This window comes from Aeribacillus sp. FSL K6-3256 (assembly GCF_037965805.1).
GTDB classification, from domain to species: Bacteria; Bacillota; Bacilli; order Bacillales; family Aeribacillaceae; genus Aeribacillus; species Aeribacillus composti.
Map to the genome: position 1 here is coordinate 447,672 of NZ_CP150188.1, position 115,343 is coordinate 563,014.

At 38.7% G+C, this 115,343-nt stretch carries 107 protein-coding genes and 2 pseudogenes (2 of these 109 cut by a window edge); 82 read left to right on the plus strand and 27 right to left on the minus strand.

Going from position 1 to position 115,343, the window contains the following annotated elements; translation table 11 throughout:
- The 13 genes from hypD to NSQ84_RS02340 form a co-directional block, all read right to left on the minus strand.
- Positions 1-396: the beginning of a hydrogenase formation protein HypD gene (gene hypD / locus NSQ84_RS02280; RefSeq protein WP_327873440.1), read on the minus strand. 726 nt of this gene lie to the left of the window's left edge; only the first 396 of its 1,122 coding nucleotides appear in the window; the start codon lies at positions 394-396; the stop codon falls past the left edge of the window.
- Between the two features lie 131 nt (positions 397-527).
- Entirely contained in the window at positions 528-809 is a 282-nt protein-coding gene (locus NSQ84_RS02285; protein ID WP_063387617.1) for a HypC/HybG/HupF family hydrogenase formation chaperone, read from the minus strand.
- Between the two features lie 127 nt (positions 810-936).
- On the minus strand, positions 937-2,037 hold the full coding sequence (locus tag NSQ84_RS02290) for an NHL repeat-containing protein (RefSeq protein ID WP_327873439.1): 1,101 nt from the start codon (positions 2,035-2,037) through the stop codon (positions 937-939).
- Positions 2,019-2,870 carry a NifU family protein gene (locus NSQ84_RS02295; protein WP_063387615.1) on the minus strand — a complete coding sequence of 284 codons (852 nt, stop codon included), beginning with the start codon at positions 2,868-2,870 and terminating at the stop codon, positions 2,019-2,021. Before NSQ84_RS02295 ends, NSQ84_RS02290 begins: the two co-directional genes overlap by 19 nt.
- Before the next feature lie 2 nt (positions 2,871-2,872).
- Positions 2,873-3,250, minus strand: coding sequence for a hypothetical protein (locus NSQ84_RS02300; RefSeq protein ID WP_327873438.1), 378 nt, complete (start codon positions 3,248-3,250; stop codon positions 2,873-2,875).
- 26 nt (positions 3,251-3,276) lie between these two features.
- Positions 3,277-4,500: a tetratricopeptide repeat protein gene (locus NSQ84_RS02305; RefSeq protein WP_327873436.1), complete on the minus strand. Its 1,224-nt coding sequence runs from the start codon at positions 4,498-4,500 to the stop codon at positions 3,277-3,279.
- 213 nt (positions 4,501-4,713) lie between these two features.
- Positions 4,714-5,016 (minus strand): hypothetical protein, encoded by a 303-nt coding sequence (locus tag NSQ84_RS02310; RefSeq protein ID WP_063387613.1) that lies wholly within the window; start codon positions 5,014-5,016, stop codon positions 4,714-4,716.
- Positions 5,006-5,476: a hydrogenase maturation protease gene (locus NSQ84_RS02315; protein ID WP_165381899.1), complete on the minus strand. Its 471-nt coding sequence runs from the start codon at positions 5,474-5,476 to the stop codon at positions 5,006-5,008. Before NSQ84_RS02315 ends, NSQ84_RS02310 begins: the two co-directional genes overlap by 11 nt.
- A 150-nt stretch (positions 5,477-5,626) precedes the next feature.
- Positions 5,627-7,261, minus strand: coding sequence for a nickel-dependent hydrogenase large subunit (locus NSQ84_RS02320; RefSeq protein WP_130156518.1), 1,635 nt, complete (start codon positions 7,259-7,261; stop codon positions 5,627-5,629).
- A gap of 361 nt (positions 7,262-7,622) precedes the next feature.
- Positions 7,623-8,594, minus strand: a complete 972-nt coding sequence (locus NSQ84_RS02325; protein ID WP_117017259.1) for a hydrogenase — start codon at positions 8,592-8,594, stop codon at positions 7,623-7,625.
- A 228-nt stretch (positions 8,595-8,822) separates the two neighbouring features.
- Positions 8,823-9,518 (minus strand): hydrogenase nickel incorporation protein HypB, encoded by a 696-nt coding sequence (gene hypB, locus NSQ84_RS02330; protein ID WP_165381900.1) that lies wholly within the window; start codon positions 9,516-9,518, stop codon positions 8,823-8,825.
- Entirely contained in the window at positions 9,511-9,867 is a 357-nt protein-coding gene (gene hypA, locus NSQ84_RS02335; RefSeq protein WP_063387609.1) for a hydrogenase maturation nickel metallochaperone HypA, read from the minus strand. Before hypA ends, hypB begins: the two co-directional genes overlap by 8 nt.
- Positions 9,860-10,387, minus strand: coding sequence for a DUF1641 domain-containing protein (locus NSQ84_RS02340; RefSeq protein WP_063387608.1), 528 nt, complete (start codon positions 10,385-10,387; stop codon positions 9,860-9,862). Before NSQ84_RS02340 ends, hypA begins: the two co-directional genes overlap by 8 nt.
- 500 nt (positions 10,388-10,887) lie before the next feature.
- Between NSQ84_RS02340 and NSQ84_RS02345 the strand changes: the two genes are divergently transcribed.
- The 15 genes from NSQ84_RS02345 to NSQ84_RS02415 all read left to right on the plus strand — a co-directional run bounded on the left by NSQ84_RS02345 (position 10,888) and on the right by NSQ84_RS02415 (position 23,159).
- The gene (locus NSQ84_RS02345) at positions 10,888-10,941 is read left to right on the plus strand and encodes a hypothetical protein (protein ID WP_082829455.1); all 54 of its coding nucleotides are present in this window, start codon (positions 10,888-10,890) and stop codon (positions 10,939-10,941) included.
- Positions 10,942-11,154: 213 nt separating this feature from the next.
- Positions 11,155-11,856 (plus strand): GntR family transcriptional regulator, encoded by a 702-nt coding sequence (locus NSQ84_RS02350; protein WP_063387607.1) that lies wholly within the window; start codon positions 11,155-11,157, stop codon positions 11,854-11,856.
- A gap of 283 nt (positions 11,857-12,139) precedes the next feature.
- Complete coding sequence (phnG, locus tag NSQ84_RS02355) at positions 12,140-12,562, plus strand: phosphonate C-P lyase system protein PhnG (protein WP_063387918.1); 423 nt, start codon at positions 12,140-12,142, stop codon at positions 12,560-12,562.
- A 16-nt stretch (positions 12,563-12,578) separates the two neighbouring features.
- A complete protein-coding gene (phnH, locus tag NSQ84_RS02360) occupies positions 12,579-13,178 on the plus strand; it encodes a phosphonate C-P lyase system protein PhnH (protein ID WP_327873435.1) in 600 nt (199 codons plus the stop codon).
- Positions 13,178-14,284 (plus strand): carbon-phosphorus lyase complex subunit PhnI, encoded by a 1,107-nt coding sequence (locus NSQ84_RS02365; protein ID WP_130156524.1) that lies wholly within the window; start codon positions 13,178-13,180, stop codon positions 14,282-14,284. The genes phnH and NSQ84_RS02365 overlap by 1 nt, the downstream gene beginning before the upstream one ends.
- A gap of 15 nt (positions 14,285-14,299) precedes the next feature.
- Positions 14,300-15,163 carry an alpha-D-ribose 1-methylphosphonate 5-phosphate C-P-lyase PhnJ gene (locus NSQ84_RS02370; protein WP_063387915.1) on the plus strand — a complete coding sequence of 288 codons (864 nt, stop codon included), beginning with the start codon at positions 14,300-14,302 and terminating at the stop codon, positions 15,161-15,163.
- Positions 15,156-16,001, plus strand: coding sequence for an ATP-binding cassette domain-containing protein (locus NSQ84_RS02375; RefSeq protein ID WP_063387914.1), 846 nt, complete (start codon positions 15,156-15,158; stop codon positions 15,999-16,001). Before NSQ84_RS02370 ends, NSQ84_RS02375 begins: the two co-directional genes overlap by 8 nt.
- A 36-nt stretch (positions 16,002-16,037) precedes the next feature.
- The gene (gene phnM, locus NSQ84_RS02380; RefSeq protein WP_327873434.1) at positions 16,038-17,216 is read left to right on the plus strand and encodes a phosphonate metabolism protein PhnM; all 1,179 of its coding nucleotides are present in this window, start codon (positions 16,038-16,040) and stop codon (positions 17,214-17,216) included.
- A gap of 22 nt (positions 17,217-17,238) precedes the next feature.
- A complete protein-coding gene (locus NSQ84_RS02385; protein ID WP_066248158.1) occupies positions 17,239-17,889 on the plus strand; it encodes a DapH/DapD/GlmU-related protein in 651 nt (216 codons plus the stop codon).
- Positions 17,867-18,595, plus strand: coding sequence for an ATP-binding cassette domain-containing protein (locus tag NSQ84_RS02390; RefSeq protein ID WP_327873433.1), 729 nt, complete (start codon positions 17,867-17,869; stop codon positions 18,593-18,595). Before NSQ84_RS02385 ends, NSQ84_RS02390 begins: the two co-directional genes overlap by 23 nt.
- 111 nt (positions 18,596-18,706) lie before the next feature.
- The gene (gene phnD, locus NSQ84_RS02395) at positions 18,707-19,762 is read left to right on the plus strand and encodes a phosphate/phosphite/phosphonate ABC transporter substrate-binding protein (protein WP_130156532.1); all 1,056 of its coding nucleotides are present in this window, start codon (positions 18,707-18,709) and stop codon (positions 19,760-19,762) included.
- Between the two features lie 21 nt (positions 19,763-19,783).
- Complete coding sequence (gene phnC, locus NSQ84_RS02400; protein ID WP_327856909.1) at positions 19,784-20,548, plus strand: phosphonate ABC transporter ATP-binding protein; 765 nt, start codon at positions 19,784-19,786, stop codon at positions 20,546-20,548.
- Between the two features lie 14 nt (positions 20,549-20,562).
- The gene (locus NSQ84_RS02405; RefSeq protein WP_327873432.1) at positions 20,563-21,348 is read left to right on the plus strand and encodes a phosphate/phosphonate ABC transporter permease; all 786 of its coding nucleotides are present in this window, start codon (positions 20,563-20,565) and stop codon (positions 21,346-21,348) included.
- 54 nt (positions 21,349-21,402) lie between these two features.
- The gene (locus NSQ84_RS02410) at positions 21,403-22,254 is read left to right on the plus strand and encodes an ABC transporter permease subunit (protein WP_339212724.1); all 852 of its coding nucleotides are present in this window, start codon (positions 21,403-21,405) and stop codon (positions 22,252-22,254) included.
- 38 nt (positions 22,255-22,292) lie between these two features.
- A complete protein-coding gene (locus NSQ84_RS02415; RefSeq protein ID WP_327873431.1) occupies positions 22,293-23,159 on the plus strand; it encodes a PHP domain-containing protein in 867 nt (288 codons plus the stop codon).
- 1,726 nt (positions 23,160-24,885) lie between these two features.
- Here NSQ84_RS02415 and NSQ84_RS02420 read toward each other — a convergent pair.
- Positions 24,886-25,602 (minus strand): SAM-dependent methyltransferase, encoded by a 717-nt coding sequence (locus tag NSQ84_RS02420; protein WP_117017246.1) that lies wholly within the window; start codon positions 25,600-25,602, stop codon positions 24,886-24,888.
- A 141-nt stretch (positions 25,603-25,743) separates the two neighbouring features.
- Between NSQ84_RS02420 and NSQ84_RS02425 the strand changes: the two are divergent.
- From NSQ84_RS02425 to NSQ84_RS02455, 7 genes and pseudogenes are all read left to right on the plus strand, one after another.
- Positions 25,744-25,884 (plus strand): annotated as a pseudogene (locus NSQ84_RS02425) (NAD(P)-dependent oxidoreductase); the annotation flags it as partial.
- A gap of 361 nt (positions 25,885-26,245) precedes the next feature.
- Positions 26,246-26,902 carry a YIP1 family protein gene (locus NSQ84_RS02430; protein ID WP_162877052.1) on the plus strand — a complete coding sequence of 219 codons (657 nt, stop codon included), beginning with the start codon at positions 26,246-26,248 and terminating at the stop codon, positions 26,900-26,902.
- A gap of 33 nt (positions 26,903-26,935) precedes the next feature.
- A complete protein-coding gene (locus NSQ84_RS02435; RefSeq protein ID WP_162877051.1) occupies positions 26,936-27,277 on the plus strand; it encodes an uberolysin/carnocyclin family circular bacteriocin in 342 nt (113 codons plus the stop codon).
- 173 nt (positions 27,278-27,450) lie between these two features.
- On the plus strand, positions 27,451-29,076 hold the full coding sequence (locus NSQ84_RS02440; RefSeq protein ID WP_162877050.1) for a hypothetical protein: 1,626 nt from the start codon (positions 27,451-27,453) through the stop codon (positions 29,074-29,076).
- Positions 29,073-29,777: an ABC transporter ATP-binding protein gene (locus tag NSQ84_RS02445; RefSeq protein WP_063387905.1), complete on the plus strand. Its 705-nt coding sequence runs from the start codon at positions 29,073-29,075 to the stop codon at positions 29,775-29,777. Before NSQ84_RS02440 ends, NSQ84_RS02445 begins: the two co-directional genes overlap by 4 nt.
- Positions 29,778-30,302 carry a stage II sporulation protein M gene (locus NSQ84_RS02450; protein WP_117017242.1) on the plus strand — a complete coding sequence of 175 codons (525 nt, stop codon included), beginning with the start codon at positions 29,778-29,780 and terminating at the stop codon, positions 30,300-30,302. It abuts the gene before it with no gap.
- A 15-nt stretch (positions 30,303-30,317) separates the two neighbouring features.
- Positions 30,318-30,614 carry a hypothetical protein gene (locus NSQ84_RS02455; RefSeq protein ID WP_327874239.1) on the plus strand — a complete coding sequence of 99 codons (297 nt, stop codon included), beginning with the start codon at positions 30,318-30,320 and terminating at the stop codon, positions 30,612-30,614.
- Between the two features lie 321 nt (positions 30,615-30,935).
- Here NSQ84_RS02455 and NSQ84_RS02460 read toward each other — a convergent pair.
- The 4 genes and pseudogenes from NSQ84_RS02460 to NSQ84_RS02475 form a co-directional block, all read right to left on the minus strand.
- Positions 30,936-31,109: pseudogene (locus NSQ84_RS02460) on the minus strand (IS3 family transposase); the annotation flags it as partial.
- 6 nt (positions 31,110-31,115) lie between these two features.
- Positions 31,116-32,078 carry an IS3 family transposase gene (locus tag NSQ84_RS02465; protein WP_339212725.1) on the minus strand — a complete coding sequence of 321 codons (963 nt, stop codon included), beginning with the start codon at positions 32,076-32,078 and terminating at the stop codon, positions 31,116-31,118.
- The gene (locus tag NSQ84_RS02470) at positions 32,036-32,713 is read right to left on the minus strand and encodes a helix-turn-helix domain-containing protein (RefSeq protein ID WP_339212192.1); all 678 of its coding nucleotides are present in this window, start codon (positions 32,711-32,713) and stop codon (positions 32,036-32,038) included. Before NSQ84_RS02470 ends, NSQ84_RS02465 begins: the two co-directional genes overlap by 43 nt.
- A 352-nt stretch (positions 32,714-33,065) precedes the next feature.
- Positions 33,066-34,271, minus strand: coding sequence for a serine hydrolase domain-containing protein (locus NSQ84_RS02475; protein WP_311066826.1), 1,206 nt, complete (start codon positions 34,269-34,271; stop codon positions 33,066-33,068).
- A 794-nt stretch (positions 34,272-35,065) separates the two neighbouring features.
- Here NSQ84_RS02475 and NSQ84_RS02480 point away from each other — a divergent pair.
- The 9 genes from NSQ84_RS02480 (at position 35,066) to NSQ84_RS02520 (ending at position 44,942) form a co-directional block, all read left to right on the plus strand.
- The gene (locus NSQ84_RS02480; RefSeq protein ID WP_311066827.1) at positions 35,066-35,860 is read left to right on the plus strand and encodes a sugar phosphate isomerase/epimerase family protein; all 795 of its coding nucleotides are present in this window, start codon (positions 35,066-35,068) and stop codon (positions 35,858-35,860) included.
- Positions 35,857-36,672 (plus strand): 5'/3'-nucleotidase SurE, encoded by an 816-nt coding sequence (surE, locus tag NSQ84_RS02485; RefSeq protein ID WP_066248180.1) that lies wholly within the window; start codon positions 35,857-35,859, stop codon positions 36,670-36,672. The genes NSQ84_RS02480 and surE overlap by 4 nt, the downstream gene beginning before the upstream one ends.
- Entirely contained in the window at positions 36,665-37,708 is a 1,044-nt protein-coding gene (locus NSQ84_RS02490; RefSeq protein ID WP_063387898.1) for an ABC transporter substrate-binding protein, read from the plus strand. Before surE ends, NSQ84_RS02490 begins: the two co-directional genes overlap by 8 nt.
- A gap of 17 nt (positions 37,709-37,725) precedes the next feature.
- Entirely contained in the window at positions 37,726-39,477 is a 1,752-nt protein-coding gene (locus NSQ84_RS02495; protein ID WP_327873267.1) for an iron ABC transporter permease, read from the plus strand.
- Complete coding sequence (locus tag NSQ84_RS02500; RefSeq protein ID WP_144597155.1) at positions 39,464-40,534, plus strand: ABC transporter ATP-binding protein; 1,071 nt, start codon at positions 39,464-39,466, stop codon at positions 40,532-40,534. The genes NSQ84_RS02495 and NSQ84_RS02500 overlap by 14 nt, the downstream gene beginning before the upstream one ends.
- Positions 40,535-41,358: 824 nt before the next feature.
- Positions 41,359-43,122, plus strand: a complete 1,764-nt coding sequence (locus NSQ84_RS02505) for a hypothetical protein (protein WP_339212193.1) — start codon at positions 41,359-41,361, stop codon at positions 43,120-43,122.
- A 438-nt stretch (positions 43,123-43,560) separates the two neighbouring features.
- Positions 43,561-44,232, plus strand: coding sequence for an ABC transporter ATP-binding protein (locus NSQ84_RS02510; RefSeq protein ID WP_327873637.1), 672 nt, complete (start codon positions 43,561-43,563; stop codon positions 44,230-44,232).
- Positions 44,229-44,390, plus strand: a complete 162-nt coding sequence (locus tag NSQ84_RS02515) for a hypothetical protein (protein ID WP_162877049.1) — start codon at positions 44,229-44,231, stop codon at positions 44,388-44,390. Before NSQ84_RS02510 ends, NSQ84_RS02515 begins: the two co-directional genes overlap by 4 nt.
- Before the next feature lie 243 nt (positions 44,391-44,633).
- Positions 44,634-44,942: a hypothetical protein gene (locus NSQ84_RS02520; protein WP_066246982.1), complete on the plus strand. Its 309-nt coding sequence runs from the start codon at positions 44,634-44,636 to the stop codon at positions 44,940-44,942.
- Positions 44,943-45,438: 496 nt separating this feature from the next.
- Here NSQ84_RS02520 and NSQ84_RS02525 read toward each other — a convergent pair whose 3' ends face one another.
- Complete coding sequence (locus NSQ84_RS02525; protein ID WP_144597164.1) at positions 45,439-46,374, minus strand: EamA family transporter; 936 nt, start codon at positions 46,372-46,374, stop codon at positions 45,439-45,441.
- Positions 46,375-46,499: 125 nt separating this feature from the next.
- On the opposite strand from NSQ84_RS02525, the gene NSQ84_RS02530 reads away from it, so the two are divergent.
- Positions 46,500-47,954, plus strand: a complete 1,455-nt coding sequence (locus NSQ84_RS02530) for a PLP-dependent aminotransferase family protein (protein ID WP_144597166.1) — start codon at positions 46,500-46,502, stop codon at positions 47,952-47,954.
- Between the two features lie 55 nt (positions 47,955-48,009).
- On the opposite strand, the gene NSQ84_RS02535 is transcribed toward NSQ84_RS02530, so the two are convergent.
- Positions 48,010-48,912 carry an AEC family transporter gene (locus tag NSQ84_RS02535; protein WP_063387889.1) on the minus strand — a complete coding sequence of 301 codons (903 nt, stop codon included), beginning with the start codon at positions 48,910-48,912 and terminating at the stop codon, positions 48,010-48,012.
- A 629-nt stretch (positions 48,913-49,541) separates the two neighbouring features.
- On the opposite strand from NSQ84_RS02535, the gene NSQ84_RS02540 reads away from it, so the two are divergent.
- From NSQ84_RS02540 to NSQ84_RS02570, 7 genes are all read left to right on the plus strand, one after another.
- Positions 49,542-51,497, plus strand: coding sequence for an electron transport protein (locus tag NSQ84_RS02540; protein ID WP_327873638.1), 1,956 nt, complete (start codon positions 49,542-49,544; stop codon positions 51,495-51,497).
- Between the two features lie 1,013 nt (positions 51,498-52,510).
- Positions 52,511-53,317, plus strand: a complete 807-nt coding sequence (locus tag NSQ84_RS02545; RefSeq protein ID WP_063386360.1) for an IclR family transcriptional regulator — start codon at positions 52,511-52,513, stop codon at positions 53,315-53,317.
- The gene (locus tag NSQ84_RS02550) at positions 53,307-54,443 is read left to right on the plus strand and encodes an XdhC/CoxI family protein (RefSeq protein WP_339212194.1); all 1,137 of its coding nucleotides are present in this window, start codon (positions 53,307-53,309) and stop codon (positions 54,441-54,443) included. Before NSQ84_RS02545 ends, NSQ84_RS02550 begins: the two co-directional genes overlap by 11 nt.
- Positions 54,444-54,600: 157 nt before the next feature.
- Entirely contained in the window at positions 54,601-57,000 is a 2,400-nt protein-coding gene (locus tag NSQ84_RS02555) for a xanthine dehydrogenase family protein molybdopterin-binding subunit (protein ID WP_327873639.1), read from the plus strand.
- Entirely contained in the window at positions 56,987-57,799 is an 813-nt protein-coding gene (locus NSQ84_RS02560) for an N-acyl homoserine lactonase family protein (protein ID WP_144597178.1), read from the plus strand. The genes NSQ84_RS02555 and NSQ84_RS02560 overlap by 14 nt, the downstream gene beginning before the upstream one ends.
- Positions 57,789-58,175, plus strand: a complete 387-nt coding sequence (locus NSQ84_RS02565) for a VOC family protein (RefSeq protein WP_327873640.1) — start codon at positions 57,789-57,791, stop codon at positions 58,173-58,175. The genes NSQ84_RS02560 and NSQ84_RS02565 overlap by 11 nt, the downstream gene beginning before the upstream one ends.
- 20 nt (positions 58,176-58,195) lie before the next feature.
- Positions 58,196-59,137 (plus strand): xanthine dehydrogenase family protein subunit M, encoded by a 942-nt coding sequence (locus NSQ84_RS02570; protein WP_327873641.1) that lies wholly within the window; start codon positions 58,196-58,198, stop codon positions 59,135-59,137.
- 200 nt (positions 59,138-59,337) lie between these two features.
- Here the strand turns inward: NSQ84_RS02570 and NSQ84_RS02575 are convergent, their stop codons facing one another.
- Positions 59,338-59,568 (minus strand): hypothetical protein, encoded by a 231-nt coding sequence (locus NSQ84_RS02575; RefSeq protein WP_327873642.1) that lies wholly within the window; start codon positions 59,566-59,568, stop codon positions 59,338-59,340.
- Positions 59,569-59,741: 173 nt separating this feature from the next.
- Between NSQ84_RS02575 and NSQ84_RS02580 the strand changes: the two genes are divergently transcribed.
- From NSQ84_RS02580 to NSQ84_RS02645, 14 genes are all read left to right on the plus strand, one after another.
- A complete protein-coding gene (locus NSQ84_RS02580) occupies positions 59,742-60,242 on the plus strand; it encodes a (2Fe-2S)-binding protein (RefSeq protein ID WP_063386354.1) in 501 nt (166 codons plus the stop codon).
- 476 nt (positions 60,243-60,718) lie between these two features.
- On the plus strand, positions 60,719-61,717 hold the full coding sequence (locus NSQ84_RS02585; protein ID WP_144597185.1) for a thiamine pyrophosphate-dependent dehydrogenase E1 component subunit alpha: 999 nt from the start codon (positions 60,719-60,721) through the stop codon (positions 61,715-61,717).
- Complete coding sequence (locus tag NSQ84_RS02590) at positions 61,707-62,708, plus strand: alpha-ketoacid dehydrogenase subunit beta (RefSeq protein WP_339212195.1); 1,002 nt, start codon at positions 61,707-61,709, stop codon at positions 62,706-62,708. Before NSQ84_RS02585 ends, NSQ84_RS02590 begins: the two co-directional genes overlap by 11 nt.
- A 101-nt stretch (positions 62,709-62,809) precedes the next feature.
- Positions 62,810-64,021: a dihydrolipoamide acetyltransferase family protein gene (locus tag NSQ84_RS02595; protein WP_162877023.1), complete on the plus strand. Its 1,212-nt coding sequence runs from the start codon at positions 62,810-62,812 to the stop codon at positions 64,019-64,021.
- A gap of 511 nt (positions 64,022-64,532) precedes the next feature.
- Positions 64,533-65,546 carry a GTP 3',8-cyclase MoaA gene (gene moaA / locus NSQ84_RS02600; protein WP_094246421.1) on the plus strand — a complete coding sequence of 338 codons (1,014 nt, stop codon included), beginning with the start codon at positions 64,533-64,535 and terminating at the stop codon, positions 65,544-65,546.
- Positions 65,547-65,692: 146 nt separating this feature from the next.
- Positions 65,693-66,958 carry a gephyrin-like molybdotransferase Glp gene (gene glp / locus NSQ84_RS02605; protein ID WP_066246947.1) on the plus strand — a complete coding sequence of 422 codons (1,266 nt, stop codon included), beginning with the start codon at positions 65,693-65,695 and terminating at the stop codon, positions 66,956-66,958.
- A 24-nt stretch (positions 66,959-66,982) separates the two neighbouring features.
- Positions 66,983-67,597: a nucleotidyltransferase family protein gene (locus tag NSQ84_RS02610; protein ID WP_117017039.1), complete on the plus strand. Its 615-nt coding sequence runs from the start codon at positions 66,983-66,985 to the stop codon at positions 67,595-67,597.
- A 931-nt stretch (positions 67,598-68,528) separates the two neighbouring features.
- Positions 68,529-69,473, plus strand: coding sequence for a zinc ABC transporter substrate-binding protein (locus tag NSQ84_RS02615; RefSeq protein WP_327873645.1), 945 nt, complete (start codon positions 68,529-68,531; stop codon positions 69,471-69,473).
- 1 nt (position 69,474) lies between these two features.
- A complete protein-coding gene (locus NSQ84_RS02620) occupies positions 69,475-70,236 on the plus strand; it encodes a metal ABC transporter ATP-binding protein (protein WP_063386349.1) in 762 nt (253 codons plus the stop codon).
- Complete coding sequence (locus NSQ84_RS02625; protein WP_327873646.1) at positions 70,214-71,134, plus strand: iron chelate uptake ABC transporter family permease subunit; 921 nt, start codon at positions 70,214-70,216, stop codon at positions 71,132-71,134. The genes NSQ84_RS02620 and NSQ84_RS02625 overlap by 23 nt, the downstream gene beginning before the upstream one ends.
- A gap of 2 nt (positions 71,135-71,136) precedes the next feature.
- Positions 71,137-72,024, plus strand: coding sequence for a metal ABC transporter permease (locus NSQ84_RS02630; RefSeq protein ID WP_066246941.1), 888 nt, complete (start codon positions 71,137-71,139; stop codon positions 72,022-72,024).
- 112 nt (positions 72,025-72,136) lie between these two features.
- Positions 72,137-72,574 carry a transcriptional regulator MntR gene (mntR, locus tag NSQ84_RS02635; RefSeq protein ID WP_063386346.1) on the plus strand — a complete coding sequence of 146 codons (438 nt, stop codon included), beginning with the start codon at positions 72,137-72,139 and terminating at the stop codon, positions 72,572-72,574.
- Between the two features lie 144 nt (positions 72,575-72,718).
- Complete coding sequence (locus tag NSQ84_RS02640; RefSeq protein ID WP_339212196.1) at positions 72,719-74,125, plus strand: processed acidic surface protein; 1,407 nt, start codon at positions 72,719-72,721, stop codon at positions 74,123-74,125.
- 1 nt (position 74,126) lies between these two features.
- Positions 74,127-74,768 carry a class D sortase gene (locus NSQ84_RS02645; RefSeq protein ID WP_063386345.1) on the plus strand — a complete coding sequence of 214 codons (642 nt, stop codon included), beginning with the start codon at positions 74,127-74,129 and terminating at the stop codon, positions 74,766-74,768.
- Positions 74,769-74,988: 220 nt separating this feature from the next.
- Here the strand turns inward: NSQ84_RS02645 and NSQ84_RS02650 are convergent, their stop codons facing one another.
- On the minus strand, positions 74,989-76,365 hold the full coding sequence (locus NSQ84_RS02650; protein WP_066246937.1) for an amino acid permease: 1,377 nt from the start codon (positions 76,363-76,365) through the stop codon (positions 74,989-74,991).
- A 538-nt stretch (positions 76,366-76,903) separates the two neighbouring features.
- On the opposite strand from NSQ84_RS02650, the gene NSQ84_RS02655 reads away from it, so the two are divergent.
- The 7 genes from NSQ84_RS02655 (at position 76,904) to manA (NSQ84_RS02685) (ending at position 87,346) form a co-directional block, all read left to right on the plus strand.
- Entirely contained in the window at positions 76,904-79,333 is a 2,430-nt protein-coding gene (locus NSQ84_RS02655) for a PBP1A family penicillin-binding protein (RefSeq protein WP_327873648.1), read from the plus strand.
- Between the two features lie 213 nt (positions 79,334-79,546).
- Positions 79,547-80,296: a MurR/RpiR family transcriptional regulator gene (locus tag NSQ84_RS02660; protein ID WP_066246933.1), complete on the plus strand. Its 750-nt coding sequence runs from the start codon at positions 79,547-79,549 to the stop codon at positions 80,294-80,296.
- 125 nt (positions 80,297-80,421) lie between these two features.
- Complete coding sequence (locus NSQ84_RS02665) at positions 80,422-81,075, plus strand: fructose PTS transporter subunit IIA (protein WP_327873649.1); 654 nt, start codon at positions 80,422-80,424, stop codon at positions 81,073-81,075.
- A 32-nt stretch (positions 81,076-81,107) separates the two neighbouring features.
- Entirely contained in the window at positions 81,108-82,364 is a 1,257-nt protein-coding gene (locus tag NSQ84_RS02670) for a fructose-specific PTS transporter subunit EIIC (protein ID WP_327873650.1), read from the plus strand.
- 62 nt (positions 82,365-82,426) lie between these two features.
- A complete protein-coding gene (gene mngB / locus NSQ84_RS02675) occupies positions 82,427-85,042 on the plus strand; it encodes a mannosylglycerate hydrolase (protein WP_130158519.1) in 2,616 nt (871 codons plus the stop codon).
- Positions 85,043-85,087: 45 nt separating this feature from the next.
- On the plus strand, positions 85,088-86,293 hold the full coding sequence (locus NSQ84_RS02680; RefSeq protein WP_327873652.1) for a glycerate kinase: 1,206 nt from the start codon (positions 85,088-85,090) through the stop codon (positions 86,291-86,293).
- 105 nt (positions 86,294-86,398) lie between these two features.
- Positions 86,399-87,346, plus strand: a complete 948-nt coding sequence (gene manA / locus NSQ84_RS02685) for a mannose-6-phosphate isomerase, class I (protein WP_339212197.1) — start codon at positions 86,399-86,401, stop codon at positions 87,344-87,346.
- Between the two features lie 634 nt (positions 87,347-87,980).
- Here the strand turns inward: manA (NSQ84_RS02685) and NSQ84_RS02690 are convergent.
- Positions 87,981-88,328: a hypothetical protein gene (locus NSQ84_RS02690; protein ID WP_063386339.1), complete on the minus strand. Its 348-nt coding sequence runs from the start codon at positions 88,326-88,328 to the stop codon at positions 87,981-87,983.
- Between the two features lie 331 nt (positions 88,329-88,659).
- On the opposite strand from NSQ84_RS02690, the gene NSQ84_RS02695 reads away from it, so the two are divergent.
- The 18 genes from NSQ84_RS02695 to NSQ84_RS02780 all read left to right on the plus strand — a co-directional run bounded on the left by NSQ84_RS02695 (position 88,660) and on the right by NSQ84_RS02780 (position 106,093).
- Positions 88,660-89,907 carry an SAF domain-containing protein gene (locus tag NSQ84_RS02695; RefSeq protein WP_066246931.1) on the plus strand — a complete coding sequence of 416 codons (1,248 nt, stop codon included), beginning with the start codon at positions 88,660-88,662 and terminating at the stop codon, positions 89,905-89,907.
- Positions 89,908-89,944: 37 nt separating this feature from the next.
- Positions 89,945-90,370, plus strand: a complete 426-nt coding sequence (locus tag NSQ84_RS02700; protein ID WP_327856935.1) for a transcriptional regulator GutM — start codon at positions 89,945-89,947, stop codon at positions 90,368-90,370.
- Between the two features lie 25 nt (positions 90,371-90,395).
- Positions 90,396-90,923: a PTS glucitol/sorbitol transporter subunit IIC gene (locus NSQ84_RS02705; RefSeq protein WP_066246929.1), complete on the plus strand. Its 528-nt coding sequence runs from the start codon at positions 90,396-90,398 to the stop codon at positions 90,921-90,923.
- A 51-nt stretch (positions 90,924-90,974) separates the two neighbouring features.
- The gene (locus NSQ84_RS02710; RefSeq protein ID WP_063386336.1) at positions 90,975-92,009 is read left to right on the plus strand and encodes a PTS glucitol/sorbitol transporter subunit IIB; all 1,035 of its coding nucleotides are present in this window, start codon (positions 90,975-90,977) and stop codon (positions 92,007-92,009) included.
- Positions 92,010-92,037: 28 nt separating this feature from the next.
- Positions 92,038-92,397 (plus strand): PTS glucitol/sorbitol transporter subunit IIA, encoded by a 360-nt coding sequence (locus NSQ84_RS02715; RefSeq protein WP_063386335.1) that lies wholly within the window; start codon positions 92,038-92,040, stop codon positions 92,395-92,397.
- Positions 92,398-92,465: 68 nt separating this feature from the next.
- Positions 92,466-93,389 (plus strand): sugar-binding transcriptional regulator, encoded by a 924-nt coding sequence (locus tag NSQ84_RS02720; protein ID WP_232515658.1) that lies wholly within the window; start codon positions 92,466-92,468, stop codon positions 93,387-93,389.
- A 355-nt stretch (positions 93,390-93,744) separates the two neighbouring features.
- The gene (gene pdhA / locus NSQ84_RS02725; protein WP_327873654.1) at positions 93,745-94,725 is read left to right on the plus strand and encodes a pyruvate dehydrogenase (acetyl-transferring) E1 component subunit alpha; all 981 of its coding nucleotides are present in this window, start codon (positions 93,745-93,747) and stop codon (positions 94,723-94,725) included.
- A gap of 20 nt (positions 94,726-94,745) precedes the next feature.
- Entirely contained in the window at positions 94,746-95,729 is a 984-nt protein-coding gene (locus tag NSQ84_RS02730; protein ID WP_063386333.1) for an alpha-ketoacid dehydrogenase subunit beta, read from the plus strand.
- A gap of 17 nt (positions 95,730-95,746) precedes the next feature.
- Entirely contained in the window at positions 95,747-97,078 is a 1,332-nt protein-coding gene (locus NSQ84_RS02735; RefSeq protein WP_327873655.1) for a dihydrolipoamide acetyltransferase family protein, read from the plus strand.
- Between the two features lie 14 nt (positions 97,079-97,092).
- Positions 97,093-98,475 carry a dihydrolipoyl dehydrogenase gene (gene lpdA / locus NSQ84_RS02740; RefSeq protein WP_327873656.1) on the plus strand — a complete coding sequence of 461 codons (1,383 nt, stop codon included), beginning with the start codon at positions 97,093-97,095 and terminating at the stop codon, positions 98,473-98,475.
- Between the two features lie 228 nt (positions 98,476-98,703).
- Complete coding sequence (locus NSQ84_RS02745) at positions 98,704-99,171, plus strand: PTS sugar transporter subunit IIA (RefSeq protein WP_066246921.1); 468 nt, start codon at positions 98,704-98,706, stop codon at positions 99,169-99,171.
- A 54-nt stretch (positions 99,172-99,225) separates the two neighbouring features.
- Complete coding sequence (locus tag NSQ84_RS02750; protein ID WP_066246919.1) at positions 99,226-100,611, plus strand: PTS transporter subunit IIC; 1,386 nt, start codon at positions 99,226-99,228, stop codon at positions 100,609-100,611.
- Between the two features lie 25 nt (positions 100,612-100,636).
- Positions 100,637-100,921, plus strand: a complete 285-nt coding sequence (locus tag NSQ84_RS02755; protein WP_066246917.1) for a PTS sugar transporter subunit IIB — start codon at positions 100,637-100,639, stop codon at positions 100,919-100,921.
- A 77-nt stretch (positions 100,922-100,998) separates the two neighbouring features.
- Positions 100,999-101,427, plus strand: coding sequence for a hypothetical protein (locus NSQ84_RS02760; protein WP_327873657.1), 429 nt, complete (start codon positions 100,999-101,001; stop codon positions 101,425-101,427).
- A gap of 14 nt (positions 101,428-101,441) precedes the next feature.
- Positions 101,442-102,467 (plus strand): zinc-dependent dehydrogenase, encoded by a 1,026-nt coding sequence (locus NSQ84_RS02765; protein WP_327873658.1) that lies wholly within the window; start codon positions 101,442-101,444, stop codon positions 102,465-102,467.
- 21 nt (positions 102,468-102,488) lie between these two features.
- Positions 102,489-103,184, plus strand: coding sequence for an SDR family oxidoreductase (locus NSQ84_RS02770; protein WP_165381940.1), 696 nt, complete (start codon positions 102,489-102,491; stop codon positions 103,182-103,184).
- Positions 103,181-103,933 (plus strand): SDR family oxidoreductase, encoded by a 753-nt coding sequence (locus tag NSQ84_RS02775; protein ID WP_242513816.1) that lies wholly within the window; start codon positions 103,181-103,183, stop codon positions 103,931-103,933. The genes NSQ84_RS02770 and NSQ84_RS02775 overlap by 4 nt, the downstream gene beginning before the upstream one ends.
- 1,212 nt (positions 103,934-105,145) lie before the next feature.
- On the plus strand, positions 105,146-106,093 hold the full coding sequence (locus tag NSQ84_RS02780) for a sugar-binding transcriptional regulator (RefSeq protein WP_066246910.1): 948 nt from the start codon (positions 105,146-105,148) through the stop codon (positions 106,091-106,093).
- A gap of 607 nt (positions 106,094-106,700) precedes the next feature.
- Here NSQ84_RS02780 and NSQ84_RS02785 read toward each other — a convergent pair.
- Positions 106,701-107,351, minus strand: a complete 651-nt coding sequence (locus NSQ84_RS02785) for a response regulator (RefSeq protein ID WP_339212726.1) — start codon at positions 107,349-107,351, stop codon at positions 106,701-106,703.
- 63 nt (positions 107,352-107,414) lie between these two features.
- Positions 107,415-108,992 carry a sensor histidine kinase gene (locus tag NSQ84_RS02790; RefSeq protein ID WP_339212198.1) on the minus strand — a complete coding sequence of 526 codons (1,578 nt, stop codon included), beginning with the start codon at positions 108,990-108,992 and terminating at the stop codon, positions 107,415-107,417.
- 133 nt (positions 108,993-109,125) lie between these two features.
- Between NSQ84_RS02790 and NSQ84_RS02795 the strand changes: the two genes are divergently transcribed.
- The 3 genes from NSQ84_RS02795 to manA (NSQ84_RS02805) all read left to right on the plus strand — a co-directional run bounded on the left by NSQ84_RS02795 (position 109,126) and on the right by manA (NSQ84_RS02805) (position 113,287).
- Positions 109,126-110,175: a DctP family TRAP transporter solute-binding subunit gene (locus tag NSQ84_RS02795; protein WP_327873661.1), complete on the plus strand. Its 1,050-nt coding sequence runs from the start codon at positions 109,126-109,128 to the stop codon at positions 110,173-110,175.
- A gap of 690 nt (positions 110,176-110,865) precedes the next feature.
- The gene (locus NSQ84_RS02800; protein WP_327873662.1) at positions 110,866-112,152 is read left to right on the plus strand and encodes a dicarboxylate/amino acid:cation symporter; all 1,287 of its coding nucleotides are present in this window, start codon (positions 110,866-110,868) and stop codon (positions 112,150-112,152) included.
- A 184-nt stretch (positions 112,153-112,336) separates the two neighbouring features.
- Positions 112,337-113,287 carry a mannose-6-phosphate isomerase, class I gene (gene manA, locus NSQ84_RS02805; RefSeq protein WP_066247027.1) on the plus strand — a complete coding sequence of 317 codons (951 nt, stop codon included), beginning with the start codon at positions 112,337-112,339 and terminating at the stop codon, positions 113,285-113,287.
- 100 nt (positions 113,288-113,387) lie between these two features.
- Here manA (NSQ84_RS02805) and NSQ84_RS02810 read toward each other — a convergent pair whose 3' ends face one another.
- Positions 113,388-114,248, minus strand: coding sequence for an alpha/beta hydrolase (locus NSQ84_RS02810; protein ID WP_082829352.1), 861 nt, complete (start codon positions 114,246-114,248; stop codon positions 113,388-113,390).
- Positions 114,249-114,444: 196 nt separating this feature from the next.
- On the opposite strand from NSQ84_RS02810, the gene NSQ84_RS02815 reads away from it, so the two are divergent.
- The gene (locus NSQ84_RS02815; protein WP_063386322.1) at positions 114,445-114,975 is read left to right on the plus strand and encodes a competence protein ComK; all 531 of its coding nucleotides are present in this window, start codon (positions 114,445-114,447) and stop codon (positions 114,973-114,975) included.
- Positions 114,976-115,075: 100 nt separating this feature from the next.
- Here the strand turns inward: NSQ84_RS02815 and NSQ84_RS02820 are convergent, their stop codons facing one another.
- A protein-coding gene (locus tag NSQ84_RS02820; protein ID WP_144597217.1) for a LytR family transcriptional regulator crosses the window boundary here: on the minus strand, positions 115,076-115,343 show its 3' portion. It continues 683 nt past the right edge of the window; 268 of the gene's 951 nt are visible here — the last part of the coding sequence; its start codon lies off the right edge, out of view; its stop codon occupies positions 115,076-115,078.

Consider the following 115,343-nt stretch of genomic DNA (forward strand, 5'->3'; position numbering starts at 1 on the left):
CTTCATCGCTATGTTTAAAGCATCTAAAGGGGAGTACACCATACGTATATCAGCCCCTTTAGCTTTTAGTTCGAGAGGCGTTCCATGTTTCCCAGGAACGCGCATTACATCACCGAATGCGGTAAAAATGACGTTCTGCTGCTTGGCAATCGAAAGTCCATTGTCCATACGTCCCATTGGAAGAATACAGACAGGGCATCCCGGTCCATGGACAAGCTCAATGTTTTCAGGCAGCAGATTCTGCAATCCAAATCGAAAAATCGAAAAGGTATGTCCTCCGCAAACCTCCATAAAACGATAGTGATAATCTGGATCGACGAGACGGTGGATTTCTTCCGATATTTTGCGGATTAATTCCGGATTGCGAAACTCGTCAACATATTTCATCGTCGTCATTAAACTGCACCTCCTAAAATTAGATCAACAACGACTGCCTGCATGCATATCGTCTTTTTCGGAACGGGTTTTGATTGACCAATCATATGCCTTTTGTTGCCTTAAGTCTCCAGCGCTGTGTATTAACATGTTTAAACTTTTTCGTTATCAAATTGGTAACCTTGTACTTCCTCGATCGCTTCATCCGATTCATTTAACATGCTTAGCAAATTCAATTGTTCATTTGCTTGTTCTTCACTGATTTTGCTCATCGCAAATCCCACATGAATAAGCACCCAATCTCCAAGAAGGAGATGTTCATTTTTTAATAAGTCAATGTTAATTTTGCGGCGCACACCGCAAACATTCACCACAGCATAATGGCGGTCACCATCTAACATTTCTACAATTTGGCCTGGAATAGCTAAACACATAAATGAATCGCTCCCCCCGATTTGCAATAAATATGAAAATTTAGATATTTTATTGTCCGTAAAGAAAACTAGAAGTTCATTCGAACACTAAAACACTGAAACTTTTGTTAGAGATTCTTTAGAACAATCATGTAAATTCAAGGCGCCAAATGATGACGCGGTTATTTCCTGAATCAGCAATTGCCAGACGATTTTGATGACACCAAATCCCGTACGGCCAGCAAAGTGAATCCCTTGTTACGGCTTTCCAGCGATTTTCTCCCATTCCTTCGAAATCTGCTTGGCCAATAACATACGAAGCAGGATGATACGCTCCTTTTCGCGGCGACTCAGTAAAAAGAAGGATGCGGTTGTTTGCCGTGTCAGCCACCGCTAGCAAATTGTCGTATTGTGCGATTCCGTAAGGAAACCGGAAGCGCCGGGGTCCTTGCGGTACATGTGGAAGTTCAAATGACTGAGTAAAATCTTGTTGACCGAGAACTAACTCAGCTGGGCGGTCCGTCTCTGGAGGCGGCGTATAGCCAAGAATGCGGTGATTGCCCGCATCGGCAACGTATAACGTATTTCCGTCGCCGGCAAGAGCGTGCGGCCAGCGATACGTATCCGTTCCTACGCCTTTTCTCCTATTCTCACTGTTTACATAACCATTCGGTTGACCAAGAATGACATCAGGAACACGCCCATCTTCCGGTAAACCTTTCCATCCCAAAACTCGGCGATTCCCCGTATCCGCTACGTAAAACCATTCATCAATGTATGCAAAATTATATGGCCAATAAAATCCAGTCGGACTAACTTTTCCTCCTCGATTAGGGGATGTCCCTGACAGATCCTCTTGTCCCAAGACATAATCGGGAGGTTGGTTATTTATTTTTGGAAATGTTTCCCAAATGAGCAGACGATGGTGCCAAGCATCTGCGACAAATAGCTTTCCTTCAATGACCGCAACGCCAGTCGGGAGATGAAACAGCTTTGGTCCTTCTGTTTCAAAATCAGGCTGACCTAACACGATGTCAGCTGGCGCATGATCATTTTCCGGCCAGCTGTACCAAATGAGTACGCGATGGTTGCCGCTGTCGGCCGCCACTACAATATCATCGTCTATATACACTCCCCTTGGTGCATAAAGATGAATCCTGTTTGGATGGGCAGGGGGCAGCACAAGACCGCCTGGGGCCGGTCCCCCTAACCACCGTTCGGGATATGCGGTTAACTTAATCGTATCCATATTTTTTCATCCTCTACCCGAACTGGAAATGGTTCTAGCTGCACGTGAGGTGCCGTCATGCATTCCCCGGTGGATAAATCAAAACGGAAGCCGTGCCATGGACAAGTAATAATAGAGTTGTCCACCAGTCCTCCGTCAAGAGACATCCCCATATGAGGGCATTGATTGCGAAATGCCATTACTTTTCCTTCTAAGCGAACCAGCAAAACATCGAGCTTCTCATGCGAAAAGCGAACAGGACTCCCTTCTTCCAGTTCCGAAGCGGATGGACCTTGCACCCATCCGTTTTGTTCTAAATTTCCAGTATCATTCATAGCGTGAAATGGCATGTAGCCGGAGGTCACTTCCTCTTCGACCATGACAACATGTTCAATTTCTGGAACGCGGGCTTTAATTGCTTCCTCAATCCCATTTTTCAACGTCATAGCGGATAGCGAGCAACCGGAACAAGCTCCTTGAAGGCGGACATAAACTGTATTTCCTTCCACTTTAACTAGCTCCACGCCACCTCCGTGGGAACGCATATAAGGACGCACTTCTTCTAACGCGGCGGCGGTACGGGTAAATAAATCTTGTTTAATGATTCCGTGCATCAAAAACATCGCATAAATAGAAGGGTCTTCTGCAGCTTTCAGCAGCAATTCTTTTCCCGCCTCCGTTTCACGAAACGTGCGAACGAGTTTTCTAAGAGCATGTTCGTGAAAGGCTTCAATGGCTTTTTTCAATTCCATTGCTTTCATCCGAGCGTCTTCTGGCAGACCCTTTATCGAGTCCAGCACGCGATCCACCCGTCCAGCCAAAGCTTGAAAATCCTCTTCCTGCTGAACTTTCATGATCACTCACCTCCAAAAGCCAATGTTTGCTCCAGAGCTTCTTCGATTTTCCGATATAATAAAGCGGCAAATGTTTGTTTGGCCATCTCCTGCAGCATTTCTTCAACCGTATTACGGTCAACAATGTTAGTAAAATCATTGACGCGATGATTGGCTAAAGCCTGCAAAATGAGGCAAGAGCCCGCTGGATTATCAAGAAGGGCATCGCGAAAGAAAGCGTCCACAAATTCGTTCAGCCAAATTCCCTCACTTTGAGGATTTGCGCGAAGCCGTTCCAGAGCTTTTTGAGCTCCTTCATTGCGCTGGATGATACGTTCACAAAAGCGGTCAACCGCCATACCCAACAAAAGATTAAAATATTGCTGTTCGTGGGGATTCATGCAATCCTTCCTCTCTTTCGCACATTTTACTGTTCCATTTTTTCATTGACTGCTGCTTGCTTCCGCTTAAGGGCAATTTCCGCTAATACGTCTTCGATGGCACTCGCTGCCTCATGCTCTCCATATTTACGAAACAATTGACTGGCCTCTTCCAACCGAGGTACCGCTCGGGAAAACGCACCTAGATGTGCCAACGCATTCCCTTGATTAGCTAAAACGCGGGCATATGCTATTGGATCGCCTTTAGAGCGGCGTACTTCGAGCACATCTTCATAAAGAGCTACTGCTTCCCAAAGGTTATCTTCAAGATGAGAGGATTTTACATGTTGCAGCGCATTGGCTAGATTGACCGTGGCGCTTGCCCAAAGCTCAGGGTGTTTATCTTTTTTAAAAATGCGTAAAGACTCTCTTAATGACTGGATCGCTGTCGCTGTGCGCAAATAGGCGCTGCGGTCTAAAGACGGAATGGCTAAATACGCTAAAGCAAGATTCATATGAACGGTAGCATACTCTTCTGGATAAGTGTCTTTCCGATATACTTTTAGTGCTTCATGATAACATCTGACTGCTTCTAGAAGAGAACCTTTCCGTCCATCGGCGCCAGTTTGATGTACTGTGCCTAATTGAAACCACAGTTCAGCCCTTGCTTCCTGAAAGGAAGACGTTTCTAAAAGAGAGAGGGCTTTCCGGTATCCTTCTACTGTCTCCTTCCCGCAATCACCAAGCATTTGTTTTGTCGCCGCATATTCCGCGTAAAGGCGAGCGGAAAAAACAGGTGACACGTTTTCTACTGTAGCGGCGGCTTCGGAAAGAAGCGAAAGCCCAGTCGGCCAATCCTTTTGTTGAAACGCGTCGTACGCTTGAGTCGCCAATAAAAACGCCCGTATTTCTCCTGACGCATCGCCAAGCGGTGGGGGAGTTTCAAACAGTTTCAGGCGCCACGCCGCTGCATCCAAAAGCAAGGAGAAATCGTCTGAGAGCACTTCTTTGGCTAAAGTGTATGTATATGTTTGTGGATCTAAAATAAATCGGTTATAAGCAGCTTCCGGTCCTTCCGGCAATAATGTTAGCACCTCGTCTTCGCTTTTTCCCTCAATCGCCGCAGCAAAAAAACGCCAGTTCTCCGGCCAACGATCAGGAAAATGTCCGCGGAGAAGAAGGGATATGAATTGATCTGCATTTGGAACAGGTGGTAGAAGAAAAAAACCTGCCGCTCCAGGAAAAACACCGATTGGCTGTGGCTGCAGCACTGTTATTCCCCCTTTTAAAAACTGTAATTGGAAAGACAACGAAACCTCTAAATAACTAAGATCGGCATGTTCTAACGTACTAACGATTTTTGTGCAATTACTCACTCTCGTTTCATTTAGTATGGATATCATCTTATCGTCCTGTCGGCCAGGTCCAAAACTGTTTCTTCATCATGACCATTCAAGTCAAGGGATGAAGCGGCTTATATACTTTTACTTCTCCGACATCGCACAGGAACAAAAAAGTGGCATGCGAAGCGCTCCATATCGTTCATCCCATACAGCGTCACGAATTCCCGGCTGCACACCTTCGGGCAAAATTTCTTGGACAAACATGCTTCGATCTCCACGAGAATTGCGCAGTTTTAACAGTAATCCGCCCGCTCCCAAATGACTTACCGGCATCACCCACAGTTCTTCGTCACGTATTAAAACGATGGCTGTTCCTGTAGGAAACCGCACCGTTTCTTCGGCGGGAATATGAAGATAGCCAGTTGGTGTCAGTTCAAGCTTCACTTTTTTTCCCTCCTAAGCGCTGAAGCAGTTCATCCGCTAAACGATCTAAGGCATTGTCCACCGTTGGAGACAATCCAAATCCGTACGATATGTTTTCGGCTTCGATCAGGAAAACGGTCACTTTCTTCGGGAAGCGGCTTTTTAAAAGCCACCGGCCTAAGGCAATCGCATGATCCCAGCGGAAATCGTGAAGATTAACATCTTTTAGCGGAGGAGTTTCCACCTCTTCACCTGGAATTTCAAAAATCGTGCCCGGTTCATCTCCTGATTTACAGGCATCTACTAGAATCAGTTCCTCTGCATCCCCGATTTGAAAAGCTACATCCATGCCAGCAGTTCCGCCATCAGCCAAACGGACTCCCGGTGGGACCCCATGTTCCCACAATTTGCGGATCAACATGGGTCCCGCCCCATCATCACTTCGCAGCAAATTGCCACATCCAATAATCATAACGTTCATACAAAATTCCTCCTTCTGCAGGCGTACCGTTCCCATTACCATTCTTTGTCTGTTTTACTAGACTATTAGTTTTACAATTGCATATGAAACGTCTGCTGATATGCTTGCACTGCAGAAAAACACGTCACTTAAAGTTGCATATTAGAGATATCAGCATATATTTATCACTTTATATTTGGCTAACTCTTTATGTGACTTGGCATCATAAGCATGAACGGTGCAAACAAGGCATGAATCATAGCTTTGAGCAATATGAGCCAATTCGACCGGATCTTCAGGATTCTTAATAGGTACGCCGATCATCGCTGTTTCGATAGGTCCGCGCTGACCGTGACGATCACGTGGTCCAATGTTCCATGCTGTCGGAGTGACGACTTGATAATTTTCAATTTTTCCATCTTTAATTTGAATCCAGTCAGCCAAAGCGCCGCGGGCTGCTTCCGTAGCTCCGAATCCGCGTCCTTCAGGCAATTCTTTCGGCTTGATATAAAATTTTTCGTTTAAATCGATTTGCTTCAACCACTTCTTCATGCGCAAATAATATTTCGCGGCTTCGTGAAGGCGAGCCAACACACGCACCATTGAACTTGGCCCGATTTCTTTAATCAAGTTCAAAAAGAGAGGATCATAATCTTGCCACTCCTCAGCACCAGAGCGACCAGCAATTACTTGGCGGGCCAACGGACCTACCTCCAGAGGAGTTTCTCCGATGCCTGGAATATCATACCGCGGTGCTTTAGCAAACGTATATTTTCCTTCTTTTTGCCCTTCGATCGGATCCACCGGATCGGTTACTCCTTCAAATGGGTGGTAAGAACCGCTGCCGCGATAGAAAGAATGGGTATGATCCTCGCGTATCCGTGCTTGATCAAAATCATGGAAATTTTCCCCATCAAATATTCCCGAACGGGAAATCAGCGCTGCGTTGCGTCCTTCAATCGTCGGATAGCGGTATTGCTGCGGGTTAAAAAAGCTTCCAGTGGCTAAATAGCGGCCCGGCCCCGCTCCGTATTTGTCCAATCCGATTTCCATGCTATAGCGAATGAATAAGCCAAGATCAGAATTGCGATGCTCCGGCTTCTCATCCAGCCATGCAAGAACATCGTCCCAAGTCTTGTTTTCCAGCCAGCGTTCAGCGGAACAACCAAGAAGAACTTTCTCCAGCCAGTTTTCCCGATAATATTCCAAAATCGAGATAGAGCGAGTAATATCGGACAATGTCGGCGAGCTGACAACGCCTCCCGGAACCATGAAGCTAGAATGCGGCCATTGTCCGCCAAAGATCGCGTAAATTTCCACCGGCTTAGCTGAAACAGTGACGCCAATCTCATAATGCTCTCCCTCAAAAGGAGCCCAACGGCGAACCACTTCATCGTACAGCTTAGAAGAAGCGTAATGTCGATGTGTTAAACCAATTGCGAATAAAGCATAAAACCAACGCGGAATGCTTTGAATCGTTTCCGCCGCTTGAGCAATATTGCGGATGAGCGTAGCATTCGGCGGTACTTCCGTCCCCCAAGCCGTATCGAGCGCATAAACTGCTTTCGTGAGATGGCTGCCGCCGCAAATGCCGCAGATCCGAGGAGTAACAATCAAACCGGCCTGCGGATCTTTTCCTTTTAAAATCATCTCGAAACCGCGGAACATCGTTGCTTCCGTCCAAGCATCTACAACAACGCCATCATCAATGGCTACTTTTACATCCAAATCTCCTTCTACACGACCGAGGGAATGTACTTTAATTTCCAGTTTGTTTGTTTTTACAATAGCCTCTTGCTTTTTCATGTTCTTTAGGCACCTCGTTTCTAAAATGGTTTCCATTAAAAGATATCCGAATCACAGTAAATGGAAATCGTCGATTTCAAACATACAAAATAACTTTCTTCATGCCTTTGTGTAGACGAGACGGTCACTTTTTCCGTTAAGTAACATCACAAACGGTTTATTGGTGCTTCACTCATATCCGGTTCCCACTAGATGCTGATGACAAAAGTCGTGATTTTCGTTAATGATCACGGAACAAGCTTCACGTCTTTGTGTAGATAGTCACTTTTTCCGTTAAGTAACATCACAAACGGTTTATTGGTGCTTCACTCATATCTGATTCCACTTCATCTTGATGACAAAAATCCGAATTTCATTAATATCACGGAACAAACATATCTTCTTTCGCCCATTTCGGCGCCACAGCACGTGCCAATGCCGCATTCACAGAGTAGCTGAGCGGATCGGTGCCTTGTGGTACTTCTTTTGGAATTGAGCCGAGAACTTTTTGCGTTTTAAATACTGTTCCAGGTGCTAGGTCAAAGAACGGGAACTGAGGCTCCGTACAGCCAATACAAGGCATTCCTGCCCGAGTTTTGGAAGATTGACGGTTCCAAAGAATGCGGTTGCATGGCGAATGAGTCATTGGACCTCGACAGCCTTGCTCATAAAAGAGACATCCTTTTCGCGTACCTTGTCCGAACTCTTCCACCGGCTCTTTCCACTCGAAATACTGCACACGCGTACAGCCCGTTTGGGTAAACGTTTTAAAGAACGTTTGCGGACGTTGAAGATCGTCTAAAACAACATCTTCCAAACGGCCAGTAGCAATGGCTACAAGAATTTGCGTCACCCAGTCGGGATGAGCCGGACAACCAGGAATGTTAATGACTGGAAGTCCACCTTTCGACCGGAACTGTGTACCAAGAAATCCCCCGCGTTCTTCTTTCATATATTGAAGACCAATCGATTCAGACGGATTCGGTTTTGTTGCCGGAATTCCACCCCAGCACGCACAATCACCGATTGCGACAACGTATTGCGCTTTATGGGCGAAATCCCAAATCCAGTTTTTTTTCGGACGGTCCATAAGCATATCATAGTGCCCTGTTCCGTCAGGTCCCTGAATAATTGTCCCTTCTACCACCAAGATATCCAGCGGGATTTCGTCATTGAGAATTTGCTCATAAAGGCGGCGAACTTGCTCACCGAACTCCATCGACAAAGAGTGGTGATACAAAATGTTAATGCCAAAATCGGTTACTAAATCAATGACCGTTGGCTCTTCCGCATTTAAAAATGATTGAGTGTTTCCATTGCACGCACCGCCGTGCATCCAAAGGAGATTCACCATTTTCTCCACCTCCAAAAAGTTTTGGGCAAGATTCAAATTCAATACCTTTGCGTGACGAAAGTCAGAAGGTTCTGATATTTTGAAATACATCTTCGTATAGACGCTCTCCTGTTTAGATGTCTCACTGGTGTTTGGTGACTTGTCGGCTTAATTCAAATCGTTTTCTATTTCAACCAAACAACTCAAAATCATAGTCTTTCGCAGCGTTCTATTCATCTAAAATTTTGCTTATAGAGAGCTGGAGGAATGAATAAATGCTGATTTATCCGCTTCCAGCTGTGAAATCCATTCGTCAATTCCTTCTCCTGTGCGAGCAGAAACTTCGTGAATGCGAATGCCTGGGCGCACCTCATTCAATGCTTCATAAAATCGTTTTCGCTGAAAATCTACCGCTTCCGCTAAATCAATTTTTGTGATAATCGCCGTATCAGCACTGTTGACAATAGTCGGATATTTTACCGGTTTATCCTCGCCCTCTGTCACGGAAAAAAGAACTACACGCTGGTTTTCTCCCAAGTCATAACTTGCGGGGCAGACGAGATTTCCAACATTTTCGATAAAAAGGAAATCAAATGTTTCCAACTCCCAATCTTGCAACGTTCGCTCAATCATTTCCGCTTCCAGATGGCAAACTGTGCCAGTAGTAATTTGGCGCACTTTTGCTCCGCTTTGCCGCAAGCGGTCCGCGTCGTTTTCAGTTGCTAAATCGCCAACTAAAGCGGCTGTTCGATAGCGTTTGCCAAGGCGGGTAAGCACTTCTGTAAGCAGCGTCGTTTTTCCCGCTCCAGGACTGGAAACGAGATTGACGACATAAACGCCCACATTTTGAAACCGCTTTCTTAATTCTCTAGCAAGGAGATCATTTTTCTTCAAAACATTCTGGCGAATTTCAACAATTCGAGGATTTAAGGTCAAATCATGCATTTTCTTCTCCACCTTCCAAAGCGTACAATTCCATCTCTCGTCCCGCAAGGACTTGGCCAGTTTTTGTGCCGCACGTAGGACAGCGCATAGGAAGCGGTTCAGGCAAAATCCTCTCTTCTTGGCAGTTGGGACAGAAAATGGTCACGGGGACATCTTCAATAATAAGTTTAGCCCCTTCCAACGAAGTTCCCTGAACAACCACATCAAAAGAAAATTCTAAGGCTTCTTTTACGACACCTGATAATACTCCAAGCTTTAAAAACAGCGCTTTAACTTTCTTTATTCCCGAATTTTCCGCCGCTTCTGCCGCCAATTCAACTAAGCTTTGGGCAATAGACAACTCATGCATCGCTGATCTCCTTCGATAAGTTTCGTGCAAAATTAAGGACGAAATTAAGTGCAGGCTGTACTTCCGGATCGCTTAATGTCCGCATCAGACCAATAATTCCCACACGTTTTGTTCCCGTTTCCGCTGCTTCTTTAGAGGCTTGATACAATGAACGCGACACCTTTCCAATTACTTGCACCGAGCGCACGTCTAAAACATCGGACTTGATCAGCTCTTGAACTTGCGGAGAATCGAGGAATTCTTGCATTTTATGCAACGCGGTTAAAGCATTCTCAAAACGCGTAACATATTCTGGTCTAGATATGCTTTGTCGCAAAAGAACGACAAGTTCATTGATTGAATCAGCAAATTCCGGTCCGCGTTGAAGAAAATTTTCCAGCATATCCAAAAGGAACGTTACATTCTCCAGCTTATCAAGCAAGTGGATTAGCTGCTCCATCGTTCGCGGATCTGAAAGCTTTTCAACCAACAAGTGATCAATGGACGTCTCCATAACCGCTCCTTTCCCGGCCTCCCCCATTTCGATTCCTCCTTCTTGGTTTTTACAGAAAAAAGTGCGTCATTTTGGAAACATTGTTGTCTTTTTTTGCTAGCTGTTAAAATAATAATACAACAATTCAGAATATTTTAACACCATATTTTATAAAAACTATTTCAAGTTTTTGCTTCTTTGCTAATAGAATCATTCGTTGACCATACTGGATATGAAAATATGCAAAGAGGTGAACGAAATAAAAAACTATCAAGTAAAGTTGTTTCAAGAATCGTGGTAAGTTGTGGAATAAAATGATGAAAACTGATCAATACCTTTACCGATAAGGGTTAACTAGAATGGGTTTAGTAAAGAGCTTGAAATTTTAGTATTTTTTGATTCATATTTTCCAAAACTGATCCGGCTCTACACAAGAAACAGAAAGGAATTTTATGGAACAGGGATGGAAGGAACGTATTTCAACTCGATTGAAACGTTCTTAATGCTTTCCAGGAGGTTTTACACATTGCGTTTGCAAGCTTCTTGAAGTGTTTGACATAAGTCAGCCGTCGATTAGCAAGCATCTTCGCAAATTAGATTAATATAATGCAGCAAAACTTTATTTATCAGCATCTAAAGCAAATTAGCAGATGGATCCTATATAGACTATAAAATGGGCTTGGACAGTTCTAGTTACTTAAACTATACTGAATGTAACCAATAGAAAGTGTAGCAAAAAATATTTTTCAAAGCGCAGTTTTTGAGCTGCCGTGTGAAAAAATAGCAGGTCAATTTCAAAGCGGGGTAGAATGCAGATGGCAGAAGAAATGGAGATCATTGATAAAATCATATCAGATATTCATTCTGGCAGGTATGAAGCCAATGATAAATTACCATCCGAAAATGAGCTTGCTGACTATTTTAACGTTCCGCGAATGACAATCCGCAAAGTATACGAAAGGCTTCAGGAGATGGGATATATTTATTCAAGACAAGGAAAGGGCAGCTATGTAAAAGATCGGCAAATGCAGATTCCGCTTGTTCTTTCCGGGGATGAAAGCTTCAGCAGGAAAATGATTAGACTTGGGCACCATTTCCGATCGAAAAACATTTTCTGCGAAGAAATCGGCTATAATAAAGCAATCTTTCATTCTCTCGGTGCTGAGGAAACGGATCGAGTATTTAAAATAGGCAGGCTGCGCATTGTCAATAATCGACCAATTGCCTTGCATATTTCCTACGTGGCGAAATCCGTATTTGATGATATTGATTTGTACGGCAAGGAAATCACGTCCATGTTTGATTATTATCAAAAGAAAGGCTTCACTGAATTTGAATCGAAGTCAAGCGTGTTAAAGGTTTTATTTCCGACTAAATTTTTATGGGAAATTCTTGAATGCACGAGCTTAATTCCGCTTTTAGTGTTGGAGACAGGATGTATCGATAAAAAAACCGGAACGGTGCTTGAACATACAGAAATTTTTTATCGAAGTGATTGCTTTAACTTTGTTATATGAAAAACTGTTTGCTAACAGGGGATGACCGATAAGTCGCTAAAATCCAACAAGTAGAGGAAAACATGCGTTTTTCTCTGCTTGTTTTTATATGCTTTCGATTTTGGATTGAAAGCAGCAGAGAGATTCATTCAATGAATCTCTCTTTTTTTTGTGCTCATTAACATTTTCTTAAAAATGCGTTTGCAAAAAATTAATAGAATTTACTTTTTTTTAAATTTTTTCCACTTGGCAACAAGATATGCTTAAATCAACGGAAGCAAAAAATCATGATGGAGGGGCGGAAATGGAAAGAAGGCGAAGAACAGAAATTTTAATCAACGGAAATAAGAACGTTGCCGCCACATTGGCACAACAAATTTTAGCTAAGTATGAGGTAAAAACGATTGAAAAGCCGAACAACGGTTTAGTAATGGTAAAAGTTCGGGAAACGGCAAAGAACAGTTTGTTCTACTTAGGAGAAGTTTTTGTAACAGAATGTAAAGTGGAAATTAGCGGGTATATCGGCATCGGCATATTAAAAGGACATGAGCCGGAATTAGCATACCATTTGGCTGTGGTCGATGCAGCTTACAATGCACAATTGCCAGAAACGGAACGATGGAATGAAGTTTTGTTGAAGGAGGAAGCAGCAATTCATGAGCAAAGAAAGAACTCCTTCATGAAAATTTTGAAGACAAAAGTAAATTTTGAAACGATGGATGTTTAAAAGGAGCAGAGGTTGAATGAAATTAGATTTTATTCACGATATTCAACGTGCATATCGAAAAGTTGTTGATTCCATGTCTAGGCCCGGATTGATAACAAATTTAAAAGATGAGGTGGCCAAAGTAGATCTTGAGGCTGGCTGTTTTCCCTCGACACTTGTTCTGGCTGCAATGCTTCTAGATACTGAAGTGACCTTTAAGGTAGTTTCCGAGAAGGAAGAAGAGACAACTCGCTGGATAAACCAACTAACCTATGCAAAAGCTGATGCAGCAGAACGCGCTGATTTCGTTTTTGTACTTTATGACAAAGCTGAAGATGAACTTGGGCAAATATTACAGCGAGTAAAAACCGGCAGTCTCATCGATCCCCATGATTCAGCAACCATTATTGTTGAGGCAGATGCTGTTACGGATGGATGCGATTTCAAATTAACAGGTCCGGGCATTGAAGAAGCAAATTATGTAAATGTTTCAGTAAATGGGAATTGGATGGAAGTTCGACAGCAACAAAACGCTGAATTTCCAATGGGGGTTGATTTAATTTTTGTGGACAAAAATCATAATCTCTTATGTCTGCCAAGGACGACGCAAATTTTATCAGAAGGGAGGAAGCTTTGATGGGATATGTGGCAGTGAAAGGCGGAACAATTGCCATTGAGGAGTCGATTAAACGGCTGAAATATGAGCGGTTAAAAAAAGGAGTTGTTCTTGACATTGGCAGAATTGAAGCTGGCCTGCGGGGATTGATTGATCAGGTGATGTCAGAGAGCAGTCTATATGACGAAACCCTTGCGGCGCTAGCGATCAAACATGCTGAAGGCAATCTTGAAGAAGCGGTTTTTCTGCTTCGTGCATATCGATCCACTTTACCGCGCAAGCATTATTCGCAAATAGTTAATACAAAGGACATGAGTATCGAAAGAAGGATTTCAGCTAGTTTTAAAGATATACCAGGCGGCCAAATTTTAGGAGCTACAACTGACTACACTCATCGTTTGCTCGACTTTGACCTCATGGAGGAAGCAGATGAAGATGCAGTAAATTGGCTTTCGGCCTATGAGAAGGAAACGCTCGACGAAGTGGATGAAAAACATTTTGGCAAACTGCCAAAAGTAAGTGATTACTTAAGAAAAGAAGGTTTGTTCTCGGAGTGTGTAATGGATAATACAGAGCCTGATGATGTAACGAGAAAAAGCTTGACGTTTCCTTCCACCCGCAGTCAGCGTCTCCAAGTTTTAACGAGAGGCCAGACAGGGGCGGTGACTTCATTAGCTTATGCCGTCATTCGCGGATATGGAAGTCTTCATCCAACAGTAGGTGAACTGCGTGTCGGCTATTTGCCGGTTTACATCGATAGCCCTTTTCATTCATTTAATGGAGAAGACGATGCTTATTATATTGGGGAAATTAAAGCAACCGAAGTCGAAATGTTAATTCCGGAAACTGTTGAGATCGGGGACGGGAAAAAGGAAATTAAGTTTGAAATCGGATATGGTCTTTGCTTTGGTCAAAACGAAACGAAAGCAATCGCAATGGGAATTTTAGACAATAGTTTGGAGAAGGGAAATAGGGACTATCCGACAGGAGACGAGGAATTTGTCCTTTATCATATTGATTCGGTTGAATCCACCGGGTTTATTTCACATTTGAAGCTGCCTCACTATGTCACTTTCCAATCGAAGCTTGATATTGTACGCAAATCAAAAAGCAAGCAAGAAATGTAAAAAGGAGAGGAATTCATGCAAATCCATTATAATTTTGCTTTTTTCGATGAAGGTTCCAAACGGGAAATTCGAAGAGCCACATTAAAAGCAATTGCCATTCCGGGCTATCAAGTTCCATTTGCATCAAGAGAAATGCCGATTGCACGCGGCTGGGGAACAGGTGGACTGCAATTAACCCTTTCTCTCATTGGCAAAGATGATGTTTTAAAAGTAATCGACCAAGGCTCTGATGAATCCGTTAATGCGGTAAACATTAAAAAATTGGTGATGAAAACGGCGGGCATTAAAACGACGGAGGAGACGCAAGAAGCAACGATCATTCAATCAAGACATCGAATTCCAGAAATTCCTCTTACAGAAGGCCAGATACTTGTATTACAAGTACCACTGCCTGAACCGCTGCGCGATTATGAACCGAGCGAATATAATACGAAAAGGCTTCATGCGGAGAAAGAATACAGCGGCGCATGGCTGATGCTTTTTGAACAAATCATGAAATACGGGCATATGGCTTCGGATTTTGATCATCCTGTGATGGTGGAAAATCGGTATGTCATGGCGCCGAGTCCTATACCAAGGTTTGATAATCCGAAAATGCACTATTCAAAGGCATTAATTTTGCTTGGAGCCGGTCGTGAAAAGAAGATATACGCTGTACCACCATACACGAAAGTCGTTTCACTTGCGTTTGACGATTATCCGTTTGAAGTGGAGAGCTTTGAAGATAAACATTGCAGACTGTGCGGCGCTACGGGAGTATATTTGGATGAATTGTTTAATGAGGAAACAGGTGAAACCTACTACCAATGCAATGATACAAGCTATTGTTTATCAAGATTAAATGAGCAATCAGAATCAAGAGGTGTTCAACATGGATGATTTAAGCAATCCAGTATTATCGGTCAAAAAGTTAAACAAACAATTCGGACCTGGATGCAGCCAATGCGGAAAGGCGGATTCCGCCGTTTTGGTGAAAAACTTTTGCCCTGTCTGCGGTACGGTATATGCTTGCCGTGATATTTCGTTTGATCTCTATCCCGGTGAAGTATTAGGCATTGTAGGTGAAAGCGGCAGCGGTAAATCAACATTAATGAGACAGCTATATTTTGATCAAGAGGCCACAAGCGGTGAAGTGTATATCCGATTTTATCATGATGGAAAAAAAAACGTATTAAACGAGTCCTCCCAACAAAAACGGTACATTCGCAACCATCTGATGGGGAAAGTTTACCAAAATCCGCTTCTCGGCTTGCGCATGAACTTTTCCTCCATCGGCAATATTGCTGAAAAATTAATTGCGGCAGGGAACAGGAATGTTGGACAGATGGTGTTAAGAGGACAAGTGCTGCTTGAGGAGGTAAACATTCCGCTATTTAGGATGAAGGAGGAGCCCCAAAAATTTTCGGGGGGCATGCAGCAAAGAGTCCAAATCGCCAAAGCATTGTCGAATAATCCGCCGATTCTTCTTCTCGATGAAGTAACGACCGGTCTTGATTTGTCCGTTCAAGCAAATGTTTTAGATTTGATACGGAATTTACAGAGGGAACTGAAGATAAGCATGATCGTTGTTTCCCATGATTTAGGCGTTATCAGAATGCTTGCAGACAGAACGTTCGTCATGCTGGAAGGAAAAATTATCGAGCAAGGGTTGACCGATCAAATTTTAGAAGATCCACAGCATCCTTATACACAGCAGCTCGTCCATTCATTATTATGATCAATTTTTTGGACTTGTGAGAATGGAGGAAAAAACGTGTATCTCATAACAAACGGAAGAATTATAACGGAAGAAACCATTCTCGATGGTTACGATCTTCTTATTGAAGAAGATAAAATTAGCAAAATTGATGGCAAAGGGAAAATCGCTTGGAAGGAAGGAATGGAAGTAATCGATGCGGCGGGCGGATATGTCGCTCCTGGGTTTATCGATCTTCATTCTGACTATATTGAACATATGGCAGCACCAAGACCGACATCGTTAATGAATTTTCATTTAAGTCTTCGCGAAGCGGAAAAAGAATTAATCACCCATGGGATTACAACAATGTTTCATTCACTTTCTATTTATAAAAGCTCGGAATTTTCACATAAACCGATCCGTGAGCCGGAAAATGTCCGGAAATTTATTGAAATGATCCACCAAACTCATCATACAAAGCATTTAATACGACATCGGTTCCATGCACGGTTTGAAATTGACAGCACCGAAGAAGTTGAAAACTTAAAATCGTATATTGCTGAGAGCAAGGCGCACTTAATTTCGTTTATGGATCATACCCCTGGTCAAGGACAATATAGAGATTTAGAGATTTACAGAAAAACGATAAAAGGCTACCAAGAGCTCAGTGATGAAGAGATTGATAGAGTCATTACAAAACATCAGCATAAGGAAAAATTAACACTTGAGGGAATAAAGGAAATTGCAACGCTGGCACAACAAAAAGGTATTGCTATCGCTTCTCATGACGATGACACGTTGGAAAAACTTGAGCTTGTCCAAAGCTTTGGGGCTTCGATCAGTGAATTTCCAATCACCTTGGAAATTGCTAAAAATGCGAAAAAGAAAGGAATGCTGACGGTGGCCGGGGCTCCGAACGTTCTTTTGGGAGGGTCCCACAGCGGAAATTTATCTGCACAAGAAGCCATTCAACACGGGTGTATCGATATTTTATGTAGTGACTATTATCCTCCATCGCTGCTTCATGCTGTTTTTAAAATGAGCGAAAAAAGCGATATCGACCTAGTTGAAATGTTTAAGCTTGTGACGATTAACCCGGCCAAAGCTGTCAAACTGGATGATCAAATTGGATCAATTAAGGAAGGAAAAAAAGCGGATATAGTCATCATCGAAAAAATAGACTTAGATTTTCCGGTTATCACGTCTTGTTTTGTGGATGGCCGTTTAATCTTGAAAACAAATTATAGAATTTAAAGATGATGGAAAGGGAGTTTCTATGATCGAGAAAAAGCTGTCAAAAAAACCTTATATCCATGAACATTGCCAGTTGTTTCATACAGAATTAGGTGAATACACAGAAATAGGGGCTCACAATTATTTAGAAAATGTAAAAATGGGGGATTTTTCTTATACAGGGCAGTTTTGCATCCTGCAAAATGTTGAAGTTGGAAAATTTTCCAATATTGCTGCGATGGTGCGAATTGGTCCAACCGCTCACCCGATGAATCGCCCTACTTTGCACCATATTACGTATCGGAGAAAAATGTATGGAGTTGATACTCATGACGATGAAGCGTTTTTATCATGGCGTAAAGCACAAATCACCTATATCGGTCATGACACATGGATTGGCCATGGGGCAATCATCATGCCTGGTGTAAAAATCGGCAATGGTGCAGTAGTCGGCAGCGGAGCTATTGTGACAAAGGATGTAGAGCCTTATACAATCGTTGCTGGAATACCAGCCAAACCGTTAAGGCGCCGATTTGATGAGCAAACGGTTAAACGATTGGAACAAATCAAGTGGTGGGATTGGTCGTATGAAACGTTGAAAGAACGAATCGACGACTTGTCTCAACATATTGAAACATTTCTAGATAAGTATGAGGGAAGAAGGGAATTCAGTGGAAAACATTTTAACGGTTGAGAGCCTGTCCAAAACATTTCGATTGCACAGTGTAAACAAGGAAATCCGCGCAATTAACAAGATTAGCTTTGTTGTAAAAGAAGGAGAATTTGTCGGTATTACCGGTAAAAGCGGCAGCGGCAAATCAACCATTTTAAAATGCATCTACCGCACATATTTGCCTGAAAGTGGAGACATCTGGTACAACTCAAAAAAGTTTGGCCTAATCAATTTGCGAGAAGCGACGGAAAGAGAAATGATTTATTTACGAAAGCATGAGATCGGATACGTATCGCAGTTTTTAAATGCTTTGCCTCGTATAACGGCCAGGGAAATAGTCAAACAAGCGATATTAGAAATGGGGCATAACGATAAGTATGCGGAGGAAGAGACAGAAAAAATATTGACGCATTTTGAACTGGATCCTCAGCTTTGGGATAGTTATGTTGCTACTTTTTCCGGAGGTGAAAAACTGCGGTTGAACATCGCTAGAGCAATGGTAAAGCGTCCGAGACTACTTTTATTGGATGAACCGACGGCAAGTTTAGATGATGAATCGAAGGAAAAAGTAAGAGTATTGATGGAGCAGCTCGTTCGCGAAGGGACAACAATGCTGGGAATTTTTCATGATTTGTTGTTCATGCAAAACTTATGTGATGTAGAATACCGAATGTTGGACGGGGAAATCATCAAGTATTCTGAAAAAAAACCCTTTACAAAACATTAAAAATTCTTTAGTAATTCAACGATATGAATTAACAGTTCCTTTACATTCATCCTTTATATTCAATTATAAATGGAAAAATAATCTATTTTGAAAGGAAAAGGGGTAATGAATATGAAAAAAATGTTGAGGTTTATGAGCATCGCTTTCATCTTGGTCATCTTTTTATCAGGTTGTTCATCATCAGCAGGAACAGAAAGCGATTCCGCTCAAAAAAGCGGCGACGATACGCTTACAATTGCATGGTACCCGAATGAATCCGGCGAAGATTTGAAAGCGGCACGTGACGAAATCGCTAAGTTGATTGAAGAAGCAACTGGAAAGAAAGTCGAGCATAAGACGACAACTGATTACATTATTGCCATTGAGGCGATTGCAAACGGAAATGCTGATTTAGCGTTTATGGGTGCACAGGGATACATAGAGGCTCATGACAAAAATGAAAAAGTGCTTCCTCTCGTCGTTCCGAGCGGTGAATCCGGCACACTTGATGATGCCATGTACTACAGCTGGCTTGCTGTAAATAAAGGGGATGAAGACGAGTACAAAAGCGGCTCCGGGTTTTCCATTGATAATATAGCTGGAAAGAAATTTTCATTTGTGTCTAACAGCTCCACATCAGGCTTTAAAGTTCCATCGACCGAAATCGTTTCGTACTTTAGCCAAAAGGAAGAGTACAAAGATTTAACTGTTGACGACTTATTAGAAGGCGGCGAGGGCAAGTTTTTCAGCGAAGTGCAATATGGAGGCTCTCATCAAGGGTCTGCGGTTAACTTACTGTCTGGAAAAGTAGATGTAGCAGCATTTTGCGACACATGTGTGAACAACTATATTGAATTAGTTGACGGTGAGCAAAATAAACCGGGAGCGGTATATAAAGTCAAAAAAGATGCTGCTGAGCCGTTTCATACTGTGCCTGGAAAGGAATTTGTCTTAATTTCAGTCACACCGGTATTGAATGCTCCGTTTGTTGTCAATACGGAAACCGTATCTGAAGAAGATCGCAAAAAGCTTGTGGAAGCATTTGTTTCTGATGAAGTAGCCAACAATACGAAGATTTTCGTGCCGGAGGATTCTGATTTTAGCGGTTTGTTTACGAAAAAAGCTAATGAGCGTTTCGTTGAAGTAGAGGATTCTTGGTTTGATCCGATCAGAGAATTGTCTAAATAAGGATTTGGTGAGGGATAAACGATGACAGCCATTTTAACATTAAATAACGTGTCAAAACGTTATGGAAGCAATACAATGGCGCTTCAAGACATGAACTTTTCTGTAAAAGAAGGGGAATTCGTTTCGATCATTGGTCCATCGGGGGCGGGGAAATCAACCCTCCTCCGGTGTATTAACCGCATGATCGAAGCGTCTAGCGGTGAAATCATATTTGATGGTGTCGACATTTTAAAGCTTGGCAAAAAAAGCTTAAGAAAAGTGAGAGCAACCATTGGAATGGTCTTTCAGCATTACAATCTTGTCACTAGATTAAGCGTAATTGAAAACGTGCTCCACGGCAGGCTCGGCTACAAGTCAACTTTGGCAGGAGCATTCGGTTTATACAGCGAGGAGGAGAAAAAGCAGGCGGTTCATATTCTCGGATTGTTGGGGCTGGAGGATCAAGTGTATAAACGGTGTGATCAGCTAAGCGGCGGACAAAAACAAAGAGTCGGAATTGCCAGAGCCTTAATTCAAAATCCGAGAATGCTATTGTGTGATGAGCCGATTGCCTCCTTAGATCCGAACTCTGCCAAAATCATCATGGATCATTTAAAAAATATTTCTTCTACACTCGGAATTACTTGTATTGTCAACCTGCACCAAGTCGATGTCGCTTTGAAGTACTCTGATCGAATTATCGGTATTAATAATGGAAAGAAAGTGTACGATGGTCCTCCGAAAGAAATAACGGAAGATATTGTTCGCAATATTTATGGCTCTGAAGTAAAGAATCTGATTCTTTAATGTAGGTGAAGATCATGCAAGCAGATATCTTTGTAAAAAGAAGAAGAAGCTTCTCCTTATTTTTTTTATTGTTGATTGTGTTAACGTATCTTTCTATGTTGATAACCGATTTTCAGCTTGTGAAAGGACTCGCCTCTGTCGCAAAGGCAGTAGAGTGGGGAGTGACAAATTTTTTTCCTGATGCAAAAGCGATGGAAAAGCTTCCGGATATTTTAAGTAAATTACAAGAAACAGTTTTAATATCAGTCGCTTCCACGACAACTGCAGCTATTTTTGCTACTTTTTTCGCAATATGTGGTTCGAAGACAACGAAAGTGAATGGTTTATTAAGTGCAATAAGCAGAGGAATTGCAACTGTTTCTCGTAATATTCCGGTAGCTGCATGGGCATTGATTCTGCTCTTTTCTTTTGGACAAAGCTCCATTACCGGATTTTTTGCTTTGTTCTTCGCCTCCTTTGGTTTTTTAACGCGAGCATTTATAGAAACGATCGATGAAGTTAGCAATAGTTCCGTTGAAGCATTGCGTGCAACCGGCGCCCAATTTTTTCCGATCATCTTCCAGTCGGTCATTCCATCCAGCCTTCCCCAGATGATCAGTTGGGTATTATTTGAAATTGAAACGAATATTCGCAGCGCGACTTTAGTTGGAATTTTAACCGGAACAGGAATTGGTTTTTCTTTTGACTTGTATTATAAAAGCTCCAATTATAGTGCAGCGAGTTTGGTTGTCATGACTATCGTACTGACGGTATTTGTCATTGAATATCTTTCGAATTTGATAAGAAGGGTCATTTTATAACGATGAATGAAAATTTAAGGAAGAAAGGGTGATGATATGAATAATGAATGGTTGATGAAAACTGGAAGCACTCTGAAAGACAGCGGAAAATTAACGCATTCTTCGAAAATAAAAGTGAAACCGTTGACGAAGCAGGCAATTGCCATCCGGCTGACATTGACAGCATTATTCGTTATTACTGTTTATGGCTTTACAATGTTTGATTATGGCGATACAAATTTCATGTCTGGATTAAAAGAAACATTTGCGAATTTTAAAGCAATGTTTTTCGAAGCAAGCTTTTCGCGTTTAACTATAACAGAAGCAATCTATCAAGTGTTGATAACCTTGGGGCTTGCTTTTTTGACGACAATGTTCGGAGCTGTTATTGCACTTTTTCTAGGGCTGTTGGCAGCGCAAAATTTATCAAATAAAGTTGTTTCCAATACCATTAAAGCCTTTGTTGCATTTATTCGCGCCGTTCCTACTGTTTTGTGGGTGCTGATTTTTTCCGTCGCTGCTGGTCTAGGAAGTGTTGCAGCTGTTATTGGCATGACGTTTCACTCCATTGGCTATTTGATTAAAGCATATTCTGAATCGTTCGAAGAGTTGGATGAAGGTGTGATCGAAGCATTAAAGGGCTGCGGGGCCAATTGGTGGCAAATTGTGTTTCAGACGGTAATCCCTTCGTCAATGACGTATTTAATTTCTTGGACGTTTATGAGATTTGAGATTAACTTTTCCGTTGCCGTTGCGATGGGGGCTGCCGCAGGAGCAGGCGGGATCGGATTTGATTTGTTTATGGCGAGCGGATTTTATTTTGATTTAAGGGAAATCGGAATGATTACTTACTTCATTCTTGTTTTAGCGATCATTTTCGAATTTGTTTCGACAAGAATGAAGGTAAATTTGCGTGAAACTCATTAATTATTTTATAAAAACAGTGAAAGCAGGTGTTGACCGTAATGATTGATTTACATTGTCATTCAAATATATCAGATGGCTCAATGAGTCTATTTGAATTGATTTCTCTTGCGAAAGAAAAAGGAATCACCCATTTGGCAATTACGGACCATGATACGACAAAAGGATTAAAGGAAGCGAAATATATAGGAGAGCAGCTCGGAGTAACTATTATTCCAGGGATCGAGATTTCGGCTTATGACTATAAAAGACAACGGAGAGCCCATATTTTAGGCTTTTTTGTGGAACCGCATCACGAAGCGATTGAAAACCTGTGCAGCCCGCTGTTAAAGATGAGACACCTAGCATCATATGAAATGACGAAAAGAATTATGAAAGCAGGTTTTAACATTTCATGGGAAGAAGTAGAACAATTCGCCAAAGACGGCACAGGGGTATACAAACAGCATATTATGCATGCTTTAATAAACAAAGGATACGCTGACAAAATCTATGGCGATCTATATAATAAGCTTTTTTCAAAAGGCGGGGAAGGAAAGCCGCAAGGATTAGCGCACATACCTATACAGTATGTCGATGTTGAAGATGCGATTGTTGCCATCCGCGAGGCGGGCGGTTTGCCGGTACTTGCCCATCCAAAACAATTCAACAATTTTGATGCAATCCCCGAGTGGGTTGAGATTGGCTTAGAAGGCATCGAAGCAGTTCACCCTTTGCATGGACCTAAGGACGAAGAACTTGTCAAATATTATGCGGACCAATTCGAGCTGATCGAAACAGGAGGATCTGATTTTCACGGCTTTTATGGAAATTTTGAACTAGGCAGCAAAGATGCCGGAATGGTTCGATATGAAAAACTTCTCGAACGCTATCAAAAGCTATGTGAAAGCAAGAAAACATTATCGTAAACGATTGGAGAAGCCCCCACTTCCATTTTAGGGTAAGCTAAAATAAGTGGAGGATGAATCTCCTTTGGGACATGGCCTCTGTTCAACAGTTTGCGTAAACAGATAAATATACAAAGGCATACGGTTTTATCTTTTTTTATATGGATCTTTAAAAAAACGTGTCGAATATTGAGCACGGAACATATGAATAAAGGAAATGTCTTTGATATAGAAAATTTTGAACGGTATCCTTTTACTTATATTAATTTGTTATAAGGGGTTCCTATTCATTATATCTAAATTGTAAATTTTTAGCCCGATTCCTCTAAGATTGACTTTTAAAATCAAACAAATATCAATCTATAATGTCAATAAACAGATTTAAGAAAACGATAAAAAAATATACAAAATGGTCTTTAGGCATTTTTCAATTTTTCAAGTGGATGCGGAAAGCAAAAATTTAATATGGCAAGCTCTTAGTTTTTTTCAAAACGGATTTCTTTTTCAGAAAAATTGGGAGCTTTCCGCTCATTCTGTTTTATGTGTTTATGTGTCGGTATGCCATACAAATAGTCTAAACTGCTTTATCCCTTCCTCTATAAACGGTGATATATCGGAACGTCCGGCATAAAAAAATGTCCACACACTAAAGAATAAAAATTTTGAGCCAGTGACTGTTGAAAGTAAGGGTAGTGACTTAAACAATATGAAGTCTAGGAATTTGTGTAAAAAGAAGTGGACATAAATCGGTTCTATATCCGGAGGCATAAGTTTGCTGAACTGAGAGTCGGCTTTAACACAAACATTAGGACTTGACCAATTTTTTGCTTTTAAGAAAGGTGGGGGAAATATATTAAAGGAGTATTCCAGAATTACTGATTTATGGCAAATCTTAATTCAGTATATTATTCATTTGCAATATTTAGGGTTTTTCTCTTTCTCATTATGTTTAAAGGACAATTGCAAGATCTTGATTCAATTTTCAAGGCAATAACTGAAAAAGATTATACTATTTAATGGATTGTATAACTAAAACCTTGGACATCCGATGGGGATGATTGCTTTGGTAAATATGATGATTCTTTCAATCAAACTAAAAAGACCGTCAACGAATTGCCGACAGTCTTTTTAGTCATTTATATTGTTTCTCGCAACCATTCATACAGATTAGATAAGCCTGCCAAGAAGAGATTGTATAATGTTAAGAATAGTTTCAATAAGTTGCATAGTTTTTCACTCCTAACGATTTTTTATTTCTTGTTACAATTTTATTATATTAAAAATATGGATAAATTATACAAAAATATTCATTTTTTACAATTTCAACGTTTTTTAACTAAATTTCATATATATTTAAGTAGTGTAACAATATTTTCTCTTGTCCTTTATAAAAATAAGAATCAAAGACATTTTTTATCGAAATATCTACCATTCTCATTAGATGTTTTACTAGGACCAAAAATAAGAGATACATATTGGATCAGATTTAAAAAAACAATATGTAATAAGAATTAACTTCTTAAACGAAAACTTGAAAAAATCTGAAAAGAAGTCTTTTTTATTTTTGCCGTCAACACTATTTATTTAGCATAGTCATTATGAAGAAAGGTGCCCAAAATATTCTATTTGGACACCCCGTCAATTTTAAAATACAATTTGTTTATTATTGGATTTTAAAAAATAGTATAGGAACCAACAGATAGTTTTGCTCATCATCTTGTTTTGCCCGGTTCAGCCTAAAAAGTTGTCAGCGACCTTTTTTTATTAATTTTAACATCGTATTCGTGTTTTTTTGAAATTCATACGGTACTTTTATTTCTTCAGCAAACCATCCTAAATCTTTTATGTCCTGAATCAGTTGATCCATATAGTGATATCTTTTGCATGCCAAATTGGTTGTTGGAAACATTCTTATTTCCGTTTTGGTTACACGTATAAACTCTTTTATTGTTTGTAAATGGAAATCATAATCCAATTGATCTTCATAAAGAAATAAAAAGTTGGCTGAAAGCGTCATATCGAATTGATGATCAGCAAAAGGCAATGAGGGCAAAACTGCAGGAACATAGCGGCTTTTGTTCTTTTTCATGTCTACAATGCATTCCGTTAATGCTTTAGTTCTTGCCTGCTCCAATTCTTCAACGGATTTGAAATAATCCCATAGGAAATTCTGTTGAATTTCGGATTTTTTCATATTCTGCATAGTGACAGCAATATCTTGTATTCCTTTTTCCTCCAATTGGTCAATCGGAAAAGAATAAGCAATATCACATGCTGTAACATCTAATCCGAGTTGGTTGGATGCGACCGTAAACGAGCACGCACCTGCTGGGCAATCAAGAACTTTTTGGCCCACTAATTCCTCTTCGGCAAGGTCAAACATTCGCATGTATTCATCCCGAATTCTGCCGATAAAGACAATGTGATTTAAATCCCATTTGTTTTTTGTTTTCACTTTGCTCATCTCTGCTCACCTTTCCTCATACTAATCTAAACTACATGAAAAATATATCAAAAAAAGCCAAACAATGGAACTTCCTTGCCCCCTGCCGGAACTTTAGGCGAATATCTTATTTGTTGAATGAAAATCTAGGAGGAAATTGACATGATTCAGATGTATCCTTATTACGGCAGCGAAACAAAGTGTCTACAAATTCCTATCACTTTTCTGCTGCAGTATCAAAAACGGCAGCCTGGCTTAGAGTATTTGATGAAACCTTTGCCGATATTCGATAATCCTTATTATAAGACGATTTAACGTATGATCCATTGTTCTTATAAGTATTATTAATAGCCAGAAAATTTGCGGATAAGGGTTCATTCAATTGAGCAACAATCATCAACTGAAAAAACATATAGGCCGTAAGCTTTTTAACGTGTTTATCAATAAAATTCCAAAATACTTGACAATTTCATTAATGTATAATGTAAAACGAATGCTATAAATTTGAATTTTATATTTTTATTTTCCAATTTATCAAATCCTTGCTATCAAAATGTAAAATTTTACTTGAAAATTGTGAAGGCTAAATATATAATGAATACAGAATATGTTATTATTTATAAATTATGTAAATAAATTTAAAAATTTCATAAAAGGTGGAAATATGGGGAAAGCAAAAGAATTAAATTATATAAATTTAGCATACTTTTATATTTTTTCACCGAATAATTTTTTTCATATCGTTAACTCTCGAAAAGATAGTCATAAAATTGCGTGGTTGGTATTTGCATTTATTTTGTTAATTTCTTTATGTTTTTTTATATCTATTTCTCCTACGATCACCAATATCGTTGCATCAGTTTTTCAGGAATATGATCTGAAATTTTCGGAAAAATTCAACATTTTAATATTAGTTATTTTATTGTTGCTAGGAACTGTTCAAATAGTGGCAACTATTTTTACAAGTTTTTATATATTACATATCACAAGTATTCTGTTTGGTGGAAAAAGTACAGCAAGACAGTTTTTCCAGAATTATATACTCGCAATGATACCTTTAGGAATAAAATTCATTATATTAACATTATTCGCTGTTACGATTGGAAGTGATTTTTCTTTTTCCTATATAGATTCTCTTAATAAATCTAGTTTTTCTTTGTTAACTAACCTTTTGATAGATCCATTTTTTTGGTGGTCAAGCATTTTGGGATGTATTGCCTTAAAAGAATCACATAAATTGTCTTATATGAAATCAATCATGATTATTTCATTGCTATTTTTATTAGGTCTTTCAACCGTCATGTTATTTAATTTAATTTGAATATTTATGCTTGACTTGAAAGGAGGTGAGAAAATGATACAAGCATATAATAAGAAATTAATTGGCATTGTAGCATTTTTAATGGCTCTAGCAGCATGGACCTATTTTATGGGAACTACTGAATCTGTTGTGACAGCAGTATCAACACAAGGTATTAGCGACGGTTTTCTACTTGATCTTGCTACGAACTTAAGAATTAGCGAAAGAACAGCTTATGCAGTTATTGGTGTAATTCTTGTTACATCAGATGTACTTACTGCTATTAGTCTAATTGCGGCTATTATTGGTGGAGTGGGCTTAATCACAGCCGGAATGGTTCAAACTGCCAAATACTTAGCTAAGAAAAAAGGAAAAGAGTATGCAGCAAAATGGTAAACAAAGATAAAAGGTAATTCAGGTGATGGCGAAATAAGTTTTTGCCATCGCCCTAGATTTTAAATTCAGGGGGCAGTATGTTAAAGTCTAATCTATTTTATTCGAATTTCAAGTTAAATTTTAGACGCTATGTCAATAGATTTCTTTTTTTCTTTCCGTTTGGGGAAAATTTATTGAATCAAAAAATATTACTAGTTTTATTTGTTTTCATTTTTGGAGTATACAATTTTATCCTATATCATTTAGTAGAACTAATCATTCCTTATTTTTCTCAAGCAGCTGTTTTGTTAGTCAATTTGCTAGTATTATGGAATTTAATCAGCAATCTTCGTTCTTCTCATGATATTTTGCAAAGGTTTGTCTATCCGGAAGATTTTCTCTTACTATACTCCGTGAAAACAGATCCAAATGATATATTATTGGTAAGATTTTTTACGCAAATCATTTTCAAGTCACTGTTTTCGACTCTTTTCTTTTTATATCCAATCCTGTTCTACGTTTTAAATTTTGCAGAAGAATCAATAACTTCTAGGCTATTGTTATTTGTATCTTTTCCATTTTATGTTCTTTTTTTAATTGGGGTCATCAGTTTTTATTCTTCAGGATTATACATAATATATTCAAAGTTTTTGCATGTTGTTTTTCAGTCAGCTGTGAAAAGTGTACTTTCTTTTGTTTTTGTTATGCTGCTATCATTTCTGTCTACGACTGTATTTGGCTGGTTAGGCTTTAGCTACTTTTATGAGGAAAACTTTATAGAATCAATCATTCATTCTATTTCTAGATTCAATCTTGATGTGATTTTGACTGGTTATGTGCTGCCTACTAATTGGTTATTTAATACACTAATGGAAGTAGATTACTTTATCTATTATCAACCATTGTTGTTAATTATTGGAATCATTCTAATTTATATTTCGTTTCTTATTGTAAATAAATATTTAGACGTAAAAGATATGTCGCAGCTTTCCAATGAAAAAACAAATGTCAAAATAATAAAAAACAGATCTTTTCATAACTTTATTGATAGAAAACTAAAAAAGCTTTTATCAAGGAAAGTTTTGGCGGTTATGAAAAAAGATTTCATCGCTTTCACTCGAGCGAATTTTTTAATAAAAAAGAGGTTTTATTTATCTATCTATATGCTGGCTTCCGAAATCGGAATATTGTTCGGGTTAGGAATGATGCAAAATTGGTTTGAATTCCCGGCTCTTTTCGTAATATATCCGATCATCTTTGCAGTTTCATTAAATGTCTCGTTTTTAGGAGACGGATTATTAGGGATTACATCAGCTGATGCTGAAAGGGAGAACTTGCTTTTATATAAAGGGTCAGGCTCTTCTTTGAACCAGTTAGTCGTAAGCAAGGCGATTTTACATGTTATTCCTATTTTGATTGTCATGAACGTTTTATTTATATGTGTTGTCTCGTTATTTCATCTGAAACTAAGTACTGTCATTATGATATTTGTCCTTGTAAATACTACCGCTATTATCATCAGCAGTGCTCAAATTATTGGAACGTTTTTGTATCCGCGTCTGGATTGGGAACATATTGAAGATGTTGGCTCTTCCGTTAAAGCTTCTGTTTTTGAACACACGATTCTTGGAATTGTTTTAATATTAAATTTAGAAATATATGGACTGTTAGGGGTTCTTTACTGGAAAAACTACATCAGCAGCATTCTTTTTAATGTGTTGGCAATCTTAGGTTCTTTCTTGCTATTCATAAGCTTTTTTATATTCTTTTACTTTTGGATTAAACGAGTCGGTACTTCTCATTGGGAGATGAGCAGATGATTATAAAAGATGTTTCGAAAAGGTATAAGGAGTATGATGTATTAAAATCAATTAATATTACATTAAAAAGAGGAGAAATATATGGATTATTAGGGCCAAACGGTGCTGGGAAGTCCACTTTGCTTAAATGTATAATCGGATTGGTCACTCCAGACTCTGGAAAAATATTTATTGATGGTAAGACAATTGATGATGATCGATCCGAATTTTTACAATATATTGGTTATGTGCCGGACACACCTTTTATTTACAATTATCTTACTCCAAAGGAATATTTAGATTTTATAGCTGATCTGCAGCAAGTACCCGATTCGCAAAAAACTGACCGTATTCAAATGTTGTTAAAAAATTTTTCACTAAAAGATAAGGAAAATGAAATGATTTCAACTCTTTCCTTTGGTATGAAGCATAAGCTGTCTGTTGCCGGTGCTATCATTCATGAACCGGATGTGCTTTTACTAGATGAGCCGCTAAGCTCATTTGATCCTCCGACAACAATGTTTATGAAAAAGTTTTTAAGGGAATACGCAGATAGTGGAAAAATTATTTTCATGTCTACTCATTTAGTGCATGTTGCTCAAAATCTATGCGATCGTGTAGGAGTTTTAATCAATGGGGAAATATTAAAGGAATACACGAACATGAAAAACATAATAAATTTCGAAAATATGATTATTAACGATATGGAAGAGATTGGTTAAATGAAAAACGTTCTACTGCGAAATAAGCGGGTTTTATCAGTAGCGTTTATAATATACGTGATTGGAATTATCATGGGTACTTTTTTTAGCAATATCTTACCTGTAGAAAGACAGGAACCAAATGTTGGGCGTACTATATTTGATTATTTTATACATAACGTACTTGCGGATGTTTTCATAAGCTTTACTATATTTACGTTTGGAATTTTTACTGCTGCTTTATTACTAGTCAATGGTTTTTTAGTTGGTGTATCTATCATGCACAGTCTTCAACATGGGAACGATCTAATTTATATTGTAACAGCCCTAGTTCCACATGGTATATTTGAGATTCCTGCTATGATTATTGCGGGTTCTATTGGGTTTAAACTGATTGATGCGGTCATTGCCAAAATTAGGGGAGAATCAAATTCCGTTTTTTTAAAGGACATCTTTACATTCTTTTTTCTAATGATCATTTTGACATTTATCGCTGCAGTTGTAGAGGCTAAGATCACTCCATATTTAATGGCCCAACTTTCATGAGGAGGTGTAAAGCATATGCTATGGGAAAAACTAAACTTAGAAAAATTACTGAATGATTCGAATAATGGGTCAGATGATGAAGAAAATGAAAAAAGCACATGGTTTATACCCGTTTTTTACGTTTCCATATTATTAGCTTTATGTATAGCATTTATTGAGATAAAACTCATTTTAATCACGCTGTTTGTTCCTGCCATTATCGTCATAATGTGGAAGCCGCCGTTTAAAAATAAAAAAAGGCTCTTTCGAATTATATCATTCATATATCTTTTATTTCTAACTATTGTTACGATATGGTGGTTCCAAGGTTGAATTTCTAACGAAAATTGTAAAGACTGTATCTTATGACGCTCACAAATTTTCATTTCATCTAATATATTGAAGTCTAATTCGCGATTTTGATAGAAATATACATTTCTGACAGATTTCGCCGCAGCCATAATGTAAAAGACAATAAAGGCTGTTCGAAGCACAAACAGGGGCTGTCCAGCAAGTCAAAATCCACTGAAATCGAAGCATCATAAGCGTTGATATATCAACGTTTCTAAAACATTAAAGGGGCGTCTATAAGCCGGAAAATCGACTTATGAACTGCCCCCTGTCAAGTAGACAGTAGAAATAATAAAAATATACCTAAGCGGCTTTAGCTCTATATTCCATGGGGCTAAGGCCGTTTAATCTTTTTTGATACCTTTCATAATTATAAAAGCGGATGTACTCATCCATCGCAAGAGCTAATTCTTCAAATGTCTGATACTTATGTAAATAATACTTCTCGCATTTGAGCGTTCCCCAAAAAGATTCCATTTGTTTTTAGCAAAGAAAAAATACAGAGTTTTGCAAAGAAAAGTGCAGAGAATTGCAACTTGACATGAAGCCTCTGTGGGCGTGATTAAAAAGCCAGAAAGCCAGCAATATCAAGGGCTGGCTTCGCCTAACAAGGCTATCACGCCCACCACTCCATGTAAAGTTGGCATAAGCCAAATTCTCTGCAAAGCTCTGCATTTTTATTTTGCAATAAACATCCATTGGCCCATTATCAATACATCTGCCTACTCTTGACATACTTTGTGTCATCCCTGCTTGGTCTATCCTACGTTTAAAACCATGAGAGGTATATTGGAACCCACGGTCACTATGAATAAGTGGATGCTCTCCTTTTAAAAGTGTGGTGGCTTGATCCAACGTTTTGAATACAAGATGATTATTATTGGAATGTCCTAAAACATAGCTCACAATTGATCCATCATATAGATCAAGAATAGCACTTAAATAGGCTTTCTTTGATGAACCATATTTTAATTCTGTGACATCAGTTACCCATTTTTCATTTGGCTTTTCCGCTGTGAATTCACGATTCAATATATTTTCTGCAACATGTTGAGGAGTAGATCGTTTATAAGATTTCTTCTTTTTTCGAATAACAGATTGTATACCGGCAACTTTCATCAGTCTATAAATTCGTTTATGATTGAAGTTCTGACCAAGCTTTCGATTTATATTCAAAGTCATTCGACGGTAACCATAGATGCCGTCAACTTTCTCATGGAGAACTTTCATCTCTTTTACGATTTCTTCATTCTGAAGTTCTCGGGAGGAAGGCAAACGTTTTAACCACTTATAGTAAGCAGCTCGTGAAATACCGGCGATTTCACATAATAAGATTATGCTTAGGTTTTCTTTCTCATGAAGTTCCCGGATTGCGATATACTTGTCTTCAAAACGGGTTTGGTTTACTTTCGCCTCCTTTCGATTTCCTCTAACTTTTTTAAAAATAGATTCTCCGCACGTAAGCGTTCATTTTCTCTTTCTAACTTTTTCATCTCCAGTTTCATTTTTTCTTCTGGAGATAACTCTGCTTCTTCTTTTTTTCTTCCTCGTTTGTCTTTCAGCGCTTCTTCTTTACCATTTTCATACTTCTTCACCCATTGATATACTTGTTGATAAGAAACTTCATAAGTCTCTGCTGTTTTTTTATAATCTTTTCCGTTCCCTAAACAATCAAGCACAATTTGTATCCGTTCATTCCAAGTCGTTTTTCTTCCTTTAGTCATAGAGCTTGTCTTTCCTTTCGACGTATCCTTTAAATCTCTATGGCTATTATACTTCTTCATCCATCGTTGAAGTACCGATCTACTTGAAATACCATATGTCCTGACAATCTCGTACTGTGAGAACTCACCAGATAAATAATCTTTTACAGCTGCTTCCTTAAGTTCTTTGGTATAACCTTTCCAAGAATTTGAACGTTCTAAACCCTCTATTCCAAATTCCTCAAATTCATTTATCCATTGCCTTAAAGAATATTTAGTAATTTGATACCTTTTACAAAGCTCTTGAATAGTACATTCTCGGTTTTCATATGCAAGTAAAACTTCAAGTTTGAACTCTGTAGTATATTGCTTATACATAGAAAACTCCCCCTAAGGTAAAACAGATTTTTTATATTTTAATCTGTCTACCTTAAGGGGAGCATATCATTATTAGACAGCCCCTTAAAAATTTGTTTCAGTTTGCTGGATAGGCAAAAAGATTGGCCCGGAAAATCTCCGATATTCAATGATTGATATTGATAAATGTAGTGCATAAAAGGATTCTTAAAGAAAGCGCTATCGAATATATTTCTAACAAGCTCTTAAGCTATGGCTTCCGCCGCTGAAGTGTATGTTAGAAAGAAAATACTTTATATGATCATCCATCCGCACTTTGTGACATTATACGGAGTAAGCGGGGGAGTCATCTGTATAGTCTCCATTCCCTAGATCAAGTCGTAATCTGACCGAACCGTTTCAGCGTACTATAGACTGCTGACTCGAATTCGAGGAAGCCTAAGTATGAACCCACATCTTGGAACGGAAATATTTGCGTAGCCCAATATCCGCCAATCCCGTTTTTGCGATCAATCCAGTAAAACAGGTTAGCCAATCCCGACCACATCAATTGGCCTGCTGGACGACCTGTAGGGGTAGGTTCATCGTTTACCTGGAATGTATAAGACCACGACTTTTGTACGCCGGGGTAGAACTCGCCGTCATTAGCCAGCGTTGGATCGGACGAAATCCATCCGCCGCTCTTCAATTCCCCAAGTCCGTTTTGAGACATTTGCGCGACTGTTTCTGGTTTGAGTACACCCGCACCGTCATTCAGAATCATTCGGATAAACTTCGTGTATTCGCCAATGCTCGCATACAAACCATGTCCTCCCATATCCATTTCTGGAGATTGCGGGAGAATAAGCTCAGGTTTTGGTGTGAGTTGACCATCCTGACTGCGGCTGTGGATGGTTGCGCGGCGTTCCATCATCGAAGGTGATAACGTGAAACCGATGTCGGACATGCCGAGTGGAGCAAAAATACGCTCTGCCATCACTTCGCCCAGTCGTTTACCGGATACGGCTTCAACAACTTTACCAACCCAGTCGATGTTGACGCCATAGTTCCAGCGTTCACCTGGCTCGAATAGAAGCACGCTCTTTACAGAGTCAAATGTACTAGTGAGAATGGAAGGTACTCCTTTTGCTTCACGGTATTTTCGATCTTCATGACTGAAGAACTCGTAGCCGAAGCCGGCAGTGTGAAGCATCAACATGTTGATCGTAACGTCGGTTTTTGCTTCCCTTAGTTTTGGCTGCCCGTCTTTGTCAAACCCTTCGAGAACTGGAATCTCGGCAATCTCAGGTACATACTTCTTGACCGGATCGTCGAGACTGACTTTTCCTTCCTCGACCAATTTCATCAATGCCGTACCGGTGATGGCCTTCGTGGTCGAAAAAAGAGCGAACACTGTATCGGTGGTCATCGGTGTTTTCTTTCCAAGATCGCGTACACCGGCTGCACCCTCATAGATGTTTCCGTCCCGGTCAGTTACCATTGCAACTACACCAGGGGCTCCTCCAGCCCTGCCTACAGCGGTATCCAACACCTTGTCAAGAGTTTCCTTGAGAGCATCCTTTACTGCTTGTCTTGTCATATCTTTACCCCCTTTAAGCGCTTACAATTTTAATTATTTAAATAATTTTCTGTATTTTCAAAACAAACTATATCACGCTCAAACAGAGCCTGTCAAATTTTATTGTGTTGAGCGCTTTTTCATTGTCTTTTTTGAAGCTGTATCAGCAGCGAATTCAGCATTGAAGGCTAAGTTCAAGTACTACAACCGAAGAGGCAGAGAATTTTTAGATTCCACTGTCGGCAAGGATTTTCGCATTGAACGAAATGTCCTTTAGCGTCCTCAAAAGGGGGCATATAAAATATTTTGCGATTATTTCCGGAATCAATCTCATTTGGAAAAACAAACTGAATTTTTTCATCTGTGTGGGAAACTGCTAGTAAACTCGGAAAATATCACGTCGCAATGATTTTTATAATATGACAACACATGTGATATCTAAACAAAAAAGAGTGTATTTAGCAAAGAATATGAATAAATCGTAAAAAATTTACAAACAATTTACATTCTAAGTTGGGAATGATGCATAATTGCGATTTGAAGCCGCTTTTTCATTTCTTATTTTTATTTTTTCATTTACAGAATGTTTACAAAAGTTCAAACCGCCTTTAAGTGTTCCTTAACAAATCTTTTCTAAACTTAAGATAGATGAAAAGGAAGTGGACATACATATTCCAATTGCTTGTCAGGATTAATTGTTGATTCAGGAGGAAGTGATTTTCATGGACTTAACTCACGAAATCTTTCTCTAATCGGCAATGTAAAAATGAATCTCTCCATTTCATTCAAAAATAAGAAAGGAGGAAATCAGTTCGATGAATATACGCTTTGCTTCTACACTTGCATGGGCATTTCCGGTTGAGGAAGTGATTAGGCTGGCAAAAGAGTTAAAATTTGTCGGTGTTGAGGTTTGGGCAGAGCATGTGTGGAAATATGAAAGCATGCCTAAACGAATCCGGCAGGTCAAAGAAGAAACAAACATGCAGCTGACGATGCACGCAGCAAGCTGGGATTTAAACTTAAGTTCTCTAAATAATGGCATTCGCAAGCAGTCCGTTCATGAAATTATTCGATCTATTGAGCTGGCTTCACAAATTGGAGCTGATAATATTACATTTCATCCAGGAAAGCTGACTCTTGCGGATTCAGACGTTTCTGTCCATGAAGAGCTTTTGTTCGAATCAATGGAAGAACTTGATCGAAAAGCTAGACAAGAAGGACTCACGTTATCGTTAGAAATGATGGAATGGAAGGCGAAAGAGTTTATTATTAAACCAGCCGCCGTAAAAAAAGTGATTGCACCTTTTTTCCCGCAAATTCAAACGACATTTGATGTCGCCCACATTCCATTACACGCAGACATTTTTTCTATCTGGAATGAAATGCCTGAGGTAAACAAAATTCATATTAGTGATGCAACAAATGAAATTCTTCATTTACCGTTAGGTGACGGTGATATCGGAGAAGAAATATTAAACAAATTTTTAACTATCGAGAATATTCCAGTAATTATTGAAGGGTTTGATGCTTCAAAAGATTTGATGGTGTTAAAGAAAAATGTACTGTATGCAAAACGGAACGGAAATCGATTGAAGGAGGTCGTCCGTTGAGAATTTTAGTTACAAACGATGACGGAATTTTTGCGCCAGGAGTCGAAGCACTTGTAGAAGTTCTTCAGCATTTTGGTGAAGTTTATGTCGTTTGTCCCGACCAAGAACGAAGCGCAGTCGGCCATTCCATTACTCTCAGAACACCATTAAAAGTGAAACCTGTGGAAATATTCTCTGGAACGAAAGGGGCATGGGCCGTAAACGGTACTCCGGCCGATTGCGTCAAGCTTGGGATGGAAGTTCTGTTAAAGACTCCGCCTGATATTTTGTTTTCAGGTATTAATCTTGGTCCGAATTTAGGAAGGGATTTATATTATTCTGGTACATTGGCAGGTGCGGTTGAGGCTTCTCTTTACAACGTTCCAGCCGTATCAGTATCGTTGAACGAATTTGATGAAGCGAAGGTAAATTATTTAAAAACAAAACAGCTTTTGTATAAAGCGGTTGAAATTATTTTACAAAACCGAATTCCTAAAGGAGTTTTCTTAAACATCAATTTACCGAATATTCCGATTTATCTTTGTAAAGGTGTTGAGGTAGTTCCTTTAGATTTGACAGTTTCCCGTTATCGATACGTAGGGCTAAACGATCCGCACGGTCAAGTATATTTTTGGTTAAAAGATGAATTAAACCAATTAGTAAACCTTAACGAAAACAGTGATTATTTAAAGCTAAAGGAAGGTTATATTACCGTTTCACCTGTGGAGTTTCCCGTTCATCACAAACGGAAAATGGAACAGATTGAACGCTGGTTTCGAAAATGCTCTTTAAATTTCTTAAAAGAGGGTAAGGAGGAACATTCCAATGCGTAAATGGTTGTCCGCTTTCACTATATTCACATTACTTTTTGTATTAGCTGCCTGTGGCAGCAGCAATAATGCCTCATCAAGCAATGATGTAGAAACGCAGTCAGAACAAAAGAAGGAAGTCTCAGGGGAACTTAATTTCTATACTTCACAGCCTGATGAAGATGCTCAAAGATTAGTGACAGCTTTTAATGAAAAATATCCTGATGTAAAAGTCAATACTTTCCGGTCAGGAACGGAAGAAGTGATTGCAAAATTACAAGCTGAAAAAGAAGCTGGAAACATTCAAGCAGATGTTTTGCTTGTTGCAGACGCTGTAACGTTTGAAAGTTTAAAAAATGACGATCTTTTACTTTCTTACAAATCAAAAGAAGCAGAACAAATTCCGGGTCAGTTTATTGACAGTGACGGCATGTACACAGGCACAAAAGTGATGGCAACTGTTCTTGCAGTGAACACAAATAGTGTGCAAAACATACCTGATAGCTGGAATGTATTGACGGAAAGCGACGCAAAAGGAAAAGCGATTATGCCAAGCCCGTTTTATTCAGGAGCAGCTGCATACAATCTTGGAGTGTTTACAAGACAAAACGATTTAGGATGGGATTTCTTCAAGCGTTTAAAAGAAAACGGAATGGCTGTTACGAAAGGGAATGGCGGTGTGTTAAAATCGGTTGCTTCAGGGGAAAAGCCATACGGAATCGTTGTTGATTATCTCGCTGCGCGCGCCAAAAAAGAAGGTTCACCTGTAGAATTCATCTATCCGAAAGAAGGCGTTCCTGTCATTACTGAACCGATCGGTATTATGAAGGATACAAAAAATGAAGAAGCAGCTAAAGCTTTCGTAGATTTCGTTTTATCAGAAGAAGGACAAAAATTAGCAGCTGAACTTGGATATACACCGATTCGCCAAGACGTTAATGCTCCAGAGGGATTAAAAACGATTGATGAGTTGAACGTACTGAATGCAGACATATCTGAGCTTTATCAATCTCGTGAAGAAGATAAAGCAAAATTTGGTGAAATATTTGGTCAACAATAATTAAAGGAGAGAGGACGATGTTTCCTGGTAAAGAGCAAACAAAAGGGATGACGAGGAGCACGTCCTCGTTTTCTCGTTTCTCCCCATTGAAAAACTTGTGGATGGGTTTCGGGTTTTTACTGATTATTTTATTTTTTATAGTTCCCGTTTTTCGCCTTATCTTATTAAGTTTAACAGAAGAGGGTGCCGTCTCATTTTCGAATTACTCAGAAGTGCTGAAAGAAGAACAAACATGGATCACTGTGAAAAATACGCTTTATATCGTCATCGGTTCTACTTTGGTTTCACTTATTTTAGGGATTGCGATGGCATGGGTTATCGCCTATTTAAACATTAGCGGGAAAAAATGGATGCAGCTGTTTATCTTTCTTCCGTTTATTATTCCTTCATACATTACAACACTTGCATGGGTTCAGTTTTTTAGCGGCAATGGACCAATTGCAGCTGTTCTTCATATGCTTCCAGGAGATTGGAAGCTGCCAAACTTGTATAGCATAGGTGGAATCATTTTTATTTTAGGTTTGTCTCATTATCCGCTTGTATATTTACTAACGGTGGAAGTGTTTAGAAAAATTCCTCTGGAGCTTGAGCAAGCGGCACAAACATGCGGTGCTAAAAGAGGAACTATTATTCGTAAGGTCATCCTTCCGCTAGCATTGCCCGGGATTTGCAGCGGCGGAATGCTCGCTTTTTTATCAAATCTTGATAACTTTGGGATCCCTGCTTTTTTAGGTATCCCGGCAAACATTCGTGTGCTAAGTACGTATATTTACGAAGAAGTCGTCGGATTTGGACCGGCTGCCTTTGCAAGAGCGGCCGTTCTATCGATTTTGTTGGGAGCAATTGCTTTAATCGGACTGTCTATTCAATGGCTTCTTTTAAGGCGAAGCCGTGTAATTGAAACGGTCAAACGGGATAAAGAACCTCGCATTCATTTATCGTTGACGTGGAAGCGTTTGATCGAAATAGCCGTTTGGGCACTTTTGTTGTTCACGAGTTTCGTTCCGTTCGTTTCAATGGGTACGACATCATTAATAAAAGCTTACGGGCTCCCTTTTCAATTAGAAAATTTATCACTGGAAAACTATCGATACATTCTATTCTCTGATCCAAAAACAATGTCAGCGATCAGCAACAGCATGAAGCTTGCGATCTTAACGACAATTGTCTCATTGATTGTCGGAACGGCCATTGCGTATCTTCGCTATAAATCACCAAATAGATGGACAAAGTTAGTGGAGCTGTTTGTAACGATACCTTACGCACTGCCGGGGACTGTCTTTGCTCTCAGTATGATCTTTTCATGGATGCAGCCGTTGCCAGGATGGAACCCGGGTATCTACGGCTCCATTTGGATTTTAATTATTGCCTACATTACAAGATTTATCATTTTACAGGTTAGGGGAAGCTACACGGCGCTGACACAGGTAGAGCCTTCCATTGAAGAAGCTGCTCGTACGTCAGGGGCTAAACCTTTGGTCAAATGGCGGCGAATTCTCATGCCGCTTCTTTTGCCGGGTATCATTGGCGGAGCCTTGTTGGTCTTTTTAACCTCTTTGACCGAACTGACGGTTTCCAGCCTTCTATGGTCTACAGGAGCCGAAACGGTGGGAGTTGTTATTTTTAACTACGAACAGGCTGGATATACCACTTATTCCACAGCATTTTCAAGTTTAATTGTTTTAGGAATTTTGTTCGGCAGTTTTTTGTTTATCAGCCTTGAAAAAGTTTGGAGACGAAAGGTGTTGAAACAAAATGATTCGGCTTGATGGGATTTCAAAAGCATATGGGGATGTCACAGCTTTGCATTCCATTGATTTAACAATCAAGGATGGAGAATTTATCGCCATTTTGGGACCTTCTGGTTGTGGAAAGACTACATTATTAAAATTACTGGCCGGTTTTATGAAACCGACAAGCGGAACCATTACGATAAATGATACTGTTGTTGCTTCAGCGGAAGCCGTCCTCCCGCCGGAAAAAAGGAACATAGGGATGGTTTTTCAATCGTTTGCCTTATGGCCGCATATGACAGTATATGAGCATGTTCAATTTCCTTTAATGCATCATTCGTTTGCTCCAAAGGCTGATAAGGAGCAGCGGGAGGAGAGAGTGAAAAATGTTTTACGAATGGTTGGGTTAGAGTCGCTAGCCCAACGATATCCTCATGAACTTTCCGGTGGACAAAAACAGCGGGTGTCTTTAGCACGTGCAATTGCGCCAGAACCAGGTCTTTTATTAATGGATGAGCCTCTCAGTGCTTTAGATGCTGAACTTCGAATGGAAATGAGAAAGGAGATTCAACACATTCATCGTCACACAAATGCTTCCATTGTATATGTTACCCATGATCAAAGCGAAGCATTTGCGATGGCAGATCGAATTGTCGTAATGAATCATGGGAAAATTGAACAAATTGACCGGCCGGAAATGATTTTTACAAGGCCGGAGACAGAATTTGTTGCAACTTTTGTAGGTAAATGCAATTTAATTCAAGGTAAATGGGAGGAAGGAATGTTTATTCCGAAGCCATTTCCTAATGAAAAATGGCCGGATATAGGAGTATCTATTAATTTGAAAAAAAAGGGTCTATATCCTGTCCGTCCGGATCAATGGGCGCTGTCTAAAGCAAAAGAAGGTTCTTCGCATGGGGTGGTAAAATTTGTTCAATATCAAGGAAAAGAAATGTATTACATCGTACAAGTAGGTGAAGAAGAATGGACGGTACATGAATTGATTCAACATACTTCTCGCTTTCAAGTTGGAGATCCGGTCAATCTCGTTCTTCAAAATACTGTAATAAAAAAAGAAGCAGTTCTTGTATAACATAAATGATTCAAAGGTTCTGTGTAAACTTGATTGTATTGATGGAGATTGAGTTTGGTCTAATCTGCTTGAAAGTACCCTCTCAAATGAGATGGGTGCTTTTTTGTCATTTTTTATAGATTTAAAATTTTATATATTTAGAATAGATCAAAAAATAGAATAATGAAGTCAAAAAAAGTAGCAGTGTTATCGTTGTGCGGTTTATTTCTGCTTGTCAGTCTATCTGCTTTTTATTTTTTAAACAGTGAAGAAAAAATGTCAGGCAAAAAGATCAAGAGTCAACTAATGAAGCCAGATCCCTACCAAGCCAAGCAGGATAGAAGTTCATACTTGCCTGATCTGTTGGGTTAGAGTGTTGTAAAAAATTTAAAAACTTGAGTGAAAGTTTTGTGAATAAAATTTACAAAGATGTATTGATAGTGGTCTGAATATATCTTAAACTTAGATGGTAATAAAAAGTATTTTAGTAAGTAATTTACTGTTAATGGCTAAAAGAAATAAAACAAGCTGTCTTTTCTTTTAGTGCTTTAGCAGTCGGCAATTTAACGTTTGCACTGTGCTCACTCTCTTCAGCGTTTCCAGCTGCAGATCGTGAAAGTGTAGCGGCGGTTGTCTTAAATGTTGTTGAAGCTGGCGGAGCTATTACTGCACTCGTTTCTATTCCAACAGCAGTTGGTTCAGACGGACGTTCATTGAGCGCTGCAGCAGGTTAAGAAGCAATTCGTTAATATCTAAAGAAGGAAATCAAGAAAAGTGATTATCGGCTTGAAAGTCAAACTATTTTTCGATGAAGAATTTTCATACTTTGAAATACAGGTGAGAGAATGTTAATAAAACTATTATCACTTATGCTATCGGTTAGAATGCAGCAGCAATATTCTGCTGTCATCGAATTCATTATTAAAAAAGCGCCCTTTTTAAGAAAACTTAGTTCAAAACAGTATATGATGTTTTCTTTTATTCTTGATATTTTGCTTGCCTTCGTCATCGTATCCGTTTTGTACAAATGGCTATACTCCCAGCAATATCGCCAGCAATGGGAGAGTGGTTTCATTGTCTTTTTTCTTCTTTATTCAATTTTTAAGGGAGCCGGAGCTTATCGAAGAACTCATATTCCACCGTTTATGGATCTTATTCAGGCTGCTCCAGTCTCGTTCAAATCAATACATATCACATTTATTGCTTTAGAGCTGGTATGGAGCATTTTTACAAATTCCAGCCTATTTTTTGTTTATATTTTATTTCAATCACGAATTGCGGAATCATTAGATGCTTTATTCTGGATGAAGCAGTTGAATATTTTGCTGCTGGGCGCTCTGTTGTTTATGACGAGCAATAAACTTGCAGGTGCCTATATTCATAACATTGTAGTAAAAAAAATAGGGTGGGTCCGTTTTGTATTTTTCGCCGCTGTCTCAACTGCTTTTTTTATGCTGGGGCGCGTTCTTGTGTCAGGTCTTCTAGTCCCTATTTTCAAAACATTTAAGGATAATTTTCCATCCTTTTTGGCTGCAGCTGAAGATGCAGCTTGGGTCAATCTATCTCAGCAGCTGATCAATCTATATGGGAATAAAATAAACTCCTTTCAAAAGAGTTTATTTTCAGACGGCTCTTTATATTTGCAGATTGAACATTTTATTGGGACTCCATGGATGTTAGGGCCTCTGATTTTCCTTCTAGTTGGCGTACTTTCCTTGCCTGTTAAAATGATTCCAACTGAAGATCATGGAGAGATTAAGAGATTTCGTGACTTTTTTCACTTCTATCTACAGCTGCTGCATTGGGTACGTTCTATTTTTTTGCCGAAGAATGCACTGATTTATAAAGATCTACAAATCATACGTGAAAAAAGATGGCTGCTCTCAAAAGAATTTTTTAATTATATGCTCTTATCTTACGAAGCATTTTTTTATATAGGTTTCTTTACTGCATGTATGTCAGCGACAGGGAACACGGCTCTCCAAATACAGCTATTATTTACATTGAACTTGATGGTTTTGGCTAACCAAGCAATGGAAATGAGAATGTTGACTCCTTCTTTCTTTTCTTTTAGCACCGAAAAAAGAAACATATGGATGTACCAACTATCATTTTCTTCGTTAACTGAATTCTTTTGGGCAAAATTGAAATTGTTTTATTGCCTATATTTAATTCCATCTTTCTTTTTGACGATCGGGAATATAATGATTCTTACGTATTTCCAAATAGCTGATCTCAGGATGATCATTCCTTTTATTGGAATAACTATCTCTTTTTTCATTTTTCCATTTATTCAATTATACTTGTTTCCATTTATCACCAAGTTCCATTTTATTCATGAATACGAGATTGGAACAACTGAAGAAGAGGAAAGCATAGTAAATAACGGCCAAGCTTTTATGAGGAACTTTCTCGTCATGCCTTTTATTTATTACTTGCTCGCATCACTATTTATTGGTGTATTGAGGGAAGCGGCAGGTGTTGTCAACTACATATCTGTTCTATATTTTATGATAGTTTCAGCCATTTGCCTAATTGTTTGTAAGAACACAATGAAAAAAGGAATTGACCATGTTGAAAAAGTTAAAATCCTTTCTATTACTGAATAAGTGATTGCCTCGCTGGGACTGATTTATTTCTTGTGTTTGAAATCGCTGCTATATACTCGCAATGAGTGCATTCCAAATTTACAACTAGGAAACAATTTTTCTTTCGCAGTTATTTTTATGTTAGAGAGCTATCAATGTTTGGAATTGGTTCGTTGACTTGATGGAAGATGACCGCAGTCACTTTGTTTTACAACAATTCTCATAGGGAAATCACGACTTATATGACCGCTGTCATGTAGGACTTACCTTTTTCTCACACAGTGCTTGAAATACCGGGACTATTTATTTTTTCAGTCAAAAGTACTTATCCCTTTATCTGATATTTCTGCTTTATTACGGAATAGTTTCTTACGCTAAAAGGAAGCAGAATAGGAGCTGTGGCGTATTGTCTCGCTTTATTGGATTATAAACTGTTTGTTGATTATTGGAGGATTTCTAATGGTTAAGCTTCAAGTTTCACAACTGGCTTTTCAGTATGAACAAACTGCAGAAAAAGGAGCATTGCTGGAAAATGTTTCTTTTCAATTACATGCAGGAGACCGAGCATGTATCATCGGAAAAAATGGCAGCGGCAAATCAACTTTGCTAAGGCTAATAGCGGGATTAATCCAACCGGATTCAGGCAACATTTTATTTAATGAACAGTATAAGCCTGGAACAGATCGTTTTAAAGAAGCAATGGCCTATATTCCTGATAAACCACTTGTTTATGATGCATTAACTGGATTTGAAAATAAGGAGCTTATTCTTTCACTTTGGAGGATCAAAAAAGAAAAAAGAGCTGCATATGAAGAAAGATTCCAAGAGCTTTGTGAACAGTTTGATCTGACACATGCTTTGCAAAAGCCGGTCAAACATTACTCTCTAGGCATGAAATATAAACTATTCCTTATTAGTATGTTAGCAAGATCACCTGAGTTGATTATTTTGGATGAACCTTTTACTTCATTAGACGAGGCCTCACAAAAGCAGTCAATCATGATGCTGAAAGAAGCGTTCAAGGAACAATGCATTTTATTTACAAGTCACCAGCGATATATTTATGCCGAATTAGGAAGCCGATTTTTTCTGCTTGAAAACAGACAGCTAAAGGAGATGAACCTCATATGAAAACTTATTCTCTCATTATGATCGCAATCAGTTTAGTCATGATTTTGGCAGTATTCGTGCTGAAAATAACAGCATTGCTTGTCGGAAAAATTCTTCTAGCTGTTGCTGCTGCTTTTTTGGTCTCCTCACTGATTCGTTTAATAAGTCTCAAAAAATAAAACCTGCCGACAGACAGCATTTCGGAAATTCGTACAGAAACAGGTGAAGTTTTTTGAAGGCACTGCGGATTGCCTCCCGGATTCAACAGTGAAATCTTACAGAACTAAAGCAGATGGCAGAATCGAGGAAAAGAAATTGTTCGTTAAATAATCAAACAGAGGGGAAGACAGAAAAACATTTTTGTTTTAAAATATTAAAACCAAGTATATAATGAAGAAAAGATGTTAAAGGGGCGTGAATACATGAAAAAAATCGTTGCCCTGACAATTTTTATTTTTATAAGTATTACCTGTTTATACATTTCCAGTGATCGTTCCAGTCATACTATAAATGCTGTACACGAAATTAGCACCATCGATCATTTGGCAGAAAATTTTGCTCCGATTGATGGACCAGATATAGGAAAAGACTCTTGGGTTGATATTGCCAGTTACATTTTTATAGCGTTAAGCACCACTTATTTCTGCTATTGCTTTGTGCAATCTGTCAAAAGACGGTTTTTGCTGAATCCCGTCTTTTACGAATCGAATTATGTGGTCTCGCCTGCTTGAATGAATCATAAACAAATCATTCAAAGGAGGATGAGTACCATGATTTGGTTACGTATGTTATTGACAGCATTTTTTTCAATTACAGCTCTCTCTTTATTGTCTTATCAAGGATTTGAAATTTTCAACGCGTTTACTGACTTTTTTAGAAAAAATTAATGGATTGAAGAGGGTTAAAAAGAACTCTCCTTTCCTATCAGCTTGCGGAGAAAGAAGTATTTTTTCTCTGCAAGCTTTTTTATTGTTGAAAATAGTCCACTTTACACATAGATAAGTCGTCGTTCTTTCATTTGCCGCAACGTGGCCGATCTGAAAAAAATCAAGTAATGGGTAAATTTAAAACATATTAAGAGAGCTGTGCAAAAGAATCCGGCCAGCTTGTCCTCTGAATGAGAGAGGCAAGCTGGCCTCATTTTTTTAAATCGCTATGGATGAAATGGCACACTGAAAATTTTTGTCGCAGGGATTTAACGGCTTTTTTTGAAATATTCCAGAGTTTTCAATCAAAATTTTTTGAAGCGGTCCTGTGAAACAGCGCTCCCTTTTTCCAATACTCATAAAAAGTTGATCGATTAGTTAAAAATACACCAAATAAAATCAAGAAGGCGCCGATCAGCGTAATGGGTTTCATGATTTCATTTAATATTATGTAGCCGGCGATTAGCGCGACAAGAGGCGAAATGTAAAGCCAAGTTGACGGAAAAACCGGATTTGTTTTTGAAACAAGCCAATAATACAGCCCGTGGCCGACGATGGAGCCGATGATGATTAAATAGAGCAGTGATAACACCGTTTCATAGCTTGCCAGCAGCAGCCATTTGCCTTGTTCGCCCGTTAAAAAGGATACAGCCAATAAGAAAATGCCGCCGTAAAACATTTGTACGGCATTTGAAAGAAACGGCGAGATATCCGGATGTTTGCTTGTAAACATTTTTGCCCGAACTGTCCCAAGTCCATAAAACCACTCGCTTAATATAATCATAAAGCAAGCCAAAACCCACATGCCGGAGACAGGCAAAGAGAATCCCGGTGAAGAGATCAAAAAGACGCCTATTAAAGCAGCTGCCATCCCTGCTAATTGTTCTTTTTTGATCGGTTGTTTATTCTCTCTTGCCTGATGGAGCAGCACCATCATCGGGCCTGTTGCAGATAATACAGCAGCTAGTCCGGACGGGATGAATTGCTCAGCCCAATATAATGAAGCAAAAGTGATAAAAGTTAAGCAAAAACCGTTAAACACGAGCGAAGAGGAAAATAAAACGGTTTTCAATCGATAGTTCCGCATTTTAAAGACGGCCATCATAATCACCCCAGCTGCCAAAAATCGCATTCCCGCTGAAAAAAACGGCGGTGCCCCTGCTTCAATTCCGATTTTGATAGCTAAAAAAGTTGTTCCAAAAATTAAGCATATAAAACAGTAATTCAAAATAACCACGACGAATAACTCCTTTTTGTTAAGTTTTTTGATATTATAACGACAACGGTATATAACAGTACAATGCACTGTATAACAGTTATGCGCTTTTATCTTTTGTCTTTTATGTAATGGGAGGGGAGACAATGCAATTATCGATTAATAAAAAATTAGGCACCCCATATTATGAACAAATCAGCAGGCAAATCGAAGAACGGATTCAATCGGGCATGCTTCTTCACGGTGAAAGGCTTCCTTCTTTAAGATCGTTAGCAAATGAACTTAATGTAAGCTTTCTGACGGTGCAAAAAGCCTACAAACTGCTGGAATTGAAAGGATATATACAGATTCAGCAAGGTAAAGGTGTTTTTGTTGCAGCGGGAAAGAAAAAATCATATGAAAAGCACTCTGAATCTTTCGGCTGGCAGCATCAGATGAAGATGAATGGAACAAGATCACAATATCTCGCCTATCGTGAAAAAGAGATTTATGACTTTTCCCAAGCAGTCGTTTATCCAAGGCTGCTTCCATCTCACTTCCTTGTTCAAGAAATGAAAAAAATATTGGAGCAGCATCCCCTTGTGTTGTCGACATATGGTCCTATTGAAGGAGATGAAGAATTAAGGTATGAAATTGCCAATTACTTATTTAACTTCCATCACTTATCTGTTAAACACGACAAAATGATCATTACAAGCGGTGCACAGCAAGGAATTGACTTAGTGGCGCAAACTTTGTTAAGTCCAGGGGATGTTGTGATGGTTGAAAGCCCTTGTTATGGTGCGGCCATTGATGTGTTTGTCAATAAAGGATTTCAAGTCGTATCGATTGGAGTAGATGAAGAGGGACTGAAAGTAGATGAATTGGAGGATAAATTGCAGGTGCATCAACCAAAACTATTATATGTAAACCCAACCTTTCAAAATCCTACTGGAACATGCATGCCGGAAAAGAGCCGCAAGCAATTGGTAGAACTAGCAGAAATGTACCATTTTTTAATTTTAGAAGACGATTCATTCAGCGAAGTTTCATTTGACAATATTACGGTGCCAAAGCCAATAAAATTCTTTGATAAAAACGGTCATGTCATTTACCTTAAAGGATTTAGCAAAACAACTGCGCCAGGCATTCGCATTGCGGCTGTCATTGTGGATGGGGTTTTATTCGACTGGCTGTACGGCACGAAAGCAACGATGGATATCGGAAGCCCGCTCTTACCGCAAAAAGCGCTGCTTCCCATTTTGCGAACGGAGCGGATGAAAAATCATATGGAAAAACTAAAAATTGCGCTTGAATTAAGAAGAAATACGGTTCTTGACGCATTCAAAAATTTAGAGGAAGTAATGATTTATAAACCAAAAGGCGGATTGAATGCCTGGATTAAACTTCCATCCGTGATTCAGCCAATAAAATTGCAAGAAGCAGCTCGGAAAAATAAGATTTCTTATTTGCCCGGAAGCGCCTGTTTTCTTCATGAACCGAAACAACATTATATTCGCATCAGCTATTCTTATTTGAGCGAGCATGATTTGCAAGTCGGTATCGAAAAGCTGGTGGACATTTTGCAAAATATGATGGCAAATTATAAAAAAGAGATGTGACACATTTGACGCATTTGAGCTGCCGTTCATGTAATGCTGCTCGCTCGTTTCTTTTTTAAGAGAGCAGCGCAAGCAAGAGCGGCACTGTAGCAATGCTGGCCAGCGTCGTGGTTAATGTGCTGAATGAAACTAAATCTGGTTCTGTTTGAAATTGAACAGCAAACATTGTCGTGTTGGCTGCAGTAGGCATAGATGCAAGAATGATTAAAATTTTTGCAAGCAAGTCTTCAAGCGGAAGACAAAGAATAATACCAATTGAAATAATAGGCGATATGATCATGCGAATGATAAAGATGGAAGCGACGTCGCCAGCTTTTACACTTTTTAGCTGGATGTTGGCGAGCTGCATTCCGAGAATGACCATAATGGTCGGAATCGTTGCATCGGCAATCAAACCGACAGGCTGCATGATGAAATCAGGCACCGGAACATGCAGGATTTGAAGCAAAATGCCGGCAGCTGAACCGTATAAAACGGGCATTTTCACTATTTTCATAAGGGCGCTTTTTATGCTGCTGTCTTCTTTGCTGCCAATGGCAGCGTAGTAAAGACCGATCGTATTCATTAAAAAGGACTGGATAACCATCATGATGACTGCATAATCAAAAGCAGTTTGTCCAAAAACAAACAATATAATTGGGGCCCCATAGTTGCCGCTATTCATGAAAACAGCTGATAACATCATGGCAGACTCTATCGATTGTGGCAATTTTTTTAATTTACTTACAATTTTCACGATAACCATTAATATGAAACATAAAAGCAAGCAAAATATAAGAATATAAAAATAATCAAGTGTAATTTTGTTTGTATAAAATGTCCGGAAGACAAGAAACGGATACATTAAGTATGTCGTCATGACCGAAATAGATTTAATGTCAAAGCCAATTGTTTTTTGCCCTACATATCCGACTGCAAAAATGATAAAAGCCGGCAATACAATCAGAACAAATTCCATAACCTTTTCACCACTCTGCGTAAAATGAACAAACAATAGAGCATTGAGCAGATGCCCAATGCTTTATCACGTAAAGTTAAAGCTGAAATATGAAAGCACGCCAATTCTTTTTTAGATAGTTGCAAAGTTCAAATCGGCTGCCACCTTGCCTGTTCCGTCCATATTCTTCTTACACAAAAGGATAAAATACCATTCTTCCTAAAAATACCCAAAACATTTCAAGTACTGCTAAAATATGTGAAAGCCCAATTGTTGAGACCACTGTATTAAATTGGTATAAGCAACACCTATTTCAAATAATAAAGCAAAAGCCCAGTTATTAGCAACAAATTTAATAAATTTAAAGATTCACAGAAGATATCCGAATAAAATGTAAAAGTTATATTGTTAAGGAAAATGAGAAAACAACTTTATTTTTTAACGGAACTTTATCATACTCTTATTATTTTATGTCCTTGAAAAGTGGATGGGAAAAATTTCTAAAACAAACTGCATGATATTTTCCATCTCTAAGAATTTTTTTGTCCACTGAATTATTTTCTATATAAAAGGATCTTCAGTATAATTGTGCATTTTCCTAGAGATATTATGAATAGTCATTGCAGTCGGAAGGAGGGCAGAACAAAAACATGACCTTTAAGAAATGGTTTATGGCCGTATTGTTAGTTCTTTTGTGCATCGGAATGTTCTCGTTCTTTGCGGTTGATTTTCGATATGGATATAAACCTAAAAATGAAAAAGTCATGCCATATGTTCCAAATAAATTTAGCGGTTTTGATCTTTGGGGTAAGCAAATAGCAAGTGAAAAATCAACAAATCTTATCAAAACAGAAGATAAAACAGAGCTTTCACCAAAAAATGGAGCGGTGACCATCAATCATCATCTTCTAAAAATCGGGAGGGACACATTTTATGAAGAAACATTCGGGAATGAAGTTTTTTTAACAGATATTATGGGAATTATCGACGGTCCATTTACGATCGGTAATATTGCAAAGGCGATCATGGCTTTAAAAGGAGAAGGAACAACAAACTTACGTGTCGAATTGGCAGATGATATAACAATTGGAGGGAAAAGATACAAAAAAGGCGAAAAAATTGATACAGGAATAGATGTTGTAAAAGGTACATATGTTCCGCTTGGGATGCCGGTAACGTTTTCAAAAGGAAAAATAAGAGTCGGGATTAGCTGTGCTGCTTGCCATGCAACAGTTGATCAAAATACGAAACAAGTTATTGAAGGAGCACCGAACAACGATTTAAATCTTGGTCTTTTGTTAGCTTTGGCAACGAACTCAAGCGCTTATTTTACTCATGGAAATATTGCCAGTATCAAAGATTATTTAAAAGGAACAGATCGTTCTGTTACAACTACAAAAGGTACAAAAGAAGCATTGCCGGATCCGGAATCTTTAGAAAAAGCTGTTGATGAAACCTTTCAAAAATGGCCAAGGGGTCATTTCGATTCATCTATTGATTTAATTAGCAATCCTACTGATATTCCGGATTCTTTTACATTAGGAGATCATCCGTATGGATGGAGCGGGTTTGCAGCAGCCGGTTCGTTTCGGGGGTTGTCAGCGTTTAGCAACAATGTTCATGCCCAAAACGCGGATACTCTGTCACAATCGGAAATCAGCAAAGACCTTTTTGGGATTGACAAAGAAGTATATTTAGGGACTATTTTGCAAAACGCTGCAAATCCTAATTTCCGCTATAATCCCAAGAGCGGTGTAAAGCCTTCCAAGTTTTTTCAAACTGTTGATCCCACACCTGATGTTCCAGGCATTAATCAGCTTGTTGCCCCGCCGCAATTTCCGAAAGTTTCATTAACAGCACCGGACGGATTAATTGTCAGCAGTCCGGGCTACAAATTCAACGAACAAAATAACGGTGTTGCGGCTTGGCAAAATACGCTCCAGCCTCCTAAGCCAAACATGAAGATTGAACGAGCTGCCATAGAACAGGGGAAAAAAGTGTTTGCGAAAGCAAACTGTATTACCTGTCATGCAGGAAGTACATTAACAAACAATCAAGTGATCTCTGTTAAGGAAATTGGAACCGAACCTTCAAGGGCGAAAGCGTTAAAAAATTACGGAAAGGTCATGGGGGAATCTTTATTATACTCACCTGAAACTCCTGTTCCTCTTCCAAAAAAACCGACTGTATTAAAAGTGCCAACTGAACATCTTAATCGTGATCAGTTGAAATTAGCCTTTGCATTAGGAGACTCGCCAGGTGGATACAAAGTTCCAAGTCTTATCGGGTTGTATTGGACAGCTCCTTATTTGCATGACGGCAGTGTGGCAGTCGGGAACGATATCGATCAGGAAATTGGTGTAACAGGGACTATTTTAAAAGGAATTACACCAGATCCTGCAAACAGTCTTCGGGCGCTTGTTGATAAAAGCCTCCGTGACAAAGTGATTAAAGCAAATCTTACATCCCAGCAGCTCCAAGATTTGCACATTAAAGGCATCGGACATGAATATTGGGTTGATGAATCAACAGGGTTCACAAAATCAGAGCAAGATGCTTTGATCAAATATTTACTTTCGTTAACGGCGATTCAAAAAAATAAGTAAAACTGGAACAGGATATTATGAGCTATGCCTGTTCCTTTTTTATCGATAAAAATTGTATTAGAAAACCATTGGGGGCAATGACTTTAAATCAGTGTTCTTTCCCTTTAGGACTCTTATTTGATTAAATTCCAATAAGTTTGTACAGATATTGCATATAACGGGAAAATCAGAAATTTAAAATTATGTATTTATGGTTCCGTTGAAAAAGATAATATCGCCACATAGAATATGCTCTTAGATCGTTTCAAAATTACATACTTTTTCGATCAATAACATGATCATAGAGAAAAAGAAAACAGAAATCTTTATGAAAAATGTTCCTGAGAAATGATGAGAACTTCGCGGGATATCTGTTGAGATCCCAACAGATAAAGCACCTCAGCTTAATAAGTTAAATGATGGCCACATCTGCAATGTGTCAAAAAAACAGAAATGATATTAGTCAATGAAGTAGACAAATTTTTTAAGATTTCACCTATCGCTCTTTTTAGAGGCAGAACTTATGTGTTTTCATGAAGGTAGTTTATGATTAGAAGCTAACTCGCTGTTTGTTTACTGTACAACGTTTCGTGTTTATATTTACCTTCTCGTATTTATTGAATGATACCATTTGCAGTGACAGTTTTTTAAAAAATCGACCCCCCGAAAGTTTTAAAATAATTTAATCTTTTATAGATTGAGAGATTATAGATTACTGATCATATGTTTCAGAGCCTTTGATTTTACTCGTATAGTAAGCAACTACTGAAAACCTATGATCGGAAAATCGGTATCGACTAGAATGGAATTGTCCTTTGAATATTCTATTTGATCCTGCACAATTTGACGTACTCATTTCTCCTAATGGTTGGTTGCCTGAATTAAGCAAGAAATTTAATAATAGTAACTTCATTTAGAATTTATAGAAAATAATAAAAATTATATTGACATAAAAAAAGGTCTTTTTTATTATTAAAATTGAAACAACGTTCCAAATTTGATTTGTGAGCGGTATCATAGGAGGAGAAATATTCATGGTCAATCCTAAGCCCTCAGATAGACAGATCAATTCAACAGTTATAAAAGCACTCACTGTTCTTGAGAAGGTTGCTTTTGCAAATGGCGGTATTTCATTAGCTGATTTAGTGAAAGAGTTGGATATGCCGAAAACTACCATTTATCGGCTGATCGAAACGTTAAAGCATTGTGATTATATTCATTTAGATGCAAATACTGAAAGATACTATGTTGGCTGGAAAACGGTACAAATCGGTGTTTCGGGATTGAATAATATTGAAGTTGTCGATATCGCTGCCCCCTATTTGACAAAATTGGCGGAGAAAACGGGAGAAACTGCATTTTTGGCTGGCTACTACAACGGAGAAATTGTTTATCTTTACAAAAAAGAGGGGACGCAGTCCATTCGAACGACAGCTCAGCTTGGGATGAGAAGACCTGTTCATTGCACAGCGGTCGGAAAAGCGATTCTTTCCACTTTCACATGGGAGGAAGTCGAAAAAATTTTAGAGGAAAAAGGGATGAAAAAATATACAGAGAACACCATTACAGATGCTCATAAACTTCGGAAAGAATTACTTGAGATTAAAAGAAACGGTTATGCGATTGACAGGGAAGAAATTGAAATAGGATTAACTTGCTATGCCGTACCTATCTTTAATTTTACTGGAAATATGGCTGGCTCAATCGGATTAGGCGGTCCAACAACGAGAATGAGAGAAAATCAAAATGATTTTACATCGCAATTAAAAGAAGCAGCATTTCAAGTTTCCAGAATGTTGGGATACGTTCCGAAAATAGGGGGAGAGACAGTTGAACGATAACAAAAGTATTGTAGACCAAATTTTGGAGAATGGAAATAAAATGAATAAAGCGGCGATAGCGACAGTCGTTCGTGTAAAAGGATCGGCCTATAAACGAGAAGGGGCCAAAATGCTAATTGATGAAAGCGGTAACACAACCGGCTTAATTTCTGGCGGCTGCCTTGAACCCGATGTTGCCGAAGCTGCTAAGCAGGTTATAGAGAATGGAAAACCTGTGCTAAGGCGTTATGATATGGATGAAGATCTCGTCTGGGGGCTGGGGCTAGGATGTCCTGGTACTGTTGATATCTATATTGAAAAAATCAATTTTGATGAATTAACATTAGATCGCTCGATTGAAGATTTTTCAAAGAATCCATTGACAGCTTGGCTTTCTTGTGTAAAAGAAGAAAAAATGGGTGTTTTAGCAACAACTTTAGACTTACCCCGTTCACATTCCGGACAGAAGCAAATTTTTGTTTCTGAAAACTATCAAACGGTAGGTAAGCTGGACAATAATGAATTACATCAATTCGTCTGCGATTTTTCGAAAAATCTATTACAAAGTACAAATCCAAAATCGGAAACAAAAACATTCACCTTATCAAACGGAGAAAAAGTCGATGTATTTTTTGATGTAAATATTCCTCCGATTGAATTAATCATTTTTGGTGCGGGTCATGATGCCATTCCTTTAGCAGAGTTTAGTGTTAGATTAGGATTTAATACAACCGTAGTCGATCCAAGATCAGCCTATCTAACAGAAGCTCGTTTTCCAGGTGCGAAAAGAATTTTAGCAGATGCAAGCTCAATTCCCGAAAAGGTAAAAGTCAGTTCCAAATCGTATGTGGTCATTATGAACCATCATTTGGAACGAGATATAAATGTTCTGAAACATATACTTCATACGGATGCAAGGTATATTGGGATTTTAGGTCCGCGTTCTAGATGCCAAAAAATATTTAAAGCTCTTCAAATAGACGACATTGACCAATATGATCACATATTTAATCCTGTTGGATTAGATATTGGTTCGGAGTCTCCTCAGGAAATAGCGTTAAGTATTCTTGCTGAGATCATTGCTTTTCGAAACAAGCGTGCGGGCGGATTTTTGCGTAAGAAAAAAGACCGTCAGTTAGTATCATGAGCAGCTCATAAATAAAATGATCATTTTAATATTCCTAATATTCCCAATATTCAAAATATAGTTATCCCTCTTTAAGGAGGTGATTACAAGGATTACAAGGACAAATGATCCTAATCAAAAAATAATTAAGAAATAAAAAAACAGAGGAGGCGAAAAAATGGTTACTGTAAAAAAAGGTTTAGGTGTAAGTTTGAAGCGTAAAGAAGACATAAGACTTTTGACTGGTAATGGACAATTTACCGATGATATTGAAAAACCAGGCATGTTACATTTGGCCATTGTACGGAGTCCTCATGCTCATGCACGTATTGTAAATATTGATGCAAGCAAAGCGAAAAAACTGCCTGGAGTAGTAGCTGTTCTAACGGGAGAAGAGGCACTTCAATATTCAGGACCACTTGCACCGACGATCAATATATTTAACAAAGTACCAGAAGTGTATGCGATTGCCTATAAAAAGGTTCGCTATGTCGGTGAGCCAGTGGCCGTTATTGCTGCCGAAGACCGATATATTGCTGAAGATGCAGTCGATCTTATTGAAGTAGAATATGAGGTTTTACCAGCTGTTGTGACGATTGAGGATGCACTGAAGCCAAAGGCGCTTCTTTATGAAGAATGGGGAGATAATAAACAATTAGAATCGAGAACCACTATCGGCGATATAGACGATGCATTTGCCAATTCGGAATATGTCTTTGAAGAAACCATTACACACAACCGCTACACCGGAACTCCGATGGAGTCTCGTGTATGTATTGCCGAATATAATCCTGGATCTAAAAAGATGACAGTTACATGCTCGACACAGGCACCTTCTCAAGTACGTACGCTGATTGCCCAGACATTGCAAATGCCTGAGCATAATATACGAGTTATTGCCCCGGATGTTGGCGGCGGTTATGGCACAAAATTGCAGGCAAATGCAGAAATCATTGCTTGTATCATGGCGCGCATGCTTGGCAAGCCGGTTAAATGGACGGAAGACAGAGTAGAGAATATTCTAACTGGAGTTCATTCTAGAGACTATACTTGCACGGTGAAAATTGGGTTCGACAAAGATTTTCGCATCACAGGACTTCAAGCGAAGCTGATTGGAAATATTGGGGTTGATGGAACTTGCCATGCACCGGGAACCCCTGCTTTATCGGTAGCAGGTGCTTATTTTCCAGGTCCATATAAAGTGCCTGTTTATGACGTAGAAATCATTGGGGTCGTTTCAAATAAAGCGCCTTATGGTGCGCACCGCGGATATGGAAAGGATATTGCCAATTATCCTATTGAGCGGATGATGGATATAGCAGCTCGAAAACTTGGTATATCACCAGAAGAATTAAGACGTCGCAACTTTATAAAGAAAGACGAATTTCCTTATCAACAAATTTCTGGGCCGCTTTATGATAGCGGAGATTTTGATAAACTTATGGATCTCGTAATGGATAAAATCGATTATCAAAACTTTAAAAAGAAACAATTAGAGCTTCGTAAACAAGGCAAGTACATTGGACTTGGAATCGCCGCTATGCTTGAGCCGTCTGGCGCTGCTGTCTTTAATGGCATATTTAATGGTTATCAGGCAGCAACTGTACGAATGACGCCTGAGGGACATTTCCAAGTATTAACCAGCCATCAGAACATAGGTCAAGGGGTTGAAACAACGATTCCACAAGTTGTTTCACAAGTTATGGATGTAGATATAGACGATATTCGATTTGTTTATGGAGATACGGATATTACGCCGTACGGATTAGGTCCATTTTCTTCCAGAGGTGCAACGTATACTGTTTCTGCCGTATATGAAGCTGCCAAGATGTTAAAGGAGAAGCTTTTAAAAATTGCCGGTTATCTGCTTAAGGAAGATCCGGAAAATCTTGAAATGGCAAATGGAACAGTAAGGGTTAAAGGGACGACAAATCCGGAAGCAGCCATCAGTTTAAAAGAAATCGGCAATAAAGTTTATCTATGGCCGGGACCTTATGCGACAGTGCCGGAAGGAATAGATTGCAATTTAGAAGCAACCTATACATGGACGAGTAAAGTAGTGAAGTGGGAGCCTGATGAACACGGGCGAGTCAATCTTTATACGACACATCCGACAGGAGTCTTTGTTGCTCTAGTAGAGGTTGACATTAAAACCGGGCTTGTGAAAGTAGACAAATTCGTTGTTTCCCATGATTGCGGCACAATTATCAATCCTATGATTGCAGATGGACAAATTGCCGGCGGCATCGCACATGGAATTGGTGGCGTGCTGTTAGAAGACCTTGCATATGACAGCAACGGATTAATGACAAACCCTGATTTTCAGCATTACTTATGTCCAACTGCAATGGATGTATCAGACATCGAAACCATTCACATGCAATCCCCATCACCTTTTACACCGCTTGGTACAAAAGGAATGGGAGAAGGCGGAACGATTCCGTCTCCAGCAGCAGTAGCGAATGCGGTAGAAGACGCTTTATCACCTTTTGGTGTAATTGTAAAAGATTTACCAATTACTCCTGAACGAGTTTTAGAATGGATTAAGCAAGGGGAAATGCAAAATGTCAAATCATAATTGGGAAATATACCCTTTGGTGCTTGGAGAAGCAGATGTATCAAAGGTATTAGATACATTTTGGTCGCTGAGCGGCGACAAATCGATGGTAACGGTGCCGATTTTAGCTTGGCTTTTAGTTCCGACATTTAATGAAGAGCCAATTTTAGTGGACACCGGTTTTCGAGATGCTGAACGCTGCCAGACCGTTCATGGCTTAGGTCCTCATCGGACAAAACCTGAATGGAGCCTTCGCACCCAATTGAAGAACCATGGCTTTACAGCTGAAGAGATAAAAAAGGTAATTCTAACTCACCTCCATTATGATCATGCAGGAGGATGCGCCGAATTTCCGAATGCAAAATTCATCGTCCAACGCACTGAATTGCAGGCTGCTGCGGCACCAATGGTATCTTCGCAGCTGAAAATCGGGGGAGGGGCGTTATTTTATGACAGAAAAGACATTGCAGAATTAATTGACCCATTGTGGCCTCAAGTTCATTTGATCGAAGGGGATACAGAAATAGCTCCTGGGGTGAAATGTGTCTTATTCCAAAACACTCATACGCCAGGCAGCCAAGCAGTATATGTCCAAACTGAATTCGGCACCGCAGTTATTCTTGGAGACATTGCCAGAAATGTTGAATTAAATATTAATCAAGAAATTCCACCTGGATTAATTTACGATTTAGAGGCTACCTATCGAGCGATGATTCGAATTAAGAATGAGGCTGATATTGTTCTTCCTAGTCATGATTATGAAGTAGTAAAAAAATATAGGAACGGACTAAAAGAAGGGACGTCAGTTCATGAAAATTAAAGGAATTGAACGAGTGGCATTGCAGGTAAAAGACATCGATCAATCGATCAAATTTTTTTCGAGGCTCTTCGGAACAACTTTTCAGCGGCAAAATGTGCAAATAAACGATTCCGTGATAAAAGTGGCTTTTTCTCCGCTAGGAATTGAACTTTTAGAAGAGACAGATTTAGAGAAAGAATCATTGAGAAGCTTTCACCTTCGTGTGGAGAACATACAAGACGTTCATCCTGCTGTTTTGGAAGCTGGAGGTGAGATTCTCGCGCACTTTACAGTGGGAGAAATGGAACATATGATTGCGAAAATTGGAGATTTTCGAATTGTATTTGTATCTTACGAAGGTAATGATTCTTTGAAAGCGTTATCTTCCGGAAAATGATAGGTTAGGGGGAAGAATGAATGAAACCAGTTCCATTTGAATATGTGGCTGTTAAAAGTGTAAATGAAGCGATAACCGCACTCGAAAAGTACGGAGACAATACAGTCATCATCGCTGGAGGACAAAGTCTGATGCAGGAAATGAATTTAAGGCAGGCTCGTCCTTCATGTTTGGTTGATATAAATGGGATCACAGATCTTGATTATATTGAAGAAACGGGTGATGCCATTAAAATCGGGGCATTAACAAGACACCGCACCGTTGAAAAGTCTGAAATTGTAAAACGAAATTGTCCTTTGCTTCAGGAAGCCGTTACTCATATTGCGCATTTCCAGATCCGCAATCGAGGTACGATAGGAGGAAGCCTGAGACAAAATCCGCCAGGCGCTGAATACGGAGTCGTTGCTCGTGTGTTAAATGCTCAGTTTGTCATTGCCGGTCCTGATGGCAAACGCGTACTTTCCGGAGAAGAGTTTTTCGTCAGCCACTTTAAAACAGCAGTGAAACAAAATGAAATCATTGTCGAAATCATATTCCCAAAATTAACAAAAGAGACGGGATATGGATTTTTGGAAGTAACAAGAAGACATGGACATATTCCCATTGTTTCAGCAGCGGCGACTCTTCAGTTAAATGAAGATGACACGGTGAAAGATGCTCAGGTAGCTTTAGGGAATGTCAGCCCTCAAGGTGTCCCTTACAAAGTGCAATCTGTTTCACAATTGATTGGGAAACCATTTACTCAGGAAATTCTTGATCAATTAGCAAACGATATAAAGAATGAAGTCAATCCAGATCCTGAAGCAGATGCAAAAGCTGGCTATACATTGCAGCTTTCGAGAATCATGGGACGCCGTGTTTCTGAAATTTCCAGTGCTGAGTATCGAAAAGAAGCGTCATCCGTATTGAGTATTCGGGCTTTACAAAAGGCATACCAACAAATTAAAGGAACATTTCAGTAATGAAGAAAAATAAAAAGTCCCCTTGGTTTTGATAAGGGTTTGAGGCCGTTTCCCTAACGAAAAAACCAAAGAGGACTCACTTGTATTATAACTCGATGAAAAAATTAAGCAAATGACACTAGTAACAGTCATTACCTGCATTCCTCTTTTTCGAAAAGAGCTCGAGATGATCGCTGCTCGTTTCATTTTCGAAATTTCAATCATTGACTTTGAACCATTGAAGAAAGGTCATTTGTAGGTGTTGAATCAGACAAAATGACCGCTATAAAAGGCTTGATCATACCGAGAGCCGGCGGTCTTCTTTTTACGAATGCTGTCACCACCGATCGCTGCGGCTTTAATTCGGAATACAGACGAATTTTTGTAAGTGTACGGAGAACATGTTCGCCTTCACTCGCGGTTACACCGAATGGTCCCAATAGAGCGACCATGAGACAAATGTAAATTCAAGGGGGTCATAACGGGATGTTTCACTTCCTCATAGATAAGAAAACATCCCTTTACCCATATTTCTTCATATAGCATTTGTGCGGGGTTTGAAAAGTTTTAAAGAAAATGTGAGGAAACAATAAATAAATAATGAAAAGTAGGGGGAGGAATTTACATGATAGATAAAACTACTCGCAAAAAAATCACGGTCACTGTCAATGGAACGGTATATGAGCGTGAAGTGAATGTTCGGACATTACTAAGTGACTTTCTCCGGAGAGAATTAGGTTTAACGGGAACACATGTTGGTTGTGAACAGGGGGTATGCGGCGCTTGTACGATATTGGTGGACGGTCAGGCAGTCCGTTCCTGTTTGCTGTTAGCGGTTCAAGCAGATAATCGCTCCATTACCACCATTGAAGGAATAGGAACGCCTGATCACCTTCATCCGATTCAGGAGGCTTTTTGGGAAAATCATGGTTTGCAGTGCGGGTTCTGTACTCCAGGATTTGTGATATCTGTTTACGAATTTTTAAAAGAAAATCCTGATCCATCCGATGAAGAAATTCGTGAAGCGTTGTCCGGTAATTTGTGCCGTTGTACAGGATATCAAGGAATTATTAAATCGGTAAAAGCAGCTGCAGAAAAATTAAAACAATCGGAATTGGCTGGTTAAATAAATAATCAGGGGCTGTTCTGATGAGTTCCTAAAATGAAGGATTTGGGAGAAATACTACTGTGAAGGACAAAAATAATGGAATCAAATTTGTACATGTTCTCATAGAGGCAATGAAGTCCAACAAGAAGCAATTGTATGTGCTGAATGTCCGTTATAAAACTTTTGAAGAACTTAATTCAGAAAGAGAGCATAAGAAAAGTCCTTCATAAGCCTTCTGAAGGATATAAACAAGATAGGAAAAATGGTTCTGATAAGTTCCTAAAATGAAGGGGCTCCAAAAAGTCAGTTAACCCTGACCTTTTGGACAGCCCCGTAGTTTTTCAAACGACTAGGAAAATCGCCTCTGCTTTAGATGAGATTGTGACTCATTCTTAAAGCCTATCTATGTTCGTAATTGACTTTAACCATAATAAAATCAAGATTCTAGCAAAAGCATATCTGTATGGTGATGGAATACAAGGAGGTTTATGGAAATGCAAGAGCTGCTTCAAACATACCACTTAAATGAAAACAATTTCAATTGGGATAAAAACTGGTTCATACAAGCATGGCGGATTATGAACACGATACGTGTATTTGAAGAAAAAAGCATTCAAATTTACAAAAAAGGACTCATGGGTGGATCACTTCACTCATCTATTGGCCAAGAAGCTGTAGCAGCTGGAGTTTGTATGAATTTGAAAAAAGACGATTATATTTCCATTACGTATCGGGGGCGTGGTCAAGCATTAGCAAAAGGGGCCGATCCTTTTCAATTATTTTCCGAAATTTTAGGGAAGAAGACAGGCTATTGCAAAGGAAAAGGGGGCCCTATGCATATTACATCTCAAGAGCTTGGGATATTAGTAGCGAATGGCATCGTCGGTGCAGGTATTCCAATTGCTGTCGGAGCAGGTTTATCCATCAAAACGTTGAAAAAGAATCAAGTTTCTGTTGCGTTTTTCGGAGATGGGGCGACAAACCAAGGAGCATTTCATGAAGCTCTAAATTTGGCTGCGATCTATAAACTGCCGGTCGTTTTCGTTTGCGAAAACAATCTATATTCAGAAATGACGCCAATTAAAAATGCTGTATTAAATGAGCATTTAGCAGAAAGAGGACTGGCCTATCGCATTCCGTCGATCATCGTGAATGGAAATGATGTGCGAGCTGTATATGAGGTTGCAAAACAAGCTGTGGAACGGGCGCGTTCAGGTGAAGGGCCTACCTTTATAGAAGCCAAAACTTATAGATTGTTAGGACATATGATCGGTGATGCGGAGACGTACCGAACAAAAGAAGAAGTGGAGGAATGGAGACAAAAAGAACCGATCAGATATTTTCGGGATGTATGCTTAAAACAAAATGTATTGAACGAAAAAGAATTAGATGAAATACAACAACAAGTCATACAAGAAATTGACATTGCATATGAACGTGCGATGAAATCTGAAGAACCTGAAATGGAGGAGATCTTTAATGATGTCTACTAATAGAATCATCAGTTATGCCCAAGCAATCAATGAAGCTCTTAAAGAAGAAATGGCATTAGATGATAGAGTAATCCTTTTAGGGGAAGATATTGGTTCATATGGCGGCGTTTTTAAGGTGACAAAAGGTTTGTTTGATGAATTCGGAAAAGAACGAGTCATCGATACACCTATCTCTGAAACCGGATTTATCGGAGCAGGAGTTGGGGCAGCGATGACGGGGTTAAAGCCGATCATTGAGATTATGTGGATTGATTTTTCGCTAGTAGCGATGGATCAAATTATTAATCAGGCAGCGAAAATGGCCTATATGTCTGGAGGACAAACGAGCGTTCCAATGGTAATACGTACACAAGGCGGCGGGGGAAGAGGAAATGGCGCCCAGCACTCGCAAAGCCTTGAAACATTATTTGCACATATTCCGGGGCTCAAAGTCGTTGCACCTTCTACCCCTTATGATGCGAAAGGATTATTGAAAGCATCCATCCGGGAAGGAAGTCCGGTCATATTTATTGAACATAAAATGCTTTACTCTCAAAAAGGAGAAGTTCCGGAAGAGGAATACACGATTCCTTTAGGAAAGGCGGATATTAAAAGGTCTGGAAAGGATGTTACGATTGTTACGCTGTCAAGAATGGTACAGTTTTCGCTTGAAGCTGCAAAAGAATTAGAAAAAGAAGGAATCGATGCTGAAGTAATTGATTTGCGTACTCTTGTTCCTCTAGATATAGAAACAGTTAAGGAGTCAGTAAAAAAGACGAACCGAGTAGTTGTTGTGCATGAAGCGACTCGTTCTTACGGCTGGGGAGCTGAAATTGCTGCCAGAATTCAAGAGGAGGCTTTTGATGATCTGGATGCACCGGTACAACGAGTGGGGGCGGAAGATGTTCCTGTTCCATATAACTTAAATTTAGAAAAAGAAATGCTCCCACAAACGAAAGATATCATTCAAGGAGTAAAAAAATCTTTGTATTTACAAATGGAAACAGTGTAATGGCACAGTACAACAATTATTTGAAAGCATTTTGATAAATAATTGCAATTTATATATACAAAAAGATGCTATCTATGTGTTATGACGAAGGAGGAAAAAAGGTGCGGCAGGAAATTGTACTTCCTAAATTGGATTCATCAATGGAAGAGGCTCGTATAGTTTCATGGGAGGTCAAAATTGGTGATACCATTAAAATAGATGACCCAATTTTAATTGTAGAAACTGAAAAATCCAGTCTTGAGGTTGAATCAGAAGTAGAGGGAACGTTAGAAGAAATTGTTGTGGATGAAGGTGAAACTGTACCAGTAGGAACTGTTCTTGCATATGTATCGAGTGGTAAACATTCCACCGAACAAAAAGGCAGCTCCGATCATAATCCTGTAAAAGAAGAGAACATCTCACCAGGAAAGACTGAAAGAATCCGAGTTTCTCCAGCAGCTAGAAGACTTGCAAAGCAGCGCGGAGTAGATCTAACCAAAATTAAAGGCTCGGGACCAAGGGGAAGAGTGATTCTGAAAGATGTGGCGGAAGCAGCTGCAAATGTAGTGAATCAAAGTGTTAAAACAGAAAATAAAGTCATAGCATCGATACATGCTAAAGGGAAAAGGGTTAACCTTACAAGTATGAGAAAAACGATTGCGCAGCGAATGACCGCAAGCTTTATGAATGTTCCTCAATTCCAAATCAAGAAAAGAGTCGATGTATCATCCATTGTGCAATTGCGGCAGGCAGTAGTTTCAAGCATTGAACATTCGGCAGGCGTTCGTTTATCATTTAATGATTTTCTCATACAGGCGGTGGCTTTAACATTGAAGAAATTCCCGAGGGTAAATGCCTCATTCATAGATTCTGAAGGAGATCCTTATATTTTGGAGCATGAAGATATTAATATTGGTCTAGCGGTTGCTATTGATGACGGTTTAGTTGTTCCCGTCATCCATCAGGCAGATCAATTGTCCTTAATCGAGATTGCAGAAAAAAGAACAGAATTGGTTGAAAAAGCGAGAAAAGGCTTATTGAAGCCTGAAGAAATGCGTGGAGGAACTTTCACAATTTCCAATCTTGGCTCAGTTGGAGTTGACGAGTTTGTGGCAATCGTAAATCCTCCTGAAACCGGCATCTTAGCAGTTGGAAATATAATAGAACAGCCTGTTTTAACGAATCGTCATGAAACTTTGATAAAGCCGATGATCACATTAAATGCTTCATTTGATCATCGTACAATTGATGGCGCCTACGGTGGAAGATTTCTCGCTCAATTATGTGATCAGCTGCAATCAGGTCAATGGAATATCTTTTCAACAGTAAAATAATGAAATCATTAGGAAGTTGCCATGATGAGCATTCGAACATTAAAACAATTTTTCTGAGAAGGACATTAAGCAAAGCTTTTAATCAAGCTATCTTTGACTCTGATCTGAGGAGCAGGAGCTGGTGCACACCGAAAATATTGTCTGAAGATTTAGAATGACTAGACATAATTTTCAACTTGATAGAAACATATAATAGGATTTCCGGCCATCTCCTTTTTATAAACCAAGGTCAGCAGGTTTTATAAGCAGTACCGGAGGCAATACCAGAGTATCACTCGTTTTTGAAAATAAGCTTGCTTGAAAAATTGAAACAAATGACGGAGTTTTAGATGGAGTCTTCTCCATCCTCCGCCATTTATATTTTTAGGCGGTAACTAAAAAACGAGTGAGAACTGATTCATCAACGCCTGCATCAAAAAGTTTCAAAAATTCGGAACAACTTGAAATTTTCATGAGAAGCTTTTTCTCCAAAATAATGTTAGCATGATAGGAGAGTGTAAAAATGGGCAATATGAACAAAATAACCGATACCCTTCAGCGTCCTCTCCGTGATTTGCGCATTTCAGTTACTGATCGGTGTAATTTTCGCTGCCGCTATTGTATGCCAGCGGAGATTTTTGGTCCTTATTTTCAATTTCTCAAAAATGATCAGTTGCTCAGTTTTGAGGAAATAACTCGACTGGCTCGCATTTTTGCCTCACTTGGCGTCGAGAAAATTCGCCTATCAGGGGGAGAGCCGTTGCTGCGCAAAGAGCTGCCGAAGTTAATTGAAATGCTCGGTTCTATAGAGGGTATTTCTGACATTGCTTTGACTACGAACGGTTCTCTTCTTGCCAAACATGCGAAAGCGTTAAAGGACGCTGGTCTTCACCGTGTCAACGTTAGTTTGGACAGCTTAGATGATAAAGTTTTTCGCCAAATGAACGGCGGCCGCTGTGACGTCAAAACAGTTCTTGAAGGGATTGAAGCGGCCGCAAAGGCAGGTATGAAGGTGAAAGTGAATATGGTTGTACAAAAGGGGATCAATGATCAGGACATTGTGCCCATGGCGCGTCACTTCCGCGGGACCGGACATGTTTTACGCTTTATTGAATTTATGGATGTAGGAAATAGCAACGGCTGGAATCTTACACAAGTGGTATCTAAGCAAGAAATTTTCGAACGTGTAAACGCTGAAATGCCGTTAGAACCGATCCCGTCCAATTATTTTGGAGAAGTAGCCTCTCGTTATCGCTATCGCGGCACAAATGAGGAAATAGGCATTATTTCTTCCGTAACGGACTCTTTTTGTTCCACGTGCACAAGAGCTCGCCTCTCAGCGGACGGCAATCTTTACACCTGTCTATTTGCCTCGCAAGGGACAGATTTGCGGGCGCAGCTCCGCAGCGGGGCAAAGGATGAAGAAATTAGGAATCTCATTCAGGATGTTTGGAGCCGTCGAGCTGATCGTTACTCTGAAGAAAGATTTAACAATACAACGATGCCGAACAAAAAGAAGATAGAGATGTACTATATTGGAGGATAAAACAGAGCGGGGGGAGAAAAGAACATATATTTCTGCTAATCGCTATGATAACAACGAAATTGTCGGTCGACTGAAGGGACAAAAGAACGTATTTTTCAACTAATGAAAGGCGCAGGATCATTTCAAAATATACAGGTGGTGATTGCATGTTATATATCCCGAATTCTTCCCCTATCCCATTTGAAGAAGCACAACGTCTTATTCTCTCTGTGATACGTCCCCTTCCGGTTATTACCATACCTCTGTCTAAAGCTCTTGGGTACTATCTAGCGGAAACGGTAAGGGCTGATCACGATGTCCCTATGTTTGACCGTTCCACTGTAGACGGTTACGCTCTGCGTGCGGAGGATGTGATCAATGCCAGCGCTTCTGACCCGGTAAAGCTGAAGGTTTTGGAAGAGATTCCCGCTGGATATTTACCTCAACAAAAAATTACCCAAGGTACGGCCAGCCGCATTATGACGGGAGCACCTATCCCCGAAGGTGCAAACGCAGTCGTTATGGTAGAGAAAACTGAGAATGCAATGGAAGATAGCGAAAGCGTTTTGGTTTATCAATCGGTTAAAATTGGCGATGCTATTGCCAAAAAGGGACAAGATGTTGAAGAAGGGAAGGACGTCCTCACACAAGGGACGCTTTTAGGACCAATTGAACTGGGTCTGCTCGCTACATTCGGGATTGCATCTGTTGCGGTTTATGCGAAGCCTAAGGTTGGTATTCTTTCAACGGGAAGTGAATTATTAAACGTAGACGAGCCGATCGTCCCTGGAAAGCTTCGTGACAGTAACGGCGTAATGCTGGCCGGTCAAGTGAGTCAAGCAGGAGGTGAACCGGTTTATTTCGGGATTGCCCCGGACAAAGTAGAAGAGCTAGAAAAAAAGATGCTAGAGATTCTACAGCAGGTGGACATTTTAGTAACAAGCGGAGGCGTGTCCATGGGCGAATATGACTTCCTTGGAAAGGTATTTGAAAAAATTAATGCGAAAGTGATATTCTGGAAAACATTAGCTCGCCCTGGAATGCCAGTTTTGTGCGGAGTATGGCAGGATAAGCCGATTTTTGCTTTGGCAGGAAATCCAGCTTCGTCTTACGTCAATGCACATCTTTATGTGCTGCCTGCTATACGCTATATGAGCGGTTCTAAGGATCCGCTGCCGAAACGGGTAACGGTTGTATGTGACGAGGCAATTGAAGGGAAGCAAATGCTTCACACCCGGTTTTTACGAGGATTAACGTACGTTTCCCCAACCGGTGAACTAAGAGTGAAAATATCAAAGAAACAAGCTTCTAATGTTCTGTCCAGCTTTCTGGAAAGCAATTGTCTCGTTAAAGTGCCTGGGGGAAAAGGATTTAATGCAGGTGAGAAAGCGGAAGTGTATTTGCTGGGTGCGGTTGAGGAATTGAGACAGTGACAATGAGTCTGGGGGAGAGATGGTTTGAAAAAGGTTGGAGCAATTATTTTAGCAGCCGGAATGTCAAAACGGATGGGAAAACCAAAGCTGTTATTATCTCTAGGTGGGAAGCCATTATTTCGCTACTCTGTGAACACCGCTACCGCAGCTGGCTTAAAACCAATTGTATTGGTCGGCGGCAAACATATCGAAGAGCTGCGCAAACACACATCTGATTTAACAGAAATAGAAATCATTGAGAATCGGGATTATGAATCCGGCATGGCTTCCTCTCTTAAAGCAGGGATTCAGGCTTTAAAGGGACGAACGGATGCAGTCTTCGTATTTTTGGCAGACCAGCCCTTTGTACCTCCAATAGTTATAACTAAATTACTAGAATCTTATGATCAATATCGAAAAGAAGGTGTCCGCATTTTCCGCCCTAAGTATAATAATGTGCTTGGACACCCTGTATTGTTTGATGCTGAATTATTTGATGAATTTGAGCAAATTCAAGGTGATGAGGGAGGAAAATCAATTGTCCAAAAACATTATTCCAGCTTAATGGCTGTACCGTTTGAAAATTCAGAATGGGGATTTGACATTGACACCACAGAGGATCTGCTCAAACTAAAAAGGATTGCGCCAAAATATATTTAACAAAAATAGGGATAACAATAGATTCATTGTTGTCCCTTTTTAAATTTGTGTAACGGTCGTTGTACTTGAAGAAGTGCGTGGTTTTATTCAATCAAAAATTTCCCGGTTCAACAAGATTGACCGAGACTTTAGAAAATTTATTGCAGGAGTCCCATATTGAAATCGATAAACAAACAGCTCTGATGGGATCTATATATAATTCGTATCTTAATAAGGCTCTTTATGATTGTTGAGAAAATTGTATCTTAGTTATCCGGTATTAGAAATAACAAGCAAATCCTTCCTTGATCATCATTCATTAGGATACTTGTGCGAGTGTTCCTCATCTCTTTGCACCGCTGAGTACGAATGCGGTTCTTCCATTTCGTTTTAATTTCTCCCGTTTATTCAGATGGTTTATACTTGACAGTTTCTCAAAAATGGTATTAAATTTGCATTAAGGAAAAATATATGCAATAACAACAAAATTTAAACTCAATAAAATAAATATGTGTGAAGGAATTTTTTTTAACATAAAGTTTGCCCTTAGGCAATATTTATAACTATGGTAAAAAAGTAGGTGAAGGAATGGAAAAAATTCTTATTTGTGCAACATGAAGCCGGCAACTTTCTGTAAAGTATTAAGCCAAACGGTAAGCTGAATGGCGAAGCTGAAACAAATCAACTAGCGAAATGAAATTCATGTCTGTAAGTGTTTTGGCATTTATTCATTGATTGCGTTTTTTCAGTTTTGTTTCTTCTCAGGAATAAAAACAAATTGAGGTTACATATAGGAGTTTTCTATAAAAAACGGACAATGTTTGATTCCTGAATTCACAATTTGCCAGAATGGTTGTCGATATTAAATAGAAATCGTTCGCCAATAAACTAGAGAGATGGGCTGACTTAAAAATCAAATCAATTCATAAAAATAAAAGGAGAGTGCGAAAAAATGAAAAATGTTATGAAAAAAATGGGGTGCTTATTCTTAATTAGTGCCTTGCTGGTGTTAAGCGCGTGTAGTTCTGGACAAAAAGCATCCAAACGATCAAAAGATGGAAAAATTAATGTCGTCACAACGATTGCACAAATTGGCGAGCCGTTGTCTGTAATCGGCGGCGATCGTTTAAATGTCAAAAGTTTAATGGGGCCGTCTGTAGACCCTCATTTGTATAAGGCTACTCAAAGTGATATGGAAACTCTTGAAGAAGCAGATATCATTTTTTACAACGGATTGCATTTGGAAGCGAACATGGTTGAAATATTTGAAAAGATCTCTGAATCAAAACCTGTTCTTGCAGTCGGTGAAACCATTCCTGAAGAATCTCTTTTAAAGGATGAAAAAGGGGTAGTTGATCCTCATATTTGGTTTGATCTGGACCTTTGGCAGCAGGCATTGGATGCTGCGGTTGAACAATTAAAAGAATTCTCTCCGGAAGACGCAGATTATTTTGAAGAAAATAAAAAGAAATATTTTGCTAGATTAGCTGATTTGAAAAAAGAAGCCGAAAAGCTTGCGGACATTCCAGAAAGTCAAAGAGTTCTTGTCACAGCGCATGATGCTTTCGGATATTTCGGACGAATGCACGGCATTAAAGTAGTTGGTCTTCAAGGACTTAGCACTGATTCCGAAATCGGTATTACAGATATTCAAGATACGATTGACATTATTAAAAAGTATAAAGTTCCTGCCGTATTTATCGAATCAAGTATTAATGAAAAATCGATCAAGGCTGTCATAGAAGGAGCGAAAAGTGAAGGAATTAACGTTACATTAGGCGGGGAGCTTTACTCTGATGCAATGGGTGAGGAAGGAACAGAAGAAGGAACTTATATAGGAATGTATCGCCATAATATCAATACGATTTATGAAGCATTAAGCGAAGGAGGAAAATAGCATGGCTGAAGCAGTGCTTCAAGTAGAGAATCTGTCCGCTTCCTATCGAAAAAATACAGTGCTCTTCGATGTGAATTTTGTAGTGCAGGCTGGTTCGCTAGTGGGAATCGTCGGTCCGAACGGTGCTGGAAAGTCGACGCTTTTAAAAACAATATTAAATCTTCACCCTTCCTTAACGGGATCAGTGAAATTTTTCGGATTGCCATTCAACAAGGTCCAAAAAAGGATCGGTTATGTACCACAGCGAGGTTCGGTTGATTGGGACTTTCCAACAAACGCATTGGATGTTGTCACTATGGGACTATATGGGCAAATCGGATGGCTGAAGCGGCCATCCCGATTGCATAAACAAAAAGCATTCGAGGCCTTGGAAAAATTAGGGATGGCTGATTACGCTGACCGTCAGATAAGCCAGCTTTCTGGCGGTCAACAGCAGCGTGTGTTTTTAGCACGCGCATTAGTGCAAAATGCCGACTTGTATTTTATGGACGAACCGCTGGCTGGTGTTGATGCAGCAACAGAACGCGCTATTATGACATTGCTGAAAGAATTAAAAGCTTTAGGAAAAACGGTCATGGTCGTGCACCATGATTTGCAAACAGTAGAAGATTATTTTGACCATGTTCTTTTATTAAATCGCACCGTCATTCAGTACGGAAAAACGAAGCAAATTTTTACTAGAGAAAATATTTCGCGAACTTATGGAGGAGACTTGCGCTGGTTGAGAGAGGAGAGTCTTCATGTTCACAATCCTATTAAATAGCAACACACACTGGGTGTTATTTAGCACGATGATTTTTGGGATTGCTGCTGGAACAATGGGCTGTTTAGCCTATTGGAAGCGGCAAAGCTTAATGAGCGATGCCTTAGCTCATGCAGCATTGCCCGGTGTTGTGATCGCCTTTCTTCTACTTGGAGAAAAAAACTTATTTGTCATGATCATTGGAGCATCCATCAGCGCTTTAATTGGAGCATCATTTATCCAATGGATACGTTCATCAACTAGAATTTCGGCAGATACGGCGATGGGAATGGTGCTGTCTATTTTTTTTGGCTTAGGAATCATGCTCCTGACAGTTGTGAATCGGACGTCAGGCGGAAATCAGAGCGGTTTGGACAGTTTTATTTTCGGTCAGGCCGCCTCGATGGTCAGATCAGATGTCACTACAATGTTAATCCTAGCTTTGGCGGTTATTTTGATTGTATTCATTGCATTTAAAGAATGGAAAATATATCTTTTCGATCCGGAATTTGCAAAAGGATTAGGACTGTCACTTAAATGGATGAACGGATTATATACAACGATTCTTGTCACAACGATTGTCATCGGGATTCAAGCTGTAGGAGTTATTTTAATTGCCGCCCTGCTGATTATCCCGTCAGTAAGTGCCCGCTATTGGACACAGTCTTTTCAACGGATGATTATCATATCAGCTCTGTTTGGGGGAGCGGCTGGAGCATTAGGAACATTCATCAGTGCATTGGGAAGAGGATGGCCTACAGGACCTTTTATCGTCATTGTGGCGTCCGCGCTGTTTTTCTTATCGCTTTTCTTTGGCAAAGAGAAAGGGATTCTGGTCAAGTATTTACAATTGAAAATGCAAAAAAGATTAGTGAATATTCATACCAGTAAGGCCTTAAGAACAAAAGGGGTAGAATAACCATGACTTATCATGCTATGTGGATTATCGTAACTGCTTCTTTAGTAGGGCTGTCCTGCGGCTTAATAGGTGTATTTCTGATACTCAGGAAAATGGCGATGATGGCTGATGCAATTAGTCATACGGTTCTGTTAGGAATTGTCATCGCTTTTATTATTACACGTGAATTAAGCGGAACTCATATGCTCATTGGTGCTATATTTGCAGGACTATTGACAGCTTTTTTAGTGCAGTGGCTTCATTCTTTAGACGTTCAGCAAGATGCAGCAATAGGAATTGTGTTTACGACGATGTTTGCTATTGGCGTTATTTTAATAGCGACTTCTGTAGGAAATGCACATTTAGATGTTCAACATGCTTTAATGGGGGAAATCACCTTTATACCTTGGAATAAAATTTCACTTCCTCTAATTGGCGAGGTTCCGAAGGCTACAGCATTGCTGGCTCTCGTTTTGTTTGTTGTTTTATTTGTTCTTGTCGCTTTTTATAAAGAATGGAAAATCACTTCATTTGATCCTGCGCTTGCTGCCAGCTTAGGGATTCCTGTTTTACTCATGCATTATGTATTCTTATGCTTAGTATCGATCACGACAGTTGCTTCTTTTGATGCGGTCGGCGCAATTATGGTCGTTGCGATGTTAATTACTCCAGCTGCCTCGGCATATCTTTGGACAGATAGACTTTCTATTATGCTAGTATTAAGCGGATTATTTGGCGTAATATCTGCTGTAGCGGGCTATTATATAGCAGCTTGGGTCGACACTTCTATTTCTGGCTCAATGGCATTTGCCACAGGATTAGTGTTTTTCATAAGCTTTTTGTTTTCTCCGAAACATGGATGGATTGCGAGATATTTGCGATTGCATAAAACTGTAAAAAAGACAGGATGAAAATCGGCTATTAAATTGTCTTTCATAACGGTTGATCTCCTCCATACGCTTGTCTTATGGTGCTTTTATATAGTAAACTTTGTATGATGAAGATATTAATGGAGGATAACCAATGCCAACCCCGAGTATGGAAGACTATATTGAACAAATATATTTGCTAATTGAAAATAAAGGCTATGCGAGAGTGTCGGATATAGCAGAAGCGTTATCTGTACACCCTTCTTCCGTTACAAAAATGGTGCAGAAGCTCGACAAGGATGACTACTTAGTTTACGAAAAATATAGAGGGTTCGTCTTAACGCCGAAAGGAAAAAAAATCGGAAAACGCCTCGTCTACCGACATGATCTGTTAGAGCAATTTTTGCGGATTATTGGCGTCAAAGAAGAAAACATCTATCGCGACGTGGAAGGAATTGAGCACCATTTGAGCTGGGATGCTATTGACCGAATAGGGGATCTGATTCAATTTTTTGAAAAAGATAAAAGTCGAATCATAGAATTGCAGCAATTGCAAAATTTGAATGAAGAAAATGAAGAAAACGACTTCTAACATTAAACGACTTCTAATTTAGAAGTCGCTTTTTTTGTGCATGTAAAAATTTTTGTAAAAATTGTAAAAATTTTGTTGATTGATTCGTTATTCCTATTTATAATTTTCTCAAGAGATATAAAAAAAGAGGAAAAGAGGATTATGATGAAAAAATGGGGATTCATATTACTAGCTTTTATTTTGTGGATAGGAGTGATGCCAAAGCCGTCATCAGCTGCACAACAAGCATCTTTTGAGAAAGAACTGAATCAATATTTAGCGGAAGTAAGTAAACAAAGAGGTTTCAAAGTTACAAGAGAACATATCGAATTTTCGTTAGCTCAATATGAAGAAAAGATCGAAAATTTTGATTCTGTTGAAGAACTTCGTGATTTTTTAGGAGAGGTTATTCAAAAAGATTTAAGCAATTTAACCGAAATATTTGACGAATTTAATTTAAATGAAGCCAGTTTGCGCCAGCTGCTTCAAGAACACGGTGAAGATCTAGATGAGTATGTGTTTGTAGAAAATTTGTATGATGCCGTCATGCTTTACATAGAGCGTGATCCAAATTTTGATAAAAATTTGCAAGACTATTTGGCGAAAATTAGTAGTATTAGAGGATTTCCTGTGACGATTGACCATATTAATAGATCTTTGACTTTATATGAGAGAAAACTGGAAGACTTTAAAACCGTTAAAAGTTTAGAAAGATTTTTAGGAGAAGTTATTAAAAAGGATTTAAGCAATTTATCCTATATTTATGATGAATATGATTTAAATGAAAAGGAGTTGCGCCAGCTGCTTCAAGAACACGGAAAAAAATTGGAGGATTACGTTTTTCTAGATGATTTGGAAGAGGATGTTATAACATTTTTAAGTGAAGAATGGGATGCTGGTGTAGAAGACGAGCTCCTTTACGATTTATTAACGGTTTTTGAGCAGGAATACGGATTGACAAAAGAAGAAATCGAGCGGTTAAAGAACCATTTGCGATCAATTGAAGAGCATCTTATGAAAGAAGAGACAATTATAGCTTTGTTGGACTTGGCGGATCGGATGATGGCTTTTGAAGGGTTTGATGAAGCGACAGAGCTTACAAAGAGCCAAATCGAGGAGTTAATTTCGATTTTTAAAGATTTTCAACGTATTTTTAAAATTAAAGTTACATTTTCCTTTGTAAAAGATGGGTCTGAAAAGGAGCTTTCGCTGTTTGATCTATTTAACTTGAAAGAATTGATCAATGCAAAATTGAAAATCAACATATACAGTGAAAGTGGAGAATTTTTGGCTGATCTCCTCATTACCGGAGAAATCGTTGATTCAGATACGTTACATCGAACTGGGCAAACGATTCGTCACGGCGCTCAAGAAGCCAAAAGTGTGAAACAAGAGAAAAACGTTTCGCAAAAAATAGAAAAAAAGCTAAAAGCTGTAAAGGACAATGAGCATAAAACAGTAAAAGGTGCAAAATTGCCGAAAACAGATTCCGGCTATGGCGTGAATGCTATTGTAGGATTGTTCATTGTTTTAGCGGGATTTTTAATTTTTAGGCAAGCAAGGAAGGTTTAATATGCTGGAAACTACAAAAAGAAGCAGCCGAAACAAGCGGTTGTTTCTTCTTTTCTTTGCATCAATGATTATATTAGCCGGCCTATGGTTTTCAGCCGCAAACAGCTATAAACTTTTCAAAGGAATGCTACTGCCTGAGACCCATTCTGAAATGAAACAGAAGGCGGAAGCTGCACAGCCGGCCCCAGAAAAAAATACGAAGGCAGAAAAGGTTTTATATCCGACACGACCTAAAATTGGGGAGCAAATAGGAGAGCTGTTTATTCCAAAACTAAATGCAGTACTTCCGATATACCATGGAACGAACGAAGAAGAGCTTGAAAAAGGGGTCGGTCATTTTGCAGGAAGCGTATTGCCAGGAGAGGCAGACAATTCGGTTCTTTCCGGTCATCGCGACACCGTGTTTCGTAGGCTAGGGGAAGTAGGAAAAGGAGACGAGTTAATCGTCACAACTTCAGCTGGAGAATTTACTTATAAAATCTATAAGGTTCGGATCGTTGATAAAGACGACCGGACCGTGATCGTTCCGAAACCGAGGGCTACGTTAACTGTCAGTACATGTTATCCGTTTCATTTTATCGGCTCCGCGCCGGAACGATACGTGCTCGTAGCATATCTTGTTTCCGAGAAGTTGAAAAAATAATCTGTTATCTTGACCTATCATAATGTTTCCAATTCCCGTCTTCCGGTGGGAAAACTATCATAAAAACGGCTTTAGCCCTGTGTTCTAAAGGGCTAAAGCCGTTTATAATCGACTGTCTGACAGGGGAAGGTTTCCCCCCTAAAATTTGTTATCATGTGCATTTTTCAAGACACTGCATTTTTTTGACAGAGTTACGAATGAGTCTTTTAATGTCCTTATTTTACGGACTTTCTACCATATCCTTGTTATTTTTATCGCTTTTTTCTTTTCTGTTTTTATTCATAAAAGAAAAAATGGTGAGCAGTGCTAAGATGACAAGGCAAACAGTAGAACCGATCATATTTTTCTTATTAAAGATAAAAGAGAAAAAGATGACCAATAATGAAACGGTGGCTACTATCGTTGTGTATGGGAACCATTTTACTTGGAAATATGGTTTCTCCTTATACTGAGAACGAAGCTTTAGCTGAGCCAGACAAATGCTTGTCCATAATAAAATAATCGTAAAACCAGGTATCGTCATTAAATAGCTGATGACTCGGTCTGGAGTCATATAAGCTAAAAATACCCCAAATAAAATACAGATAGCCGTAACGGTAATACAGTTGATCGGTATTCCTTGTTTGGAAATCTTTAAAAATCTTTTTGGCGCTTCACCGCTTTGAGCCATGGAATATAATGTTCTGGAAGTTGCGTAAATCCCTGAGTTCGCCGCTGATAAAACAGCAGTAATAAGGACAAAATTCATAATATGAGCGGCTCCAGGAAGACCTGTGATGCTCAATACTTGGACAAATGGACTGTCTTCCCCTGTCACTTGATTCCACGGCATTAAACCACAAATAATAAGAATAGGAAGCATATAAAAGAGAATAACTCTCCACATCGTTCCTTTAATGACTTTTGGCAAAACCTTTTCTGCATCTTTTGTTTCTGTGACCGCAACACCGATTAACTCAGCCCCGCCGTATGAAAACATGACGACTAAAAAGGCGCTTAACATTCCTCCAATTCCATAAGGAAAGAACCCGCCGTGTGCCGTGTAGTTAGAAAAAGGATCATCAATATTGCTCGGAATAATTCCAAACAAAATGCCAAAGCCTAATAAAATGAAAGCGATTAATGCGAAAATTTTAATTCCTGCAAACCAAAACTCAATTTCACCATAGTACTTTACTTGAAACAAATTCATTCCAATGATTAAAACCATACAAAGGAGGCTTAAAAGCCATAACGGTACGGTTGGAAACCAATATTTCAGAAAGCTTCCTGCTGCTAAAATTTCAACAACGGTGACAACAATCCAATTGATCCAATAAAGCCATCCTACAATAAAGGATATATGGAAGCCAAAAGCTTTATAAACAAGATGCTGAACGTTTAAGTTCGGATAAACAATCGCCATCTCAGCCAGTGCCGTCATGACAATAAATAATAAAAGGCCTCCTAATAAGTAAGCTATTACAACACTTGGGCCGGCAATATTTAATGTATCTGAGCTCCCTTTAAAAATTCCTGTTCCAATCATGCCTGCTAGCGCAATAAACTGAACATGTCGAGGTAATAACCCTTTTTTTAATGTTTGATCTTTTTCCATGGTGTTCATGCCTTTCTGTCCATTATGAAAAATATACTAGAATAACTGGCAGCATACTTTTTTACTTAATCGCTTTTCAGGTTTTACGCTTTTCTGCGTTTAAGTAAAAAAAATAAATATGTTTCTAGTATATAATATTCTTTCGATTCATCAAAGAATAATGAAAAAACTCATTGCTATAAAACTGTTACAATTTATGGTAAATAGCAATACTCTTGAACTTCGAAGATATTTACGGAGCAAAGATAAGGTCGATTCTTCCTCTATTTAGTAGGAACTTATTACGATCTGTTCGATAAAACACTTACTAAATGAAGAGGAATGTTATGAAGGTCCGCAAATCTTTTTCAAAACAGGGGTACTATTCTAAAAAGTGTTTTATTTTAAGAGTAGTTCAAATAAGTGTTATAATTTTTTTGTAAAAAAAAAATTGTCTGTTGCCGACAAATTCCACCACAAAAATCTTCTCGTCATCCGTATAATCTTAATCGTGTATTATTTATAGATTACCTTCTATACAGGTTAGGAGGAGACGGAAATGGGAGATCAATATCAGACGCGTATGGAGAAACGTCAAAAAAAGAAATCAGCTTCTAAAAAATCTCCGCTCATAAAAATCATGACAGCCTTTATTCTTGCGATTATCGTAATGATGACTGCGGGCGGTATCGTGGTATTGTCTTACATTATAAGCGCCCCTGCACTAGACCCGAAATTACTGAAAGATCCGTTATCCTCAACCGTTTATGATATGTATAATGAAAAAGTGCGAGATATTTCAGGAAGCGAACATCGGAAAATCATCAAAATCGAAAATATACCGAAAAATGTACAAAATGCGTTTATCGCAACAGAAGATGTGCGGTTTTTTGAGCATAATGGAATCGATTTTAAACGAATCGCAGGTGCAACCGTTGCGAATGTAAAAGAAGGATTCGGCGCTGAAGGCGGAAGTACGATTACCCAGCAGGTAGTCAAAAATTCATTCTTAACGCCTGAAAAAACGCTCAAGCGAAAAATACAAGAAGCTTACTTGGCTGTTCAGTTGGAACGACGCTACTCAAAAGAAGAAATTCTTGAAATGTATTTAAATAAAGTGTATTTCGGTCAAGGAGCATACGGGGTTGCGACAGCGGCAGAAACATATTTTAACAAATCCGTGAAAAAGCTGACGATTAGTGAAGCGGCGCTGTTGGCGGGGCTGCCGCAAAGACCGAGCGAATACGATCCATTTAAAAATCCGGATTTAGCTGAAAAAAGAAGAAATATAGTATTGTCGTTAATGAGGAAGTATGGCTTTATTACCGAAAAAGAAGAGCAAGATGCGAAAGCGATCCCGGTTGAGAAATTATTAAAGAAGAAAAAAGAAGGGCCGAAATATCAAGCGTTTATCGATCAAGTCATCAAAGATATAGTTGATGCCGGAATATCGGAAAAGGATATCTATACGGGCGGTTTAAAAATTTATACAACCCTTGATCCGGATGCTCAAAAATTTACAGAAAAAGTGCTGACAACTGATCAATACATTTATTATCCAGACGATCAGTTCCGGGCAGGAGTCGTGCTACTTGATACACAGACTGGCGCCGTCAGGGCAATTGGCGGAAACCGCAACTCAGATCAAGAAGTACAAAGAGGTTTTAACTACGCAACACAAACGAAAAGACAGCCAGGTTCGACGATTAAGCCGATCTTGGATTACGGCCCGGGAATCGAACATTTCAAATGGTCTACATATAAACAGTTCATTGACGAGCCGCTCACCATCCATGGCAAAGAAATCAAAAACTGGGACGGTCAATATCGCGGCAGTATATCGATGCGAAAAGCGTTACAATGGTCTTACAATATACCGGCTGTAAAAGCATTTTTGGAGGTAGGGGAAGACCGGGCAAAAGAATTTGCGGAAAAACTCGGAATCCCGCTCGATCAGATCTATCCTTCATATGCGATCGGAGGCTTTAATAAAGGTGTGTCCCCGCTTCAATTGGCTGGGGCGTATGCCGCTTTTGGAAATGAGGGCGTTTATCATAAGCCTTTTACGGTAAGGAAAGTCGTCTATCCAAACGGTAAAGAAATCGATCTTTCTTCCAAACCGGTGAAGGCGATGAGCGACTATACCGCCTACATGATGACCGATATGTTGAAAACCGTCGTGAAAGAAGGAACAGGACGACTGGCGAACATCCCAGGACTTCCACTAGCAGGAAAAACAGGAACAACCAACTTGCCGGAAAATATACGAGGAGATGGAACATCTGATGCCTGGTTTGTCGGCTACACGACTCGTTATGCGGCTGCGGTTTGGACGGGATACGACCAGACGACTCAGGAAACGTATGTGACAAACGAGAAGGCGAAGATTTCAAGACTTATTTTTAAAGAAATCATGTCTCACGTTTCTGAAAAAATAGAAACACCTGATTTTGAAAAACCGGACAGTGTCGTCGAAAGAGTGGTTGGCGGCCGAACTGAATTATTTGTAAGGGGAACTCCAATCCCAGCAATTCCAAAACAAAAAGAAAAGGATAAAAAAGAGGATCAAAAACAGGATCAAGTAAAAGATAATGAACAGGAGCAAAAACAAGAAGAGGAAAATCAGGAGCCAAAAGAAGAGAACAATCAAAATGACATGGATAAAGAGCAGCAAGAAAATTCTGAGGACAACAAAGAGCAGCCTGAAGATAATAAAGAAATAGAGCAGCCAAATCAGCCTCCTGCCAATGAACAGCCGCAGCCACAACCGCCAGCTAACAACGGCAGCGACCAAGGAAACGGCCAAAAACCATCAGGAGGAAATAACGGAACTGACGGATCAAATAATAACGGAAACGGCGGCTCGAATAGCAACGGGAATGGCAGCGGATCAAGCAGTAATAATGGTCCAGGAAAAGGAGCCGGCACAACCAATCCGAACGGAAAATCACAATCTGAAAAGCAATCAACGGATAACGGCAGTCCATAAACAAAAGGGTTGAAAAAACATACTAACAATAGTAGTGCAGACCACGGCCATGGTTTGTGCTACTATTTTTTTGTAGAGATGAGAAAGTTTGTGTTCATTTAGGAAAAAACATATAGCTTGCAGCAATTGTATACGCTTTTATCGACTTCAAATTTGATATAATTAGAGCAATCGGATCTGTGTCAGCAAAGATTTGTAGAGGTGATTTTCAGAATGTTCTTAGAAGAGCGTGCTCAAAAATTTGAATATAAGTTGAATGATACAGATGATCAAATCATCGAATATATTGTGAATAATAAAAAGCTTGTTGTTACGATGTCTATTCAATCACTTGCTGCGTCTTTATATACAGTTCCAAATACCATTACAAGACTCTGCAAAAAACTAGGATATGATGGGTATTCACATCTTAAAAACAGTCTTAAGGAAGAATTGCATACAGAGCTAAAAGGACAGGATATGGTAGAAAACAGCTTATATACAACTGTACAAAAAACGTTTGATTTAATGGATATGGATAAGATTAAACTTGTAACAAGGTTGTTACGTGAAGCAAAAAATATTTTATTTTTTGGTGTAGGAGATTCAGTGATTTTTTGTGAAATGATGGTCAAAAACTTGAAGGTTGCCGGAAAACAATCCGATTATTCTATTCATCCTCACGAAATCAGGCATGGGATCAACCGGCTTAAAAGTGGAGATATTCTTTTCCTTATTAGTTTATCAGGAGAAACTCCTCAAGTGTTGGAAATGGCAGAGCTAGGCAAGATGAAATCAATTTGTGTCATATCGCTTACTCATTTTTATCGTAATTCTCTTCAGAAATTAGCAGATGTCAATCTATATTGTCATGCTCCTAAGAAATTGCTGAACGGCTACAATGTCACTGATAAAACATCTCCAATGATTGTTTTGCGTACTTTGTCAGAATACTTCTGGAAAGAAACGTGCGGATGTGTATAAATACACATGAAAGCGCTCTATTAAAGAATAACTGTGTAAAAATAAGAAGAAATCTCTTCTTCTTTTTTTTTATGCTACGATAAGGCTAAAGTTACAGCAATTGATAAGTAAAGGAGATTGATTTTATGCAATTAGTATCTGCGACATCACCTGATTTAATTAGTACGAATCAATCCTTTGCTTCGAAAGATGAAGTTATCAATTTTTTAATTAAAAAATTATATGAAGCAGGGAAGCTGTATTCGGAAAAAGATTTTTACCAGGCTGTCATGGAAAGAGAGAGTTTATCCCCGACAGGCTTTGAAGGCGGACTGGCGATTCCGCATGGTAAGTCGGCAGCAGTAAAAGAAGCAGCATTTGCCGTTGCAACTCTTAAAAAACCGATCATTAACTGGGAAAGCATTGATCCAAATAATGAAGTGACTTTGGTTGTATTGCTTGCTATTCCTGAAAATGAAAGCGGTTCAACACACCTGTCGTTATTATCAGAACTTGTGAAAAGGTTATCAAATGAAGAGTACAAAAACCGTTTATTGAAATCGAAAACCAATTATGAGTTATTTTATCATTTAGATCATCAATTTCAAGAAGAAAATGCTGAAGCAGCCAATAAAATGAATAAAACAATTTTAGCAGTTACCGCTTGTCCGGCTGGCATTGCCCATACTTATATGGCGGCAGAGGCGTTAGTAAATGCAGGTAAAGAGCTTGGAGTTGATATTTTCGTTGAAAGCAAGGAGCGAACGGCATTGAAGACCGCCATACTACACAGTTATTAAGAAAAGCCGATGCTGTTATTTTTGCGGCTGATGTGGCGGTAAAAAATGAAGAAAGATACAGTCATCTTCCCAAAGTGAAAACCTCTGTGGCCGCACCGCTGAAAAATGCAAAAGCGATTATCACGCAAGCATTAGAGAAATCTGAAAATGTCGAGAAAAAGGAATATGCTGGTTCGGTTAACTCTTCACATGGGACAGAAGAAAACGAGAAAAAAAGCTTTAAAACTGAAATAAAGGATTCCATCTTAACAGGAATTTCTTACATCATTCCGGTTATTGTCGCTGGAGGTATGACTCTGGCAGCTGCTGTATTGATCTCCCAGGCTTTTGGTCTTCAGGAAGTTTATGATACAGAAGGGTCATGGCTTTGGCTGTTAAGACAGTTGGGCGGAACATTATTAGGGACTTTAATGGTTCCAATTCTTGCGGCATATATGGCCTACTCGATTGCGGATAAGCCGGCATTGGGGCCGGGGTTTGCGGCAGGCGTAGCTGCAAATTTAATTGGCAGCGGTTTTCTGGGCGGTATGCTCGGAGGTATTTTAGCCGGTTATTTCCTTAAATATTTAAAAGAAACTGTTAAACCTAGAGGAACATTTGCCGGGTTTATCAGCTTCTGGCTGTATCCGGTAGTTGGAACACTTGTTGTCGGTTCAATTATGCTGTTTGTTGTTGGAAAACCACTAGCATTTTTAAATCAGGGCTTAATCAGCTGGTTAGAGGGTATGTCGGGTACAAACGCCATTCTTTTAGGAGCTATTCTAGGGGCAATGGTATCTTTCGATCTCGGCGGCCCAGTCAATAAAGCTGCCTATACATTCTGTATTGGAGCTATGGCCAGCGGCAACTTTGTTCCATATGCTGCCTTTGCATCTGTGAAAATGGTTTCTGGTTTTTCAATAACAGCTGCGACGATTGTTGCTAAAAAATATTTTGATAAAGAAGAAAAAGAAGTCGGAAAGCAAACATGGCTATTAGTGCTTGCAGGTATTACTGAAGGAGCGATTCCGTTTGCAATGAAAGACCCGCTTCGCGTGATTCCATCCCTTATGGTTGGATCAGCTATTACTGGTGCGATTGTTTCCTTTTATCAAATTGGACTCAATGTACCTGGTGCTGGAATCTTCTCGCTTGCGCTGCTGCAAGGGAAACCGTTGTTGATAGGAGCAGGTATATGGTTAGGAGCTGCACTTCTTGGTGCGTTTGTATCGATGTGTTTATTAATAGTCACGCGTAAAAACAAATTAAAAAAAGAAAAGCATAATCAACATTCACCGCAAGCTGCATAAGCCGCTTAAGGCGTGGAAGCAACGAGTTCTACTACAAAATATTTAATTGATCGGAGGACACCATGAAAAAAGTTCATATCGTTCCACATATGCATTGGGACAGAGAATGGTACTTTTCAACTGAAGAATCGAGAATCTTACTAGTTAATAATATGGAAGAAATTTTAGATATGCTAGAAAATCATCCAGAGTACCCCTACTATGTTCTGGATGGGCAAACAGCTGTTTTGGAAGACTATTTTGCAGTTAAACCGGAGAATAAAGAGAGAATCAAAAAGCTTGTGCAAGAAGGGAAACTGATTATAGGCCCTTGGTATACACAAACAGATGAAATGGTTGTTGGCGGAGAATCCATTGTACGGAATTTATTATATGGAATTAAGGATTGTGAAGAATTTGGGGATTATATGAAAATTGGTTATCTTCCAGATTCATTTGGACAATCTTCGCAAATCCCGCAAATCTTAAGAGGATTTGATATTAAATATTCTATTTTCTGGCGCGGTGCTTCTGAACGGCATGGAACAGACAAGACAGAGTTTTATTGGGAATCTGATGAAGGTTCTAAAGTACTTGTCCAGTTATTTCCTTTAGGGTATGCGATCGGTAAATATTTACCTGAGGATGAACAGAAGCTTCAAGAACGGATCAATAAATATTTTGCCGTGTTGGATAAGGGAGCAACGACGGAGCATATTATTCTTCCGAACGGACATGATCAAATGCCGATTCAAAAAAACATTTTTACTATTATCGAAAAACTTAGAAGGTTATATCCAGATCGTGAGTTTTTCTTAAGTAAATATGAGAATGTTTTTGCAGAATTAGAAAAAAACAGTGATTTGCCGACTTTAAAAGGTGAATTTTTAGACGGGAAGTATATGCGTGTTCACCGAAGTATTTATTCTACTCGCATGGATATTAAGTCAGCTAATACAAGAATTGAAAATAAATTAACAAACATTTTAGAACCGCTCGCATCTCTTGCCTACAGCTTAGGCTTTGAATACCATCATGGGTTAATTGAACTCATATGGAAGGAAATCATGAAAAATCACGCTCATGACAGTATTGGCTGTTGCTGCTCTGATAAGGTTCATCAAGAAATTTGCAGCCGTTTCTTCATTGCGGAAGAAAAAATCGATCAATTGATCCAGTTTTATAAACGAAAAATTGTTGATTCAATGGATACTGACTGGAATTTCGATCGACTAACTGCATTCAATTTACTTCCTTATGACCGCGATGAAGTGATTACAGCAAGCGTAATTACAAAATATAAGTCTTTTAAGTTAATTAATGAAGATGCAAAAGAAATCGAGTTTGAAGTTTTAAATAGTGAAATAATGGATCCTGGTTTAATTGATCGTCAAATTGTCCATTACGGAAACTACGAACCATTTATAAAATATACTGTCCAATTAAGAGATCGAATACCTTCGTTAGGTTATAAAACTTATTTTGTCGTAGAAGATAATAAGGAATTAAGTAATTCATTTCGCGCTCAAGATCGTATTTGTACGGACTTTTACGAAATAAGTGTGAATCCAAACGGTACGATAAATATTTACGATAAGCATTTAAATAAAACGTTCCATAATGTACTTTTACTTGAAAACGGAGGAGACGATGGTGATGAATACGATTATTCACCATTGCCGAATGAAGAGCTGATCTATAGCGATCATGTTGATGCAGCAATTAATATAACTCAAAACCAATTTGCAGGTAAAATTGACATTCAATATAGATTGGCTGTTCCTGAAAATTTAGAGAAGAGAAAAGAAAAAAATGCAGATAGTTTTGTAGATATCCATATTGAGTTAACTATTCCTAATCATAAACCAATAATTGAAGTAAAGTTTGAAATTGATAACCATGCGAGAGATCATCGATTGAGAGTTCTTATTCCAACGGGTATCGCATCTCTATTTTCAATTTCTGACAATCAATTTGGATTTATTAAACGTGCTGTATATGATCAGGCAATGGATGTTTGGGAAAAGGAAAATTGGGACGAGCGTCCAGACCCGATTTATCCGATGCTGAGCTTTGTTGGTTTATCAAATGAAGAATATGGAATGAGCGTTTTAACAAACAGTACAAGAGAATATGAAATTGTTGGCAAAAACTACGACACGATTGCGATTACTTTATTTAGAAGTGTTGGCTTACTTGGTAAAGAAGAATTGCTAAGAAGACCAGGCAGGCCTTCAGGAATCAAGCTGCCTACCCCTGATTCTCAAATGATCGGAAAGCTTACTTTAGATTTTGCTATTACGACCCATCAGGGATCTGCTTTAGAAGTGAATGTCGGACGTATGGCTAAGGAATACTTAACACCGATTCATGTGTATAACAAAATTCCGTATGACGCCATGAAACTAAATAAAGCGGATATTAAAACACCTGTAAAATTCAGTTTGCTAAAAGAATCGTCTCCAGAAGTTGTGTTAAGTACTTTGAAAAAAGCTGAAAAAGATGACCAGCTTGTTTTGCGATTCTATAATCCGACAGACAAACCAAAAACGGCTTCATTTGAAATAAATGGCATTTTGAAAGAAGCTTATAAAGCGAATTTAAATGAAAAACCGCTGGAATTATTAGAAGTAGCAGACAGCCGCAAGATTGAAACAAAAATAAAGCCGAATCAAGTAATAACGGTGCTTTTTAAATGACAATGGGATACTCGAAATCTATTGAACGATAAAAAGAGTTTCCGTATGAGTTTATCTGATAAGAAAAAGGATCAGAAGATTGGAGTGTCGCGTATCAAAATCGTCATAGCAGTTGATTCCTTTAAAGGTTCAGTAAGTTCACTTCAGGCAGGAGAAGCAATCAAAAATGGCATTCTTCGAGTTTGCCCGGATAGAGAGGTCGTGGTCTCCCCAATGGCAGACGGAGGGGAGGGATCAGCAGAAGCCATTCTTTATACACTAGGCGGAAAAAAAGTACATGTAAATGTGAAAGGTCCTTTAATGGATTCTGTATCAGCTGAATATGTTATTTTCCCTTACAATGGGACAGATCATGTGTTTATCGAAAGCGCCTCAAGCTGCGGATTGACACTGATTCCAGAAGAGAGACGGACCCCAATGAAGACGAATACATTCGGTTTAGGAGAGCAGATCAAAGATGCAATTAAACGTGGATATCGTCATTTTATCCTTTCATTGGGAGGAAGTGCGACCAATGATGGCGGAATCGGAATGCTACAGGCGCTGGGTTGGCAGTTTTTCGACGAAAATGGCAACTTAATCGGAAAAGAGGCCAACCCTCTTTTGAACACTGCAGCTATGTCAACACAAAAAGTATTATCGGAAATTGCAGAATGTAAATTTACCATTGCGAATGATGTATTAAATCCTTTTTATGGACCGTCTGGTGCTGCACATATATTTGCGAGGCAAAAGGGAGCAAGTGATGCTGAGATTGTTGAACTGGACAAAGGTTTAGAGAGGTTTGCCAGGATTTTATATAAAGAAACGGGGATTGATGTTCAAGAAATCCCAGGTGCAGGAGCAGCAGGCGGACTTGGCGGTGCCATGGCAGCATGTCTGAACGCAAAAATGGTGCCAGGTGCTGAAATCATCATGGAGTTAACAGGATTAAAGGACAAAATTCGATGGGCAGATCTTGTGATAACTGGTGAAGGCAGTATAGACCAACAATCATTATTAGGAAAGGTTCCTGTTACAGTCGCGAAATATGCTAAGCATCATCGGAAAGCTGTTATTGGTCTGGCTGGCCGTATCGACACAGAGTTAGAAAGGATAAATGAACATCTCGATGCTGTTTTTTCCATTCAAACACAGTGCCGGACACTTGATGAAGCCATGCTTGAAGAGATCACAACGAAGCAGCTGGAAGTAACAGCTGAACAAGTGATGAGACTTTTGGTAAACTCGAGAAAAATTTATTGTAACTAACTGATAATTCGTTCTTTCCCAGATGAAGGCGAATATCAGAAGAGGTCTTAATTGCTGCAAAGCGTCAGGAAAAAGAAACATAAAGTTTAGTAAAGGGGGCCTCTTATGAACCAACCGTTATTTCTACAGCCTGTCTTTCAAGAACGCATTTGGGGCGGAACTGCTTTAAAAGATTTGTTTGACTATGATATTCCATCAAAACATACTGGTGAATGCTGGGCGATTTCCGGCCATCCTAACGGCCAGAGTGTTGTGAAAAACGGTCCATTTCGAGGAAAAAACGTTGGGGAGCTATGGGAACAACACCGTGAACTATTCGGAAATCATCCTTCCCCTGTTTTTCCGCTTCTCACCAAAATTCTCGATGCAAATGCCGATTTATCGGTGCAAGTCCATCCTGATGATGAATACGCAAAACAATATGAAAACGGGGAACTCGGCAAAACGGAATGCTGGTATATCCTTGATTGTAAAGAAAATGCAGAGATTGTTTTCGGTCATCATGCGAAAACGAAAGAAGAGCTCGTTTCGCTCATTGAAAACGGAGAGTGGAACCGTCTATTAAAGCGCATCCCTGTAAAGCCCGGCGACTTTTTTTATGTGCCGAGCGGAACAATTCATGCGTTATGCGAAGGGACGATTGTTTTAGAAACACAGCAAAGCTCTGATACAACGTATCGACTATACGATTATGATCGAAAAGATCAAAACGGAAATACAAGAGAATTGCATGTAGACAAAGCGATTGACGTCATAGCTGTTCCCCATAAAAGCTCTTCTTTTGAGCCAGTAATTGAAAAGAGGGAAGGGGGTACGATCACAACCTTTGTTAAAGGAAAATATTTTACGGTTTATAAATGGGAAATTAAAGAGAAAACGGACTTTACACACGATAAACAATTTTTATTGATTAGTATTATACAAGGGGATGGAAAGCTGACAGTAGGCGAAGAAACATATAAAATCAAAAAAGGCGATCATTTGATTATGCCGAGTGGAACGGGAGATTTTACGATCGAAGGAATGCTGGAAGCAATTGTGTCACATCCATAGAATTTATGGTCATATAGAAGAGAGAGGAAGCAACTCAAACAAAGGGTGTCCAAATATCTGGGGCCCCCTTTTATTTAAGGCTCTATGTCATTTATTGGTGTTTAACGGGTCATATTTCTTTCTTTAATAGATCTGTATATCATAACACTAATCATCATGACTATTCCAAAAATTATAAATACTATAGACGGAATATATAGTGTAAGATTAAAATGAAGAGTTTCCTCAATACCTAGACTAAATCTCACTGCTTCAGCCGTTAATCGATGCATAAATAACATAAAACTTCCTGTTACAAAAAAACTAGTCTCACATAAAAAATATGCTTCATTAATAATCATTCCTTATAAAGTAAGGTAACATAATCAATCACACGAATGATGAAGGCACAACAAACATTAAAAAAATTACTTTCTTATTTCGGCCTATTTTTAATTGGGGTGCACTTGATGCGAAGTGCCCCTGTTTTTTATATGTATAAAAGTTGGATCAGTGAGCAATAACACTTTATTTCTGAGATGATGGAAGCTGCGAATGCTATATGACACTTGTTTCATCACTTTCATTTTATGTTCACCCGTCAGAATCGCAGCTTTCATTTTGATATTATTAACAAAATCTCCAGAAGCTTCAGCTATTTCTTCCGTTTTTGCTTCTCTTTAAATGTTTTGAAAACATCTCGTGTCTGCTTCATATATTTATAAATGCTGTAAGGCTTTTTTATGATCCGGATCGGAAGGGAAAGCAAAAATTTACTGAGGTCATTCCGGTATTCCTCTGTAATCTCAGCCGGTTTATGAACAATTTTTTCATACACCTCATGGTAAAATTCGTTTAATAAATCAATTTTTATTTCAACTGTGTGATGGCAGTTTGCACATTCTATCCTTGAAATTTTATCGTTAATGTAAGTAATGATGTGATCTTGTTCCTCATTGCAATGAATACAAAATAACGTTGCTTCCATTTCTTTAATTTCCACGTTCTTCACCTCTTTTTATGAAGGATGAATTCTCCAAAATCCTTCTCTACACTAAGTATATTATTCAAAGCTGCATTCATTTCCTTCTATAAAAATGTTTCTAACGCCAACAATTGATAAAACATCTCAACGATTTAAATCATTATAACCAAATTTTAATATGTATTTCAAAGTATAAAAAGTTTGAAAAATACTTTCAAGAATTTATTGACTTTTTAAACATCTGGAATATAATAAGGATTACAAACGATTAACAAATGTTATAAGCCGTAACAAATGTTACAGGGTACATGCACATACGACAAAAAATTGCCTAGAAGGAGCTGGAAACATGTCTATTTATCAAGAGTTGCTTTCACGGGAACGTGACGGCCAGCCAATTAAAGTAGGTGTTGTTGGTGCAGGGCAAATGGGATTCGGCCTGATTTCCCAAATCTCACGCATACCTGGCATGGAAGTCAGAGGGATTTGTGATGTCAATATTGAAGCGGCAGAAAGAGCCAGCAGCTATTATCAATCGAAATTAACGAAAAAACATCCTGTTCTTGTCAGCAGTGATTACCGAAAAGTGATTCAATCTGATGAAGTAGAAGTCATTGTAGATGCTACAGGGGTTCCTGAAGTTGGTGCAAACATTTCACTGGAAGCATTAAGATCTAGAAAACATTTAGTGCTGCTTAACGTTGAAGTAGATATTACAATCGGATCAATTATGCACAATTTGTTTACATCAGCCGGATTAGTTTATACAGGATCTGCGGGAGATGAACCGGCAGCAACGCTTGAACTGTATGAGTTTGCGAAGACAATGGGTCTTGAAGTGCTTGTTGCTGGGAAAGGGAAAAACAACCCGTTCATACCAAACGCCAATCCGGATACATGCAAGGAAGAAGCTGCTCAAAAACATATGAGCGCCCATATGCTTGCAGCGTTCCAAGACGGCACAAAAACAATGGCTGAAATGAATTTATTAAGCAACGCTACAGGTCTCATTCCAGATAAAGTTGGTATGCACGGCGTGGAAGCAAATTTGGAAACGGTTGCCGACAAGTTGAATTTACAAGAAAACGGCGGTGTTTTAAGCCAATTCGGAGTAGTTGAATATGTAAACGGATTAGCACCGGGCGTGTTTGTCATTGTGAAAAGCGAATTAGAACCTGTAGATGCAGAATTAAGATATTTGAAAGTTGGCAAAGGCCCTCATTACGTTCTTTACCGGCCTTATCATCTAGCAAGTTTAGAAACTCCTATTACGATTGCAAAAGCAGTATTGCAACACGATACATCGATTCATCCATTAGGGGCGCCAGTTTCAGAAACAGTCGCTGTTGCCAAGCGTGATATTCAAGCAGGAGAAGCCATTGATGGCATCGGTGGCTACTCAGTAAGAGGCGTGCTTGAAACTCATCAAGAGATGAAGAAAAATTCACACATCCCAATCGGTTTAATCAGTGGAAACATTGTTGCAAAACGTTCCATTAAACAAGGTCAATTTTTAACATTAGATGATGTTGAGCTAGATCCATCCACAACCGTTTGGAAATTAAGATCTCTTCAAGATCATCTATTTTCTAACTAAAAAATGCATTTGTGCAGAGCAAAGGGGGTGATTCTTTTTGAAGCTTGCTATCATTTTAACCATGATTTTGCTAGTTCAATATGTGGCGACAATTATACAAGTCAGACATTATAAAAAATATGTCGACAAAATTGTAAGCCATTACAAGGGTAAAGAAGGGTATTTTTTGTACTCAGGCATGAATCGGCGAAAATTTAGTTCCGGCGCTATGGCAATGATTGTAGTGAACAAGGATTATGTTATAGAAGATTGCTATATTCTAAAAGGTATTTCAGTTTTCTCAAAGTTTAAAAAATATGAAAAATACATTGGCCATCATGTAGCCAAAATTTTGGATGATCACCATGAATTCACAGAAAATGCTGCAGGAAAAAAGAGGCAAATCCCTTCATTTTTGGCGGCTTTATCGATGGCGGCCGAAAATGCTATCGTTTCCATTTCAAAGAAAAAGCTTTCAATATAAAATGTGCTGAAAGGAGAAGTGAAAGATGGAATGGTTGAAATGGATTGGTGAACATTTTATCGGAATGTTCCAGGCTGGCGGAGAAACGTTTATGGGTATGTTTACAGGCATTATCCCGACTTTGGTTGTTTTGCTTACATTTACTTATGCAGTTATTAAATTTATTGGTGAAGAGCGGGTCAATAGAGCGATACAATTTGCTTCGAAGTATATGCTGTTACGATATACTGTCATGCCGATATTATCAGTATTGCTGTTAACAAACCCGATGTGTTATACGTTCGGACGCTTTTTGCCAGAAAAACAAAAGCCGGCGTTTTATGATTCAGCTGTATCGTTTGTTCATCCGGTGACGGCGTTGTTCCCGTATGCAAACGCAGGAGAATTATTTGTCTATTTAGGAATTGCCAACGGAATAAAAGAAGCGGGCTATTCTATGTCAGAGCTTGCTGTTCGTTATTTTCTCGTAGGGATCGTAGTTATTTTATTGCGGGGAATTATTACGGAATATATAACAAAATTTTTGGCGCGCAGAATGGAAGCGAAATCTTAAATTTTGGACAAAGATGAAAGCGAGTTCAAATTTTAAAGAGGAGGAGAACATATGTCAAAACGAGCTGTTTTTGTTGCAAAAGGTTCTGGCGGCTGGGGAAAAGGCTTGCGCATTGAACCGAAAGGAAAGAAACAAAAAGTTGTATCCATTACAGGCGGCGGCATCCATCCTGTAGCAGCGAGAATAGCAGAATTAACAGGCACTGAAGCTGTAGATGGTTTTAAAAATTCAGTTCCGGAAGATGAAATGATGTGTGTCGTGATTGACTGCGGCGGAACAGCCAGAATTGGTTTGTATCCAATGAAAAGAATCCCGACCGTTGATATTCTTCCTTCTTCACCTTCTGGTCCATTGGCGAAACACATTACAGAAGATATTTTTGTATCGGGTGTTACTGTGAAGGATATTTATCTTGCGGACGAAGCAGAAGAACAAAACATTCAGACGGATGCTTCGGAAACGGAGCAGCAAGAAGACAGTCCAAAATTCAATGTGAATGATAAGGAAGCATTTAAAGCTCAATACGAACAAGTAAAAAAGGAACACCGTGAAAACAATGAAAATATATTAATGAAGTTTTCAAGAGGAATAGGAAAAGTAACTGGTACTTTTTATCAGGCGGGACGCGATTCTGTTGATATGCTGATTAAAAATATTATTCCATTTATGGCTTTTGTTAGTATGTTAATAGGTATAATTAATTATACGGGAATCGGTGATTTGATCGCTAATACTCTTTCTCCTCTTGCCAGTTCTTTATGGGGATTGATCGTCATCGTTATCGTATGTACAATCCCGATTCTGTCACCGGTGTTAGGTCCTGGAGCTGTTATTGCGCAAGTCATTGGGGTATTAATTGGAAGCCAAATTGCAGCGGGCAACATTCCGCCTCAATTTGCTTTGCCGGCTCTATTTGCCATTAATGGCCAAGTGGGTGCGGATTTTGTCCCTGTCGGTTTGTCTCTTGGAGAAGCGAAGCCAGAAACGATTCAATACGGTGTGCCAGCTGTATTGTACAGCCGTTTAATCACAGGAGTTCTTGCAGTTTTAATCGCATATGCCGCAAGCATCGGCATGTATCAATAATGAATAGGATTTCAAGGAGGATCATAAGATGTCGAAAACGATTATTCGTGAAATCGGTACTCTAGTCCCATCATTTGAAGAAGAAAAAGTTTTAATTCTCTTTGGGCCTAATGCTCCTCAAGAGCTTAGAGAAGTATCTGTTATTCATGAATTTGAAGGCGATGTGTCGGATGAGCCGCTTGTTGAGGGCGGAAAAATTATATGGGGCGATCAAGAATATTTCATCACAGCAGTCGGCTCGGCAGCAAACAAAAATTTAAAGGAATTAGGCCATATTTCGATCTATTTTTCCAAACCAAATGAACATGTGCTTCCAGGAGCTGTTTTTGTCGAGCCTTTTACATTCCCACATATCGAAGTTGGAAAAGAAATTCGCTTTGAAAAATAACAATTTTCTTTCTGTTACCATTATAATTTAATACGAACCTAGATTTTATAGAAAGAAGTGGGGAATTATTGGAAGATAGAAGGCTGCTTGTGAAAATTTCTCATATGTATTATGCGGAAGGAGCTACTCAATCAGAAATTGCAAAAGTGTTCGGTGTAAGCCGGTCGCTGATCTCAAAATATTTATCAAAAGCAAGAGAATTGGGAATTGTTGAAATTAAAATTCATGACGGCTCCCATCATCCTCTCATGAATATAGAAGCAAGAATTGAAAAAAAATATGGACTTCGGGAAGTCATTTGCGTTCCGAATCTAGGAAACGGACCGGATTTGGAAAATATCGGGGAATATGCGAGCAAATATTTATTAAGGATATTGAAAGACGGACAAATTGTCGGGGTTTCTTCTGGCACGACATTGCTTTCTGTTGCGAAGCAGATGCCAGCTAACCTTAATTATTCCTCCACGACCTTTGTTCCGATTGTAGGAGGAATGGGGGATGAACGGGTAGATATACATGCCAATGTTCTTGTTTCGATGTTTGCTGAAAAATTGAAGGCAAATTATAAGCTTCTCCATGCCCCTGTGATGGCTGACAGCAAAAAAGATAAGGAATTGTTTATGACCCAAACATCTATACAAAGCATTTTTAACCTTGCCGAAAAAGCGGATATTATCCTTGTAGGAATCGGCGGTTCACCTAAACACTCAACCATTACGAGATCAGAGCTGGGAAAAAAATATAGACAATATTTTAATGAACTCGATGCTGTTGGCGATATTTGCTATAAGTTTATCGATGAAAACGGAAGCGCCCCTTCAAATATTTGGAATGATAAAATCATTTCTTTTAATATTGAAAAATTAAAAGAAATTCCGTTTGTGATTGGAGTGGCAGCAGGACTGGAAAAAGTCGATGCGATCAAAGCTGTTTTAAAAGGGAAGTTAATAAATGTGTTAATTACAGATGAAAAAACAGCGGAAATGCTTTGACCTAAAAAAATTAATCATATGTGTAAGATGGGGTTCGATAAGTCCCTAAATAAATCAAGTAAAAAACAATAAACCGTTTTTCTCTGCTTGATTTCGTATGTTTTCTATTTTGTCTAAAAGAGCTGAGCTGCCATAACTACAAATTGGCAGCCATTTTTTTTGCATAAAACATGGTTGCAGCCCCTCGATTATCTTTAGTTTACCAAACAAAAGAAAGAAGTTTGAGTACTTCCACTATTTTGAAAGGCTCCAATAAATAAGCTTATATAGATATTCCTTGACTATTTTCGGAAAAAACTCTATATTTATTACAAAAGTAACTATAAAGAACAAATGTAAAGGAGAGGTGGAAGAAATGAGTAATCATGTACTTCCAGCATTTATAACGGATGAAAGATTAGTTGAATTGTATAAACAAATGTGGCTGATTCGATATTTTGATGAAAAAGTCGACCAATTTTTTGCAAAAGGGATGATTCATGGAACGACTCACCTTTGTGTAGGACAAGAAGCAACAGCAGCAGGATCAATTGCCGTTTTGCAAGAGAAAGATAAAATTACCAGCACGCACAGGGGTCACGGCCATTGCATTGCTAAAGGTGCAACAGTCGATAGAATGATGGCCGAACTGTTTGGCAAAGTGACCGGATACTGTAAAGGGAAAGGCGGTTCCATGCACATTGCAGATGTAGAGAAAGGAAACCTAGGGGCAAACGGAATTGTTGGCGGAGGCATTCCTTTGGCAGTTGGTGCGGCATTAACTTCAAAGATGAAAAATGAGGGGTATGTTGTATTGTGCTTCTTCGGAGATGGTGCAGCAAATGAAGGAAGCTTCCATGAATCATTAAACCTTGCTTCCATTTGGGATCTTCCAGTTGTGTTCATTTGCGAGAACAATCAATACGGAATGAGCGGGTCTGTAAAAGAAATGTTCAATATTGAAAATATAGCAGATCGTGCACAGGCTTACGGTATTCCAGGCAAAGTAATCGATGGAAACGACATGTTTGAAGTGATGAATACAGTTTATGAAGCTGTTGAACATGCCAGATCAGGGAAGGGCCCTGTGCTGATTGAAGCAAAAACATATCGATGGAAAGGCCACTCAAAAAGCGATGCAAAAAAATACCGCACTCGTGAAGAAGAGCAAGAGTGGAGAAAAAAAGATCCGATCAAACGGTTTAAAGAGTACTTGATTGAGCAAGGAGTATTAACAGAAGAAAAGGCTGAACAGCTGAGAGAAGAAGCTTTCCAGGAAATTGAAGACGCTGTTAAATTTGCAGAAAACAGTCCAGAACCGTCTGTTGATACATTGCTTGAAGACGTTTATGCGTAAATTTAGGGAGGGGAAAAGCGATGAGAGAAATCACTTATTTAGAAGCAGTTCGAGAAGCAATGAGTCAAGAAATGAGAAAAAATGAAGATGTTTATATATTAGGCGAGGATATCGGGGTTTACGGCGGTGCATTTGGTGTCACGCGGGGGATGATCGAGGAATTTGGTCCGGAACGCGTGAGAAATACGCCAATTTCTGAAGCGGCCATTGCAGGTGCGGCTGTCGGATCAGCGCTGACAGGCATGCGGCCGATTTTGGAGCTTCAATTTTCAGATTTCATCACAATTGCTATGGATCAGCTTGTGAACCAAGCTGCAAAGCTCCGATACATGTTCGGAGGTAAGGGGAAAGTTCCGATGGTTGTAAGAACTCCTGCCGGATCAGGTACAGGCGCAGCTGCCCAGCATTCTCAAAGTTTAGAAGCTTGGATGGCACACATTCCGGGGCTGAAAGTCGTACAGCCGTCAACAGCTTACGATGCAAAAGGATTATTAAAAGCAGCGATTGACGATGATAATCCAGTTATTTTCTACGAACACAAACTCCTTTACAAAACAAAAAGCCACGTTCCAGAAGAACAATACTCGATTCCATTAGGAAAAGCGGATATTAAACGGGAAGGTAAAGATGTGACGATTGTTGCAACAGCGATTATGGTGCATAAAGCATTAGAAGCGGCAAAAGAGCTTGAAAAAGAAGGAATTGACGTCGAAATTGTCGATCCAAGAACGCTTGTCCCGCTGGATGAAGAAACGATCGTCGAATCTGTGAAAAAGACAGGTAGAGTTGTAGTCGTCCATGAAGCTGTAAAACGCGGAGGATATGGCGGTGAAATCGCTAGTGTCATTGCAGAGAGCGAGGCCTTCGATTATCTCGATGCCCCAATCAAACGTCTTGGCGGGCTGCCTGTCCCTATTCCTTATAATCCGAATCTTGAAAAAGCAGCTGTCCCGCAAGTACCGGATATTATAAAAGCAGTAAAAGAAACGGTTCAATTTAAATAAAAAGGGGGGGAGAACCGATGGCAAAAGAAATTTTTATGCCGAAGCTGAGCAGTACGATGGAAGTCGGCACACTCCTTCAATGGTTTAAAGAAGAAGGAGAATCCGTTGATATCGGCGAACCGTTATTTGAGATAATGACCGATAAAATCAATATTGAAGTTGAGGCATATGACAGAGGAATATTGTTGAAAAAATATTTCCAACCGGATGACCAAATTCCGGTCAATCAAGTGATCGGATATATCGGCGAACCGGGGGAAAAGGTTCCTGACGAGCCGCCGGCTTTATCAGAGGAATCAAACGAACAATCCGGTGAAAAGACTGAACAGTCTGAAACAAACGAAGACGCTGTCGAAGTAAAAAGCAATGAGAATGGTAAAGTACGAGCCACACCTGCCGCAAGACGTTTAGCTAAAGAAGCGAAAGTGGATCTTCGAAACATTGTAGGAAGCGGGCCAAAAGGACGCATACACCTTAAAGATGTGAAGCAATATTTAGAAACAGAAAAGGCACAACCGAAAGCATCGCCGCTAGCAAGAAAAATTGCAGAGCATGAGAATATAGACTTGAAGGCGCTTCAGGGCTCAGGTGCAGGAGGCAAGATGATGAAACAGGATGTTATCAACGCCATTCAAGCATCAAGTCAGAAAGCTCAGCAGCCTGAAGTCCGGAAGAAACTATCCGGATTGCGGAAAGTGGTTGCCGACAGAATGGTGCAAAGCGCATTTACTGCTCCACATGTTACATTGGCCAGCGATATTGATATGACAAAAGCAATCGAAATGAGAACAGCGCTTCTTCCGGTTGTCGAAAAACAAACTGGATTCCGTTTAACTTATACAGACATTATTATCAAAGCAGTCGGTACAGCTTTATCACGATTCCCTGAAGTGAATGTTCATTTGGAGCATGATGAAATCATTTATAAAAATGAAGTTAATGTTGGAGTGGCAGTTGCGGTAAAAGACGGTTTAATGGTGCCGGTAATTAAACAAGTTGAGCAGAAAGGATTGGCCGCTATTTGTGCAGAAGCAAAAGATTTAAGCAAACGTGCAAGGGAACAAAAACTCCGGCCTGACGAGCTTAAAGGCTCTACCTTTACGATCAGCAATCTCGGCATGTATCCGATAGATGTATTTACACCGATTATTAATCAGCCGGAAATAGCCATTTTAGGTGTTGGTAGAACCCAAGAAAAACCTGTAGTAGTCAACGGGGAAATCGTCATTCGGCCGATGATGACAGCCAGCCTGTCTTTTGATCACCGTGTAATAGATGGAGCACCTGCTGCAGAATTTTTGGCTGAAGTAAAACGCATTCTTGAAAACCCGTATGAAATGATCTTATAAGGAGGGGGCTCAATTTGACAAAATCGTATGATATTGCAGTAATTGGCGGTGGACCAGGAGGCTACATGGCAGCACTTCATGCAGCTCGGTTTGGAAAAAAAGTAATGCTAGTCGAAAAAGATTTTTTGGGCGGCACATGTTTAAATAGAGGCTGCATCCCTTCCAAAACATGGTTGAAAAACGCTGAAATTATTGAGGCAATTGAATTATCAAGAGAATGGGGAATTCAAACGGACAACATCACGATTTCATTAGACAAAATGAAAAAGCGCAAAGACGAAGTCATCTCCCGTCTCAGAAACGGTGTTATGTTTTTGTTAAAGCAAGGAAAAATTGATGTATATGAGGCAGAAGGCTTTGTAGAAGAAGGAAATATTGTAAAAGTAGTTTCGGATAAAAAAGAGGAACGTGTTCAAACAGACAAAATTATTGTGGCAACCGGTTCATCTCCTTCCGTTCCCCCAATAGATGGACTGGACTCTGCGTCTTTTTATACAAGCGATACCATTTTTGATATTGAAAAAATACCAAGCTCCCTAACCATAATTGGCGGCGGAGTCATTGGGGTGGAGTTAGCGACTATTTTTTCCAGTCTAAAAACAAATGTAACGATCATTGAAATGGCCGGACGGATTATTCCAACTGAAGATGCTGACGCCTCCAAAGCGCTTGCTAAATCGCTGCAGAAAAAAGGAATCCAAATTTTAACAGATGCGAAAGTAACAAGCGTGAAACAAAACGGAGACAAAACCATTGTCGAATGTCTAAATGAAAAAGGCGAATCGGTATCGGTAGAAGGGGAGGCGCTTTTAGTAAGCGTTGGAAGAAAACCTAATTTATCTGCCGTTCAGGCATTAAAGCTAGAACAAAACGGGCCTTTTATTAAAGTAAACGAAAAAATGGAAACGAGCTATCCGAATATTTATGCTGTCGGCGATGTCATAGGAGGATATCAGCTGGCGCATGCGGCATATATGGAAGGAATTGTTGCCGCATCGAACGCAGCAGGCTGTGAACGGAAAATGGATGAAAAAGTTGTTCCCAGGTGCATTTTTACGCTTCCAGAAGTAGCTAGTGTTGGCTTGACAGAAGAGGAGGCCGAGCGCAAAGGGCTGCAAGTAAAGGCTGAAAGATTTGATCTTGCCGGAAATGGAAAAGCGCTTGTTTCTGGCGACACATCAGGATTTATAAAAATAGTGTATGATGAAAAATATGGAGAAATAATTGGAGTCACAATGGTTGGCCCACACGTGACCGAAATGATTTCAGAAGCTTCCTCTTTCATATCCCTGGAAGGAACTGTAGAAGAACTAGCAAATATGATCCATCCTCACCCAACCATATCTGAATCATTTTTTGACGTCGCCAGAAACATTATAGACAAAAGTAAAAAATAATAGCGTGATGTAAAAAGGGCTTATTTACAATTGTTATACTAATTAACATTTAGTAAAACAAATTTGTAAATAAGCTCTTATTTTTTCTAATTTAATTAAAAAGTATTGACTTGATAATTCTAACAATTTAAAATATTATTAACAAATGTAATATTAAAGAACTTTTGGAAAGGAGATGAGAATTCCAAATGATTGTCTTTCCTTATAAAGCAATAGGGAGATGGTTTTATGGAGAAGTTTGTACATCTAGATGAAGATATCATTTGCTTGGATGTCGATAAAAAAACGAATGAAGATGTAATTACTTATATGTTTGAAAAAATGAAAAAAAAGAATTATGTGAAGGAATCGTTTCTTAAAGCTGTTTTAAGTAGGGAAAAAGTATATTCTACTGGTTTACCTCTTGAAAATATGGGGGTAGCAATTCCACATACGGATCCCGAACATGTTAACATTCCAACTGTTGGTGTTGCAGTTCTTCGTGAACCTGTGACTTTTCAAATGATGGGAAATCCATCTCAATCTGTAGAAGTAGAAATAGTTTTTATACTAGCAATTAAAGATCCTAATAAGCAGCTAACAATGTTAGAAAAATTGATGGAAATGTTTCAAAATAATGATGAAATGTTTAAATTAAAAAATGCCAGGGAAAAAGCTGAAATATACAAAATATTAGATAATAAATTTAATTTTTAATATTTTAAAATGTAAGCGTTTTAAATACCTTATTTATTACAGGGGGTGGGTGAAATGATTAAACAAGCTGTTGATTTTATTCTTGATTTAGGACCATCCATCATGTTGCCTATCATAATGACAATTTTCGGATTGATTTTAAAACAAGGATTTAAAAAATCATTTCGGGCTGCTTTGACAATTGGAATTGGTTTTGTTGGAGTAAACCTTGTCATTACTCTTTTAACTAATTCATTAGGTCCAGCTACAGAGGCAATGGTCAAAAAACTTGGTTTGGAGTTGGGAATTTTAGATGTTGGCTGGCCGATAGGTGCAGCTATTTCATTTGGTACTCCAGTCGCTCCACTTATGATTCCTTTAGTACTAATTTTAAATGTTATTTTATTGTCGATTAATTTTACTAAAACTTTAAATGTTGATATTTGGAACTTTTGGCATTTAATTTTTGCAGCTTCTGTTACTTATTATGCTTATGACAATATGATACTTGCATTGTTTGTAGGTTTAGTGGTTTCTGCGATTACATTAAAACTAGCCGACTGGACAGCACCAGCTGTTGAACACCATTTTGGCTTAAAAGGCGTGTCTTTAGCACACTCGGAAACGGTCAATTTTGCCCCAATCACTTACGCAACAAATAGAATATTGGACAAAATACCGGGAATTAACAAAATTCATGCAGATCCTGAAACTTTAAGTAAAAGATTTGGAATATTTGGGGAACCGTTGATGATGGGGCTAATTTTAGGAATGCTAATTAGTATCCTTGGAGGCTACGATTTAAAGGGAATTTTAACACTTGGCGTACAAATGGCAGCTGTGTTAGTTCTTTTGCCTCGGATGGTATCCCTCCTTATGGAAGGGCTGATCCCTATCTCTGAAGGCGCAAGAGATTACATTAATAAAAAATTTCCTGGAAAAAACGTATATATTGGATTAGATGCTGCTATTGTAATTGGTAATCCAGCAAATATGGCAGTAGCTTTAATTATGGTTCCTATAACGATTCTTTTGGCCGTGATTCTTCCATACAATCAAATGTTACCATTTACAGATTTAGCGGTTCTGCCTTTTACCGTCATTTGGGCTGTAGCAGCAGCTAGAGGAAATATTGTTAGGGGATTAATTAATGCTATCATTACGATCATGATTGTTCTTTTTATAGCAACGAATTTAGCGGAATTGGCAACAACAATGGGAAGAGCAGTAGGTTTTGATTTTCCTGAGGGAGCTTCGTTGATTTCTGGTATTGATTTAGGATCTCATGTTATTCCTTGGATCATCGTTCGTTTACTGGACCCAACAAATCCTTATTTTATTGCTGCAATTATATGCGCAGTACTATATGGGTTGATTTGGTATTGGGTGAGAAATGATATCAAAAAGCAATTCGCAAAGGAAATGGGAATCTTGGAAGAGAATAATAAAAATATAGAATAGCAAAAAATATGAAGGAGGAATAAATTTGGCACAGAAAAAAATTTTAGTATGTTGCGGAACAGCTGTTGCCACTTCTACTGTAGTAGCCAAAAAGATTGAAGAAGTTTTAAAAAATAAAGGATTCAATGTAGCTGTTGAACAATGCAAGGCTGCAGAAGTGCCTGTAAAAGCTGAAAATGCTGATGTAATCGTTACGACAACACCAGTAAGTAATGTTGGGGATGTGCCGGTTATTCAGACTGTCTCTTTTTTAACGGGTGTTGGGATTGATGATGATATTAACAAAATTATTGAATATTTAAACAAGTAACATGTATCAGGAAAAAGAGTTAGATTTCAATTTCTTTAAAAAAGAAATCTAACTCTTCTTTCAATTCGGAGGTTGTTATGAAAAAGTATAGGTATAGCAAATGGATGGTTTGCAGTAAAAATTTTGTTCCTTTGATTTTAATGGTTGGTTTGTTTGGTTATGGGATATATGGCTATCTTATTGATGGACATAATGAATTATATAAACTATTAATCGTTGTTATGCCTTTTTTAATATTATCCTCCGTTATTGGTTTACAATTTCCTTCTTCTATCACGGTAACGAAAGAAGGAATTTTATTTGAAGGATTTGGCAGACAGCATAAATATTATTGGAGTGAAGTTAAAAATGAAATGAAAATAAAAAAATATGATTTTGCTGGCCAAATATACATTCGCATAGGTAACCCGCGAATATTTGGCGGAAGATATTGGATTTCATATAAAATGGACGGTTACTCTGATTTATTAAATGAATTAATAAATAGAGGTGCTCGCGTACTTTAGTGGGGGAGATCAATATGAAAGCTGCTGTCTTTTATGATAGGGAGGATATAAGGTATGAAGAAAGACCAATTCCTCAAATAGGTGATAATGAAGTTCTATTAAAAATGAAGATATGTGGTGTATGTGGAACTGATATTCATAAAGTAGTCGATAGAACTGTACCGCCTAATACGGTATTAGGGCATGAAGTATCAGGGGAAATTGTACAAGTTGGTAAAAATGTTACACAATTTGAAGAAGGAGATCGTGTTTTTGTTGCCCATCATGTACCATGCTTCACCTGTCATTATTGTAATAGAGGAAATTACAGTTTATGTACTCAGTTTAAAGCAACAAATCTAGATCCTGGTGGTTTTTCAGAATATATTCGAGTCTCTGCTGTTCATGTAAAACATACAATGGGAAAATTGCCATCTGATATGAGCTTTGAAACAGGAGCTTTTGTAGAACCAGTTGCTTGTTGTTTGCATGGATTTGAGTCCATTGCATTAAATCCTGGAGATACAGTTTTTATAATGGGGGCAGGTCAAATAGGGTGCATTCAAATTCAGTTGGCAAAATATTTCTTAGCTGACAGAGTAATTGTAAGTGATATTAACCCATTTCGGTTAAACAAATCATTAGAATTTGGTGCGGACTATATCATAAATAGCAAGAATGAACATGTGAGGGACAGAATAATGGAAATAACAGATGGTCAAGGGGCAGATGTAGTTATTATTTCAGCTGGTGTTAATCATCTGTTAACGGAAGCAATGGAATGTGTAGGCAAAGGTGGGACAATATTAGTATTTGCTCCGTTTAAGAGGGAACTTGTCTCATTACGGGCGGATAGGTTTTTTCAAGACGAAATTAAACTTGTTGGGTCCTATTCATCCAATCCATATAATTACGATAAAGCATTGCAACTACTTAAAATGGGTGTTGTAGAAGCGGATAAGATGATCACACATCGTTTCCATTTATCACAGCTGAATGAAGCCATTCAATGTGCACACAGTACTAAAGAGAATGTGCTAAAAGTTTTGATTAAATCGTAATAAATGGTGGTGAAAAATCCTTTGGAAATAAAGTTAAAAAATAAAGTTGCGATCGTGGTTGGAAGTAATTTTATTTTTGGGAAAGAGATATGTTTAGCACTTGCTTTATCTGGCGCTGAGGTATGGATTCATCATTTTAACGAGGAGGACAAAATTGAGCAAATTTCTAAAGAAATCTCCTCGCTCGGCGGAACAGCAAAGGTCATCTCAGGCGACTTAAGGAAACTAGAAGAGGTTCAAAAAGTTATTTCAAAAATTGCAAAGAATAGTGGCAAAATTGACATTTTAATCAATAATATTCATGTTTTGTCAAAAGAAACAATTGAGGATTTAGATCCTAATGATTGGATTGAAACGTTGGAGTTCAACCTTGATATTCCGTTCTTATGCAGCAAGGAAGTGATTCCACACATGCTAAGAATTGGGGAGGGAAACATTATTAACATTTCAGCAACCGCGGCAGTCACCGGTGAAATCGGCCCCCATTATGCAGCGTCGAAAAGCGCATTAAATTCAATGACTAAAGGATTGTCTAGGGAATTCCGTGAATTTGGAATACGTGTAAATAGCATTTCTCCTGATATCGTTCAAACATCGACATCATTGTCTTCTCTCAGTAAAGCAGTTGCAAACACAGTTTTGTTTTTATGCTCTCCATATGCGACACATTTAAAAGGTGAAATAATTTTCCTTGGAGAGGAGGAAAATATTCATTGAATAGAGAGAATGTATTGGTAATTGGAGGAGCGGCGGGCATTGGAAAACAGATTGTTTTAGACTTTGCCGGAAGGGGAAAAAAAGTAGCAGTAGCTGATATTAATAAAAAAGCACTTGATCAACTAATCAATGAAAGCGGAAGACCAAATGACATTTTTAGTTTCGAAGTAGATGTATCGAACTGGGAAAGCGTTCAAAATATGATGACAAAAGTTAAAGAAACTTTAAATTCGATTGATATTTTTGTTTATTCTGCAGGGATTACGAAACAAGTTTCTTTTTTGAATATTGATTGGGCATCGTGGAAAAAAACAATAGCTGTAAATTTACATGGACTTTTTTTCAGTACAAAAGCAGTGTTGCCATTAATGAAAAATAAAAATGGGGGTAGTATTATAATCATTGGATCTGGTTCTGCCATAACCGGTTCAGGAGGAGGTATCCATTATGCTGCTTCAAAAGGTGGTGCTTTTGGATTTATGAGATCTTTAGTAGGAGAGCTAGGTAAAGAAGGAATTAACATAAATGTGATTGCTCCTCGTGTAATTGAATCGGACATGCTTGACCGCTTGTATCCTTCAGAGGGATCCAAAAATACTCTAAAAAAAGAAATTCCGATAGGCCGACTAGGTAAACCTTCTGATATTTCAAATCTCACTAATTTTTTGTCTAATGAAGAATCAGCATATATTCATGGGCAAATCATTATTGCAGATGGCGGGAGAACATTTAAACCAAAAAGCGGTTAAGTTCACTTGATTAGTTTTGAACTTGATCATCTATTTCTTGAGCTTTACAAGAACCATTTTTTCATCTTAAAAATAATGGTCAATATTGTATTGGGGCAACTTTATGTTCAAAAAACAATAGCTATATGTGTTTTTCGTTCATAATTGTTTTTGCTCACATAAAATTGAGCCACTTCGCTCATGAAAACGTGAACCACTCCATTTCCATCTAAAAACACCATCTTGATATGGAGTGAGAGGCATGATAGGCTTGTTGCCTATCGAAACACTTTGATGTGTCGCGTTTCGAGTGAAATCATGCCTCTGGAGGCTCCATGTCAAGACACTCCAGATTTACCATTTGCCAATTTCGAAGTGACTCACAAGTATGTAATCGGAGTGGCTCAAAATTCAATTATCAAATACAATAATAAAAAAGATTAATAAGAATTTATATGGAAACAAGGGGAATGATAGTTAAATAGTCTAGATGGTCCCAGTTCACCTTCGTTAAATTGTTGTTAAAACATGGCGGATTCTTTTTTGTGTTTGACCTTTTTGATTAAAGAAATTGAATAAAGGAAAAGTCCTTTGTTTATTTCAATATAAAAGTGTGGAGAGGAATAAAGTGCTTATGCAGTGATATACACTGGGCTTTACATGGAGGAAGGCAATAAAAGTTTAACTGTTTTAACTGGTGATTGTTGGAAGAATTAAGCTGCAGCGGCTCCATGTCAAGCCTTTTATAACTGAATCGTTGAGTTATATTATTGCAAATTTTTAATGTTGACTCCACACTCTGCTTTTTTTCTTGCAGAAATAGTCCTTCTCAGCTCTGGCAACAACTTTCACCATTCCCCATTTTAGATCTTTCGTATGCTTTTCATTTAGGCTATCTAACTCAAGTGTAGAAACTTAAGGCCGTTAGTTTCTTAACGTGTTTGATGAATCAAATTGAACAACTCAGAAAATTCTTGCTTATTCATTTTACTTATTAGTTCATTTGTTGTGTTTTTTGTGTTATCCTTATCCATGGGAATTATCCTTATAATTAGAAATTCTAATTATAAGGATTTTTTATACTGATTAAAGACCATGTATTTTCCATATATTAAAAAATATTACAAAATTTTTTGAATATAACAACTTGAGGAATAAGATTAATTTAAGTCAAAGGTTAGTTAATATAAGTTATTTTTAACAATGCTGATGGTTAAATAAAGAGGTGAAGAAATGTTAACGTGGGAAGAAAGGAGACAACTTGTCAAGATAGCGACTTTATATTACACAGAAGGATGGACACAAGAGCAAATTGCCAAAAAGATTGGCGTGTCTAGACCGATTGTTTCGAAAATGATACAAAAGGCAAAAGAAGCAGGAATTATTGAAATATATATAAAAGATGAGAGTATCCATACAGTTGAATTGGAACAGAAGCTGGAAAAATATTTTAATTTAAAGGATGCAGTTGTTGTTCCTTCTGTAGGTTTAACTCCTGATTTGGTAAAGAGTGCGGTAGGACGAGCAGGTGCTTATTATCTTTCTAAAAATTTAAAAAACGTAAAACGTCTCGGAATTTCCTGGGGAACTACACTTGCCGAACTTGTAAAGGAATTTCCATATGTACGTAATGAAGATATACATATAGTTCCGCTCGAAGGTGGTATGGGAAGAAAATATGTTGAAATTCATGCAAATCAACTGGCATATGAACTGGCAAAAAAGTTAAATTGTACATGCTCTTATTTATACGCTCCTGCGATTGTAGAGACAGAAGAATTAAAAGAAAGATTATTAGCAATGCAGGATATAGAAGCAGTGCTTGAAGAAGGACGAAATGTCGATATAGCAGTCATTGGAATTGGTAACCCGCACAGGTCATCTACATTGCGGAAGTTAGGTTATTTAAGTGATGAAGATTTAAATTATTTACGCAAGCTCGGTGTAGTCGGAGATATCGGATTTCGTTTTTTTGATGATTTTGGAAATGTTATTATCGACTCTTTTACGAACAAAGTAATTGGCGTTACTTTAACAGAACTGAAAAAAATTAATCAAGTAATTGCTGTTGTTGAAGGGATACACAAACTTGAAAGTATAAAAGCTGCATTAAACGGTGGATTTATAAATGTTTTAATTATCGATGAACAGACTGCTGCAGCAATTGTTGAAAACTGGTAATACCCTGTTAATTCAATCCCATGGGCCGATTTATAGAAAAGTTAAATAAAAATACTATGCTCCAACTCTCAAATCATTAAGTTTTGAAGTTGGAGTTTTTTTGATTTTGCTGAAATATTTTGCCGATTTAAAACGTCGACGCTTACTTAAAAAAATCACGCGTCTTTTTTTCAGCATGGGGCATTTTGTAACGGATCATTACAAGGGCAGTTATTCCACTATAAAAAGTGGGGTAAAAAATTTAAAAGCAAAGTTGAAAATGTCAAACAGATAAAGAGCGGACAATAGGTTGAAAGAAAGCAAGGGAGGAGGGGCAAAAGTTGAAAATTCAACGCATTGAAAGGCAAAATCGGCGAAAAATTCTGAACTTGTTTCTAGAATAATCGTTGTTATTGAGAACTCATAATGTGGGTTCGAAAGCCTTTCTATGTCCCGATTGAAAAAGCAAAATGTCCGATAAGAGAAAATTGACACCATTAGTATTCAACGTGCGATGACTGTTCCCCTGATAAAGCCAACATAGCATTTATTTGTCCTAGCAATATAAAAATGAGAAAAGTGGTCCAACTCAATGATTTTTTCGTTTGTTTTTCACCTCTAGCCAAGCTTAATCAGAATGAAACATATATCGATTGACAGGTCTTCCGATGCTGCCATACTGAACATGGATTGAGACTTTTTTGATTTTCGCCAGGTAGTCTAAATATCTTCGTGCAGTAACGCGTGCAATACCGATTCCTTCCGCAACTTCTTCAGCGGAAATCGGTTCTTTTTGATTTTGAAGGAAACGGATGATCTTATCAAGTGTTACTTGGTTCAACCCTTTAGGCAGGTCTGGATCCTCTGGCTTGTTCTTGAATTTATTGTTTAACAACATAGTGTCTACATCTTTTTGCGTTAATTTTTCTTTTTCCTTCAGCTGGCTATGATAAAACAAATAGTTTTTTAATGATTGTTGGAGCCGTTCAAATTTAAACGGTTTCATAATGTAGTCAAAAGCGCCGTTTTGCAGGACACGGCGAACAGTTTCCATATCTCTCGCAGCGGTAATCGCAATGACATCTACGGAATGACCCTCTGACCGGATTTGCTTGAGCGTTTCTAATCCATCCTGATTAGGCATGTAAATATCTATAATAACTAGTTCAGGTTTCAATTCCCGAACAAGCTCTATGCCTTCTTTTCCGTTCCCTGCGATTCCAATCACAGTAAAGCCGTCGACTTTTTGGATAAATTGTTTATTCACCTCTTGAACCATGGGATCATCTTCAATCAACAATACACTAATTTTTTTGTTCAAATTTTTTGCCCCCTTTGTTTTTTACATATCAAATGTGATGATAAATGTAGTTCCCATACCTTTTTGCGACTCAACCTGAATGTGACCGTTTGCTTGGTCAACAATTTGTTTGACCAGATATAAGCCTATTCCATGATTTTGCTTGTTTTTTGTGGAAAAACCCTTTTCAAAAATGTTCGGTAATACAGAATCGTCTATGCCAGGACCGTTATCTTCAACTAATATCGTGCAAATTTCTTTATTTTGATCGATGCTGATGAATATTTCTTTGTCAGGATCAGTCGACTCTTGAAAGGCATCAAAAGCATTTTCAATTAAATTCCCAATGATGATCACCAGGTCGTTATGATCGATATTTTTTGGGAAGCGCTCCAAATGGCTGTTTCTGTCAATGACTACTTTAATTCCGAGCTCTTTGCCCCGGCTGATTTTGCTGAGTAAAAGGCCCGATATGCTTTCATCTTTAATATGTTCAGTTAAAAAGTTTGTCAGCTCTTCTTGCTCTTCCGTTATTTTGAATACATATTCTAACGCTTTTTCTTTATGTCCAAGCTGAATGAGACCTGCTATCGTGTGCAATTTGTTCATATGTTCATGATTTTGAACACGAAGCGCGTGGACAAAAGCTTTTACTCCGGTTAATTCTTCCGCAAGCTTTTTGATTTCAGTTCGATCCTGGAAAATGGCGACAGCTCCGACCGTTTCGTTATTCACTCTGATCGGGATGCGATTGCTTAAAATGCTTAGATTCCTTACCTGCAATTCTTTGTTATAAATAGGACGGTCAATTACTAATATTTCCGGGAGCCGGGTGTCGGAAATAACGTCGCGAATCGGCTTTCCGATCACATCTCCTTCAATGCCCATCATTTGTTTGGCACGGTCATTAAAAATAGTTATACGTTCATTTTTATCAATGGCAATGACTCCTTCGTGCATAGCATTAAATGTTTCAGTCCGTTCAACTAGCATTTTAGCTATTTCAAAAGGCTCCAAGTGAAACATCTGCTTTTTTATATGTCTTGCCAGGAGCCAGGCCCCCAAACCGCCTAATAGTAAGACAAGAAAAGAAATCGAAAAAATTTGCGATTTTAAATTTGCAAGCAGCTCATATAAGCTTGGAAGCTTATAGGCTGCGATGACGACTCCAACTTGTTTATGTTCTTTATTCATGACAGGTACAAAGGCGCGGATAACAGTGCCGATTTCTCCATTTGCTTTTGACGTATATGTGTGTTCGGCAAAGGCAGGACCTTCATCTTCTCCTTCCGATTTTGTTCCGATTAACGATTTGACCGGATGGGAAAGGCGGGTACGATCCATATCGAGCACAACAATATATTCTGTTCCGTTAATGATTTGAAGACGTTCAATCATCGAAGGAATCAGCTGGCGATCTTTCAAGCTTCCATTGAGCCCGTTTCTGACTTCAGGCAGCGCCGCAACCGTCCTCGCAGCTAATATAGATTGCTGTTTAAGCTCTTCTTCTTTTTGGTTTAAATATTCGTTTACAATAAATAATCCTCCGAAAAAAAGCGATAAAAAGACAATAATAAAAATTAAACCTGTTATTTTCCATATGATTGGTAATCGCTTCATAAGGCAACCTCTTTTAGCTAAACGTTCATACTTGCTTTATTTTATCACAGATTTGCTTTCCTTTACTTTAGAGAAAGAGCATGCTTGGTATAATTTATGTTAAAATGATCAAAAACAAATGGTGTGATGAATCATGAAGAAAAAAATCGTGAGGTATTTGGCTATAGTATGTGCCGGGTTAGCCTTTGCGTTATTTTCCTATAATATCATTATACAATCTCAAAATGATCCACCGGTTTACGATGATGAGCAAGAGGGGCTAAAAGAGCAAATTAAAATCTATTTCAGCCATGTAGTGGCGGAGGATACGCCAAAAGGCTTGGCTGCACAAAGGTTTGCAGATTTGGTCGAGGAAAGGACGAAGGGCCGAGTAAAAGTGATTGTGTTTCCAAACGGTTCATTATATTCAGATAAAGATGAAATAGAAGCTTTAAGAAAAGGCAAAGTGCAAATGATTGCTCCTTCCTATTCAAACGTGGCAGAATTGGTTCCGGAATGGGAAGTGTTGGATTTGCCGTTTATTTTTCAAAACGATGATAATGTTGAAAGGGTTTTAACAGGAAAAATTGGCGAAGAGCTGCTCAGTATGTTAGAACCGAAAGGATTTAAAGGACTGGCTTTTTGGGGAAATGGATTCAAACAAATGGTAAATAGTCAAATGTTTATGAAGAATCCGGATGATTTCAAAGACCAAAGATTTCGGATCATGCCTAATAAAGTCATAAAAAAACAATTTAACATGTTAGGAGCGGAACCGATTGCCCTCTCATTTGATCAAGTTTATGAATCATTAGAAGAGGAAGCATTTGACGGACAAGAAAACACAATTTCGAATATTTATTCAAAAAGATTTTATCAATTTCATCCGTATGTAACAATTAGCAATCACGGTTATTTAGGATATGTCGTAATGGTCAATGAAACATTTTGGAATCAGCTACCTAAAGACGTTCAAAAACAAATTATGGAAGCAATAGAAGAAACGACAGCTTGGAATATGAAGCAATCGAAACAGCAAAATATAAGACAGCTTGAAGAAATGAGGCAAAATCAAAATATACATATTCATACGTTAACGGAAAAAGAGCGAAAGAAATGGCAGGAACGATTTGTGCCGCTTTACCATGAATATGAAGCGAAATATGGAAAGCTATTAAAAGAAATAAGAAATGCAGCAAGCTGAACTAGCCATCGTTTCAGCAAAAAATGGACTGTCCGCGAGGCGGCAGTCTTTTTTTATGGAATTTGAGAGAAAAATTTTGTTCAGTGAGGTGTTATATTCGCCGCTCTCATCCATTTTTACGCTGGAAACACCTCATGAAATAGCCCAATGAGGATTCGGTGGTTAAGATAAAGTACATGCACATCACAGCGGCTGTACAGACATTAAAATGGCTGAAATACCTCCTTTCAGCTAATTATGTGCTGTCTATATATTTGAAACGAGATCATAAGGAAACTCGATCTCATGGTCTATCGCCCGTTGTGTTTTGATTTTTTTGGGGTTACAAATGGACAATCGGTTATGAAAATGGTCATCGTTGGAGTTACGGCTGAAGCATGAGAGTCGTTGGGCACTCTGTTAAGGAAGGAGAGCAAACCGTTTACGTTTCTTTGGAGTGACAAGCTCGTTAGACTTTAAGTGGGAGTAGTTGAAAAGCAAAAATTAATCTATTAAGAGTTTCCGCTTCTGTTTCCCAGAATGACTAGGGAGGTGCTGATCCTTTCTCATTTTTGGCCATTCAAATTAATTTTGAGACCAAAAAGAACAAAAAGATTAATAAAACCATAATATTAAAACTTTTTGAACATTCTATTAACATAAATGTACGGACGTTTGAAAACGTTATCAAAGGGGAAAGGAGAGAGATAGATGCGAATAAACTTTAAAAACCTGACTGTACAAGTTATTATCGGTATCATTTTAGGGATTACAGTTGGATTTTTATTCCCTGAGTTCGGGGCAAAATTAAAGATTTTGGCAGATATTTTTATTAAACTAGTGAAAATGGTGATTGCACCAATTGTATTTTTCACCGTTGTCATCGGCATCGGATCGATGGGTGATCTGAAAAAAGTAGGCAGGATCGGCGGGAAAGCTCTGATCTATTTTGAAATTGTTACGACGATTGCTCTTGCTATCGGGATCTTTGTCGTAAACATTATGAAGCCAGGTGAGGGCTTTAACACCGATAGTGTGCAAGGAAGCGATATTTCTCAATATACGAAACAAGCAGAGGAAACAAGTCACGGTGCTTTAGACTTTATCATGAGCATTGTGCCAGAAAATGCTGTGGGAGCGCTTGCGAATGGAGAACTCTTGCCGATTTTATTCTTCGCAGTCCTTTTCGGATTAGCAGCGGCAAGACTAGGGGAAAAAGCAAAACCTGTTATCAATTTGTTTGAACAATTGACAAATATCTTTTTTGGCATCGTAAATATGGTTATGAAAATTTCACCGATTGCGGCTTTTGGTGCAATGGCCTATACAATCGGAAATTTCGGTCTGGGATCGCTTGTGTCTTTAGGAAAATTAATGGCCTCTGTCTACATGACGATGTTCTTATTTATCGTGATCGTGTTGGGACTGATCACAAAATTTTACGGGTTCAGCATTTTAAAATTTATCGCATATATAAAGGAAGAAATATTGCTTGTGTTAGGAACTTCCTCCTCTGAATCCGCATTGCCAAAATTGATGGAAAAGCTTGAGAAGTACGGATGTTCTAAGTCTGTTGTTGGTCTTGTTGTTCCGACTGGGTATTCTTTTAACCTAGATGGAACGTCGATTTATTTGTCAATGGCGGCTATCTTTATTGCACAGGCATATGGGGTCGATTTAACCATTTGGCAGGAACTGACTCTACTTGGAATTTTAATGCTGACTTCAAAAGGCGCTGCAGGTGTGACTGGTTCTGGATTTATTACATTAGCCGCTACTTTGGCTGCATTTCCAATGGTTCCGGTTGAAGGAATCGCACTTCTCATCGGTGTTGACCGATTTATGTCAGAAGCCCGTGCGATTACGAATTTAATTGGAAACGGTGTCGCAACAGTTGTTGTGTCAAAAATGGAAGGAGAGTTTCATCCGGAAAAAGCTTCTCAAGAAGAGCAGGTTTCCAGTCAGGCGACTGGCACTGTATATGCTAACGAACAGTGATCCGAAAATTTGATAACAAATCAAAAAGAAAGGATGTTGAAAGAATTCGGCATCCTTTTCTGTTTTGATATTGAAGGTTTCTCTTCAGCGAGCTCTGTATAAAAAATGAAAAAAGGTGAAAAAATTTCAAGAACTGCTTAATATAAATAATGGGGAAATTATTGCAGAAAGGGAGTGGAACAAGGTGGTGCAGTCTCCAATTTTTTTAAAGCCTGTTTTTAAAGATCGAATTTGGGGTGGAACAAACCTTCGCACTCATTTTCATTACAAAATTCCAACGGAGACAACAGGAGAATGCTGGGCGATTTCTGCCCATCCGCATGGTCAAAGCATTGTAGCAGAAGGAAAGTTTAAAGGAAAAACATTGGGTGAATTATGGGACAACCATCGAGAATTGTTCGGCGGAATAAAAGGGGATCGATTTCCTCTCTTAACGAAAATTCTTGATGCAAACAACGATTTGTCCGTGCAAGTGCATCCAGATGATGAATATGCAAAAAAGCACGAAAATGGTGAATTAGGAAAAACGGAGTGCTGGTATATCATTGACTGCTCAGAAAATGCGGAAATCATTTACGGTCATCATGCCAAAACGAAAGAAGAGCTCGTATCCATGATTCAAAGCGGAAAATGGGATCAATTGCTGAGAAGAGTAAAAATAAAACCGGGCGACTTCTTTTATGTTCCGAGCGGCACCATCCACGCCATCTGCAAAGGAACGCTCATCCTTGAAACGCAGCAAAGTTCTGATACGACTTACAGAGTGTATGATTACGACCGTGTAGATGCAAACGGAAATAAAAGAGAATTGCATTTGAAACAAGCGATAGAGGTGGCGACTGTTCCTCATAAAGATTACACGATTGAACGTTCTGTGGAAGTAAAGGAAGGAGCAACGATTACCACATTTATCAAAAACGAATTTTTTTCAGTTTACAAATGGGAGATTGACGGCGAAGGGAAGTTTGTTCAAAATCATCCGTTCCTTCTTGCAAGCGTGATTGAGGGAGACGGGGAGCTTACTCATGATGGCCGTTCATACACATTAAAAAAAGGGGCTCATTTTATTTTGCCGAACCAAACAGGCGATTTCGCAATAAAAGGAAAATGTGTTCTCATTGTATCTCATGTATAAAACATTTATCCCGACTCTTCTTTCTCCTTTTAAAGGAGGGAGAAGAATCGGGGTTTTTATTGAAAAAAGGTCATTCGGTTGAAGAAATACTTTCCCCAACTCAATTGTACCCCCATAGAAATTCGCCGATATACTTGTCCACTTTCGGATGCTCATGAAGACCGCTGTGTGTGGCAAGTTTATCTTTAACAATGATTTCATGATAATTTTCTAACGGAACAATATTTCTAGCGCTGAGAGCGCTCTGGATGGAGACAACTCCATCACTGTCTTTATACTCGGGATTGATCCCTGCGATATTGAGAACTTTCGTTTTTTTAGAAAATTGATCCCGGTTGTTCAATATTTCTAGTAAAGCATGAGAATCTGGTTTTAAATCAATGATTGCTTTACCTGTATTTAGCTTATGGTAAGATTCCTGTTCTATTCCTTGAAACGGGCTGCCTATGACCACCATTTTGCGGACAATCGGGTAATCCTTCAAGTTGTTCGTGTCCTCGATATATTTTGTCGAAACGAGTCCTCCCATCGAATGAGCCACAATGTATAGCTCGTCTACCGAATAGTTTTCTTTTAATAAGCGCATTGCCTTTTTCAGAGAATTTGCCGTTTCCTCAATACTTGTGCGGTTTTCCTCAAAAACAATTTGTATAAAAGGATTTTTTAAGTTTTGTGGGATTGTTCCGGAAATATGGACAATGCCCATGCGGTCAACTCGAATGACCATTGATTTTGTTCCCCAGCGGTAATCATATTCAAAACGATGCAGCATATGTTGGAACGAGCGCATTGTTCCTTTATAGCCATGGACAAAGATGGTCGGAATTTGAGGTTCAATGCTTGCAAAAGAGTCGTTTGAATCGACATGCTTCGAGCGCCACGTAATAAAAAAAACGCTTAAAAGAAAAAACGTAAATAAAAAAATAGATGCCATTCGCCCCATCGTCGATTTTTTTCTCACGATAAGTTCACCTCGTAATGATAATATTATACTAATTTTTTGGTTTTATCATGGAATTTTTTTCTTTTTTTACAAAAAAGTTTAGAAATTTACCAAATTTTCTTGAAATTCGTGTATAATATACATCGAAAGAACTGGTAAAAAAGTCTAATGTCATGCAAGGATTGTCAAATAGTGAAGAAAAAGGGGTGAAAGAGTGGAGCAGGTCAAAAATTATATTTTAACTTGTGACACGCTAGCATTGCTTCCTTATTTTAATAAGTATGGAGAATGTTGGACAATTGTTATTGAGAAGTATGAAAAGTATCTTGTGAAAGAGAGGCCGAAAGACCTTTTGGCAGAGAGCTGCAGCTATTACGGTGTGTCTCTTAAAGGCATCATAGACGCAGCTAAGAAAATTCTGCCGCACCAACGTATGCTTCCTGTATGCATTCCTGTCCTCGATCTTTGTTTTTTCCCTACTAAATCAATGGAGCATTTAGACTGCCAATGGATTGCGCATTCGGCTATTCGACATGTCGTTTCAAAAGGAAAGCATTCAACAATCGTTTTAATCAATCATGAGAAAGTAGTAGTGGAGAAGCATATGAGTATCATTTACAACAAAATGAAAAGTGCGTCTCATATCAATGATACATATAAGAGAAGGATCAATGAGGGGAAGGAATACCATTCCTTTATTTTATATGAGAAGCCATCTTGTTATGATTGTAAACGAAAATCATAATGCTGCTGAATTATTCTAGGCTTGCGGGGATTTTTTATTATAGGGAATGGCGGCAGTTCTTATAAAAATGCGGTCGAATGGTGAACTGCCGCACTATTTTTTATTTTTCAGCGGTTTCCTTCTTTAATTCCAAATGTTTTTTCAGCTCGTTGGAAAGGGAAAGACGTTCATCTTCAGGCACAATATAGTAGTAAATGCCGTTAATTTTTTTTCCGCTCCCTTTTATTTGATGCTGAATGACATTTTTTCGGGCATCTTTGTAATTTTCTTGAATTGCCCACATTTCATCAAATGTAAGATTTGTTTTTACATTGTTTTCAATGACTTTAAACATTTCTCCAAATTTTGTAATGGATGTAATGCTTGCT

Coding starts and splice junctions, on each gene's coding strand:
- phnC (WP_327856909.1), top strand. CDS start 19,784: ATGACAGCCATTTTAACATTAAATAACGTGTCAAAACGTTATGGAAGC.
- NSQ84_RS02680 (WP_327873652.1), top strand. CDS start 85,088: ATGAGTTTATCTGATAAGAAAAAGGATCAGAAGATTGGAGTGTCGCGT.
- phnH (WP_327873435.1), top strand. CDS start 12,579: ATGAAATTAGATTTTATTCACGATATTCAACGTGCATATCGAAAAGTT.
- phnG (WP_063387918.1), top strand. CDS start 12,140: ATGGAAAGAAGGCGAAGAACAGAAATTTTAATCAACGGAAATAAGAAC.
- NSQ84_RS02570 (WP_327873641.1), top strand. CDS start 58,196: ATGAAACCAGTTCCATTTGAATATGTGGCTGTTAAAAGTGTAAATGAA.
- NSQ84_RS02760 (WP_327873657.1), top strand. CDS start 100,999: ATGAAAAAGTATAGGTATAGCAAATGGATGGTTTGCAGTAAAAATTTT.
- NSQ84_RS02655 (WP_327873648.1), top strand. CDS start 76,904: ATGGGAGATCAATATCAGACGCGTATGGAGAAACGTCAAAAAAAGAAA.
- NSQ84_RS02540 (WP_327873638.1), top strand. CDS start 49,542: ATGACCTTTAAGAAATGGTTTATGGCCGTATTGTTAGTTCTTTTGTGC.
- NSQ84_RS02615 (WP_327873645.1), top strand. CDS start 68,529: ATGAAAAATGTTATGAAAAAAATGGGGTGCTTATTCTTAATTAGTGCC.
- NSQ84_RS02435 (WP_162877051.1), top strand. CDS start 26,936: ATGATACAAGCATATAATAAGAAATTAATTGGCATTGTAGCATTTTTA.
- NSQ84_RS02710 (WP_063386336.1), top strand. CDS start 90,975: ATGTCAAAACGAGCTGTTTTTGTTGCAAAAGGTTCTGGCGGCTGGGGA.
- NSQ84_RS02385 (WP_066248158.1), top strand. CDS start 17,239: ATGATCGAGAAAAAGCTGTCAAAAAAACCTTATATCCATGAACATTGC.
- NSQ84_RS02495 (WP_327873267.1), top strand. CDS start 37,726: ATGTTTCCTGGTAAAGAGCAAACAAAAGGGATGACGAGGAGCACGTCC.
- NSQ84_RS02645 (WP_063386345.1), top strand. CDS start 74,127: ATGCTGGAAACTACAAAAAGAAGCAGCCGAAACAAGCGGTTGTTTCTT.
- NSQ84_RS02455 (WP_327874239.1), top strand. CDS start 30,318: ATGCTATGGGAAAAACTAAACTTAGAAAAATTACTGAATGATTCGAAT.
- NSQ84_RS02510 (WP_327873637.1), top strand. CDS start 43,561: ATGGTTAAGCTTCAAGTTTCACAACTGGCTTTTCAGTATGAACAAACT.
- moaA (WP_094246421.1), top strand. CDS start 64,533: ATGAACAAAATAACCGATACCCTTCAGCGTCCTCTCCGTGATTTGCGC.
- NSQ84_RS02480 (WP_311066827.1), top strand. CDS start 35,066: ATGAATATACGCTTTGCTTCTACACTTGCATGGGCATTTCCGGTTGAG.
- NSQ84_RS02315 (WP_165381899.1), bottom strand. CDS start 5,476: ATGAACGTTATGATTATTGGATGTGGCAATTTGCTGCGAAGTGATGAT.
- NSQ84_RS02415 (WP_327873431.1), top strand. CDS start 22,293: ATGATTGATTTACATTGTCATTCAAATATATCAGATGGCTCAATGAGT.
- NSQ84_RS02375 (WP_063387914.1), top strand. CDS start 15,156: ATGGATGATTTAAGCAATCCAGTATTATCGGTCAAAAAGTTAAACAAA.
- NSQ84_RS02585 (WP_144597185.1), top strand. CDS start 60,719: ATGCAAGAGCTGCTTCAAACATACCACTTAAATGAAAACAATTTCAAT.
- NSQ84_RS02420 (WP_117017246.1), bottom strand. CDS start 25,602: ATGAGCAAAGTGAAAACAAAAAACAAATGGGATTTAAATCACATTGTC.
- NSQ84_RS02545 (WP_063386360.1), top strand. CDS start 52,511: ATGGTCAATCCTAAGCCCTCAGATAGACAGATCAATTCAACAGTTATA.
- NSQ84_RS02300 (WP_327873438.1), bottom strand. CDS start 3,250: ATGAATCCCCACGAACAGCAATATTTTAATCTTTTGTTGGGTATGGCG.
- NSQ84_RS02695 (WP_066246931.1), top strand. CDS start 88,660: ATGTCTATTTATCAAGAGTTGCTTTCACGGGAACGTGACGGCCAGCCA.
- NSQ84_RS02535 (WP_063387889.1), bottom strand. CDS start 48,912: ATGGAATTTGTTCTGATTGTATTGCCGGCTTTTATCATTTTTGCAGTC.
- hypA (WP_063387609.1), bottom strand. CDS start 9,867: ATGCATGAGTTGTCTATTGCCCAAAGCTTAGTTGAATTGGCGGCAGAA.
- NSQ84_RS02580 (WP_063386354.1), top strand. CDS start 59,742: ATGATAGATAAAACTACTCGCAAAAAAATCACGGTCACTGTCAATGGA.
- mntR (WP_063386346.1), top strand. CDS start 72,137: ATGCCAACCCCGAGTATGGAAGACTATATTGAACAAATATATTTGCTA.
- NSQ84_RS02665 (WP_327873649.1), top strand. CDS start 80,422: ATGCAATTAGTATCTGCGACATCACCTGATTTAATTAGTACGAATCAA.
- pdhA (WP_327873654.1), top strand. CDS start 93,745: ATGAGTAATCATGTACTTCCAGCATTTATAACGGATGAAAGATTAGTT.
- glp (WP_066246947.1), top strand. CDS start 65,693: ATGTTATATATCCCGAATTCTTCCCCTATCCCATTTGAAGAAGCACAA.
- NSQ84_RS02750 (WP_066246919.1), top strand. CDS start 99,226: ATGATTAAACAAGCTGTTGATTTTATTCTTGATTTAGGACCATCCATC.
- NSQ84_RS02790 (WP_339212198.1), bottom strand. CDS start 108,992: ATGAAGCGATTACCAATCATATGGAAAATAACAGGTTTAATTTTTATT.
- NSQ84_RS02365 (WP_130156524.1), top strand. CDS start 13,178: ATGGGATATGTGGCAGTGAAAGGCGGAACAATTGCCATTGAGGAGTCG.
- NSQ84_RS02575 (WP_327873642.1), bottom strand. CDS start 59,568: ATGGTCGCTCTATTGGGACCATTCGGTGTAACCGCGAGTGAAGGCGAA.
- NSQ84_RS02800 (WP_327873662.1), top strand. CDS start 110,866: ATGCGAATAAACTTTAAAAACCTGACTGTACAAGTTATTATCGGTATC.
- NSQ84_RS02290 (WP_327873439.1), bottom strand. CDS start 2,037: ATGGATACGATTAAGTTAACCGCATATCCCGAACGGTGGTTAGGGGGA.
- manA (WP_339212197.1), top strand. CDS start 86,399: ATGAACCAACCGTTATTTCTACAGCCTGTCTTTCAAGAACGCATTTGG.
- NSQ84_RS02405 (WP_327873432.1), top strand. CDS start 20,563: ATGCAAGCAGATATCTTTGTAAAAAGAAGAAGAAGCTTCTCCTTATTT.
- NSQ84_RS02795 (WP_327873661.1), top strand. CDS start 109,126: ATGAAGAAAAAAATCGTGAGGTATTTGGCTATAGTATGTGCCGGGTTA.
- NSQ84_RS02650 (WP_066246937.1), bottom strand. CDS start 76,365: ATGGAAAAAGATCAAACATTAAAAAAAGGGTTATTACCTCGACATGTT.
- NSQ84_RS02620 (WP_063386349.1), top strand. CDS start 69,475: ATGGCTGAAGCAGTGCTTCAAGTAGAGAATCTGTCCGCTTCCTATCGA.
- NSQ84_RS02295 (WP_063387615.1), bottom strand. CDS start 2,870: ATGAAAGTTCAGCAGGAAGAGGATTTTCAAGCTTTGGCTGGACGGGTG.
- NSQ84_RS02325 (WP_117017259.1), bottom strand. CDS start 8,594: ATGGTGAATCTCCTTTGGATGCACGGCGGTGCGTGCAATGGAAACACT.
- NSQ84_RS02765 (WP_327873658.1), top strand. CDS start 101,442: ATGAAAGCTGCTGTCTTTTATGATAGGGAGGATATAAGGTATGAAGAA.
- NSQ84_RS02565 (WP_327873640.1), top strand. CDS start 57,789: ATGAAAATTAAAGGAATTGAACGAGTGGCATTGCAGGTAAAAGACATC.
- NSQ84_RS02660 (WP_066246933.1), top strand. CDS start 79,547: ATGTTCTTAGAAGAGCGTGCTCAAAAATTTGAATATAAGTTGAATGAT.
- NSQ84_RS02715 (WP_063386335.1), top strand. CDS start 92,038: ATGTCGAAAACGATTATTCGTGAAATCGGTACTCTAGTCCCATCATTT.
- NSQ84_RS02350 (WP_063387607.1), top strand. CDS start 11,155: ATGGCAGAAGAAATGGAGATCATTGATAAAATCATATCAGATATTCAT.
- NSQ84_RS02730 (WP_063386333.1), top strand. CDS start 94,746: ATGAGAGAAATCACTTATTTAGAAGCAGTTCGAGAAGCAATGAGTCAA.
- NSQ84_RS02705 (WP_066246929.1), top strand. CDS start 90,396: ATGGAATGGTTGAAATGGATTGGTGAACATTTTATCGGAATGTTCCAG.
- NSQ84_RS02410 (WP_339212724.1), top strand. CDS start 21,403: ATGAAAACTGGAAGCACTCTGAAAGACAGCGGAAAATTAACGCATTCT.
- NSQ84_RS02780 (WP_066246910.1), top strand. CDS start 105,146: ATGTTAACGTGGGAAGAAAGGAGACAACTTGTCAAGATAGCGACTTTA.
- NSQ84_RS02470 (WP_339212192.1), bottom strand. CDS start 32,713: ATGTATAAGCAATATACTACAGAGTTCAAACTTGAAGTTTTACTTGCA.
- NSQ84_RS02590 (WP_339212195.1), top strand. CDS start 61,707: ATGTCTACTAATAGAATCATCAGTTATGCCCAAGCAATCAATGAAGCT.
- NSQ84_RS02370 (WP_063387915.1), top strand. CDS start 14,300: ATGCAAATCCATTATAATTTTGCTTTTTTCGATGAAGGTTCCAAACGG.
- mngB (WP_130158519.1), top strand. CDS start 82,427: ATGAAAAAAGTTCATATCGTTCCACATATGCATTGGGACAGAGAATGG.
- NSQ84_RS02430 (WP_162877052.1), top strand. CDS start 26,246: ATGGGGAAAGCAAAAGAATTAAATTATATAAATTTAGCATACTTTTAT.
- phnD (WP_130156532.1), top strand. CDS start 18,707: ATGAAAAAAATGTTGAGGTTTATGAGCATCGCTTTCATCTTGGTCATC.
- NSQ84_RS02475 (WP_311066826.1), bottom strand. CDS start 34,271: ATGACAAGACAAGCAGTAAAGGATGCTCTCAAGGAAACTCTTGACAAG.
- NSQ84_RS02785 (WP_339212726.1), bottom strand. CDS start 107,351: ATGGTTCAAGAGGTGAATAAACAATTTATCCAAAAAGTCGACGGCTTT.
- NSQ84_RS02640 (WP_339212196.1), top strand. CDS start 72,719: ATGAAAAAATGGGGATTCATATTACTAGCTTTTATTTTGTGGATAGGA.
- NSQ84_RS02745 (WP_066246921.1), top strand. CDS start 98,704: ATGGAGAAGTTTGTACATCTAGATGAAGATATCATTTGCTTGGATGTC.
- NSQ84_RS02555 (WP_327873639.1), top strand. CDS start 54,601: ATGGTTACTGTAAAAAAAGGTTTAGGTGTAAGTTTGAAGCGTAAAGAA.
- NSQ84_RS02520 (WP_066246982.1), top strand. CDS start 44,634: ATGAAAAAAATCGTTGCCCTGACAATTTTTATTTTTATAAGTATTACC.
- NSQ84_RS02515 (WP_162877049.1), top strand. CDS start 44,229: ATGAAAACTTATTCTCTCATTATGATCGCAATCAGTTTAGTCATGATT.
- NSQ84_RS02445 (WP_063387905.1), top strand. CDS start 29,073: ATGATTATAAAAGATGTTTCGAAAAGGTATAAGGAGTATGATGTATTA.
- NSQ84_RS02530 (WP_144597166.1), top strand. CDS start 46,500: ATGCAATTATCGATTAATAAAAAATTAGGCACCCCATATTATGAACAA.
- NSQ84_RS02560 (WP_144597178.1), top strand. CDS start 56,987: ATGTCAAATCATAATTGGGAAATATACCCTTTGGTGCTTGGAGAAGCA.
- NSQ84_RS02320 (WP_130156518.1), bottom strand. CDS start 7,261: ATGAAAAAGCAAGAGGCTATTGTAAAAACAAACAAACTGGAAATTAAA.
- NSQ84_RS02490 (WP_063387898.1), top strand. CDS start 36,665: ATGCGTAAATGGTTGTCCGCTTTCACTATATTCACATTACTTTTTGTA.
- NSQ84_RS02505 (WP_339212193.1), top strand. CDS start 41,359: ATGTTAATAAAACTATTATCACTTATGCTATCGGTTAGAATGCAGCAG.
- NSQ84_RS02500 (WP_144597155.1), top strand. CDS start 39,464: ATGATTCGGCTTGATGGGATTTCAAAAGCATATGGGGATGTCACAGCT.
- NSQ84_RS02450 (WP_117017242.1), top strand. CDS start 29,778: ATGAAAAACGTTCTACTGCGAAATAAGCGGGTTTTATCAGTAGCGTTT.
- NSQ84_RS02340 (WP_063387608.1), bottom strand. CDS start 10,387: ATGGGGGAGGCCGGGAAAGGAGCGGTTATGGAGACGTCCATTGATCAC.
- NSQ84_RS02735 (WP_327873655.1), top strand. CDS start 95,747: ATGGCAAAAGAAATTTTTATGCCGAAGCTGAGCAGTACGATGGAAGTC.
- hypB (WP_165381900.1), bottom strand. CDS start 9,518: ATGCATGATTTGACCTTAAATCCTCGAATTGTTGAAATTCGCCAGAAT.
- NSQ84_RS02625 (WP_327873646.1), top strand. CDS start 70,214: ATGTTCACAATCCTATTAAATAGCAACACACACTGGGTGTTATTTAGC.
- NSQ84_RS02630 (WP_066246941.1), top strand. CDS start 71,137: ATGACTTATCATGCTATGTGGATTATCGTAACTGCTTCTTTAGTAGGG.
- NSQ84_RS02285 (WP_063387617.1), bottom strand. CDS start 809: ATGTGTTTAGCTATTCCAGGCCAAATTGTAGAAATGTTAGATGGTGAC.